This window comes from Sphingosinicella sp. CPCC 101087 (assembly GCF_004151485.1).
GTDB lineage: Bacteria > Pseudomonadota > Alphaproteobacteria > Sphingomonadales > Sphingomonadaceae > Allosphingosinicella.
Map to the genome: position 1 here is coordinate 1 of NZ_SBFF01000001.1, position 112,848 is coordinate 112,848.

Annotated in this window: 104 protein-coding genes and 2 tRNA genes (1 of these 106 only partly in view); 45 read left to right on the forward strand and 61 right to left on the reverse strand. The window is 66.8% G+C overall.

What is annotated here, in order from left to right:
* Positions 1-104: 104 nt before the first annotated feature.
* From EKM57_RS00005 to EKM57_RS22090, 7 genes are all read left to right on the forward strand, one after another.
* Positions 105-3,296, forward strand: a complete 3,192-nt coding sequence (locus EKM57_RS00005) for a TonB-dependent receptor (RefSeq protein WP_129790425.1) — start codon at positions 105-107, stop codon at positions 3,294-3,296.
* Between the two features lie 102 nt (positions 3,297-3,398).
* Complete coding sequence (locus tag EKM57_RS00010; RefSeq protein ID WP_129790426.1) at positions 3,399-3,794, forward strand: hypothetical protein; 396 nt, start codon at positions 3,399-3,401, stop codon at positions 3,792-3,794.
* Between the two features lie 43 nt (positions 3,795-3,837).
* Positions 3,838-3,913 (forward strand) — tRNA-Thr (locus EKM57_RS00015).
* A gap of 319 nt (positions 3,914-4,232) precedes the next feature.
* Positions 4,233-5,945 carry a catalase gene (locus tag EKM57_RS00020; protein ID WP_206185230.1) on the forward strand — a complete coding sequence of 571 codons (1,713 nt, stop codon included), beginning with the start codon at positions 4,233-4,235 and terminating at the stop codon, positions 5,943-5,945.
* A 208-nt stretch (positions 5,946-6,153) separates the two neighbouring features.
* The gene (locus EKM57_RS00025; RefSeq protein WP_129790427.1) at positions 6,154-7,206 is read left to right on the forward strand and encodes an SDR family oxidoreductase; all 1,053 of its coding nucleotides are present in this window, start codon (positions 6,154-6,156) and stop codon (positions 7,204-7,206) included.
* Positions 7,207-7,614: 408 nt separating this feature from the next.
* On the forward strand, positions 7,615-8,865 hold the full coding sequence (locus EKM57_RS00030; protein WP_129790428.1) for a potassium/proton antiporter: 1,251 nt from the start codon (positions 7,615-7,617) through the stop codon (positions 8,863-8,865).
* A gap of 118 nt (positions 8,866-8,983) precedes the next feature.
* Complete coding sequence (locus EKM57_RS22090) at positions 8,984-9,406, forward strand: hypothetical protein (RefSeq protein ID WP_129790429.1); 423 nt, start codon at positions 8,984-8,986, stop codon at positions 9,404-9,406.
* A gap of 44 nt (positions 9,407-9,450) precedes the next feature.
* On the opposite strand, the gene EKM57_RS00040 is transcribed toward EKM57_RS22090, so the two are convergent.
* The gene (locus EKM57_RS00040) at positions 9,451-9,717 is read right to left on the reverse strand and encodes a hypothetical protein (RefSeq protein ID WP_129790430.1); all 267 of its coding nucleotides are present in this window, start codon (positions 9,715-9,717) and stop codon (positions 9,451-9,453) included.
* Between the two features lie 187 nt (positions 9,718-9,904).
* Here EKM57_RS00040 and EKM57_RS00045 point away from each other — a divergent pair, with 187 nt between their 5' ends.
* Positions 9,905-10,777: an alpha/beta fold hydrolase gene (locus EKM57_RS00045; RefSeq protein ID WP_129790431.1), complete on the forward strand. Its 873-nt coding sequence runs from the start codon at positions 9,905-9,907 to the stop codon at positions 10,775-10,777.
* A gap of 183 nt (positions 10,778-10,960) precedes the next feature.
* On the opposite strand, the gene EKM57_RS00050 is transcribed toward EKM57_RS00045, so the two are convergent.
* The 6 genes from EKM57_RS00050 to EKM57_RS00075 all read right to left on the reverse strand — a co-directional run bounded on the left by EKM57_RS00050 (position 10,961) and on the right by EKM57_RS00075 (position 18,590).
* Complete coding sequence (locus tag EKM57_RS00050) at positions 10,961-12,100, reverse strand: serine hydrolase (RefSeq protein WP_206185231.1); 1,140 nt, start codon at positions 12,098-12,100, stop codon at positions 10,961-10,963.
* A gap of 239 nt (positions 12,101-12,339) precedes the next feature.
* The gene (locus EKM57_RS00055) at positions 12,340-13,605 is read right to left on the reverse strand and encodes an amidohydrolase family protein (RefSeq protein ID WP_206185232.1); all 1,266 of its coding nucleotides are present in this window, start codon (positions 13,603-13,605) and stop codon (positions 12,340-12,342) included.
* 281 nt (positions 13,606-13,886) lie between these two features.
* Positions 13,887-14,330: a nuclear transport factor 2 family protein gene (locus EKM57_RS00060; protein WP_165357117.1), complete on the reverse strand. Its 444-nt coding sequence runs from the start codon at positions 14,328-14,330 to the stop codon at positions 13,887-13,889.
* Between the two features lie 321 nt (positions 14,331-14,651).
* Complete coding sequence (locus tag EKM57_RS00065; RefSeq protein ID WP_129790434.1) at positions 14,652-15,596, reverse strand: LysR substrate-binding domain-containing protein; 945 nt, start codon at positions 15,594-15,596, stop codon at positions 14,652-14,654.
* Positions 15,597-15,703: 107 nt separating this feature from the next.
* Complete coding sequence (locus EKM57_RS00070; protein ID WP_129790435.1) at positions 15,704-16,612, reverse strand: glycerophosphodiester phosphodiesterase family protein; 909 nt, start codon at positions 16,610-16,612, stop codon at positions 15,704-15,706.
* Between the two features lie 13 nt (positions 16,613-16,625).
* Positions 16,626-18,590 carry a TonB-dependent siderophore receptor gene (locus EKM57_RS00075; RefSeq protein ID WP_129790436.1) on the reverse strand — a complete coding sequence of 655 codons (1,965 nt, stop codon included), beginning with the start codon at positions 18,588-18,590 and terminating at the stop codon, positions 16,626-16,628.
* A 165-nt stretch (positions 18,591-18,755) separates the two neighbouring features.
* Here EKM57_RS00075 and EKM57_RS00080 point away from each other — a divergent pair, with 165 nt between their 5' ends.
* The 6 genes from EKM57_RS00080 to EKM57_RS00100 all read left to right on the forward strand — a co-directional run bounded on the left by EKM57_RS00080 (position 18,756) and on the right by EKM57_RS00100 (position 23,086).
* Entirely contained in the window at positions 18,756-19,382 is a 627-nt protein-coding gene (locus EKM57_RS00080; RefSeq protein ID WP_129790437.1) for a DNA-binding transcriptional regulator, read from the forward strand.
* A 167-nt stretch (positions 19,383-19,549) separates the two neighbouring features.
* Positions 19,550-20,086 carry an RNA polymerase sigma factor gene (locus EKM57_RS00085; protein ID WP_206185233.1) on the forward strand — a complete coding sequence of 179 codons (537 nt, stop codon included), beginning with the start codon at positions 19,550-19,552 and terminating at the stop codon, positions 20,084-20,086.
* Positions 20,083-20,703 (forward strand): hypothetical protein, encoded by a 621-nt coding sequence (locus tag EKM57_RS00090; protein WP_129790439.1) that lies wholly within the window; start codon positions 20,083-20,085, stop codon positions 20,701-20,703. Before EKM57_RS00085 ends, EKM57_RS00090 begins: the two co-directional genes overlap by 4 nt.
* 88 nt (positions 20,704-20,791) lie before the next feature.
* On the forward strand, positions 20,792-20,947 hold the full coding sequence (locus tag EKM57_RS21695; protein ID WP_165357118.1) for a hypothetical protein: 156 nt from the start codon (positions 20,792-20,794) through the stop codon (positions 20,945-20,947).
* Between the two features lie 127 nt (positions 20,948-21,074).
* Positions 21,075-22,058, forward strand: a complete 984-nt coding sequence (locus EKM57_RS00095; RefSeq protein ID WP_129790440.1) for a HEAT repeat domain-containing protein — start codon at positions 21,075-21,077, stop codon at positions 22,056-22,058.
* The gene (locus EKM57_RS00100; RefSeq protein ID WP_129790441.1) at positions 22,058-23,086 is read left to right on the forward strand and encodes a transposase; all 1,029 of its coding nucleotides are present in this window, start codon (positions 22,058-22,060) and stop codon (positions 23,084-23,086) included. Before EKM57_RS00095 ends, EKM57_RS00100 begins: the two co-directional genes overlap by 1 nt.
* Here EKM57_RS00100 and EKM57_RS00105 read toward each other — a convergent pair.
* From EKM57_RS00105 to EKM57_RS00125, 5 genes are all read right to left on the reverse strand, one after another.
* A complete protein-coding gene (locus EKM57_RS00105) occupies positions 23,004-24,035 on the reverse strand; it encodes an aldo/keto reductase (protein ID WP_129790442.1) in 1,032 nt (343 codons plus the stop codon). The two genes, EKM57_RS00100 and EKM57_RS00105, sit on opposite strands and share 83 nt — an antisense overlap.
* Positions 24,036-24,099: 64 nt before the next feature.
* Entirely contained in the window at positions 24,100-25,761 is a 1,662-nt protein-coding gene (locus EKM57_RS00110; protein ID WP_129790443.1) for an alpha-amylase family protein, read from the reverse strand.
* Positions 25,758-26,738, reverse strand: a complete 981-nt coding sequence (locus tag EKM57_RS00115) for a TIGR03885 family FMN-dependent LLM class oxidoreductase (protein WP_129790444.1) — start codon at positions 26,736-26,738, stop codon at positions 25,758-25,760. Before EKM57_RS00115 ends, EKM57_RS00110 begins: the two co-directional genes overlap by 4 nt.
* A gap of 188 nt (positions 26,739-26,926) precedes the next feature.
* On the reverse strand, positions 26,927-27,448 hold the full coding sequence (locus EKM57_RS00120) for a carboxymuconolactone decarboxylase family protein (protein WP_129790445.1): 522 nt from the start codon (positions 27,446-27,448) through the stop codon (positions 26,927-26,929).
* Positions 27,449-27,666: 218 nt separating this feature from the next.
* Positions 27,667-28,209, reverse strand: a complete 543-nt coding sequence (locus EKM57_RS00125) for a peroxiredoxin (protein ID WP_129790446.1) — start codon at positions 28,207-28,209, stop codon at positions 27,667-27,669.
* 253 nt (positions 28,210-28,462) lie between these two features.
* On the opposite strand from EKM57_RS00125, the gene EKM57_RS00130 reads away from it, so the two are divergent.
* Positions 28,463-29,362, forward strand: coding sequence for a hydrogen peroxide-inducible genes activator (locus EKM57_RS00130; protein ID WP_129790447.1), 900 nt, complete (start codon positions 28,463-28,465; stop codon positions 29,360-29,362).
* A gap of 3 nt (positions 29,363-29,365) precedes the next feature.
* Here the strand turns inward: EKM57_RS00130 and EKM57_RS00135 are convergent, their stop codons facing one another.
* Genes EKM57_RS00135 through pgsA form a run of 3 tightly spaced genes read right to left on the reverse strand, consistent with a single transcriptional unit; the run spans position 29,366 to position 30,612 of the window.
* A complete protein-coding gene (locus EKM57_RS00135) occupies positions 29,366-29,764 on the reverse strand; it encodes a molybdenum cofactor biosynthesis protein MoaE (protein ID WP_129790448.1) in 399 nt (132 codons plus the stop codon).
* A gap of 13 nt (positions 29,765-29,777) precedes the next feature.
* Positions 29,778-30,038 (reverse strand): MoaD/ThiS family protein, encoded by a 261-nt coding sequence (locus EKM57_RS00140; RefSeq protein WP_129790449.1) that lies wholly within the window; start codon positions 30,036-30,038, stop codon positions 29,778-29,780.
* A 7-nt stretch (positions 30,039-30,045) separates the two neighbouring features.
* Complete coding sequence (pgsA, locus tag EKM57_RS00145) at positions 30,046-30,612, reverse strand: CDP-diacylglycerol--glycerol-3-phosphate 3-phosphatidyltransferase (RefSeq protein WP_129790450.1); 567 nt, start codon at positions 30,610-30,612, stop codon at positions 30,046-30,048.
* A gap of 267 nt (positions 30,613-30,879) precedes the next feature.
* On the opposite strand from pgsA, the gene EKM57_RS00150 reads away from it, so the two are divergent.
* Positions 30,880-32,445: a leucyl aminopeptidase gene (locus tag EKM57_RS00150; RefSeq protein ID WP_129790451.1), complete on the forward strand. Its 1,566-nt coding sequence runs from the start codon at positions 30,880-30,882 to the stop codon at positions 32,443-32,445.
* 31 nt (positions 32,446-32,476) lie between these two features.
* The gene (locus tag EKM57_RS00155) at positions 32,477-33,814 is read left to right on the forward strand and encodes an MFS transporter (RefSeq protein ID WP_129790452.1); all 1,338 of its coding nucleotides are present in this window, start codon (positions 32,477-32,479) and stop codon (positions 33,812-33,814) included.
* 467 nt (positions 33,815-34,281) lie between these two features.
* Here EKM57_RS00155 and EKM57_RS00160 read toward each other — a convergent pair whose 3' ends face one another.
* Positions 34,282-34,512 carry a hypothetical protein gene (locus EKM57_RS00160; RefSeq protein WP_129790453.1) on the reverse strand — a complete coding sequence of 77 codons (231 nt, stop codon included), beginning with the start codon at positions 34,510-34,512 and terminating at the stop codon, positions 34,282-34,284.
* A gap of 177 nt (positions 34,513-34,689) precedes the next feature.
* Positions 34,690-36,108 (reverse strand): alpha/beta hydrolase, encoded by a 1,419-nt coding sequence (locus EKM57_RS00165; protein WP_243450856.1) that lies wholly within the window; start codon positions 36,106-36,108, stop codon positions 34,690-34,692.
* A gap of 141 nt (positions 36,109-36,249) precedes the next feature.
* Here EKM57_RS00165 and EKM57_RS00170 point away from each other — a divergent pair, with 141 nt between their 5' ends.
* Both EKM57_RS00170 and EKM57_RS00175 read left to right on the forward strand, forming a co-directional pair.
* The gene (locus tag EKM57_RS00170) at positions 36,250-37,704 is read left to right on the forward strand and encodes a LytTR family DNA-binding domain-containing protein (RefSeq protein ID WP_129790455.1); all 1,455 of its coding nucleotides are present in this window, start codon (positions 36,250-36,252) and stop codon (positions 37,702-37,704) included.
* A 30-nt stretch (positions 37,705-37,734) separates the two neighbouring features.
* Positions 37,735-38,265 carry a GrpB family protein gene (locus tag EKM57_RS00175; protein WP_129790456.1) on the forward strand — a complete coding sequence of 177 codons (531 nt, stop codon included), beginning with the start codon at positions 37,735-37,737 and terminating at the stop codon, positions 38,263-38,265.
* Between the two features lie 103 nt (positions 38,266-38,368).
* Here EKM57_RS00175 and EKM57_RS00180 read toward each other — a convergent pair whose 3' ends face one another.
* The 5 genes from EKM57_RS00180 to EKM57_RS00200 form a co-directional block, all read right to left on the reverse strand.
* On the reverse strand, positions 38,369-39,091 hold the full coding sequence (locus EKM57_RS00180) for an alpha/beta fold hydrolase (RefSeq protein WP_371414105.1): 723 nt from the start codon (positions 39,089-39,091) through the stop codon (positions 38,369-38,371).
* Positions 39,092-39,160: 69 nt separating this feature from the next.
* Positions 39,161-39,421, reverse strand: a complete 261-nt coding sequence (locus EKM57_RS00185) for a DUF1467 family protein (RefSeq protein ID WP_129790457.1) — start codon at positions 39,419-39,421, stop codon at positions 39,161-39,163.
* 7 nt (positions 39,422-39,428) lie between these two features.
* Entirely contained in the window at positions 39,429-41,066 is a 1,638-nt protein-coding gene (locus EKM57_RS00190) for a ribonuclease J (RefSeq protein ID WP_129790458.1), read from the reverse strand.
* Between the two features lie 102 nt (positions 41,067-41,168).
* Positions 41,169-41,954 carry a type III pantothenate kinase gene (locus EKM57_RS00195; RefSeq protein WP_129790459.1) on the reverse strand — a complete coding sequence of 262 codons (786 nt, stop codon included), beginning with the start codon at positions 41,952-41,954 and terminating at the stop codon, positions 41,169-41,171.
* A 77-nt stretch (positions 41,955-42,031) separates the two neighbouring features.
* Positions 42,032-42,928: a LysR family transcriptional regulator gene (locus EKM57_RS00200; RefSeq protein ID WP_129790460.1), complete on the reverse strand. Its 897-nt coding sequence runs from the start codon at positions 42,926-42,928 to the stop codon at positions 42,032-42,034.
* Positions 42,929-43,041: 113 nt separating this feature from the next.
* Between EKM57_RS00200 and mdlC the strand changes: the two genes are divergently transcribed.
* The 4 genes from mdlC to EKM57_RS00220 all read left to right on the forward strand — a co-directional run bounded on the left by mdlC (position 43,042) and on the right by EKM57_RS00220 (position 47,357).
* A complete protein-coding gene (gene mdlC / locus EKM57_RS00205) occupies positions 43,042-44,613 on the forward strand; it encodes a benzoylformate decarboxylase (RefSeq protein ID WP_129790461.1) in 1,572 nt (523 codons plus the stop codon).
* A gap of 107 nt (positions 44,614-44,720) precedes the next feature.
* On the forward strand, positions 44,721-46,070 hold the full coding sequence (locus EKM57_RS00210; protein ID WP_129790462.1) for an SRPBCC family protein: 1,350 nt from the start codon (positions 44,721-44,723) through the stop codon (positions 46,068-46,070).
* The gene (locus EKM57_RS00215; RefSeq protein WP_129790463.1) at positions 46,067-46,564 is read left to right on the forward strand and encodes an aromatic-ring-hydroxylating dioxygenase subunit beta; all 498 of its coding nucleotides are present in this window, start codon (positions 46,067-46,069) and stop codon (positions 46,562-46,564) included. The genes EKM57_RS00210 and EKM57_RS00215 overlap by 4 nt, the downstream gene beginning before the upstream one ends.
* Positions 46,565-46,760: 196 nt before the next feature.
* Positions 46,761-47,357 (forward strand): MarR family winged helix-turn-helix transcriptional regulator, encoded by a 597-nt coding sequence (locus tag EKM57_RS00220; RefSeq protein ID WP_165357120.1) that lies wholly within the window; start codon positions 46,761-46,763, stop codon positions 47,355-47,357.
* A 139-nt stretch (positions 47,358-47,496) separates the two neighbouring features.
* Here EKM57_RS00220 and EKM57_RS00225 read toward each other — a convergent pair whose 3' ends face one another.
* Entirely contained in the window at positions 47,497-48,030 is a 534-nt protein-coding gene (locus tag EKM57_RS00225; protein WP_129790465.1) for a MarR family winged helix-turn-helix transcriptional regulator, read from the reverse strand.
* 228 nt (positions 48,031-48,258) lie between these two features.
* Between EKM57_RS00225 and EKM57_RS00230 the strand changes: the two genes are divergently transcribed.
* The 5 genes from EKM57_RS00230 (at position 48,259) to EKM57_RS00250 (ending at position 52,836) form a co-directional block, all read left to right on the forward strand.
* The gene (locus EKM57_RS00230; protein WP_129790466.1) at positions 48,259-49,701 is read left to right on the forward strand and encodes a carotenoid oxygenase family protein; all 1,443 of its coding nucleotides are present in this window, start codon (positions 48,259-48,261) and stop codon (positions 49,699-49,701) included.
* Entirely contained in the window at positions 49,698-50,222 is a 525-nt protein-coding gene (locus tag EKM57_RS00235; protein WP_129790467.1) for a nuclear transport factor 2 family protein, read from the forward strand. The genes EKM57_RS00230 and EKM57_RS00235 overlap by 4 nt, the downstream gene beginning before the upstream one ends.
* Positions 50,219-51,316, forward strand: a complete 1,098-nt coding sequence (locus tag EKM57_RS00240; RefSeq protein ID WP_129790468.1) for an NAD(P)-dependent alcohol dehydrogenase — start codon at positions 50,219-50,221, stop codon at positions 51,314-51,316. Before EKM57_RS00235 ends, EKM57_RS00240 begins: the two co-directional genes overlap by 4 nt.
* Entirely contained in the window at positions 51,316-52,188 is an 873-nt protein-coding gene (locus EKM57_RS00245; protein ID WP_129790469.1) for an alpha/beta hydrolase, read from the forward strand. The genes EKM57_RS00240 and EKM57_RS00245 overlap by 1 nt, the downstream gene beginning before the upstream one ends.
* Positions 52,189-52,311: 123 nt before the next feature.
* Positions 52,312-52,836: a MarR family winged helix-turn-helix transcriptional regulator gene (locus EKM57_RS00250; protein WP_129790470.1), complete on the forward strand. Its 525-nt coding sequence runs from the start codon at positions 52,312-52,314 to the stop codon at positions 52,834-52,836.
* A gap of 27 nt (positions 52,837-52,863) precedes the next feature.
* Here the strand turns inward: EKM57_RS00250 and EKM57_RS00255 are convergent, their stop codons facing one another.
* Complete coding sequence (locus EKM57_RS00255) at positions 52,864-53,391, reverse strand: DUF3237 domain-containing protein (RefSeq protein ID WP_129790471.1); 528 nt, start codon at positions 53,389-53,391, stop codon at positions 52,864-52,866.
* A gap of 108 nt (positions 53,392-53,499) precedes the next feature.
* Between EKM57_RS00255 and EKM57_RS00260 the strand changes: the two genes are divergently transcribed.
* Positions 53,500-54,855, forward strand: coding sequence for an MFS transporter (locus EKM57_RS00260; protein ID WP_129790472.1), 1,356 nt, complete (start codon positions 53,500-53,502; stop codon positions 54,853-54,855).
* Positions 54,856-54,991: 136 nt separating this feature from the next.
* Here the strand turns inward: EKM57_RS00260 and EKM57_RS00265 are convergent, their stop codons facing one another.
* From EKM57_RS00265 to EKM57_RS00320, 12 genes are all read right to left on the reverse strand, one after another.
* Entirely contained in the window at positions 54,992-55,813 is an 822-nt protein-coding gene (locus EKM57_RS00265; protein WP_129790473.1) for a nuclear transport factor 2 family protein, read from the reverse strand.
* Between the two features lie 35 nt (positions 55,814-55,848).
* Positions 55,849-57,351, reverse strand: coding sequence for an aldehyde dehydrogenase (locus tag EKM57_RS00270; protein ID WP_129790474.1), 1,503 nt, complete (start codon positions 57,349-57,351; stop codon positions 55,849-55,851).
* An 18-nt stretch (positions 57,352-57,369) separates the two neighbouring features.
* The gene (locus tag EKM57_RS00275; protein WP_129790475.1) at positions 57,370-57,774 is read right to left on the reverse strand and encodes a nuclear transport factor 2 family protein; all 405 of its coding nucleotides are present in this window, start codon (positions 57,772-57,774) and stop codon (positions 57,370-57,372) included.
* Positions 57,771-59,432 (reverse strand): GMC family oxidoreductase, encoded by a 1,662-nt coding sequence (locus EKM57_RS00280; protein ID WP_129790476.1) that lies wholly within the window; start codon positions 59,430-59,432, stop codon positions 57,771-57,773. Before EKM57_RS00280 ends, EKM57_RS00275 begins: the two co-directional genes overlap by 4 nt.
* 1 nt (position 59,433) lies before the next feature.
* Entirely contained in the window at positions 59,434-61,053 is a 1,620-nt protein-coding gene (locus tag EKM57_RS00285; protein WP_129790477.1) for a GMC family oxidoreductase, read from the reverse strand.
* Positions 61,054-61,061: 8 nt separating this feature from the next.
* Complete coding sequence (locus EKM57_RS00290; RefSeq protein ID WP_129790478.1) at positions 61,062-62,114, reverse strand: amidohydrolase family protein; 1,053 nt, start codon at positions 62,112-62,114, stop codon at positions 61,062-61,064.
* A gap of 9 nt (positions 62,115-62,123) precedes the next feature.
* Positions 62,124-63,575: an NAD-dependent succinate-semialdehyde dehydrogenase gene (locus tag EKM57_RS00295; RefSeq protein WP_129790479.1), complete on the reverse strand. Its 1,452-nt coding sequence runs from the start codon at positions 63,573-63,575 to the stop codon at positions 62,124-62,126.
* A 37-nt stretch (positions 63,576-63,612) separates the two neighbouring features.
* A complete protein-coding gene (locus EKM57_RS00300; protein ID WP_243450830.1) occupies positions 63,613-65,082 on the reverse strand; it encodes a carotenoid oxygenase family protein in 1,470 nt (489 codons plus the stop codon).
* Complete coding sequence (locus EKM57_RS00305) at positions 65,079-66,779, reverse strand: CocE/NonD family hydrolase (RefSeq protein WP_129790480.1); 1,701 nt, start codon at positions 66,777-66,779, stop codon at positions 65,079-65,081. The genes EKM57_RS00300 and EKM57_RS00305 overlap by 4 nt, the downstream gene beginning before the upstream one ends.
* Positions 66,780-66,791: 12 nt before the next feature.
* Positions 66,792-67,271 (reverse strand): DUF3237 domain-containing protein, encoded by a 480-nt coding sequence (locus EKM57_RS00310; protein ID WP_129790481.1) that lies wholly within the window; start codon positions 67,269-67,271, stop codon positions 66,792-66,794.
* Complete coding sequence (locus EKM57_RS00315; protein WP_165357121.1) at positions 67,268-68,677, reverse strand: MFS transporter; 1,410 nt, start codon at positions 68,675-68,677, stop codon at positions 67,268-67,270. The genes EKM57_RS00310 and EKM57_RS00315 overlap by 4 nt, the downstream gene beginning before the upstream one ends.
* A 223-nt stretch (positions 68,678-68,900) precedes the next feature.
* Positions 68,901-71,888 carry a TonB-dependent siderophore receptor gene (locus tag EKM57_RS00320; RefSeq protein WP_129790483.1) on the reverse strand — a complete coding sequence of 996 codons (2,988 nt, stop codon included), beginning with the start codon at positions 71,886-71,888 and terminating at the stop codon, positions 68,901-68,903.
* 188 nt (positions 71,889-72,076) lie between these two features.
* Here EKM57_RS00320 and EKM57_RS00325 point away from each other — a divergent pair, with 188 nt between their 5' ends.
* Positions 72,077-72,607 carry a MarR family winged helix-turn-helix transcriptional regulator gene (locus tag EKM57_RS00325; protein ID WP_129790484.1) on the forward strand — a complete coding sequence of 177 codons (531 nt, stop codon included), beginning with the start codon at positions 72,077-72,079 and terminating at the stop codon, positions 72,605-72,607.
* Between the two features lie 56 nt (positions 72,608-72,663).
* Here the strand turns inward: EKM57_RS00325 and EKM57_RS00330 are convergent, their stop codons facing one another.
* From EKM57_RS00330 to EKM57_RS00375, 10 genes are all read right to left on the reverse strand, one after another.
* Positions 72,664-73,167, reverse strand: coding sequence for a nuclear transport factor 2 family protein (locus EKM57_RS00330; RefSeq protein WP_129790485.1), 504 nt, complete (start codon positions 73,165-73,167; stop codon positions 72,664-72,666).
* Between the two features lie 154 nt (positions 73,168-73,321).
* Positions 73,322-74,674 carry an MFS transporter gene (locus EKM57_RS00335; protein ID WP_165357122.1) on the reverse strand — a complete coding sequence of 451 codons (1,353 nt, stop codon included), beginning with the start codon at positions 74,672-74,674 and terminating at the stop codon, positions 73,322-73,324.
* Between the two features lie 174 nt (positions 74,675-74,848).
* Positions 74,849-76,222, reverse strand: coding sequence for an MFS transporter (locus EKM57_RS00340; RefSeq protein WP_129790487.1), 1,374 nt, complete (start codon positions 76,220-76,222; stop codon positions 74,849-74,851).
* On the reverse strand, positions 76,219-77,151 hold the full coding sequence (locus tag EKM57_RS00345) for a ketopantoate reductase family protein (protein ID WP_243450831.1): 933 nt from the start codon (positions 77,149-77,151) through the stop codon (positions 76,219-76,221). The genes EKM57_RS00340 and EKM57_RS00345 overlap by 4 nt, the downstream gene beginning before the upstream one ends.
* A gap of 208 nt (positions 77,152-77,359) precedes the next feature.
* Positions 77,360-77,950, reverse strand: coding sequence for a histidine phosphatase family protein (locus EKM57_RS00350; RefSeq protein WP_129790489.1), 591 nt, complete (start codon positions 77,948-77,950; stop codon positions 77,360-77,362).
* Between the two features lie 21 nt (positions 77,951-77,971).
* On the reverse strand, positions 77,972-80,932 hold the full coding sequence (locus EKM57_RS00355; protein WP_129790490.1) for a TonB-dependent siderophore receptor: 2,961 nt from the start codon (positions 80,930-80,932) through the stop codon (positions 77,972-77,974).
* A 65-nt stretch (positions 80,933-80,997) separates the two neighbouring features.
* Positions 80,998-83,223 carry a TIM-barrel domain-containing protein gene (locus EKM57_RS00360; protein ID WP_206185234.1) on the reverse strand — a complete coding sequence of 742 codons (2,226 nt, stop codon included), beginning with the start codon at positions 83,221-83,223 and terminating at the stop codon, positions 80,998-81,000.
* The gene (locus tag EKM57_RS00365; protein WP_129790491.1) at positions 83,220-84,119 is read right to left on the reverse strand and encodes an NAD(P)-dependent oxidoreductase; all 900 of its coding nucleotides are present in this window, start codon (positions 84,117-84,119) and stop codon (positions 83,220-83,222) included. The genes EKM57_RS00360 and EKM57_RS00365 overlap by 4 nt, the downstream gene beginning before the upstream one ends.
* A complete protein-coding gene (locus EKM57_RS00370; protein WP_129790492.1) occupies positions 84,116-85,294 on the reverse strand; it encodes an L-rhamnonate dehydratase in 1,179 nt (392 codons plus the stop codon). Before EKM57_RS00370 ends, EKM57_RS00365 begins: the two co-directional genes overlap by 4 nt.
* Positions 85,291-86,490: an MFS transporter gene (locus EKM57_RS00375; RefSeq protein WP_243450832.1), complete on the reverse strand. Its 1,200-nt coding sequence runs from the start codon at positions 86,488-86,490 to the stop codon at positions 85,291-85,293. The genes EKM57_RS00370 and EKM57_RS00375 overlap by 4 nt, the downstream gene beginning before the upstream one ends.
* A 290-nt stretch (positions 86,491-86,780) precedes the next feature.
* Here EKM57_RS00375 and EKM57_RS00380 point away from each other — a divergent pair, with 290 nt between their 5' ends.
* From EKM57_RS00380 to EKM57_RS00395, 4 genes are all read left to right on the forward strand, one after another.
* The gene (locus EKM57_RS00380) at positions 86,781-87,533 is read left to right on the forward strand and encodes a FadR/GntR family transcriptional regulator (RefSeq protein ID WP_206185235.1); all 753 of its coding nucleotides are present in this window, start codon (positions 86,781-86,783) and stop codon (positions 87,531-87,533) included.
* A 229-nt stretch (positions 87,534-87,762) separates the two neighbouring features.
* The gene (locus EKM57_RS00385; protein ID WP_129790493.1) at positions 87,763-88,866 is read left to right on the forward strand and encodes an NADH:flavin oxidoreductase/NADH oxidase; all 1,104 of its coding nucleotides are present in this window, start codon (positions 87,763-87,765) and stop codon (positions 88,864-88,866) included.
* 274 nt (positions 88,867-89,140) lie between these two features.
* The gene (locus EKM57_RS00390; RefSeq protein WP_129790494.1) at positions 89,141-89,731 is read left to right on the forward strand and encodes a helix-turn-helix domain-containing protein; all 591 of its coding nucleotides are present in this window, start codon (positions 89,141-89,143) and stop codon (positions 89,729-89,731) included.
* 12 nt (positions 89,732-89,743) lie between these two features.
* Positions 89,744-90,544 (forward strand): SRPBCC domain-containing protein, encoded by an 801-nt coding sequence (locus tag EKM57_RS00395; RefSeq protein ID WP_129790495.1) that lies wholly within the window; start codon positions 89,744-89,746, stop codon positions 90,542-90,544.
* Positions 90,545-90,624: 80 nt separating this feature from the next.
* Here EKM57_RS00395 and EKM57_RS00400 read toward each other — a convergent pair.
* Positions 90,625-90,700: transfer RNA gene (locus EKM57_RS00400), tRNA-Ala, on the reverse strand.
* 175 nt (positions 90,701-90,875) lie between these two features.
* A complete protein-coding gene (locus tag EKM57_RS00405; protein ID WP_129790496.1) occupies positions 90,876-91,202 on the reverse strand; it encodes a TIGR02300 family protein in 327 nt (108 codons plus the stop codon).
* Positions 91,203-91,419: 217 nt separating this feature from the next.
* On the opposite strand from EKM57_RS00405, the gene cmk reads away from it, so the two are divergent.
* From cmk to EKM57_RS00430, 5 genes are all read left to right on the forward strand, one after another.
* A complete protein-coding gene (cmk, locus tag EKM57_RS00410) occupies positions 91,420-92,058 on the forward strand; it encodes a (d)CMP kinase (RefSeq protein ID WP_129790497.1) in 639 nt (212 codons plus the stop codon).
* A gap of 295 nt (positions 92,059-92,353) precedes the next feature.
* The gene (rpsA, locus tag EKM57_RS00415) at positions 92,354-94,057 is read left to right on the forward strand and encodes a 30S ribosomal protein S1 (protein WP_129790498.1); all 1,704 of its coding nucleotides are present in this window, start codon (positions 92,354-92,356) and stop codon (positions 94,055-94,057) included.
* A gap of 216 nt (positions 94,058-94,273) precedes the next feature.
* Complete coding sequence (locus tag EKM57_RS00420) at positions 94,274-94,552, forward strand: integration host factor subunit beta (RefSeq protein ID WP_129790499.1); 279 nt, start codon at positions 94,274-94,276, stop codon at positions 94,550-94,552.
* A gap of 967 nt (positions 94,553-95,519) precedes the next feature.
* Entirely contained in the window at positions 95,520-95,729 is a 210-nt protein-coding gene (locus EKM57_RS00425) for a cold-shock protein (RefSeq protein WP_165357123.1), read from the forward strand.
* A 109-nt stretch (positions 95,730-95,838) separates the two neighbouring features.
* On the forward strand, positions 95,839-97,005 hold the full coding sequence (locus EKM57_RS00430; RefSeq protein ID WP_129790500.1) for an acyl-CoA desaturase: 1,167 nt from the start codon (positions 95,839-95,841) through the stop codon (positions 97,003-97,005).
* A 47-nt stretch (positions 97,006-97,052) separates the two neighbouring features.
* Here the strand turns inward: EKM57_RS00430 and EKM57_RS00435 are convergent, their stop codons facing one another.
* The 5 genes from EKM57_RS00435 to EKM57_RS00455 all read right to left on the reverse strand — a co-directional run bounded on the left by EKM57_RS00435 (position 97,053) and on the right by EKM57_RS00455 (position 101,795).
* Positions 97,053-97,670, reverse strand: coding sequence for a TetR/AcrR family transcriptional regulator (locus tag EKM57_RS00435; RefSeq protein WP_129790501.1), 618 nt, complete (start codon positions 97,668-97,670; stop codon positions 97,053-97,055).
* Positions 97,671-97,877: 207 nt separating this feature from the next.
* A complete protein-coding gene (locus EKM57_RS00440) occupies positions 97,878-98,492 on the reverse strand; it encodes a GNAT family N-acetyltransferase (RefSeq protein WP_206185236.1) in 615 nt (204 codons plus the stop codon).
* A 130-nt stretch (positions 98,493-98,622) separates the two neighbouring features.
* Positions 98,623-99,666, reverse strand: coding sequence for a trans-acting enoyl reductase family protein (locus EKM57_RS00445; RefSeq protein ID WP_206185237.1), 1,044 nt, complete (start codon positions 99,664-99,666; stop codon positions 98,623-98,625).
* A 168-nt stretch (positions 99,667-99,834) separates the two neighbouring features.
* Positions 99,835-101,049: an MFS transporter gene (locus tag EKM57_RS00450; protein WP_129790503.1), complete on the reverse strand. Its 1,215-nt coding sequence runs from the start codon at positions 101,047-101,049 to the stop codon at positions 99,835-99,837.
* Positions 101,046-101,795 (reverse strand): SDR family NAD(P)-dependent oxidoreductase, encoded by a 750-nt coding sequence (locus EKM57_RS00455; RefSeq protein ID WP_129790504.1) that lies wholly within the window; start codon positions 101,793-101,795, stop codon positions 101,046-101,048. The genes EKM57_RS00450 and EKM57_RS00455 overlap by 4 nt, the downstream gene beginning before the upstream one ends.
* 102 nt (positions 101,796-101,897) lie before the next feature.
* Here EKM57_RS00455 and EKM57_RS00460 point away from each other — a divergent pair, with 102 nt between their 5' ends.
* Positions 101,898-102,521 (forward strand): TetR/AcrR family transcriptional regulator, encoded by a 624-nt coding sequence (locus tag EKM57_RS00460; RefSeq protein WP_129790505.1) that lies wholly within the window; start codon positions 101,898-101,900, stop codon positions 102,519-102,521.
* A 47-nt stretch (positions 102,522-102,568) separates the two neighbouring features.
* Here the strand turns inward: EKM57_RS00460 and EKM57_RS00465 are convergent, their stop codons facing one another.
* Together EKM57_RS00465 and EKM57_RS00470 are read right to left on the reverse strand one after the other, a co-directional pair.
* Positions 102,569-103,189 carry a glutathione S-transferase family protein gene (locus EKM57_RS00465; protein ID WP_206185238.1) on the reverse strand — a complete coding sequence of 207 codons (621 nt, stop codon included), beginning with the start codon at positions 103,187-103,189 and terminating at the stop codon, positions 102,569-102,571.
* A 5-nt stretch (positions 103,190-103,194) separates the two neighbouring features.
* Positions 103,195-104,601 carry a M20/M25/M40 family metallo-hydrolase gene (locus tag EKM57_RS00470; RefSeq protein ID WP_129790506.1) on the reverse strand — a complete coding sequence of 469 codons (1,407 nt, stop codon included), beginning with the start codon at positions 104,599-104,601 and terminating at the stop codon, positions 103,195-103,197.
* 119 nt (positions 104,602-104,720) lie between these two features.
* Between EKM57_RS00470 and EKM57_RS00475 the strand changes: the two genes are divergently transcribed.
* Positions 104,721-105,200: an Lrp/AsnC family transcriptional regulator gene (locus EKM57_RS00475; RefSeq protein WP_129790507.1), complete on the forward strand. Its 480-nt coding sequence runs from the start codon at positions 104,721-104,723 to the stop codon at positions 105,198-105,200.
* A gap of 184 nt (positions 105,201-105,384) precedes the next feature.
* Positions 105,385-106,347, forward strand: coding sequence for a pyridoxal-phosphate dependent enzyme (locus EKM57_RS00480; RefSeq protein WP_165357125.1), 963 nt, complete (start codon positions 105,385-105,387; stop codon positions 106,345-106,347).
* A 147-nt stretch (positions 106,348-106,494) separates the two neighbouring features.
* Here EKM57_RS00480 and EKM57_RS00485 read toward each other — a convergent pair whose 3' ends face one another.
* Positions 106,495-106,752, reverse strand: coding sequence for a hypothetical protein (locus tag EKM57_RS00485; RefSeq protein ID WP_129790509.1), 258 nt, complete (start codon positions 106,750-106,752; stop codon positions 106,495-106,497).
* A 209-nt stretch (positions 106,753-106,961) separates the two neighbouring features.
* Between EKM57_RS00485 and EKM57_RS00490 the strand changes: the two genes are divergently transcribed.
* Both EKM57_RS00490 and EKM57_RS00495 read left to right on the forward strand, forming a co-directional pair.
* Positions 106,962-108,413 carry an ABC transporter substrate-binding protein gene (locus EKM57_RS00490; RefSeq protein WP_129790510.1) on the forward strand — a complete coding sequence of 484 codons (1,452 nt, stop codon included), beginning with the start codon at positions 106,962-106,964 and terminating at the stop codon, positions 108,411-108,413.
* A 2-nt stretch (positions 108,414-108,415) separates the two neighbouring features.
* Positions 108,416-108,859 carry a DUF4112 domain-containing protein gene (locus tag EKM57_RS00495; RefSeq protein WP_129790511.1) on the forward strand — a complete coding sequence of 148 codons (444 nt, stop codon included), beginning with the start codon at positions 108,416-108,418 and terminating at the stop codon, positions 108,857-108,859.
* Positions 108,860-108,928: 69 nt separating this feature from the next.
* Here the strand turns inward: EKM57_RS00495 and nadC are convergent, their stop codons facing one another.
* Together nadC and EKM57_RS00505 are read right to left on the reverse strand one after the other, a co-directional pair.
* Complete coding sequence (nadC, locus tag EKM57_RS00500) at positions 108,929-109,774, reverse strand: carboxylating nicotinate-nucleotide diphosphorylase (RefSeq protein ID WP_129790512.1); 846 nt, start codon at positions 109,772-109,774, stop codon at positions 108,929-108,931.
* An 82-nt stretch (positions 109,775-109,856) separates the two neighbouring features.
* Positions 109,857-110,111, reverse strand: a complete 255-nt coding sequence (locus tag EKM57_RS00505) for a hypothetical protein (protein ID WP_129790513.1) — start codon at positions 110,109-110,111, stop codon at positions 109,857-109,859.
* Positions 110,112-110,295: 184 nt separating this feature from the next.
* On the opposite strand from EKM57_RS00505, the gene EKM57_RS00510 reads away from it, so the two are divergent.
* Positions 110,296-110,736 (forward strand): DUF6766 family protein, encoded by a 441-nt coding sequence (locus tag EKM57_RS00510; protein ID WP_129790514.1) that lies wholly within the window; start codon positions 110,296-110,298, stop codon positions 110,734-110,736.
* A gap of 8 nt (positions 110,737-110,744) precedes the next feature.
* Here EKM57_RS00510 and EKM57_RS00515 read toward each other — a convergent pair whose 3' ends face one another.
* The 3 genes in view from EKM57_RS00515 to EKM57_RS00525 are tightly spaced (at most 24 nt apart) and all read right to left on the reverse strand, a layout consistent with a single transcriptional unit that may run on beyond the window.
* Positions 110,745-111,329, reverse strand: a complete 585-nt coding sequence (locus EKM57_RS00515; protein WP_129790515.1) for a DUF1003 domain-containing protein — start codon at positions 111,327-111,329, stop codon at positions 110,745-110,747.
* 24 nt (positions 111,330-111,353) lie between these two features.
* The gene (gene nadA, locus EKM57_RS00520) at positions 111,354-112,373 is read right to left on the reverse strand and encodes a quinolinate synthase NadA (protein ID WP_129790516.1); all 1,020 of its coding nucleotides are present in this window, start codon (positions 112,371-112,373) and stop codon (positions 111,354-111,356) included.
* A gap of 1 nt (position 112,374) precedes the next feature.
* Positions 112,375-112,848, reverse strand: the 3' portion of a protein-coding gene (locus EKM57_RS00525) for a DUF4230 domain-containing protein (RefSeq protein WP_129790517.1). The gene runs 273 nt beyond the window's last position; the window shows 474 of its 747 coding nt (coding positions 274-747); its start codon lies off the right edge, out of view; its stop codon occupies positions 112,375-112,377.

A 112,848-nucleotide genomic window follows, 5' to 3' on the forward strand; every position in this document is an offset into this window, starting at 1 on the left:
AAAATGTGAGCGCTCACATTTGCAGATGGAGCGTCGATTCAGGCCGAGCCAGTGCGCGGCCGGGATCCTCGAATGCGCAACAAGACGCACCGGGGGAGGAGCCGATGACCTACCGAACGATACGCCGCTCGCGTACGCAGATCCTGCTGCGCACCGCCACCATCCTTGCCGGAGGCGTGTTTGCCGCTGCCGGCGCGGCAGCATCGGCCCAACCGGCGCTGCCGGACCAGACGGAACCCGGCACCGAGCCGGCGCCCCTCGCGCAGAACGAGGAGGCGATCGTCGTCACCGGCATCCGCGCCAGCCTCGCCAATGCGGCGACGGCCAAGCGGGAGTCGGTCGGCTTCACCGAGTCGGTATTCGCCGAGGACATTGGCGACTTTCCCGACACGAACCTGGCCGAGTCGTTCAACCGGGTCCCCGGCATCACCATCACCCGCGAGATCACCGGCGAAGGCCTCAACATCGCCATTCGCGGCCTCGGCACCAACTTCACCCGAATCCTCCTGAACGGTGCGCCGGTGGCGATCGCGTCGAGCGGCCGAACCGATTCGCAGAACACCAACAGGGAGGTCGACCTCGACCTGTTCCCGAGCGAGTTGTTCACCCAGCTGACGGTCAACAAGAGCGCGCTTGCCAGCATGGTCGAGGGCGGCGCCGCCGGCACGGTGAACATGCGCACCGCCCGGCCGTTCGACCGGCCCGGCATGCGCCTCACTTATTCCGGCCAGCTCACCAACAACAACAATACCGATCGCTGGGGCGGGCGCGCCTCGATGATCGCCAGCGGCACCTGGGGCGATTTCGGCGCCTTGGTGGGTGTCGCTGCCGTGCGCAACGAAGTGCGCGTGCGCGGCTTCGAGACGATCGGCTGGACCAACGCTAACCTAACCACCCCCCAGTCGCTCGCCATTGCGCGGCGGGGCCCGGACGCCGTGCCGAACGCCCAGGATATTGCCGACGCGCAGTGCCGCGCGGGCAGCGGCTGCAACAGCACCGGCGGCGGGAACTGGTCCATCCCCGGCGTCGTTCCTCCCAATGCCGGCAACGGCCTGGTCCCTGGCACTGTGATCAATCAGGAATTCCTGCTGGCCAACAACCCCGGCCTCTCGCTGCAGCAGCTCGACAACGCCATCATCCCGCGGCTCGGGCGCCCGGCCGAGGAGTTCGGCCGCAAGGACCGGATCAGCGCCATCCTCGCGCTGGAATGGCGGCCGAGCGACGACCTCCATTTCTATCTCGACTCGATGTACGGCCGGCGCGAGAACGATCTCGAGCGGATCGATATGAACTGGGTCGGCCGCAACGGCGCGATGGTGCCGATCAATCTCCAGGTCGACCGCGAGGATTGCGACGGCGGCTGCGTCGTCACCAGCGGCACCTTTGCCAACTCGCAATGGTTCCTCGAATATCGGCCCTTCCTCGAGGACGTCGAGTTCTGGGGCGTGAACCCCGGCATGGAATGGCAGATCGGCGACCGCACCCGCATCGATCTGCAGGCGAACTGGACCGAAAGTACCTTCCATCGCGAATCGCCGACGGTGCTGGTGACGACGCCCGCAAGCTCGGGCGTGACGGTCGAATATACCAATGACGGCACGACCCCCGTGATCGATACCAATGTCGACCTCAACGATCCGGCCAATTTCGGCTGGGCCGGCGGCCGCGTGAACATCCAGGACGAGCGGCGCAAGACCAGCACCCGCGGCATCCGGGGCAATCTCTTCTGGGGCGAGGACGAGTTCAACATCCGCATCGGCGGTGCGTATGACGACGTCCGCCGCCGAATCCGCGCCTTCGACAACAGCCAGGCGTGGCAGAATGCGGTGTGCGGAAATCAGCCGAACGTCTTCGTGCCGGGGCCGAACTCGCAGCCGCCCTGCCAAGGCCTCAATCAGCCGGGCGCCGCCCCGCCCGGCTATCCTACCTACCCTGCCCTGGGCACCGGCTTCAGCGCGGGGATGTCCGGGCCAGTGAGCTATGGTGGATCGCTGATCCCGCAATCAGCCCTCTCTTCCTATCTCGTGCCAGGGCCGAGCGGGTTCGTCACCGTCGACTGGGACCGGTTCCGGGCGGATTCGAACTATGACGAATTCCATGACGCGGCGCCGGAAGTGGTCGGCGCCAATACCGGCGCGAGCGCCGGCTCGGTCCGCGAGCAGACCCTGGGCTTCTATGGCGAGTTCAACGGCGACACGATGTTCCTGGACCGCCGCTTCCGATGGAATATCGGCCTGCGCTGGGTGCGGACGGACCAGACGATCGGCGGCTTCACCTCGATTCCCGATCCGCGCAATGCCGATTTCCCGAGCAACGATCCCGCGACCGACGGCGCCCGCTATCCGAACATCCTCAGCTTCGTGTTCAGCGAGAATCGTTACGAGAATTGGCTGCCGGCGGCGAACTTCGCTTACAACGTGCTCGAGAACGGCGTTCTCCGGCTCGCACTGTCGCGCACCATGACCCGGCCCAACCCGAACGCGATGCTTCCGGGCGTCAATTTCACCAATCCCTCGGCCGACGTCGGCACCCGCGGCAATCCCGCGCTCGATCCCTTCATCTCGGACAATATCGACCTGGGATTCGAATATTATCTCGGCGCCGAGAGCTATTTCGCGCTCGCGGCTTTCCAGAAGAAGGTCGAAGGCTTCACCGTCAATGGCAGCGTCACTCTGCCGTTTCGCGATCTCGAGCCGTTCGGAATCACCTTCGACACGCTGACTCCGACCCAGCAGGTGGCGATCAATTCGCGCGGCGGTCCCGACGTCGCCACGGTCGTCCTCACCCAGCAGGTCAATGCCGAAGGAGAGCTGAGAGTCCGGGGTCTCGAGGCGACCTGGGTCCAGTCGCTGGATTTCGTGACCCGCGGCATGGGCATCGAGGGCTTCGGCTTCTCGGCCAACGGCACCTATATCGACCAGGACGGCGAAGGCGCCGCGCCGGCCGTTGCCGTGGGAGTCGCGCGCTATTCCTACAATGCCAGCTTCTATTACGAGAATCACGGCATCAGCGCGCGGATCTCGACGACCTGGAACGAAGGCTCGCAATCGACCAACCCGAACCAGAACGGGATCACCGATGCCGCCTTGTTTACCAACGACTATCAACAGTGGGACTTCTCGTCGAGCGTCGACCTCGCCGAGATCCTCGATACACCGAACCTGCCCGAGCTGACCTTCGACGTGGTCAATATCTTCGAGGCGGAGCAGCGTTCCTATTTCCAGTTCGATAATGCGGCCTTCACCGTCTACCAGCCCGGCCGCACCGTGCTGATCGGCCTCAGAGGAAGCTTCTGAGGCGCTGAGCTCCCCGGGGGAATGGCGGGCGGGCGCCGCAAGGCACCGCCCGCTCTTTTTGGGAGCATGAAAGTCGAGGGGGCGCGAAAAGGAGGAATTCCGATGCGCACCACGGCAATGGCGGCCGCCCTTCTGGTCCTGACGCAATGCGCGCCTGCGCAAGATCCGATGACGGCCGCGAGTGGAAACGAGTCGGCGATCGACTGCATCGATCTGGGCGCGGTCACGAGCCGCGCTGCCGAGGACGAGCGGACCATCCGTTTCGACATGATCGGCGGCGCCGTCTACCGCAACCGCCTGCCCGGCCGCTGTCCGGGCCTGCAGAGCAGCAGCCGCGGCTTCGGCACCCTCGCCTTCGACGTCCAGGGCAATCGCCTGTGCCGCGGCGACCTCCTGCGCGTGGTCGACTCGGCACGCGGAAGCGGCGGCTATCGCAGCGCCGTCCCCTGTCCGCTGGGGGACTTCATCCCCGCCGAGCCGGCGCCAGGGGCACGATGACGGGGCTGGACCTTGCCGCCGGCATGCACCATTTGGGCAGCGGGCCGGGTTAGCTCAGCTGGTAGAGCAACCGCCTTGTAAGCGGTAGGTCGTCGGTTCGAGTCCGACACCCGGCACCATCAGCCCATGATCACGCCTTCGCTCCCGGGCGTTTGGGCCCGGAAGCGCCCGACGCCTTTGCAACCTCTCCTCATGCCATGCTGCTACGCTGGTGGATGATCTCCACGGCTGGATGAGGTTGATGCGCCCGATAGTCGCGAGGCCCATCGACAATGCTGTCATGCCTCATCAATTTCAGGCCCTTAGCGGATCGCGAACCAAGGAACGGAGGGCCAGGCGGGACGTTCTTGATCTTTGGCGCGCGCACGAAGAGCGGACGCTGGGGTCGTGTATCGCGAGCCTCTCCTTCCGGCGATCTTCGCAAGATGGAGAGCAATTGTGGATCACGAGCGTGAGAATGGCAAAGACTCCCGCGTCCTGACGAACCGTCAAGGGCATCCTATCACCGATAACCAGTCTACCCGCACCGTGGGCTCGCGTGGCCCCGCAACGCTCGAAAATTACCAGTTTCTCGAAAAGATCACCCACTTCGACCGGGAGCGTATCCCGGAGCGCGTCGTCCATGCGCGCGGTTTCGTCTGTTATGGCGAGCTCGAGGTGACGGGAAAGATCGGTGACGAGCCGGCATCGAAATATACGCGCGCGAAGCTGTTCCAAGCAGCAGGCAAGAAGACGCCATTGGCGATCCGCTTCTCGACCGTCATCGGCGGCCGCGACTCTTCCGAAACCGCACGCGATCCTCGCGGCTTCGCCGTCAAGTTCTACACCGAGGACGGCAATTGGGATCTCGTCGGCAACAATCTCGCCATTTTCTTCATCCGGGATGCGATCAAATTTCCGGACGTGATCCACTCACTGAAGCCTGACCCGGTCACGTTCCGGCAGGACCCGAACCGCATCTTCGACTTCATGAGCCAGACGCCCGAATCGATGCACATGCTTACCCACTTGTTCAGTCCGCGCGGGATCCCGGCGAGCTACCGGCACATGGAGGGATTCGGCGTCAACACCTACAAGATGGTCAACGAGGCCGGCGACACCGTCCTGGTCAAATACCATTTTCACCCACGCTGCGGGATCGCCAGCCTGACGGCGGAGGAAGCAGCCAAGGTGCAGGGGCAGGACCTCGGCTCGGCTTCCAGGGACCTCTACGAGGCGATCCAACGCGGCGAGTACCCGCAATGGGATATGTACGTACAGATCATGGAGGACCATGAGCATCCGGAGCTCGATTGGGATCCGCTCGACGACACAAAGATTTGGCCGGAGCACGATTTCCCGCTTCGTCACGTCGGCGTGATGACGCTCAACCGCAACGTCGAGGATCATCACAACGAGAATGAGCAGATCGCCATGGGTACCGGCGTGCTCGTCGACGGCCTCGATTTTTCCGACGACAAGATGCTGGTCGGACGAACCTTCTCCTATTCGGACACGCAGCGCTACCGGGTCGGCTCCAACTATCTCCAGTTACCGGTGAACCAGGCGAAGAATGCGAGGGTCGCCACCAACCTCACCGGCGGGCAGATGTCGTACCGCCGCGACCTGGCCGAGGGGCAGAACCCCCACATCAACTTTGAACCCTCCATTCACGATGGCCTGCGCGAGAGCGAGCGCGAGGAGCCGAACAACCCGCCCGAGATTCGCGGTCGGCTTACCCGCAACGTCCTCGAGCGGCGCAACGACTATGTCCAGGCACGCGGTCGCTTCAATACGATGATGGAATGGGAGCGCGACGATCTCGTCTTCAACATGGGTGACCTGCTCGGCCAATGCGAGCGTGACGTGCAGGAGCGGATGCTCTGGCACTTCTTCCTGATCCACGATGAGTATGGCGATGGCGTTGCCCGAAGGCTCGGGATGTCCGCGGACGACGTTCGCCACTTGGAGCCGCTGCCGGGTCAGGTGCTCACCGACGAGGATCAGCGGCGCCTCCAGAACTTCGGGCGCAATGGTGACAGGATTGATCCCACCGTTTGGGGCCAGTGGACGAGTTCCGTGAAGAACCACCGCGCAACGGCAGAGGAGGTCCTGGGAGGCATGACAAGCGCACCCACGACTTCGCCCGGAATGGCGACCGCGGCCGAGTGAAGCCCGCGCACCGTCTGATCAGGTTGCGGGCATTCGAAAGGACGAGCGGACTGCTCCGGCCGACACGCTGAGCGGCCGCGACGAGCGGCATCTTTAGCTTGATAGAAGCTTGATTTTCAATCGGAATTCACCCGGAACGCACCGCTTCCCGACCCGTTGGCAAATCGAGCGCGGCGCCACCGCCTCCCCCCATCGAAAGGAGCAGCGCATGAAACTGAAGCCTCTGGAAGAGCAGACCTTCGTCATCACCGGCGGCTCGTCGGGGATCGGTCTCGCCACCGCGAGGATGGCGGCTGAGCGCGGCGCCACGGTCGTGATCGTCTCTCGGGACGAGGAGGGCATGCGCCGCATATGCGATGAGCTACGCGAGCATGGCGGCCGCTGCGACTATGTCGCCGCCGATGTGGGCGAACGCGACCAGGTGCGTCGCGTCGTCGCATCGGTGATCGAACGTCACGGCGGCTTCGACACCTGGGTCAACAATGCCGGCGTCGGCGCCTACGCCAAGCTGGAGGAGCTGTCGGACGAGGACCATGAGCGGATCTTCAAGACCAACTATTGGGGCGTCGTCTACGGTTCGACGGAGGCGCTGAAGCACCTGAAGGAGAGAGGCGGCGCGCTGATCAACACCGGCTCGATCTCGTCGGAAATGCCCGCGCCGCTCCTGTCCGCCTACACCGCCTCGAAGTTCGCGGTGAAGGGCTTCACCGACTCGCTGAGGCTGGAGCTGATGCACGACGAGGCGCCGGTCTCGGTGACGCTCATCCAGCCGAGCGGGATCCATACGCCGTTCGGCTATCATGCGAAGAATTATATGGACGCCGCCTCGAAAGTGCCGCCGCCTGTCTATGCGCCGGAGCTGGTCGCCGAGGCGATCTGCAGTGCGGCGGAGCATCCGGCCCGCGATGTCATCATCGGCGGCGCGGGACGGATCATGACTACCGCGTCGCGGCTGTTTCCCCGCCTCACTGACAAGCTCTACTCCAACCTGTTCTTCGTCACGGCGAAGGACAAGAGCCGCCCGCCGCGCGAGCATCACGGCGGGTTCGCCGAGGCAGGCAGCTCGGGCGAGCTATATGGCGACCAGCAGGACAGCATGAGGAAAACCAGTTTCTATACGGCGTTCCAGAACAAGCCGGCGAGGACCCTCGCCACCGTCGCCGCAGTGGGCGTAGCGGGGGCGGCAGTGACTGGTTTTCTGTTGCGGCCGAGGGCGGTTGGCGAACAGCAGCCCACCGTTTCCAAGCGCGAGCCCGCATGACCGCAGCCGACTGGAAGATCGGGTAAGGTGCAACGGCCCCGACACCATCGCGGCCGCGCCGCGCTTCGAAGCAGGCAGCCATGGCCGGCGGGGCATCGATGCGACGAAACTCGGGTAGGGCGATTTCTTCTTCCTGTGTCGGCCGAAGGTCGAATGGCACGAGCGGGAAGCACTCGCCTTGTGGAGAGCGAGGATTGCGGATCAGCGGCCGCCAATGCTCGATCCGCGATGCGCCGCCCGGCGAGCCTCCTGGGAGCGACGAACTCGAGAATTCGCCGGGTTGGCGCGGCGCGTGGACGGAAAGGCGATTGCGACAGATCCGATCCGCCCCGGGCAAGGGAACTGATCGGCGAATGACCCTGGTTCGAAGGCTTGCCTTCCGCTCCGCCGACGTCTCTTAAGCGCGGAATGCCTTCCGTCAGCCCCGAAATCGCCCTGCTCGCCATTGGGGGTCTCCTCCTCGCCACCGTGCTGGCCGGGACGCTGTCGAGCCGGTTCGGACTGCCGGCTTTGATAGGCTTTCTCGGCTTGGGGATGCTCGCGGGTGTGGACGGCCCCGGTGGGATCGGCTTCGACAATTACCTGCTGACCCAAGGCGTCGGCGTCGCCTGCCTCATCTTCATCCTCTTTTCGGGCGGACTCGACACGGACTGGCGGGACGTTCGGCGCGTCGCGGCCCCGGCGCTGATCCTGGCCACTCTGGGGGTGGTGCTAAGTGCCGGCATCACCGGCCTCGCCTCGATGCTCATTCTCGGCTTCGGGCCGTTCCAGGGCTTCCTCCTCGGCGCAGTCATCGCCTCGACGGACGCGGCCGCGGTATTCGCTATCCTCCGTTCGACCGGCCTCGACCTGCATGGCGACGTACCGGCGTTGATCGAGGTCGAATCCGGGTCCAACGATCCGATGGCGATCTTCCTCGTTGGCGCCGCGCTGCTGTTCCTGTCGGCGCCCGGCACCTCCCCTTTCGCACTCGTCCCGCAATTCTTCGTCCAGATGACGTTGGGCGGTGGGATCGGTTTCGGAGTCGGGTGGCTGATGCCCGAAATCCTGAAGCGCTCCCAGTTTCGGCGTGGCGGCCTTGCCTTCGTCGTCTCGATCGCCGGCGCCTTGATCGCTTATGGTCTCGCCGAGACGTCCGGCGGTAACGGCTTTCTCGCCGCCTATGTGGCGGGCCTGGTCGCCGGTAACCGCTCCTATGCGGCCAAGCGGATCGTCTCCACCTTCCAGGACGGAATGGCCTGGCTCTCGCAGGTGGTGATGTTTCTCACGCTAGGGCTTTTGGTCGCCCCTTCGAACCTCGTGGACGTGATTGCTCCCGGGTTGGCCATCACCTTCGTCCTGATGCTGGTTGCGCGACCGCTCAGCGTCTTCATCTGCCTCGCGCCCTTCCGCCGCTTCGGCTGGCGCTCGAAGCTGTTCGTCTCCTGGGCAGGCCTCCGCGGCGCCGTGCCGATCGTCCTCGCCACCTTCCCCATCGTCGCCGGAGTGCCGGGGGCGTTCGCCATCTTCAACATCGTGTTCTTCGTCGTTCTGCTTTCGAGCGTGATTCAGGGACCAACGATCAACTGGATGGCAGAACGCCTGGGCATCGGCTCTCGGGAGGAGTTGCGCGAACTGGCCCCGGATCCGGGATCCATGACAATGGAGGGTGAAAACTGATAGGCTCGCTTTGCAGGAGAGGAGGGAAGGTCGGATCACGAGTCGCGCGCTCCTCGCGCTTCTAGCGTCCGGACTTGCCGGCTGCGGTGGAACCGGCGATGCCGACCCCTCGCCGAAGATGACCCACTTCCAGATCGACGGCACGCATTTTGCGGTGCCCTCGCGGCGCGTCGTCTCGATCAACCGAGATCCTCCGGGGTTCGTCCGCATCAAGGATTCCGTGTCTCCGGTCGAGATCGTTTACCACTCGAGTCTCCAGGGGAAGACTGACCCGCACGGAGCGCCCGTGCTGTTTTCGATCAACGATGGCGCCTATCCCCGCATCGTCTACGGCCGCACGGTCGGAGGCGCGCTCGTGGTCTGCCGCGTCGCTCTTGCTGCGCCGGTGGGCGGGTGCGCTTCAGCCGTTGAATTCGAAGGCAGCGTCTGGACGGTCCTTTTCCCGGAAGGCCGAGTCGGCGAGGCGGACGCGTTCCGCCGGAGGGCCGAGGCACTCCTCCGAACGTTTGCCGACGCGAGTGAGCGGCCGGACCGGCAATGACCAACGGAACGGACTTCGACTGCGCATATGCATGGCATCAGCCCTCAGCCGCCAAGCACGGCCGCCATCGCGAACGGCGCCGCGATCAGCCCGCTGAGCGAACTAAGGACAAGAAGCATGGCAGTGGTGCTGTCACGGCCTGAGCGCCGCCACTGCCTTAGCGACAACCCAAAGCTGGTTGCCGCAAGCACGAGCCATGCGAACGGGACGATCCGCGCGGCTGCCGGTGGGAAGGAAACCCACACGAGATAGCTGTAGTAGGCCGCTCCGAGGATGATCGACGCAACCAGCAGGGCAGCGGGGATGCGCATATATTCTTCCCTCCTTCGGAAGCGCCCGGACGAGCTGCGGGGCGCACGGAGGGAAACCGCATTCCGCCGTCGGGGCCGGATGACGAACGATGCCGCGGGCGTTGAACGAAGCTCTGGCCGACGAGGACCCGAAGCGAATTGCCGGAGTTGCTCACCTAGACGCCCTCGGCAGAAGGAGAAAGGTGGCATGCTGAACGTTCAGAAAGCCAAGCATCGTACGATCGAAGTGGACGGGGTGAACCTGTTCTACCGCGAGGCGGGAAAGCCCGACGCGCCCGGCGTGCTGCTGCTCCACGGTCAGCCAAGCTCATCGTACAGCTTCCGCGCCGTCATCAGTCCCCTGGCGGAGGTAGCGCGGGTCGTGGCGCCCGATCTGCCCGGATTCGGCTTCACGCAGGCGCCGGCCGACTACGAATATACGTTCGACGCTATGGCGAGGACGATCGACGCTATGGCGCGGAAGATCGGGCTCGATCAGTTCTTCCTCTACGTCCACGACTTTGGGGCGCCGGTGGCCTACTATCTGGCGCTGGCGCGTCCCGATCGTGTGCTGGGCCTCATCATTCAGAACGGCAATTGCCATGAAGAGGGCCTCGGCCCGGACTGGGACGCACCCAAGGCCTATTGGTCGAATCCCACGCCCGAGACCCGCGAGAAGCTCCCGGAGTGGCTGAACTTCGAGGGGGTGCGGCATACCTATGTCGGCGACATTCCCGATCGGCTCATACCGCAATTCCCGCCAGAAGGTTGGCATCTCGACTGGGAACGAATGAGCCGGCCGGGCCTCGTCGACATACAGTTCCGGATCTTCGAGGACTATGGGCGTTACGTCGCCCGTTTCCCCGAAATCTCAGCCTATCATCGCGAGCATCAGCCGCCCGCGCTGCTGCTCTGGGGCCGGCACGATCCCTATTTCGAGATCGACGAGGTACTCGCTTACGCCCGCGAGCTCGACCGGCTCGACATGCACATCTACGACGCGGCGCACCTCCTGCTCGAGACGCACCATCAGGAATGCGCGACGCTCATGCGCGAGTTCATTCTGGACGTGCAGGCGTGATGGCCAGGCCGATCGGCGCCATTTCGGCAGCCTGCAAGCTCAGCAAAAGCTGATCGCCGCGGCCGGCAATCGCCGTCAGGCGCACGTCTCGCAATGCCCGGCGTGGCCGTCGCGAGGGCCTCGGAGCTCAAGGAGCCGACCGGAAGCAGACCTCGCCCGTTCGGGAGAACCAGGAGGCACGTGTCAGCGATGCGCGGTGACGCCGCCGTCCTGTTGGATCGCGGCTCCGTCGCGACACGCCTGCGGAACGAGCCCGAGCACCGACTCGGCGAGCGGCACCAGTTCGGACCTGAACCGCTCCGTCCTAGTCGTCAGCGCGGCCACGGCGCGCCGCCGGCGCGGATCATAGTAGACCAGCGTTCCCCAAAAGCCGCTGTGCGAGTAGACCTCGCGTCCATCGACAGCCTGGGCGAAGAGACCCAGCCGATAGCGTTCGGCCCCAACATGCGTGCCCGCCTTGGTCATCGTCCTCAACGTCTCTGGCCGATCGAAGATTTGCCCCTCGAACAAGGCCGCGAACCAGGTTGCCAGGTCGCGCGCCGACATCACCAAGCCGCCGCCTCCGAAAAGGTCGAAAGAAGGATGCACGTCCGTGGCGTCCTGCCCCTGAAAATATTGCCGCGCGCGCGGTGCGACGCCGGCAGGCGCGTTTTCGGCTGTTTCCCACCAGGTCGATTGCAGTCCGAGGGCATCGAAACGCAGGAGCTCGCGAACGGCGGCCGCAAGGGGCCGGCCGGTCCTGCGCTCGACGATATCGCCGAGCAGCACGTAGCCGATATCGGAATAGAGGAACATTTCCCCCGGCTCGCCCTGCGGATCGTCATACTCTGCCATGAGCTGGACGAGCTCATGCCGGGTCCAGCGATGATCGGGCGCGGCGAGCACGGTAGTGATGAAGCGGCGGTCTCCTCCCTGGTCATAGAGACCCGCGCTGTGGCTGAGCAGATGGCGCACGGTGATGCGGTCCGGATCGTACCCGTCGGATCTTAGAATAGCGATGAGTTTAGGATCGACGAGCCCAGGAATCGCCGCGTCGAGCTCGATCAGCTCTTGCTCGTACAGCCGCAGCACAGCGGCGGCGACAAAAGTCTTGGTGTTACTCGCGATCCGTACCGGCGTGTCGACGCTCATCGGTCGCCCGGTGGCGGGATCGGCGGCCCCTGCGGCGATAGCCAAGGGACGCGGAACCCCCTCCCCCGTCACGTAGAGCGCCATGGGCGCCTCGACGGCTTGGCGCAGCTGATCGATCGCGTCCTGCTGGGCCTCGGCGGGCAGGCCCCCGATGGGTGCGCAAAGGGAGAGGAGGAGCGAGGGAAGGATCATGCAAGGAACTCCCGTTGATTTCAGACCATCGACCGTTGGGCGCCGCTCGGCGTCGCAGTCCCTCGCCCATCGGGCGGCTAGAACGCGAAGCTGACTATCTCGACCTTCATATAGGCCTCAACGGCCAATCGTCCGCTCTCGCATCGGATACCGGATGCCACGATCTGGCCCCTCCGGCCGAAACGTGCGCGAGCGAAACGGGTGTACGGCATCGCCGCGAGCGTGGGGACGTCGGCGCGTCAGGGCTCTCCCACCCAGTGGCCGTCGTGGACGAATAGAGCCCCAGCCTTCGCAACGGTTCGAATCCGGCTGGGATCGAGGGGACCGACACCGATCTCTCCTTCATAGAGGATGAAGTCGGCATGGCTTCCGACACGCAGGTTCCCTGCCGAAAGGTCGCCCAATGCCTGTGCGCCGGTTTGCGTGGCGGCACGAAGCGCCGACTCCACGTCGAGCCCAAAGGTACGCCAGGCATTCAGCTCCCACCAGATTCCCGCGGCCTGAAAATGGGCGGGCGATCCGACGTCGGAGGCAATAGCGATGGGAGCGCCGGTTCCGCGAAGTTGAGCGAACTTGCGCGCAAGCCGAGGGTAAGCATCGAGCGTCGCCGCGACATAAGGAAGCTCGGCCAGCTCACGACGAGCCGTCGCGAGCACCGCCGCCGCGTCGGGCGGTGCCATGAACTCGAAATGCTCCGGCGCCTGGACCAGGGCAGGATCGTCGAAGAACGCGCGTAGCCGGTGTGCATATCCGAGGGTGGGCGCCAGCGTCGCTCCACTCGACGCCACTCTCGCCAGAAGGTCCGGAGGATAATCCGCTGCGGAAAGGTCGATATAGTCGAGCGTGTCGGGTCGGATCGTCAGGACCGCAGCAAGTTCCTCGAAATCGGCACCCGAGCCCATGATGCGCAGGCCGCGCCTGCGGGCCGCGCTCGCAAGTGCCTGCAGAACGCCTGGCCCGAAACGATGTGCCTCATGTATCGGAATCCAGTCGAGGCCCGCAGCCCATATCCGGTCTATCTTCGCGGCTGCGTCCTCCGGAGACCTGACGCCCCAAAATGCGCTTTCCTCGCGCTCGGGCGTAGCGCCGCCGAGACGCGGGCCGCCGACCTGCAGGCGCGGCAACGGTGCGCATGGGTGCGCCGCCCGCCGCTTAAGGTCTGCGCCGGTCTCCAGGCTGGAGAGGTGAAGGCGACCACTCGTAACGCCGGACCGCAACAACTGGCGGCCGCTTAGAGCGGCAGTGTCCCGCGGCTCCGGTCCCTGCGAAGGCAGCCCACGAACCGAGAAATGTATGTGCAGATCGACGAAGCCGGGGAGCAGCGTATGATTGCGAGCCTCGATCAGCCGTGCGCCAGCCGGCGGCCGCAGCGAACCTGCCTGGCCGACACGCACGACGCGACCGTCCGCGAACAGCACGTCGCGATGCTGAACGCCGTCGCCGGCCGCCCAGAGCATGGCGTTGCGCACAAGTATCGGCGATGTGTCGCAAGTCGGATTTGCCATTCCCGACGACGCGGTCAAGGCGACAAGGCCCGGCGCCATGAGACGTGCGGCGAGCATGCCAAGGCGCCGCCGGGACCATCCCGTGAAATTCATCTGTCCGGCTCCAGCGTCACCTCCCGAACGATCGTTCGACGGGACAAACGTCCCTCGTCGAGAACTGCGTCGAAGCAGACGTGCGACGCCCAGGGATGGCAGCCGATCCCGGCCGGGAAAGGACTGAGCCAATGCCTCAGAGATCCGCCGCCAGGTTCGATCGACGAGAGCTGCCATGGCCGTGGCGCTCAATCCCGCTGCTGCTCGACATCCCAGATGTCGAGGATGCGTCCATCGTGCACCCTGTAGATCGTCAGCGTCTGGATCGGCCCCGTGGGAGCATGAAATACGCCCCGGGAGACAACGAGTTCGCCCAGCGACAGCATCCCGAGAATCTCCGCGCGTGTCTTGTCGGGACGCGAGAAGATCTCTTCGTAGACCCTCCGCCGGCTAGCGGCATCAGTGACGGTCGCGCTGGGGCGATCGGCGAGCCGGTGCGGGTCCTCGGATCTGCGAAATTGTCGGGCGTCCGGATGGAACAGGCAGAGCCAGGTCTCGAGGTCGGACCGATTGCCGGCGTCGAGCAGCTTGCGCACCACTTGCTCGGGCGCTGCTTCAGGGTGCGTGCATTCACCCGGACCCTGCAACGGCGCGGCTGCGGACGAGACCGTGGCGAGAGAGACTGCGGCCATAAGCGAAAACCCAACCCACGGCATCGATTCACTCCCAAGCGTCAGGGGCGTGCTCAGACATCGGCCAGGGCGAAGGGCGAGAAAACCGGAAAATAGTCGGCAAGGGCAAGGCCGGCTTAGTCTTCGATGGATCGATCGTCGGCGGGAGGTGGGCGATACACATCGTGCAGCCACTATGTGGAGCGCGTGGCGGCCAGGCGACAGGCGTCAAGGAATGTTCTTCTAGTCCGGGCGACGTTCACTTTCCGGGTGATGCTGGTGATGTCTCTGCACGGCAGGACGGCAATGCACCGACACGGGCAGTCTCGCATCGGCCGCTCGTCATTCCGCCGGAATAGGCGCGACCTCGACAGTCCTCGTCAGCAGTGGGCGGGCGGCCTCCACGTCGGCCGCAGCCTCTTCGAGGAGCCATTCTCTGAAGGCGCGGACCTTCGCGATCGCGGCCTGCGTGCGCGGATAGGTGAGCCAGTAGCCGCGGCCGTCGCTCGCCACCAAGTCCAAAGGCATGGCGAGGCTCCCGGAGAAGATCTCCCTCTGGAAGAATATCGGGGAGACCATCGCAATACCGTGCCCTGCCACGGCGGCCGACACATAGAGATGCTCGGCGCCCAGATGCGTTCCAATCGCGCGGTCCAGGTCGACATCGGGCCGCGCGACGGCACCGAACCACATCTGCCACCAGTTGCGCCGTCCGAGCAAAGGGACCGCCGGGCCCTCACCCTTGAGGAAGGCCGACGCCTGGGAGATGATGGCGGGGCTGCAGACCGGAGTGAACAGGTTCGGCATGAGGAAATCGCTGCGCAAGCCGGGCCACGTGCCGAGGCCGCTGCGTATCGCAACGTCGAAATCCAGAGCGGCGAGGTCCGCAACCGGCACGCTCATGTCGAGCTGCACCCGCACGGCGGAATGGCGCGCCCTGAAGCGCCCGAGCTTCGGGACCAGCCACGACGCCCCTACGGTTGGCAGGGTTGTGATCGAAAGTTCGTCCTGTGCCCGATCGGCGACTTGAGCGATGCCGGTCCGCATCGTCGTGAAGGCTGCAATGATCGCGGACGCGAGCAACTCGCCGTTGGCTGTCAGCTCCACCCGTCGCGGAAAGCGTTTGAACAGCGGCAGTCCGAGCCGCGCCTCGAGTTGCTTCACCTGATAGCTGACCGCCGCCGGGCTCATGTGGAGCTCGGCCGCTGCACGCGAGAAGCTGCCGAGCCGGGCTGCGGCCTCGAAGGCCCGCAAGCTGGGAAGCGGAGGAAGGGCCGGCACGGACATGAAGTTGGAGAATCTAGCTTGGACGCCAGGATTCGCATAGGCTCCGAACGGCTCCTGACGCGTCAGCGGCCAGACCGGACAGGCATATATCGTTCGTGCCGGCGCTATCAGCCGGACTCGCAGGCGCGAATGCCGGCGGCCAGGTCACGTTCCGTCGAGAGCGCCCGTACGACATCCAGGTGACGATCGCTGGGGATGACGTCGACGCCCATGTCCGCAAGCTCGCGCCACAGCGAGCCATCGTCCGACTGCCGGTCCGCGACGAACAGGGTGCCGAACATGGCGGGAATGCCGCGCCGGCCGAGTTCGGCCCAGAGCGCCGGCGCGCGCTCGTCTATCCCCTCCAGACCCGTCCAGGCGGCAAGCTGATCGACATTGACCCCCACCAGCCGGAGTACCTCCAGATCTTCGAGCGACTGGACAGGGAGGGTGACGGCAATCTCCGGGTCGATTCGGTGGAGCGTCCGCGCCTGCGACGGGCGGTAGAGGTTCACCATGGTATAAGCGCGCGCGTCAGCCGCCGCGATGGCGCGAGCGATGCCGGGAAGCGTCCGGTCTTCCTTGACGTCGATGACGAGGATCCCGCGCCCGCGTATCGCCGCGATCGCCGCTTCCAACGTGGGCACGCGAAACGCGGTTTCCCTCCCGTCATTGTCGACGAGGCGGAGCGCCTGGATTTCGCTCCACGAGCGATCGGCGACCTTCCCTTCGCCGGTGGTCGTTCGGTCGAGCGTGCTGTCGTGCATCAGCACGAGCACCCCGTCGCGAGTAGCACGAACGTCCACCTCGATCAGCACCGGCGCCTGCGCCAACGTCCGGGTGAAGGTCTCGATCGCATTCTCCGGGTAGCCCGGCGCCGGACCGCCGCGATGGCCGCTGGAGAGCACGACCTTGTTGTCGGCCAGGCATTTCAGCAGCCCGATGGCGGAAGCATGGCCGTTGCTCAGCGGTACTGCGGGCTGGACGGAGACAGGGGCGGCAGCGAGGAATACCGCCAGGACAGCGTTGAACGTCATGATCCGGCCGCCTTCAGAACGTTGTCGTGAGCCGCAGCAGCGCGGTGCGGCCGTAGGTGGAGTCGCCGAGCTTCTCCTCGTAGAATTTGTCGAAGAGGTTACGAACGCTGGCGTCGAGCCGGACTCGCTCGGTGAGCTCCCATGACGCACTGACGTTCAGCAAGCCGTAGCCGGGCATGCGATAACTGGTCGGATAGTCGCTGAAGAAACGGCCGCGCCAATAGGCGTCCGCCGTGACGCTGAACCGCTCCGTCGGCCGAATGGTCACCGCCGCGCTTCCTTCGTTCCGCGGCCGGCCGAACAGTTGGGTCGAGGACGAGACCAGTCGGACCGACATGTTGGTATAGTTGAAGGTGAAGTCGATCCAGCGGGCCGGACGCACCGCCATCTCGACCTCGATGCCGCGCATGCGCACCGGACTGTCCACGTTCTGCGGCGAGCTGATCCCGGTCGCCGGATCGGTGATGTTGAAGATGCCGTCGGTGGCCTTGCCGCGATAATAAGTGAGGCTGAGGCTCGCCAGGTTGCTGGCGAGACGCAGGTCGACGCCGGCGTCCCACATCCAGCTGCTCTCGGGCTGGAGGTCGGGATTGCCCTGGAAGGTAGGCGAGGATCCGAGCAACTGACGCAGGCCCGGTGCTTCGGCCCCCGTCCCGTAGCTCGAACGGAGCTTGACGCCGATGCCCGGCAGCCAGGCGCCCGGCAGGTTATAGGCCCCCGATGCCCGCCAAGTCGTGTTGCCGCCGAACAGCTCGTTGTCGTCGTGGCGGATCGCGCCCGAAAGATAGGCGCCCTGGAACAATCTCAGATGGGCGGTGGCGAAGAGGCCGGTCTCGGAGATGGAATCGTTCACGGTCGCAAATCCGCCGCCGGTCGGCTGCTCGAAGCGCCCCTCCTCCCGCTTGCGCTCGATCCCGCCGAGCAGATAAGCGCCCGCACCGAGATCGTAGGTTGCGTAATAGGCCGCCTCGGTCGTCTGGCCGTCGCTTTCCTGGCGCGACTCCGGCGCCAGGGAGAGCGAGGAAGCATCGACATAGGAGAGCTGCGCAGTGTGGGTGAGACGCCCGTCCAGCGTCTCCAGATTCGCCCTTACGACCCCGAACAACTGCTCCGTCTGCACTTCGCCGGGGCTGTCCTGGAACAGGAATGCCGGCAGACCGTCGGGATTGTCCGCAGGCAGAAAACCGTTGTCGACCTCGTTCGTGCTGTCGATATATTGAAGCCAGCCTTCGACACGCAGCGTCTCGGTCACGTCCCATTCCACGCGCCCGCTCAGGGTGAGATTCTCGTAGCCGTCGCGCTCGACATTGCCGGGCGGGCGACTGGCGAGCGAGATGCCGTCGGTCCGGTAATAGGTGGCCCCGAGCGAATAGCCGACGTCGCTCAGGCGCCCCGCCGACGAGGCGGTCAGCTGGGCGCTGTCGTGGCTGCCATACATTCCGGAGATGCGCAGATAGGGATCGCCCTGCGGCCGGCGCGTGATGATGTTGATCACCCCCGCCGACGCATCGCCGCCATAGAGGCCCGACTGCGGCCCCCGCAGGACCTCGACCCGCTCCACGCCATCGAGGAAGAGGTGCTCGAGCCCATATTGATTGTCGGCCTCCGAGGGATTGTTGAGCCTGATTCCATCGATCATCACCAGCACGTGCTTGGTCGTGAAGCCGCGCATTCGCACCTGGGTGTTCTGGCCGATTCCGCCCGACCGGGTGATAGCGACGCCGGGCACGCGCTGGAGCACCTCGTCGACCGTGGTCAGCTGCTGCCGTTCGATCATCTCGGCCGTGAAGACGCTTATCGCGGCGCCCTGCTGCTCGATCGGCTGCTCGCGACGTCCGGCCGTCACCACGATCTCTTCTCCGAGGGGGTCGTCGGGCCCTGCCCCCTCGCTCTGCGCGTCGGCCGGAGCGGGTGCGACCAACATGAGTGCGAGCAAGGATGAGCCTGCCGGGAGGCAGAAGCGAAGCTTATCGATCATCGGCAATTTCCCCTTCGAATGTCGAAGGGGCGGCTAGCCGCGTTTAGTGACTCTCCGCGGTCGGATTGGTGCAGCCGATGCGACGGCTCCACCTGAGAACGCATATTCTGTCACCGGATTGACCCGGAAGGCCGCTAGCCTCCGACACGACAGAGGTGGCATCGGGTGTCCCAGGCGAGAGACGAATATTGGCCGCGCCTGCTGCGGTCCTTCCGTGCCCGCGAGGGGCTCACCCAGGCCGCGATCGCCGACCGGCTGGGCGTGGATCAATCGACCGTATCCCGATGGGAGCGAGGCGTGGACCAGCCTGCGCTGGCCGCAAGGCGAAACCTGCGCGACACGTTCCGCATGTCGTTCGCGGGTCGGCAGGATCGCGCGATCCGCTCGCGCATCCGTCACAGCGCCTGGCCGCAGACCTTGCTCCGCAAGGGCGCGGTGTTCCTGGAGGCGAGCAGCGCGCTGATAATCGAGGCCAGGGTTCCGCTGCCCGACTTGCGGGGTCGTGCAATCTACGGCGTGTTCGGCCCGCAGACGGACCAGGTGACCGAGCAATGGGAAAGAAGCGGATTGTTCCAGGGCGAGCTCGCCTTGTGCATGACCGTCAACGCACTGGAGGTCGGCGCGCCCGGCGAACATATCTACATCCGTAGCCTCGATGCCCCGCATTTCTCGAACGACGATGGAATCTGGAGCGTCTCGGAGGTCAAGCAGATCAGTCGCGCCGAATATGATGCCTTCATCCGTGATTACGGCGGAGCGATGATGTCGATCCCGTTCGAGACGCTGTCCTGAGACGTGGAGGCTGCACGCCGCGCCATCCCGCATCGAGATGATCACGGCCCCGCCCGTGTCGGAGATCACGCGGATCTTCGTCGGGGCGATACGGAAGATTAACCGGCCGGTGGCACGTCGCAGGCGACTGTGAACGGCGTCCCGATTGTGCAAACATGCGGCGGGCGGTGAAGAGGGAGGGGAAAACGGCGACGGCGGGAGGCCTCGACGGCGAGACGCCGCCGTTCGAGCGGATCGTGTCGGATCACGGCCCGCTCATCTCGCGCATAGCCATGTCCTACGAGGCCGATCCGGCCCTGCGCGAAGATTTGACCCAGCAGATCTTCCTCGCCGTCTGGCAGGCGCTGCCGAGCTACCGCGCCGACGCCTCGCTGAAAACGTTCATCGCCCGGATCGCCCAGAACCGCGCCATCTCCTTCGTGACCCGCCAGGTCCGGCAGCCTCCGGTGGCCGAAATGCCCGAACGAGTCGAATCCGATCAGCCGACCCCGGAAGACAAGGCCATCGTCGCGAGCGAGCGGCGCAGGCTGATCGAAGCGACGCGGCGGCTGCCGCTGCCTCAGCGCGAGGTGATCATCCTCGTGCTCGAAGGATTCAGCTATGCCGAGATTGCCGACATGCTGAACATCGCCCCCAACGCCTTGGCGCTGCGGCTTTCGCGCGCCAAGGCCGCACTCAAGAAGATGCTGGAGGGGACGCCATGAGCGACCTCGATCTCGAGCATCTCGGCGACGTCTGGCGCCAGCGCCCCGATCCGGCGGAGCTGGCCGAGCTGAGGCGAACGGCCGAGACGGTACGCCGCCGCGCCAAATGGGGGCAACGCGTCGATACGGCCGCGGCCGTGGTCGTAGCGGGCGTCGTCGCCTTGCTCGTCCTCCGGAACCCGAAGCTCGACACTTTGCTGGTCGGCGGTGGAGCGATCCTGCTTCTGTTGGTCAGCCAGGTCCGCCAGCGCCGGCTGCGCGCTGCGGAGATGCGCAGCCTGACCGGAACCACCGAAGAGATGCTCGACCAGACCATCGATCGCGTCAGCCAGACCTTGAAGCGGAGCCGGCTGGGCCTTTTCCTTGCCGGACCCGCGATCCTGATGGGACTCCTTCTCGCCTACGTGGTCGAGGGTAGTTCGGGCGGCGAAATCTCGTCGCGCATCGACGCCGTTCCGGGGCTCGGCACGCTGATACAGGTGGTGGCCGGCTTAGGCTTCGCAGCGATGGCGGTCCGGATCTTCCGGCAATATCGCAGGAGCCAGCGCGAACTGGAGCGACTGTCCGCGCTGCGGGAGGCCTATCGCCACGAAGGCGATTCCACGACCGAGGCGTGACGCACGGACCCCGCCGTTTAGCGAAGTGTCAACGTTTGGGTGCCAGACGATCCTCCCTAACATGCGTCAATTCGAGGAGGGCATAAAAGTGAACCGTGCACCGGAACATGTCGGCATCAAGGTCGAAGACCTCCCTGAACTCGAAACCGAGGTTTCGATCTCCGGATCGTGCAAGCAGCAGGAAGTCGGTGGAATCGTCTGCATGGGGATTGCCGCCGGAGTTGCCATCTACGTTGCCAACTAGACGCTGATACTTCCTCGCGCTGTGCCTGGCCGGCCGCGCGAGGAGGGCAAGATCATTCGGTGGCCCGGAGGGGCGGCCGCACCGCCCGGTGAGCGGCACCGCCGCGTCAGGGGATCGGGGTCTGAAGATGATAGTCGGAGACGATCTTCGGGCATGGCTGAGCGACGGGGCAGCGCAACGACGCACCCGCAAGGAGATCGACACTTTCGCCGCCCAATGGCGCGGGGGAACGGTCCGCCGGTCGCTCGCGGCGCAGATGGCCTTGCCGCCCCACGCAAGCGCAGAGCAGGTGCGGGACGCGGCCTGCCGGCTGTTCGCCGAACCTTCATGGGTCGATAGGCTGATCGGCAACCTCGCCGCGGCGCTGCGGCACGACCCGTTCTTCGAGCCTCCTTTCCAGGACATTCACGGCGACATCCACCGGGGACTCGTGCTGCTCGAGGACGATCTCGTGTCGATCGCGATGGGCGTCACCAACATTGCCTCCCTCGCGGCCAGGAAGATCGGCAAGAGCGCGCGCGCCTCGGTCGCCTTCTCGGGCCATGTCGAGGTGTTCAAGTTCGTAAAGGCGGGCGGCGCCCGCCTCTCCTTCTGGACCGCGCCGTTGATCGGCGAAGACTTCATGGCAGCCGAGGCGGGCCGCTGTCGGCGCGCCGGCGAACGGCGCATCGAAGACGGCGAGATCCTCGTGCTCGACGGACGGTGCGAAAGCTTCGTCGTAGAGCATGCAACGAGCAACCTGCTCCTTCTTCAGGCGACGGCAAAGCCGGACCGTGCGCCGGTCAGCGTCGAATATGATTCGGAGAGCCACGAATATGTCGGCTGCAGCGCGGCCGACGACAGTGCGTCGCGAATCCAGATGTTGACGACACTGCTGCGCAAGCTGGGGCACGACGCCGCAGTTCCGGCCATGGCGGAATTCCTGGATCATCCAAACTTCTTCGTCCGCTGGCACGTGATGCGCGAACTCCTCGGCCTCGACGTGGTTGCGGCGATGCCGCACCTCAAGCGGATGGCCGCGCGCGATCGCCATCCGGAGACCCGGCGGGCGGCGCGCGCCGTTCTCGATCAAATCGAAGCGCCGCGCGTGGCGCCGCGCAAGGTGGCCTGATGGCACGGGTCGTCGCCTGCGAGGCCATGGAGGCGATCGAGCTCGGGGACCTCGTTCAGGCGCTCAACGATGAGTCGTTTGACCCTGCCGAAGAGGAGAGCTTCGCGGCCGTCGCGCCGCTGCTGAAGCGGCTGGCCAACAACCGCCATTTCCTCGCCGAAATGGCGGTCGCCGAGCTCAAGGATCGCTGCCATCGGCAGACTCTTGAAAATCGCTACAGCGCCCAGGTGCTGATCCTGCATCGGGCCACCGAGAAATTCTTCATTCGCGCCAATTTTTGGCCTTCCGAGCGCGACAGCGTGCTGAAGGCGAGCGGTACGTCGCCCTTCTTCTACCACGTGCCGCACGACCACAATTTCTCCTTCCTCACCGTCGGCTATTTCGGCCCCGGCTACTGGAGCGAATATTACGAGTATGATTACAGCCGGGTCGTCGGCCTGCCCGGCGAGAAGGTCGACCTGACCTTCGTCGAAAAGACGCGTCTCGAGACCGGCAAGATCATGCTTTACCGTGCCCATCGCGACGTCCACGACCAGCTGCCTCCCGACGATCTTTCGGTGTCGATCAACATCATGGAAGCCTCGAACCGGCTGCCTTTTCTCAGCCAGTATCGGTTCGACGTGAAAAGATGCGAGATTGCAGGCATCCTCACGCACACGTCCAGCGAGGCGTTGCTCGCGCTGGCCGCCAATCATGACGGGGCGAATTCCCGCGACCTGGTCGAGAGCTTCGCCGCGCACCATCCCTGCGACCGCATCCAGTTCGCCGCCATTCGCGAGCTGGCGGGCTCGGCCGCGGATGCGGATCAAGGACTCGAGACGCTGGCCCGCGGCGCGGCATCGGGCAACGCCTTCGTCGCCGGGATGAGCCGCCGCGAAATGGAGAAACTTCAGGCGAACCGGAGCTGGATCGAGGGCAGTCGCCCGCGCGAGAAGCGGCCCGAACTCAGCCCCGCCGCGGCGGAATGTCGCGATAATTGCCCTGCAAGCGAAGCATCCAGCCTGGATATTCGTCCGCAAGCTTGCTGACCTCGTCGAGCCGCGCAACTTCCTCGGCGGTAAGCTCGACCTCCACGGAGGCAAGATTGTCGTCGAGCTGCTCCCGGCGCCGCGCGCCGATGATCACCGTCGATACCGCTGGCTGGTGGAGCAGCCAGGCGAGCGCCATCTGGGCGACGCTGCGCCCCTTGGCGGCTGCCAGTTCGTCCAGCACGTCGACGACCGCATATCCGCGCTCCAGGTCGACCGGCGGAAAGTCGAAGGTGGCGCGGCGGCCATCGGTGTCGGCGCCGCGCCGATACTTTCCCGAGAGGAACCCGCCGGCGAGCGGGCTCCACACCATCAGCCCGACGCCCTCCGAGGCGAGCATCGGCACGATCTCCCGCTCGAGGTCGCGGCCGACCAGGGAATAATAAGCCTGGAGCGAGGCGACCCGCGCAAGCCCGCGCCGTTCGGCGATGCCGACTGCCTTGGCGACCTGCCAGGCCGCCCAGTTGGAGACGCCGACATAGCGCACGATGCCGCGGCGGACGAGACTGTCGAGCGCTTCCAGCGTCTCCTCGATGGGCGTGGTCGGATCGAAGCCGTGGATCTGGTAGAGGTCGATATAGTCGAGCTGAAGCCGCTCCAGACTGGCTTCGACCTGGGCCATGACATGGTGGCGCGACGCACCCGCCCCATTCGGCCCCTGTCCCATCCGTCCGTAGACCTTGGTCGCGACCAGCACCTCGCCGCGGCTCACGCCGAGGTTGCGCAGCGACTGACCGAGGATGCGCTCGGACAGGCCTTTCGAATAGACATTGGCCGTATCGATGAAGTTGATGCCCGCGTCGATGGACGCCTTCACCAGCGAATCCGCCTCCTCCTGCTGGACGCGGCCGATATTGCCCCACATGCCTTCGTCGCCGCCGAATGTCATGGTGCCGAGGCAAAGCTCCGAGACGTAGAGGCCGGTGCGGCCGAGCGGATTGTAGCGCATGCGAAGAGCTCCGTCTGGTATGGGCGGAACGACGGAATCACCGAGGGGCGGGATCGGCCGCCGATCAGGCCTCCCGCCGTTCGAGCGCGTCGTTCATCTCGCCGATGCGGTACCAGCGATAGCCATAAGGTTCGATGACGATCGTGTGACGACCCGCCTCGTCGCCGTCGTCGTGATCGCCGTCGAGCAGGTCGACCAGCTTGCGCTTCGTGCCGCCGGTCGCGTCGAGGCCGAACGTGATCTCGCGCGGCCGGTCGCTGAAATTGTGGACGATGAGGACGGAGGCGCCGCGCCACTCGTAGCGCAGCGCCAATATGTCCTTGGGCGACCTGACGATATCGAAATCGCCATAGCCGATCTCCGGGGTCTCGCGCCGAAGGCGGATCAGGCGCTCGGTCCAGTTGAGCAGCGAATCGGGATCACGTCGCTGCTCGGCGACATTGATGTGGCGATACCCATATGGTCCGTCGGCGATGACGGGACACGCGCTGCTTTCGTTCAGCGTGAAGCCGCCGTTCGGCGCATTGTCCCACTGCATCGCGGTGCGGACGGACTCGCGCTCCGGCAGAGCCAGGTCGTCGCCCATGCCGATCTCGTCTCCGTAGCGGATCACCGGCGTTCCGGGCAGGCTCATCAGCACGCTGTTGGCAAGCTCGACCCGACGTCGGTCGCCGCGCAGCATGGGCGCGAGCCGGCGGCGGATGCCCCGATCGAAGAGGCGCATTTCCGGGTCCGGCGCGAAGGCGGCGAACGTCGCCTCCATCTGCTCCTCGGTAAGATTGCTGAGGTCGAGCTCGTCATGGTTGCGCAGGAAATGGCACCACTGGCCGGTCTCCGGTCGATTGCGGGTGTCCTTCAGCGCTTTCTTGAGCGCGCTCGCATCGCCGGAGGCATGGGCATAGAAATGGGTCCGGTTGGCCGGAAAGTTGAACATCATGTGCAGTCGGTCGGCATCGCGGCCGAAATATTCGAGGCTTTCCTTCGGCGGGACGTTGGCTTCGGCCAGCATGACGCACTCGCCGTTGCGCCACTGCGCGAACGCCCGGAAATCGCGCAGCATCTGATATTTCAGCTCCGGCTCGCCCGCTCGAGGGCTGTCTTCGGCGATGATGAAGGGAACCGCATCCATCCGGAAGCCGGATACGCCGAGTTCGATCCAGAAGCCGATGATCCGGAAGATTTCGGCGCGGACATCGGGATTGGCATAGTTGAGATCGGGCTGAAACTTGAAGAATCGGTGGAAATACCAGGCCTTGGCCTCGTCGTCATAGTCCCAGGTGGCGTCCTGGAAGCCGGGAAACACCATGCCCTTGTGAGCATCCTTGGGCTTCGTCTCGGACCAGATATACCAGTCGCGATAGGGCGATTCCGGGTCGCTGCGCGAGGCCTGGAACCAGGGATGCTGATCGGACGTGTGGTTGATGACCAGATCCATGAGCACCCGCATGCCGCGTTCCTTGCAGCCATGGGTGAATTCGACGAAGTCGCCGAGCGTGCCGTAGCGCGGATCGACCGAATAATAGTCGGTGATGTCGTAGCCGTGGTCCTTCCGCGGCGACGGCTGGAAAGGCATCAGCCAGAGAGCGCGCACCCCAAGGCCATGAAGATAATCGAGGCGGCGTGCGAGCCCGTCGAAATCGCCGACTCCGTCGCCATTGGCGTCCATGAAGCTGTCGACCGACAGGCAGTAGATCAGAGCGTTCTTGTACCAGAGTGTTCGGATCATTCGGCCAGGCTCCGCGACAAGGAAGGAAGAACGCGCTCGCCAAAGGCCAGGATGAAGTCGCGCTGGTTACGGCCGACATTGTGCAGGTAGATCTCGTCGAACCCGCAGGCGAGGTCCTCGTTCAGCCACGCGACGTGGCGCTCCGGATCGGCGGAAATGCGGACATGTGAGTCCATGTCCTCCGCCCTCACCTCGGCCGTCGCGCTCTCGAAGGCCTCGGGCGTGCGCAAAGTCTCCGACTGGACAGGCGTGATCGCATTGCTGCGCCACTGGTCGAAGGCCCACTCGCGCGCTTCCGCGTCGCTCGAGCCCCAGGAGAGATGTACCTGCAGGGCTATCGGCTTGCCCTCGCCTCCGCCCGAGCGAAACGCGTCGACGATGGCGACGAGGTCTTTCCGCGGAGCGGAGATGGTTATGAGGCCGTCGGCCCAGCGGCCCGCCCACGCGGCCGTTTCGGGAGTGAGCGCAGGCGCCACGAGCCGGGGCGGCTTCAGCGGGCGGCTGTAGAGCGTCGCATCCCGCACCGGGATCGGGGTGTCGGCATTGACCGTCTCGCCCGCCCAGAGGCGCCGCATGATGTCGGCGGCGGCGCCGAGCCGTGCCCGCCGCAGATCCTTGTCCGGCCAGCCGCACCCGATCACCGCTTCGTTGAGCGCCTCGCCGCTGCCCGGCGCAAGCCACTGCAGGCGGTCGGGAAAGAGCCGGTCGAGCGTCGCCGCAGCCTGGGCGACGACCGCCGGGTGGTAACGCCAGCCACCGGGAATGCACAAGGTGCCGAACGGCAAGGTGGTTGCCTGCATGGCGGCGCCGAGCCAGGCCCAGACGAAGCCGGAATGGCCCTGTGCCCGACTCCAGGGATGGAAGTGGTCCGAGGACATGACCGCCTGAAAGCCGGCGGCCTCGGCCTCGCGGACATGATCGAGCAGCGCCTCGGGCGCGAACTGCTCGTGCGACGCGTGATAGCCGATCAGAGCCATGCGGGCCCGACCAGCGCAGCAGGCGCGGCAGCACCACCGAACTTCCTTGAACCGTGCCTGCCCTTTCGCCGCATCTCATGTCTCCGCCGGGAAAATCTCCCAACGGGGCGGCGCGCCCGACGTTCCACCGACCGGCTCGCCGGACGGCGCGTCCTCGGCCGTCCGGTCGAGCCTCCGCGGCCGGATGTTCAGAGCGTCGCGTGAACCGTCGCGACCGCCTTCATCACTGCGGCGACCCTGGCGGCCGTCTGGATGATCTCGGCGTTGACGCCGTGCTGGGAGAGCACGCGTTCATGGCTGTCGATGCACATTCCGCAACCGTTCTGGGCGCTCACCGCCAGGCTGAACAGCTCGAAATCGGCCTTGTCGATGCCGGGGTTGCCGATCGCGTTCATCCTGAGCTTGGCGGGAAGCGTGCCGTACACAGGGTTGGAGGCGAGGTGGACGAAGCGGTAATAGACGTTGTTCATCGCCATGACCGCCGCGGCCGAACGGGCGGCATTGGCATAAGCGTCGTCGATCTTGCCTTCGACCTCCGCCTCGGCGGCGGCGACGAGCGGCCGATAGCCGGTGCCGTGCGCACAGGCGAGGATCAGGCCGAGCTTGCGATTGTCGCCGAGCGTCTGGTCGTTGAGCAGCGAGCTGACATTGAGCCGCAGATCCTTCGCATATTCAGGAAGGGTGTCGGCGAATTCCTTTAGCGAATGCATGGGGTTCCTCATTCCTAGCGACCCCCTCCCGCGCGGGCAGGGGTCAGGGTTGGCGGGTCCACCGGCAGCGAGGCTCCCGATAGAGATCCGCCCGCGCCTCCCTGCGTGCAGGAAGGGTGGATCGAATGAAAAAGGGGCGCGGCAACCTGGGTCGCCGCGCCCCTCCTCAGAGGTCCGAACGCCTGGTTCGGGACTTGCCGGAGCGCTAGGGGCGACGCTCAGGCCGCAGGCTTCAGGACCTCTTCACCGGCCGTCCAGTTGCACGGGCACAGCTCGTCGGTCTGCAGCGCGTCGAGAACGCGAAGCGTCTCCTGCGGGTTGCGGCCGACATTGAGGCCGTTCACCGTGACGTGCTGAATGACGTTGTCGGGATCGATGATGAAGGTGGCACGATAGGCGACCCCTTCCTCACGATCCAGGATCCCGAGCGCGGAGGCGAGATCCTTCTTGTTGTCCGCGATCCACGGGAAGTCCGCATTGGCGAGCTGCTCGTCCGAGCGGCGCCAAGCGAAGTGGACATGAGCGGTGTCGGTCGAGGCGCCGATCAGGACGGCGTCGCGATCCGCAAAATCCTGCTTCAGCTCGCCATAGCCCACGATTTCGGTCGGGCAGACGAAGGTGAAATCCTTGGGCCAGTAGAAGAGGATCTTCCACTTGCCGTTGGTCTCGGCAAGATCGATCGTCTCGCCAGCCGGAAGGGCGGACGTGCCCTGCTGAACCGGAAGCGTGAGATCGGGAAGCTTGTCGCCAACGGTAAGCATGCAGCTTTTCTCCTGTTTTCTTGATTGATGACGCGCGGTCTGTCGTCGAGGCCGCCATATAGGGGCTGGATTCGATCGTGCCAATTGATTAGATCGCTGGTATTGATCGATTGAGGCGATGAGCTCATGTCGAGCCAGCCGCCGGGAAGGCCGCGATGTCGACTTGCCTGTCCGTGCCCGAGCCGCTCATGGTCGAAGAAGGTTTCCGGCTGCTTCCCCGGCAACCGAGCGAGCCTTCGGGAAGGCGGCCGCTATGAGCTCGTACCTGCCCACGCTCAAGCAGCTCCAATATCTGGTCGCGCTCAAGAATCATGGCCATTTCGGTCGCGCCGCCGAAGCCTGCTTCGTCACCCAGTCGACCTTGTCGGCGGGCATCAAGGAGCTGGAATCGCTGATCGGCGTCACGCTGGTGGAACGCACCCGGAGGGTGGTCCGCTTCACGCCGCTGGGGTTGCGCGTCGCGGAAAAGGCGCAGCGCATCCTGCGCGAGACCGAGGATCTCGCCGACATGGTGCGGGCATCGGGCAAGCCACTGGCGGGCGAGCTCAGGATGGGCGTGATTCCGACCATTGCGCCATTCCTGCTGCCCACGCTGCTGCCCAAGCTGCGGAGCGAATGGCCCGATCTCAAGCTCTACCTCCGCGAGGAGACCAGCCAGTCGGCCTGCGATTCGCTGCGCCGGGGCCAACTCGACTGCGTTCTGCTCGCCCTTCCTTATGCCTGCGGCGACGTCGAAACGGCCGAGCTGTTCGAGGACCGGCTAATGGTCGCCTTCCCTTCCGGAATGGCCGACGGGCTGCCCTCCGCCGTGCCGCCCGGATCGATCGACGAGGACAAGCTGCTTCTGCTCGAGGACGGCCACTGCCTCAAGGACCATGTCCTGTCCGCCTGCAACCGGCCCGAGCTCAGGGCGCAGGCTTCGATCCTGGGCACGTCGCTGCACACCATGGTGCAGATGGTCGACAACGGCCTCGGTCTCACGATCATTCCCCAAATGGCGGTGGACGCCGGCATCCTCGAGGGCACCAGCGTCGAAGCCCGGCCGCTCGACGCGGATCACCCGACGCGGCTCATCGCCTTGGTGTGGCGCCGGGGCAGCCCGCGCGAGAAGGAATTCCGGCTGCTCGCCGACGCGCTCAAGGCTGCGGCCTGAGACTTACCGCCACCGACCGGTACCGTCGGCCAGCACATCCTTTCGCCAGAACGGGGCGCGCGTGCGTATCTGCGCGACCAGCCAGGCGCAGGCGGCCAGAGCCTGATCGACGTCCGGCGCGGCGACCCCGACGAACAGGGCGCGTTCGCCCGGCGCGATCCGGCCGTGCCGGTGAATGAGGATGATAGCCGCGAGCGACCAGCGCGCCTCGGCTTCCTCGGCGATGGCCTGCAGCTCGGACCGGGCGAGGCCGGCATGATGATCGACCCAGACATGCTCAACGTCCTCGTCGGTCTCGATCTGCCCGGCGAAGCCGGTCACCGCCGTCTTCTTGAGCTCGCCCAGCCGGGCGAGCTGGCGGCCGGGATCGAAGTCGCCGGCCTGTACCCTGATGTCGATCATGGCGCCCTGACCCTTACAACACGCCTACCGGCGGAAACAGGGCCACCTCGACCGCCCCGAACAGGCTATCGCCGCGCTCGGCCCATTCTCCGGCGATCGCGGCCCGAAAGTCCTCGCTTCGGGCGAGCGCAGACGCGTGCGGCTCGCCCCGGTCGCGCAGCCAGGCCAGGAGATCCTCGACCGTCAGCACATGGCTTGGAAGGTCGACATGCTCGCGGTCGCGCCCGATATCGTCCCGGAACCGGCCGTAATAAAGGATCTCCAGCGCCGCCATTAAGCCCTCAATCCATGTGCCTCAGGCCGACGCGCAGATAGTCCCAGCCGGTGAGCAGGGTCAGCGCCGCCGCCGCCCAAAGGCAGACGACCCCGAACAGATAGACCCATGACCAGCTCGGCAACGCGCCGGCGAGGATCAGCGCGCCGAGCGACACGAGCTGCAAGGTCGTCTTCCATTTGGCCAACTGGCTGACCGGAACCGAGATGCGCAGGCCGGCGAGGAATTCGCGAAGGCCCGACACGATGATCTCGCGAAGCAGGATGACCAAGGCCGGGATGAGATGCCAGTCGGCAATGATGGGAGTCCCGTCGGAACCGGGACGGGCGGCCAGCATCACGATCACCGCCGCCACCATGATCTTGTCTGCGATCGGATCGAGGAAGACGCCCAGCCTCGACACCGTTCCTTGAGCGCGGGCGAGATAGCCATCGAAATAATCGGTGATTCCCACGAGGCAGTAGAGGACGAAGGTGACCGCATAGTCGTACCATCCCGGCTTCCACAGCAGGAAGACGAGGATCGGCACCGCCAGGATCCGCGACAGGGTCAGCAGGTTCGGCAGGGTCAGCATCGGCGTCCGCCCTTACCCTGCCCCGCCGCCAAGGCCAATGGCCGGCTGCGACCAGGTCCCCGAGGAACAGGTTGCCCCCGTTATGCCGGCCTGCGTAGGACGCAGGCAGGCGTGTGACCGGTCCGCGACAATTTCGCGACCGGCTGCCCGGCGAACCGATGACAGGACGTTTCATGCGCTCGCAGCGACCGTTCGCCCGGCGCACGTCGGGCTTGTGCGGCTCTGCTCGGTCGGCCAAACAGTCGTCCGAACTCTCACGGAGACACCATGCGCCGCCTCCTCACCTTTGCCCTTCTCGCCGCCAGTGCCCTCAGCGCCGCACCAGCCGCCCGCCCGATCCAGTTCGCCGAGCAGGCACCCGCAGGCGGTGCCCTCGTCCTTCCGCTCGGCAGCGCCGACGAACTGGCGACGAGGGGCACGATGCTGGACGGCGCGACCCGCGAGGCCGTCAGCCGGGCGCTCGCCTCTGCCGACTTCCGCTATCGTGCCGGCGACACGCTGGCGCTGCGCGGGCTTGGACCGTGGACCCAGATCCTGATCCTCGGCACGACCGGCGAAGGCGACCAGGCGGTACGGCTCCAGACGCTCGGCGGCACCGCAGCGCAGGAGACGGCACGCGAGAACGGGCCGGTGGCGATCGCCGCGACCGGCCTCGGCACCGGCGCCGCCGCCGCGGCGCAGATCGGCGTCGGCGCCCGCCTCGGCGGCTATCGCTTCGATCGATATCGCAGCGCGGATCCGGAACATCCGCGGCGTCCCGGCGAGGACGCGCCGCTGACCATCCTCACCGACGATGCCGCGGCGGCCCGCGCGGCGTGGCAACGCGACGGCGAGGCGATGGCCGAAGCGGTATATTTCGCGCGCGACCTGATCACCGAACCCGCCAACATCATCTATCCCGAATCGTTCGTCGAGCGGACCCGAGAAGCGTTCCGGGGGATCGACGGCGTGCGAATCGAGGCGCTCGACGTGCCGGCGATGGAGCAGCTCGGCATGAACGCCATATTGAGCGTCGGCCGCGGATCGGCGCGCCCGCCGCGAATGCTGATCGTCGAATATCGCGGCCCCGGCTCGCAAGATGCGCCGGTCGTGCTCGCCGGCAAGGGCATCACCTTCGACTCCGGCGGCATCTCGCTGAAGCCCGGCAGCGGAATGTGGGCGATGAAGGGGGACATGGGCGGCGCCGCCGCCGCGGTTGCGACGGTGCTCAGCCTGGCGAAGTCGCGCGCGCCGGTCCACGCCGTGGCGATCGCCGCCCTGGCCGAGAACATGCCCAGCGGCACCGCGAGCCGCCCCGGGGACGTGGTCCGGGCGATGAACGGGCGAACGATCGAGATACTCAACACCGACGCCGAAGGGCGGCTGGTGCTCGCCGACGCGGTCGCGCTCGCCGAACAGCGCTTCCGGCCGGCGGCGATCGTCGACATCGCCACGCTGACCGGAGCCGTCAGCACGGCGCTGGGCGACGAATATGCCGGACTGTTCAGCCGCAGCGATGCGCTCGCAGACCAGCTCCTCTCCGCCGGCCGCGCCGCCGGCGAGGAATTGTGGCGGCTACCGCTCCACAAGAATTATGCCGAGGACATGCAGTCGGACATTGCCGACATCAAGAACGTCGTCGAAGGCGGCGGTCCAGGCGCGGGCCTCGGCGCCCACTTCATCGGCTCCTTCATCGCCGACACCCCCTGGGCGCATCTCGATATTGCCGGCGTGGATGTGAGAAGCAGCGCGACGCCTACCGTTCCCGAAGGCATGGCCGGTTTCGGCATACGCCTGCTCGATCGCTTCATACGAGATTTCCGCCCCGTCGCCGACACCAGCAGGCGCGACTGATCCGCGTGACGAAACGCTCCAAGCGCCTCGCATGACCCCGTCGCTTTACCTGCTCGGCCGGCGCCGCTTCCTGCCGCTCTTTGCCACGCAGCTGCTCGGCGCGTTCAACGACAATCTGTTCAAGAACGCGATGGTCCTGTTCGTCGTCTACCAGGTCTATAATGACGAGCAGTCGGAGACGTGGTTCAGCGCGATCGCGACCGGCGTGTTCATCCTGCCCTTCTTCCTCCTTTCGGCGCTCTCGGGGCAGCTCGCCGACGCCCGCGACAAGGCGAAGATCATCCGCCTGGTGAAGCTCGCGGAGATAGCGATCATGGTCGTGGGCGCCGCCGGCCTGTTTCTCGCGTGGATGGGCCTCGCCACGAGCACGGTCGCCATCCCGATGATGCTCCTCGCCTTGTTCGCGATGGGGGTGCATTCGACCTTCTTCGGCCCCATCAAATATGCGATCCTGCCCCAGCATCTGCGCCCCAACGAGGTGCTTGGGGGCACCGGCCTGGTCGAGGCGGGCACCTATATCGCCATCCTCGGCGGCACCATTCTTGCGGGCGTCATACCCGTCGAAGCTTCCGCAATCGCCGTCATCCTGGTCGCGCTGGTCGGCTACCTTTCCGGCCGCCAGGTGCCGCCGGCGCCGGCACTCGAGGAAGGCCACAAGATCGACCTCAACATCATCCGGTCCTCGATCCGCCTAGTCGGCGCGACGATGCACATTCCGCGCCTGTTCCTGGCGATCGTGGCGATCAGCTTCTTCTGGACGATCGGAGCGGTACTGTTCATCCAGTTCCCACCCCTGGTGAAGAACGTGCTGACCTCCGACCGCGCCGTCGCCAGCCTCTTCCTCGCCATCTTCTCGGTCGGCGTCGCGATCGGATCGGTAGCCATCAACCGGCTTCTCAAGGGCCAGGTCTCGGCGCGCTACGCCGCGCCCTCGGTGATCATGATGGGGCTGTTCGTCGTCGCCTTCCACTTCAGCGCGGCAAGCTGGGTCGGCGCGCCGGGCGACGAGCTCTACGACATCGGCGCCTTCCTCGATCATCCCGGAGTGCTGCCCCTGGTCGGTGCGCTGCTCGGAATCGCTGTGGCCGGGGGCATGTTCGTCGTGCCCCTCTACGCCTTCCTCACCACCACGGTGCGCAAGTCGGAGGCTGCGCGCACCGTGGCCGCGAACAATATCGTCAATTCGGGCGCGATGGTCGGCGGATCGCTGATCGCGATCGCCTTGTCGCTCGCCGGTGTGGCGACGGCGGACCAACTGCTGCTGGCGGCCGCCATGTGCCTCGTCTCGGCCTGGCTAGCCTGGCGCCTGCACAAGGCCTGCGTCGACAATGACTGCGCCGACACCGAAGGCTTGCCGCCGACGGTCTGAGGCTCTCCGGCGGCGCCTGGATTCGACGGACCCCTCGACGAGGCCGCCGTTCGCATGACGCCGTGCGGCTCCGGCGCCCCTGCGAATTTGACGAAATTGACAGTCGCCATGCGCGCGCTCGTATCGCGCGCGCGTACGCACGCACGCCCCGGCGCGACGGCCCGAACGGCGCCGCGTCGGCCGCATGACGGGCCGGTCGTCGGACGAGTGCGCGAACGCACCATCATGCTTCGCACCTCACGATTTCAAAGAGCGCCGAGCTTCCGCGTCCGGAAAGCGTCCGGTCGGCTCCAGTACCCCGCCTCGTACAAAATGTCAAGAACAAATGGAGAACTGCAGTTCGCAGTAACTCACACAGAGAATGAAGCACGGGTCCCAAATATCGGAATGATCGCCGAATAATTCATAGATCGGCAATTGGACGTGCAGGCCGCGCCCGCATGCTCACAGCGGGCGTTGCGGCCGATTCAGCCGATCAGGGTTCCGAAAAAGATCAGGCCGCCGATCCAACCGGTGGCGACGAGCCGGAGGTCGTCCAGCCAGCTTTCCCGGTCTCCGGCGGAGCGGCCGCGCGCGGAGGCAGGCAGCGTAGCCGAAGCCGACTTCTTGACCATGTCCAGCATGGTGGCCCCCGATCCGGGGAAACAGGGTTCGGCACGGCGCACGATCAAAGGCGACAGGCGGTTCATGCCCGTCATTAAGATTTCATTTACCAGAAAGTTGCAAGGGCCCCACCCCGCTCCGCCGTCCGCCGTGCCGTGGCGGGACAGGTCCTGTCCCTTCGCTCATCCAGGCGCATCGGCTCGCAACCGTTCGCCGCCGGTCCGTTTCGCCCGCAAGGGCCAGCCGGCGCGATACCGGTCGAGTCCGGCCCCCTAGGGGGCCGTCGGCACAGGAAGCGAAAGCTCGGTCACGGCCACCCGGCGGCCGGAGAAAAAGTCGACGAGCAAAGGTGCCACGTCCGGATGCGCCTCGAACAGATCGTGGCCGCCGTTGCGGACGACGATCCGGTGCCGATTGCGAAGCCCGGCGGCGGCGATCTCCTGCTCCTCCAGCGGCGTGCGCACATCGAGCTCACCAGCCAGCCAAAGGACCGGATGCCCTGCCCCGACCTCGCGGCGGAACGCTTCGCCCAGCTCCAAGCCCGGCACCGCGCCTCGCAGCTGCGGCATGGGAAAGTTGAGCGCCGTGCCGGAGATGGAGCGGGGCGCCTGCCGGAGCACCTCGGCCAGCCGCGCCTCGCCGATCCCGGAGGCGACGTCCATCAACTCGGGCATTCCGGACAGGGTCAGCGGCCGGCGGTAGAAGAATTGCGCCAGTAGCGGCGCGAGCGGTTCGGTCCGGCCGACCTCCAGCGCGGAATAGAGCCTCGCCAATTCGGCCAAACCGCTTGGATTCTTTGCGAGAAATCCCGCCATCATCCGGAGCGTGAAGGAGTCGGCTCGAACAGCGATCTCCCTGCCCTGGCTGCTGAGCGCGACGGACTGCGGCTCCGTATCGAAGCGGGCATGAACGCGGCGCATCAGGGCCGGAAGATCGGAGCCGAGGGCGGCGCCGATCCTCGCGAACGCGGCATCGGCATGGGCCGGCAGCTTGACCGTCTGGTGCATCCCCTCGATCGAGGCCAAAGCGACGCGGCCGATCGAGCCCGGGTGGCGACGCATCGCTGCCAGAGCGAGATGGGTGCCGTAGGAGATCCCCCAGAGGTCGATTCGCTCGGCTCCCAGCGCCCGACGCAGATCCTCGAGATCGTCGGCGCTCTGCTCGGTCGTATAGCGTTCGATCGCGACGCCGGCCGCACGCCAGCGCCCGACACAGGCGACGAATGTGTCGCGATAGTAAGCGGCCAGAGTCTGCTCGTTCAGGATTCGCTCGGGATCGAGGGCCTGCTCGGCCGTGCAGGGCGGCACATGGTTGGACAAGCCGACGCCGCGTTGGTCGAGGGCGATGACATCGGCGACCTGCCGAAGCGCGAGGAAGATCGGCTGCCTCGGCCCGCGTGCGGTGTCGACTCCCGATCCGCCCGGCCCGCCGGCGAGATAGACGATCGGAGCGCCTGGATTCGGATTGGTCGAGCGGAAGCGCACGAAACCGATTTCGATCGGGCGGGAGGCTGCGTCATTGCGATCCTCGGGCACCGAGAATGTGCCGCGCTCGGCCGCCATCTCGGCGCCGTCGGCAAGCCGGAAGGCATAGGGTTCGAGACGCAGTTCCGGAGCCGGCGCCTGCGCCGCGGCCGATGCGCCCGATGCGGCAAGCATGAGCGGGGCGAGCACTCCGATCCGCCATGTCATCGTCAATCCAGCCCTCCTCGTCATCTCTGGCTGCGACGTGCATCGCGACGGCGGAAGGCGTCCAGACGGCGTCGGTGAACGACGGCGCGCGTCGGTAAACGACAACGACAGGGCCGAGCCGGGGAATTATAGTCGCAAGCCATGAAAGCGATCGTGGCGATACTCGCGCTGCTGCTGCTGGCTGCAGCCACGCCGCCGCCGGTCGCCAACGGCCCGCTTCGCCAATGCCAAGGCCCGGACGGTCCGTGCCGCGAGATCTCCTGGTTCGCGCTGAGGATCGCCGGGCGCGAGATCCATATCGAACGCCGCGTGACGGTCGCTCCCGAGGCGCTGCCGCTGTCGCGTCCCCTGATGGTCTGGGTCAATGCCCTCGCAAGCTCCGAAGTGCGCTGGAACGGCGTGCCGATCGGGCGCAACGGCCAGCCGGGCGCGAGCCGTGCCAGCGAGCGGCCGGGCCGCTACGTCGCCAGCATCCCCGTGCCGATCGCGCTGGTTCGGCCGGGCGAGAATGTCGTGTCGCTCCGCCTATCGGCGCATCATCTCCCGCTTCCGGTCCGGCATGCCCTCCATCGATTCGACGTGACGCCATATGAGACCCCGTCGCTGGGCCTCATCGACTATCTGCCGGCGCTGCTGACCATCGGCGCCCTCGCCGCGGCCTTCGTCTATTTCGCCGCTGCCGCGGCACTCGACCGGAGCAGCCGCGATGCCTGGCTGATAGCGGCGATAGCCGGGTTCGCGATCTTGCAACTCGTCGTTGAGGTGGTCCGCGGATTCGTCGCTTATGCCTATCCGTGGCACGTCGCGAGGGTGTCCGCCATCGCGCTGCTGGCGGCGATGACCGCCGTGTTCGCCGCCGCCTATGCGGCGCGCCGGTTCGCGCCCAAGTGGCGCCGGAAGGCGCCCGCGCTCAGCGGCGCAGCGGCGGCGGCCGCCCTCGTCCTGATCTCGTCGTTCGACCTCAAGGCGATGGCGGCGATCCTCGCCGGGCTGCTCGCGCTGGCGGGCTGCGCCGCCGTGGGCCTGCGCGGCGGTCGGCAAGGCGCCGTTGCGGTCCTTGCCGGATCCCTGCTCCTGATCGGGCTGATGGCCTGGCAGCTCACCACCTTCCTCGACCGAACCTACTATTTCGGGGTCGCCGCTTTCCTGGTCCTGCTGGTGGCGGAGCAGGTCGCCATCCTGCGGGGCGAGCGCCGACGCCACGATACCGAGGCGCAACGCGCGGCGGCGCTGCAGGCGCGGCTGCGCCAGGCGAGCGAGGTCGGCGAGGCGATCGTGGAGTTGAGGAACGGCGGCCGGATCGATCGGGTTGCCGAAGGAGACATTCTCTACGTCAGGGCCGCCGACGATTATTGCGATGTCATACTCGCCGACGGACGCACCCTGCTGGTAACCGCAAATCTCGCAAAGCTCCTCACCGGGCTCTCCGATCATTTCGTGCGGGTCCACAAGAGCTACGCGGTCAACCGCCGTCACGTCTCGCGGGTGGCGCCGAAAGCGGGCGGCGGACGCCAGCTCCTGCTTGGCGAAGGGGCGACGATCCCGGTCGGCCGGCGCTATGCCGAGGCGGTCGCGGGGCTGAACGCGGGTGCTTGAGACGTTCGGCGTTTCGAGCGAAGAACGTCCATGCCTCCACCGATCCCTGTCAGACTCGTGCCGCACGATCCGCGCTGGGCCTCGCTGGCCGAGGCCGAAGCGGACCGTATCCGGCGGGCATTCGATCCGGTCCCCCTGCACGTTCATCATATCGGCTCGACCGCGATCCCCGGCATCGCCGCCAAGCCGATCATCGACCTGCTGGCGGTCGCACCGAGCCTTGCCGCACTGGACGCGGCGAAAGCGGCGCTGGAGGCGCTCGGCTATGCCTGGCACGGCGAATACGGCCTGACGGGGCGGCGCTACTGCACGCTCACCCATCCGGCGACCGGCACACGACAGGTCCAGCTGCACGGCTATGGCCGGAGCGATCCGGCCGTCCGTCGCCATCTCGCCTTCCGCGACATCTTGCGCGCCCGGCCCGAGCTTGCCGCGGAATATGAGCAAGAGAAAGCGCGCTGCGCGGCGCTGCACGCCGACGACAGCCACGCTTATACAGACTGCAAGAGCGCCTGGATCAAGCGCGTGGAGACCCGGGCGCTGGAAGGCGCGACGACCTGAGGCCGCTGACCCGGACTCCTGGGCGACCTGCACCCTCGCCAGCAGCCATGCGAAGGGCAGTCCTGGGCGTGTACCCGTAGCGGGCGGACCTTGGCGGCATGCCCTATCGGGCAGGGCCCATCAGCTTGCCAAGCCATGCGACGATCACTTCGGACAGTGCAGCAGGCGCTTCCAGAGGGATCATATGCCCCGAGCCGGCGATGGTGACCAACGTCGAGCGTGGGATGCCGCTGTGGAGCTCTCGAGCCTCATCCAGACTGCGCAGTCGGTCTTCGGTCGCGGCGACGACGAGAGTCGGACATTCGATCTCTGCCAAACGATCCCGATCGCTGGCTCGAACCAGCCTGGATTGGCGCTCGAAGACGTCTCCGCCCAGCCGGTCGCCCATGGCGCGGATGCGAGCGACCATCGCGTCATCCGCATGGTCGGGAGCCAAAGAGGAGAGAATGGCCGAGCGGCTCAAGCCGGTGAACTTCGACACGTTCGATGCACCGGCGACGGTCGCCTTGCGCCGGGCCTGAATTTCGGTGTCCCCGCGAGAAGAGGTGGCAATCAGGACCATTGCCCGGACGCGGTGGGGCGCGCGGCGAGCCGCCTCCCTGGCGACGTAGCCTCCCAGGGAGAAGCCGATCAAGACGATTTGGGCTGGAGCATTGTCCAACAGCCTGCTTGCCATGGCTTCGATGCTCTCATCCCGAGAGAGGTCGGCGTAAGTGAGCCTACCCACCGCCGAGAGACTATTCTCGACGTCGGCCCACAAGTCGCGGTCCAGCATGTAGCCCGGCGCTAGGACGATGTTCACGCCTTCATCATCGCAATTCTGCATGGCGCGAGCTTTAGCTAATTATCGAAAACGATTCAGTGGAAGCGCCCACCCCCGGCCGGCGAGGGCGGGCTAGCGCGACCAGTCCAGCGAATCGATGCCGATCCAGCCGTAAAGGTAATTGGCGTAGAACAGACCGAACAGGACCGTCGCGACGATCGTCGTTCGCAGTGCGATCCGACCGAAGCTGAAGCTGTGCGGCGCGCTGTCGGCATGGCCGGGCTCCGGTTTCCCGCCCTCTTCCTCGCTGGTGCGCACGCCCCAGGGCAGGACGAGGAACAGGCTCAACGTCCAGAACAGGACGTAGATGGCGGCGATCGAGGTGAGCTGCACGGCTGGACTAGACCCTGACGAGAAGGACGCTGACGACCGGCTTCTTGCCGGTCCATTCGGTCGCGGTGCGGCGGACGGCGAGGCGGACGGCTTCCTTAAGCTTGTCTTCGCTGCCGGACGCCCGGCCCGCCGCTTCGGCCGCGGCGGCGCAGGCGGCCTTGAGGAAGGCCTCGCGATCCTCCTCGACCGGGATCCCCTGCATGTCGATCTCGACCTCGCCGGCTAGCCGTCCGTCATGGCCGATCCCGACCGCGACCGAGATCAGGCCGGCAAAGGCGATGCGCCGGCGCTCGTTGATCGTCGTGCCGTCGGCGGGAAGAATGATGTCGCCGTCGAGCACGAAGCGCCCGACTTTCTCCTCGCCGATCTTCTCGGGACCGTCCGGTGCGAGGCGGACCACGTCGCCATTCTTCTGGACGATGCCGTGCGGGATGCCGCGGGCTCGGGCGAAGCGGGCGTGCTCCGTCATGTGGCGCATCTCGCCGTGGACCGGAACGATGATCTCCGGCCGGATCCATTCGTACATGGAGGCAAGCTCGGGCCGGCCGGGATGGCCGGAGACGTGGACCGGCGCCTGGCGCTCGGTGATCATCTCGATCCCCTTGCCGGCCAGCTCGTTCTGAATCCGGGCGATCGCGATCTCGTTGCCCGGTATCTGCTTGGAGGAGAAGATGACGAGATCGCCGCGGTCGAGCTTCAGCTTGTGCTGCTCGAAGGCGATTCGGGCGAGCGCGGCCCGGCTCTCGCCCTGGCCCCCGGTGGCGATGATCATCACCTCGCGGCGCGGCAGCCGCATCGCCGTCTCGAAGTCGATCGTCTCGGGAAAATCGGTGAGATAGCCGACGCTCTTCGACACGCGCAGGATCCGGTCGAGGCTGCGCCCGGCGACGCAAACCTGCCGCCCCGTGTCCTGGGCGACATGACCGAGCGTCTTCAGGCGCGCGGCGTTGGAGGCGAAAGTCGTGACGAGCACGCGACAGTCCGCGCCCTGGATCACTTCGTCCAGACCCGCGCGCACGCCGAGCTCGGAGCCGGACGGCGTCTCGACGAAAACGTTGGTGGAGTCGCAGACCAAGGCGAGCACGCCGCTATCCCCAATCGCACGCAACTCGGCCTCGGTGGACGGATCCCCGAGCTGGGGGCTGTCGTCGAGCTTCCAGTCGCCGGTATGGAAGACGCGCCCATAGGGCGTGTCGATCAGCAGCGCATTCCCTTCCGGGATCGAATGGGCGAGCGGGATGTAGCGAAGGCCGAACGGGCCCAGAGCGAAGTCGTTCAGCATGTCGACGACTTCGAGCTTCACTTCCCCTGTGAGTCCCTCCTCCTCGAGCTTGCCGGCGATGAGGCCCGCGGTGAACGGGGTCGCATAGAGCGGAACACCGAGTTCCCCGGCGAAATAGGGGATGGCGCCGATATGGTCCTCATGGCCGTGGGTGAGGACGATGCCGAGCAGGTCCTGGCGCCGTTCCTCGATGAAGGACAAGTCGGGCAAGACAAGCTCGACCCCGGGATAGGCCGGATCGGCGAAGGTCATGCCGAGATCGACCATGATCCACTTGCCCTGGCAGCCGTAAAGGTTGACGTTCATGCCGATCTCGCCGGAGCCGCCGAGCGCAAGGAAGAGCAATTCGTTTCCGGGCTTCATCTCTCTTTGTCTCTTTTTGTCGTCGCTCCCGAATGCGGGAGCCTGATGCGCCGGCAATGATTCCGGCAGGAAAGCGGCTTCCCACCTTCGCGGGAAGGACGGTCAGGCGGGCGAAAGGCTTTGCCGGTAGAGCATCGCCAGGCCCTGGATTGTGAGATCGCCCTCGATCTCGTCGAACAGCTCGGTATGCTTGTCGAACAGGGTCGCGAGGCCGCCGGTGGCGACGACGGTGACGGGACGGCCGATCTCCGCGCGCATTCGGGCGACCAGGCCCTCCATCATCGCGACATAGCCCCAGTAGATGCCGATATGCATCTGGTCCTCGGTCGTGCGCCCGATCACGGAAAGATTGCCCTTCGGCGCCTCCATCGCGATCCGCGGCAGCCGCGCGGCGGCTGCAACGAGGGCGTCGAGCGACAGATTGATGCCGGGAGCGATGATGCCGCCTTTATAGGCGCCCGAATAATCGACCACGTCGAACGTCGTCGCCGTGCCGAAATCGACGACGATCAGGTCGCCTCCATAGAGCGTATGGGCAGCGATGGCGTTGAGCGCGCGATCGGCGCCGACCGAGCCCGGCTCGACGACGTCGAGCTCGATGCCCCATTCGACCGGCGGCCGCCCGGCGACAAGCGGCTCGACGCCGAAATATTTGGTCGCGAGGACCTCGAGATTGTGCAGCGCTCGCGGCACGACGGTGCCAATGATCACCGCCTTCACATCGTCCTTGCCGAACCCTTCGAGCGCGAGCAACTGGTGCAGCCAGACGGCATATTCGTCGGCGGTGCGCCGCGGATCGGTGGCGATCCGCCAGCGCGCGCGGATCACGCCGTCTTCGACCAAGGCGAAGACGAGGTTGGTGTTGCCGGCATCGATGGCGAGAAGCATGGCGCCTCCTTAGGGCGGCGGCAGCGAAAAGGCGAGGCTGGGCTGGCTGCCGCCGACCAATTCACGACACGAGCCGGTCAAGGCGCGCAGGCCTTCCCCAGCGCCTCCACGAAACGCGTGACGGCCGGCGGAACGAAGCCGCGGCGACGGTAGACGTGGAATTTGCGGACGACGACCAGCTCCGGAACGTCGAGTTCGACCAGCATTCCGGCCCGCCGGTCGGGAAGCGTGAGCGGCTCCGGCAGCCAGGCGAGCAGCCCGCCTTGCGCGACCAAAGCCTTGACCGTCGCCGTCGACCGGCTCTCGATCACCACCCGGGGCGGCGGTTCGCCCAGCGACGCGGCGAGATCGTGGAATTGCCGGCGCGGCGGCGCGTCGAGGGGCGGCATCACCCAGCGCTCGGCAGCCAGGCGGCGCAGCGGGATCGACCCCTGCCCCGCCAGCCAATGGTCCGGCGCGGCGACGACCTGATAGCGGTCATGCAGGCCCGGGGCGCTCATCCGAACGATTCCCTCCTGCTCGATCTCGCCCGCGATCAGCAGGTCGACCTCGCGCGCGAGCAAGGCGTCGGCCAGCCGGTCCTCGACCGCTTCCATCACTTCGATCTTCAGGGACGGCCAGCGCCGGAGCATGACCTCGATCGCCGGCGGCGCCAGGCTGATCGCGGCGCTCGCAACGGCGCCGATCCTCAGCTCGCCCTTGCCGAGGCCGCGGAGGGCCTGGATCTCTTCCATCGCCTCGCGGGACTGCTCCCGGATCAGGCGCGCATGAGGAAGCAGGGCCTCGCCGAAGGTCGTCAGGTCCATACCCTTCGCCTCGCGCGAGAAAAGCTCCGCCCCGGCGGCCGACTCGAGGCGCCGGATGATCCGGCTGAGCGCCGGCTGCGTCACGCCCAAGGCACGCGCCGCGCGGCCGAGGCTGCCCCCTTCCACGACGGCCAGGAAGGCATCGAGATGCCGAGGATCCAGACTCATACCGATATGGTATGGATGATTGCCGAGATGACAATATTCGGCAAGCCCCTGCCCCGCTATGAAAAGGACGTCGACCCCGGCGAGCGGGGCGGAACAGGAGAGGCCGGGACATCATGCAAGCCTCCGGGCAAACGACGGTTCGTGAGGCGGTGCTGCACCTGCTCCGGTCGTTCGGAATGACGACGATCTTCGGCAATCCCGGTTCGACCGAACTGCCGATGTTCCGCAACTTCCCAGACGATTTTCGCTATGTGCTCGGCCTGCAGGAATCGATCTCGCTCGGGATGGCCGACGGTTTCGCCCAGGCGACGCGAAACGCCGCCCTGGTCAACCTCCATTCCGCGGTCGGGGTCGGCCATGCGCTCGGCAACCTCTTCACCGCCTACAAGAACGGCACGCCCCTGGTCGTCACGGCCGGCCAGCAGGCCCGCTCGATCCTTCCCTACGAGCCGTTCCTGTTCGCGCAGCAGCCCGCCGAATTCCCCAAACCCTATGTCAAATGGAGCTGCGAGCCGGCGCGCGCCGAGGACGTTCCCGGCGCCATCGCCCGCGCTTATTATATCGCGATGCAGCCGCCGAGAGGGCCGACCTTCGTCTCGATCCCGGTCGACGATTGGGACCGGCCATGCGAGCCGGTCGAGCCGCGCCGCGTCAGCCGGACGATCAGGGGCGATTCCGAGATGCTCGCCGAGATCGGCGAAGCGCTGAGCCTGGCGGAGCGGCCCGCCTTCGTCGTCGGCGCGGGACTGGCGCGCGACGACGGCTGGGACGAGGTGGTCGCGCTTGCCGAGCGGCACCAGGCCGCCGTGTGGGTAAGCCCGATGGCGGCGCGAAATGCCTTCCCCGAAGACCATCCGCTGTTCGCCGGCTTCCTTGTGGCGGGACGCGAGCGGATCGTGTCCGCGCTCGCCGGCCACGACCTCGTCCTGGCGCTGGGCGCGCCGCTCTTCGTCTATCATGTCGAAGGCTTCGGTCCGCACCTGCCCCACGGCACGCGCCTGTTCCAGCTGGTCGACGATCCGTCGGCCGCGTCCTGGTTGCCGGTCGGGACGTCGGTCGTTACCAACGTGAAGCTCGGCCTCGCCGAGCTGCTGGAGGGCCCGGCGCCGCGCCGGCGCGAGCCGCCGGCGCCGATCCGCCGGCCAGATCGCCTGACCGGCATGCCGTTCAGCGACGGCTATCTGCTCCAGCAGGTCGCCGCATCGATGCCGAAGGGCGCCATCGTCGTCGAGGAAGCGCCGAGCAGCCGCGGCCCGATGCACGACCATCTGCCGATCACGACGCGCGACGGCTTCTACACCTGCGCGAGCGGCGGCCTCGGCCACGGCCTGCCGGCGGCGATCGGCGTCGCGCTCGGCCGGCCCGGAGAGAAGGTCGTCGCGATCCTCGGCGACGGATCGGCCATGTACGCCATACAGGGCCTGTGGACCGCCGCGCAGCTCCAGCTTCCGATCAGCTTCGTCATCGTCAACAATCGCCGCTACGAGGCGCTGATCGGCTTCGGCAGGCTGTTCGGCCTGCAGCAGACGGTGGGCACCGATCTGCCCGGGATCGACTTTTGTGCGATCGCCGAGGGCCAGGGAGTCGCGGCGCAGCGAGTCGCTTCGCCGACCGAGCTCGACCAGGCCCTGGCTCGATCGTTCGGAGCGTCGGGGCCGAGCCTGGTCGAGGTGGTCGTCGATTGAGGCGGGGCGCTTCCGCCGGCCCGCCCGTTGCGTGGGCGCGCGATGGGCGCGGCGGCCTTGCGTTGGATCGTCGGACCAACCATGCGTCGGCCCGGGAGTAGGCAAATATGGTACGGTACGAGCTGGGTGAATTGATCGACGACCGGCCGGCGGACGGCATCTTCCGAGTCAGCCGGGCCATTTTCGACGATCCCGCGATCTTCGACCTCGAGATGGAGCGTATCTTCGAAGGCGGATGGGTCTTCCTCGGAATCGCCGACCAGGCCCGGGCACCCCACGACTTCTTCACGAGCTGGATCGGCCGGGTACCCATCCTGGTCAGCCGCGACGGCGAGGGCATGCTCGGCGGCTTCGTCAACTCCTGTCCGCACAAGGGATCGCGAGTCGCGCAGACGATGAGCGGCAATGCGCGCGTTCATGTCTGCCCGTATCACAGCTGGTCGTTCGACAGTGCGGGCCGCAACAAGGCGATCAAGCTCAAGAAGGCGGGTTGCTACGCCGAGGCCTTCGACGGGCAAAGCCACGATCTCGCGCGCCTCCCCGCCTTCGAGGAATATCGGGGATTCCTGTTCGGCAGCGTGAGCGCCGACGTTCCGCCGCTGGCCGAATATCTCGGCGAAGCGGCCAAATTGCTCGACCTCGTCGCGGACCAGAGCGAGGAAGGCGTCGAGCTGGTGCCCGGTGGCGTCACGTTCACCTATGACGGCAACTGGAAGCTCCAGCTGGAGAATTGCTCAGACGCCTACCACTTCACCTCGGCGCACCCGTCCTACATAAGGCTGCTCGACCAGCGCCAGAAATCCAACAGCCAGTCGGCGGTAAAGTCGGTCTGGGAAAAGACCGACTATTGGAAGGAAGATGCCGAAGGCGACGTGCAGGGCGGCAGCTTCAGCTTCGATCACGGCCATGTCCTGAACTGGGGCCGTTTCGGGATCACGGATGCGCTGCCCCTGTACGAAAGCGCGGAGCGCCTGGCGGAACGGCATGGCGAGGCGAAGCGCGACTGGATGTTCAACATGCGCAACCTGACGATCTTCCCCAATCTTCAGATCGCCGAGAATGCATCCAGCCAGCTGCGCGTGATCCGTCCGATCAGCGCCGACCGCACCGAGATGCGGACCTGGTGCATCGCGCCAAAGGGTGAGAGCGGAGACGCGCGACGACTGCGCATCCGCCAATATGAGGATTTTTTCAATCCGAGCGGAATGGCGACGCCCGACGACACGGTCAGCTACGAGAATTGCCAGCGCGGCTTCGCCAGCCGGGTCGAACCCTGGCTGCAGGGTTATTCCCGCGGGATGAGCGCGAGCCGCACGGGCGGCAATGCCTTTTCCTCGGTCATAGGGCTGGCGCCGGCGCGCAGCGTCCTGGCCGACGCGCAGCTGGGCGACGAGACCTTATTCCACTCTTATTACCGCGCGTGGGCGCAGCGCATGGTCGGGGCCCTCGGCGCATGAGCGCGATCGACCGGGAAGGCGCCGAAGAACTGCTCTATCGCGAGGCCCTCGCCCTCGACAGCGGCGCGTGGGACGACTGGCTGGCGCTCTATACGGAGGACGCGACATTCTGGGTCCCGGCCTGGCGCGACGAGGAGAATGTCACCCAGGATCCCGATTCCGAGCTGTCGCTCATCTACTATCAGGGGCGGCGGAACCTGGAGGACCGGGTCTGGCGCGCGCGGTCCGGCCTTTCGGTGGCCTCGAAGCCCCGGCCCCGCGTCGTGCACGCGATCACCAACGTGCTGCTGCTCACGGCGAACGATGCGCAGGCGCGCACCTCGTCCAGCTTTGCGGTGCACCTCTACGACAAAAGAAGCGAGCGAACGCATGTCTTCTTCGGCCGGTACGAGCACGCGCTTCGAAACGAAGCCGGCGATTGGCGAATCGCCGCAAAGAAGATAGTGCTGCTCAACGACGTGATACCGACGGTTCTGGACTTCTATTCGATCTGAAGCCGGATGAAGACCTTCCTCGTTGACGTTGCAACGACCGGGACATAGTTTCCGTGCCGCCGGGCGCATGTTCGGGCATGCGAAATCCACCCGGGCTGCGCTTCGGTCCCGGGCCCGAGCAGCGGGGGTTTGGCCGGAGCCGAGGCGGCAGGTCGGCCGGCGGGACCTCGGATCGACAAATCCGGAGAATCGACGGATGACCGGCGTGCCCGCCCAGCGCGGGACGCCTGAGGAGGGGATTGACGCAATGGCGAGCGAGAGCGCTCAACGCGCGAAGGCCGACGGGGTGGTTCGCCCTGCCCCGCGCTCGGCCGCCGCGGGAGGAAGACCGGAACAGCCCAGGTTCGGCGCGCTGGACGATATACTGGGCCTTCACGTCAGCCTCGGCAACATGGCGATCGTGCAGCATTTCAAGCAGACGCTCGAACCGCTGAAGCTGACCCAGAAGCAGACCGCCGTCCTTTGGCTGGCGTCGGATAATCCGGGCGTGGTCCAGATCGAGCTCGCAGCCCTGCTGAGGGTGGATCGCGCGACCATGCTCGGCATCACCAACAATCTGGCAAGGCGCGGCCTGATAGAGCGAAGGCCGGTCGCCTATCACGGCCGGCGCCGCGGACTGCACCTGACGGAGAAAGGCGCGGCGCTGCTGGCCGAGGCGCAGGTCGCGGTCCGGACCCACGAGAAATGGGTCAAGGGCCACTTTTCGGCGCAGGAACGGGCGCTCATCGTGAAGCTGATGAAGAGGCTCTATGCCGATGCGCCGCCCTTCAAAGGCGACGATTCCGAGATCTAGGGCAGCTTCCGCCGGGCAAGCATGTGGGTCGAAGCGCCGCGGGGCCTTCGTCACGTTCCCCGCCGGCCCCGCTTCTGCAAAAGAAACCGGGTGCCGATCGCGCGGGCCTGTCCCGGCGCTTCGAGCCTTGAAAAGGCGCCTATCGCGGCTCTTCCAGGCAGCCCTGCGTGACCGTCCAAAGGACCCGATTGGCGGCCTTCATATCCTCGTCCGTGGTCCCTTTGGCGAGATCCTGGATGAAACGGCTGATCGGCCGCCGCGTGATCTCGAACTGCTTCATTCCTTGCTCCGTCAGGGAAAAAGTCGGGCTGCGGCGATCCTGCGGATTCTCGCTGCGCGCGACGTAAGAGCGCCCTTCGAGATCCTTGAGCGCCCGGCTCGCCTCGGACCTGTCGACCACCGCGCCGTCGGCCAGTGAACGCACGGTTCCGGTCCCCATCAGGCCGAGCTGCGCCAGGACCCGCCATTGCGGCAGAGTCAGGCCGCCATGACCGGCCAGGATCTGCGCAATGCGCCGATCGAACAGGCGGGCGGCAATAGCCATCCGATAGCCGAAATAGGCGCCGCCGCCGATGTCCCAGAACGGAAGCACGTGATTCTGGTGAACCGCGGGCCGTCGTCCGTTCCGCTCGGCCGGCACGCCGCGCCGCCCATCCGATTGGCCGCTGCTCATCCGAACGCTCCCGTTTTCAGCTTGACTTCGTTGAATTATCAACGAATGGTCGCGACCACAATGACAACCACCCAAAAGTCAGGTGGAGGAGAGGCGCGATGAGACAGCGGAGCATGACCGTCGTCAATCCCCACACCGGCGAGGCCCGCCCGCAGGCTTTCCCAACGACCGGAGGACGCCGCCCGCCGTGCGGCCGAACTTCCCAGGGCCGCTGAACAGGAGAGGGAAATGGAAATCGTCTTCCCGAAGATCCCGCTCTACGAAGGCTGGGGCAAGCCGCTCCGGACCGAAAGCAACGTCGAAGGGCTGGAACTGGTCGAAGGCCATGTCCCGGAAGGGCTGAACGGAACCTGGTACCGCGCCGGCCCCGATCGCCAGTTTGCGCCCAAGGACGGCGACGACATCTTCATCGACGGCGAGGGCATGGCGCACATGCTCCGCTTCGACCGGGGTCACGTCACCTATCGCAGCCGCTGGGTACGCACCGAGCGCTTCGTCGCCCAGGAGAAAGCCAGACGGACGCTGTTCGGCCGCTACCGCAACCGCTACACCGCCGATCCGGAAGCGCAGGGACTCAATCCCGGCACGGCCAACACGAACATGCTGTTCCACGCGGGCAAGCTCACCGTCCTCAAGGAGGACGATCTTCCCTACGAGATCGACCCGGACACGCTGGAGACGGGCAAGCGCACCGATCTGGACGGCCAGGTCTCCGCCGTGAGCCTGTCGGCCCATCCGAAGCTCGACCTCATCCGCAACGAATATGTCACCTATTCATTCCAGGCGAAGGGCGACGCCTCGCGCGAGATGGCCGTCTATATCTTCGGGCCGGACGGAAAGAAGGTGCACGAGCTGTGGTTCGAGGCGCCCTGGGCCGGAGTTGTGCACGACTTCGCGGTGACGGAAGAGCATATCGTCATCCCCTTCTTCCCGCTCATCACGGACCTCGATGTGCTGAAGGAAGGCGGCCCCTTCTATCAGTGGCACGACGACAAACCCTGCATGGTCGCGGTCGTCCCGCGCCGGGGCACGGCCGATCAGCTGCGCTGGTTCAAGGGGCCGACGGTCAGCGCCGGCCACATGATGAACGCCGTCACCGACGGCACGAAGGTCCATCTCGACGTCGTCCTCTATCACGGCAACTGCTTCCCCTTCTTCGCGACGCCGGACGGCCGCACGTGCGATTCCGGGCCGCCGCAGCTCACGCGCATGACGATGGATCTCGCCCGCAATTCGGACGAAATCCAGCTTGCGCCCCTCACCCGCCGCTCGGGCGAGATGCCGCGGACCGACGACCGCTATCAGGGCCGCCCCTACCGCCACGGATTCATGATCCTGCGCGAGCCCGACGGGACCAGCAGCGTGTCGCGCGCCGACCTCGAGACGGGCGTGATCGACGTCTGGGCCCATGGCGATGCGATTTCCGTGCACGAGCCCCAGTTCGTCCCGCGCTCGCCCGATTCCCCCGAGGCGGACGGCTGGCTGCTCGTCATTCTCAATCGGCTCGACAAGGGCCATAGCGAACTCGCCATCTTCGACGCGCTCAAGCTGGCGAACGGGCCGATCGCGCGCCTGCACCTGCCGGTGCGCGTCCGTTCCACCTTTCACGGAAGCTGGGTCCCGGCCGAAACGCTGAAGACCGGGCGCTATCATATGGAGATCGCTGCATGAGCTGCTGGCCGAACGGAGTTCCCACGACGATGCCGGCGCAGGACCGCGGCGACATCATCGAAACCTATGCCCGCTACGCCTGGGGCATCGACCTGGCCGACGAGGAGATGGTGATTTCCGCCTTCGCCGAGGACGGCGCCTTCGACCATCTCTGGCAGGGCCGCGCCGTGGGCCATGCAGCCATCCTCGAAAATCTGCGCGAGCTCTGGCTGGACCGGCAGCATTGGTGGCTCGGCCGGCAGCATCTGTTCGATCACTATATCATGACGCCGACCGAGGACGGCGCGACGGTGCGCTGCTTCTTCCAAATCCTGCAGTTCAACACCGAATATAAGACCAACTTCGTCTTCGGTATCGGGACGCGGGTCGACCAGCTGGTCAAGCGCGACGGACGCTGGCTGTTCAAGGAGCTGTTCGTGAATGCCTGGCGGAGCCTGGCCGACGTCCCCTGGAAGGGCGAGCTTCGCCTCGTCGACAATCGCGCCTCCCCGCCGAGCCATCCGGACCAGGCCAAGGCATGAGGATCCTGGCCGGCGTGTCGCGCGAGGGCGCGCCCGCCCCCGTGCTCGAGGAGCTGGAGCTTTCCGAACCGCGGGCCGGCGAGGTGCTCGTCCGGATCATGGCGACCGGGATCTGCCACACCGACCTGCGCGCCCATGGCGGGCAGAACCTGCCGACGCCGCGTCCGGTCGTCCTCGGCCATGAAGGCGCGGGGATCGTCGAGAAGGTGGGCGAAGGCGTCCGCCACGTGAAGCCCGGCGACCATGTCGCACTCTCGGGGTCGAGCTGCGGCGTCTGCCCCTCCTGCCTGCAAAGCTATCCCAGCTACTGCCGCGAGTTCATGATGCGCTGCTTCGGCGGCCGCAGAAGCGACGGCAGCACCGCCTTGTCGCGCGACGGAGAGGCGATCCACAGCCACTTCTTCGGCCAGTCTAGCTTCGCCACCTGGGCGGTCGCCGACGCGAGCGGCGCGGTTCCGATCCCGAAGGACGTGCCGTTCGAGGTCGCGGCGCCGCTCGGCTGCGGAGTCATTACCGGCGCGGGCGCGATCTTCTACAGCTTCGGCCTCAGGCCCGGTCAGAGCATCGCCATCTTCGGCGCGGGCGGCGTCGGCCTGAGCGCGGTCATGGCGGCCAAGCTGAGCGGCGCGCGGCATATCGTCGCCGTCGACCCGCAGGCGGACCGCCGCGCCCTGGCCCTCGAGCTGGGCGCGACGCTGGCGCTCGATCCGGACGACGGGGACGTCGCCGAAGCGATCCTCGGCGCCATTCCCAGCGGCGTCGACTTCACGCTCAACACGACGACGGCGGCGCCGGTCTACGACGCGGCCATCCGGGTGCTGGCGATGCGCGGCACGGCCGGATTCGTCTCCGTGCCCTCCCAACCGTGGACACCGCAAATGTTCACGCTGCACGGCAAGGGAATGCGGGGGATATTGGGCGGAGACGCCAATCCCCAGGTGGCGATCCCGATGATGCTCGACTATTGGCGGCAGGGCCGCTTCCCGATCGACCGGCTGGTCACGCCCTTCGCCTTCGAGGCGATCGGCGAGGCCTTCGCCGCCTGCGGCCATGGCGGGATCATCAAACCCGTGCTGAAGATGGAGTCCGCCTGATGGACCGAAGGACCTTGTTCGACCGCCTCGCCGTCTGGGGCAATGCCTTCACCATGGACATGATCCAGGGCACGCATGCTCTCTTCGCGCCGCTGGTCGATCGGCAGGACGAATCCCGGGTCGTCCGCGACCTTGCTTATGGCGATCATGAGCGGCACCGGCTCGACCTCTTCCGTCCGACAGGGGACGCGGCGGGCGCACCCGTGCTCGTATTCGTCCATGGCGGCGGCTTCGTGCGCGGCGACAAGGGCGCTTCCGACGCACCGTTCCACAACAATATCGGCGCCTGGGCGGCGAGGCGGGGCTATGTCGGCGTCACGCTGAACTACCGCCTGGCCCCCGCGTCGCAATGGCCGTCCGGGGCCGAGGATGTCGGCCGCGCCGTCGCCTGGCTCGCGGCCAATGTCGAAGCCCATGGCGGCGATCCGCGCCGCATCTTCATCATGGGCCAGTCGGCCGGCGCGACGCACGTGGCCGACGTCGTCGCCCGGCCCGAGCTGCTCGGCGAAGCCTCGCTTGCGGGAGCGATCATGATCTCCGGCGTCTACGACGTGGGCCGGGCCGACCGGAACGACTTCCAGCGCGCTTATTATGGCGAGGATGAATCGGGCTGGCCGCGCTGCTCCACGCTGGACGCGCTCGCCGACTCCGCCTTGCCCTGCTTCCACGCCGTGGCGGAATATGATCCGCCCGATTTCCAGCGCCAGGCCGCCTGGCTGGTGGAGACTCATGTCTCCCGTCACGCGCGCTGGCCGGAAATTCACTGGCTGAAGGGCCACAACCACCTTTCGACGGTGGCGCAGATCGGCAGCGCGCACGACACGCTGGGCCCACTCGTCGGAGCCTATATCGAGGGCCGGAGCCGCGTCTGAGCGGGGCGGCGCACAGGTTCGTCGCGCGTCCGTTCGCCCGCATGCGGTTGACACCGCTGTCTTTCCCGCCAAGCTTCCCGAAAGCCGCGGACGGGCCGCGGAAGGCATGCAGGGGGCTGCGGATTGACGAACGCCGATGAACCGGGCGCCGCCAAGGCGGAAAGCGACGAGGGGGCCGAGCTCGCCGGCTGGGTCGTGCCCCAGCTCGACTACCCAACCTTCCGGATCGCCCTGGTCGCGAAGGTCATCGACCGGATGTCGATCCGGCGCCTCAACGAGCGGGGGGAACTGAGCTTCGCCGAATGGCGGGTCCTGGCGCGGCTGGCTTCGGCGCCGGCGCTGACCGTGCGCCAGATCGCCGACCTGGCCTGGGTCGACCGGGCCGAAGTGAGCCGGGCGGCGACGGCGCTCGAGAAGCGCGGCCTCACCACCCGCAAACCCAATCCCCAGGACGCGCGCACGCCTCTGCTGTCCTGCACGCCGAAGGGCCTCAGCGTCCATGCGGACTATCTCAAGGACCGGCAGCGGTTCCACGAAGAGCTCACCGCCGACCTGGCGCCCGACGAAATCGCGCTGCTCGACCGCATCCTGAAGCGGATCGCCCAGCGGGTCGTCCGGCTGAACAGCGGCCAGAGCGCGGAGAAATAGCCCCTTCCCGCAGCTTGCCCCGGATCGTCAGATGATCGCGTAGTAGCGGAACAGCGAATGGTCCGGCTCGTCCTCGGGATTCACCTTCGGCCGACGCTGCCCGACGCCGACGATCACGGTCCGGTTCAGCCAGTCGTGCGGGCCGACGGGCGCCCGGAAATAAGGCGTGCAGCGGAAATAGCGGGGAATGGCGGGCGGATCGTCCGGGCCCTGATCGGGGGTCCGCAGCGGACCGTGAACATAGCCCATGTTGCGGATGTAGATGAGCGCGCCGTCGTCGGCCTCGATCATGTAATGGGCGTTGAGCTCCACCACGCCGTCGGTGCGGACGACCGGCCAGTCGGCGCCGCTATGGTCGACGAGGCGTCCGTTGAGCCGGGGCCCGCTGACCGTGCAGCCCTCCCCCACCGACGTATAGCCATGCATGGGACCACCCGAGATGGGGCCGAACGTCCACCTCTTGTCGAAGTTGATCCGGATGTCGAAGACATGTTCGTAGGCGAGTGCCAATGGATCGTCGCTCAGAATGACCTCCCTCGTTCGTCCCGCCCTCATGCCGGTTTGCGGCGGACACGCAAGAATTCATTGATCATGCAACGATAGCGCCTATCGTGACACCAGGGGCCGCGAGAGCCCGTCCGCCGTTCAGCGAGTAGGTTGCCAATGTCCCAGTTCGACGTCGAAGCTTTCATCGACCGGCAGAAGATCGGTCCGCGCCAGATCCTCATCCTCGCCATCTGCACGCTCTTCTGCTTCATCGACGGCTTCGACATCTTCATGATAGGCAAGATCGCCCCCGCCATTGCCGAGGGCTTCGACGAACCGCCGGCGGCGATGACCCAGCTATTCCTCTACCAGCAGATCGGCCTGGCGGTCGGCGCCTTCCTCGTCGCCCCGCTCGGAGACCGGTTCGGGCGAAGGACCATGCTGGTCGTCTCCGCCATCCTGTTCGGCACGCTCTCGCTGGTCAGCATCTGGGCGCAATCGCTCCACCAGCTTTCGATCCTGCGTGGCGTCGGCGGCATCTTCATGTCGGCCGGCCTGCCGCTGGCGGTGGCGCTCATCGCCGAGACGACGCCCAAGCCGCGCCGGGCGACCTTCATCGCCATCGCCATGGCCGGCTATTCGACGGGCAGCGCCGCGAGCGGCGCGGTGGCCGCCTTCCTGCTCGACGATTATGGCTGGCAGAGCGCCTTCTGGATCGCCGGCCTGGTCCCCCTGCTCTGCGTGCCCCTGCTGCTCCTGTTCGTTCCCGAATCGATCAAGTTCAGGACCGAGCGCAATGCCCGGGATCCGGCCATCGCGCGCACCATCGCTCGCCTCTATCCCGCGGCGGACCTGACCGGGGTCGACAGCTTCGCGCTCGGGACGTCCCGCGAGAAGCCGAAGAAGGCGCGCTTGCTCGACATCTTCGCGGACGGGCGCGGCTTCTCGACGACAATCCTGTGGATCTGCTGCTTCCTCAGCATGTCGAACATCGCCTTGCTCGGCGCCTGGCTTCCGACCTTCTTCCAGGAGATGGCGGGCGTGCCGATCCAGCGCTTCGCCATCGTCGCGATGATCGCCTTCAGCGGCGGCTTCGCGGGCACGCTGATCATGGGCTATCTGATGGACCGCTTCCGGCCGGCCCCGGTCATCGCCTGCGCCTATGTCGTGCTCGCAGCCGCGCTCGTCACGCTGGGTTATGTGCCGTTCGAGGCGCCGCTGTTCATCGCCGTGCTGATCCTTTGGAGCTTCTGCCAGTCGGGCGGGCAGTCCGGGCTCAACACCTTCATCACTTACGCCTATCCGCCTCGGATGCGCAGCACCGGACTGGGCTGGTCCGGCGGCGCCGGCAGGATCGGCGGCATCCTGATCGCGCCGACCTTCGGCGGGTTCGCGCTCCAGCAGGGTCTCACATTGCAGACGACCCTGCTGTGCGTCGCCGTCTCGCCGCTGATCGTCGCGGCCTTGATTCTGCTGCTGGGCTATCGCCAGTCGCGCCGCCCGGAATCGTCGCTCCAGCCGGCGACGGCGTAGGCCAATTACCGACGATCGACCGCCCTGCGCTCGTGCCGAGCAGGACTGGGCAGGGCTAGGACCGGATGACCAGGGCTGCGGCTGTCCGAAGTAGGCCGCGCGTGGACGTTTCGACAGGGTCAGCGGCCGGGTGGCTTCACGATGATCGGGGCTGCCCGGAGGCGAACTTGACCGGTTCGCCGGCGCGCACGCCGTGGATGGAAGCGATGAGTCCGCCCCGCAGGCGGTAATGGACGTAGAGGTCCACTTCGACCGCCTCGCCGCGCGCGAGCGGCATCACGCTGAAATCCGGCGCATCCTCGATCGCCGTGAAGCGACTGGTGAGATCGATGGCGATCGCCTCGTCGTCGGCCAGCGCCTTGCGCACCAGCAGGTCCTCGCGAACCTTCGGGAACATGGCGCGATAGAAATCGGCGATCGCCTGCTTGCCCCGGATGGGCGGCAGCGCGCGCAGCTGGAGCGTGACGTCGTCGGTGTAGAAAGCGGTGAAGCGGTCGAAATCGCCATGGCTGAAGGCTGCGGCATAAGCGTGGAAGGCGGCGACCTGGCTGGGATGGCCGCCCAGGCGCGGGATCGTCGTGACGCCACGCCCGGCCGGCCAGGTCATCGACTTCAATTCGACGATGCGGTCGTCCTTGAGACGGTAGGTGACGAAGAACTTCACGGTGATCGAATCGCCGGGATAGAGGTGACCGAAAGGGAAATCCGGCCGCTCCTTCGTGGCATGGAAATCCATGTCGATGTCGGCGAAGATGAGATCGCCCTGCTGCAGGAAGTTCTGCAGGCGGATCACTTCGCGCACGCCGTCATGCGCCCAGTTCAGGAAAGCGAGCAGGCCCTCCTTGCCCGGGTGTCGGCGGGTGCCGCCGGTGAAGACGATCTCGTCGTGGAAATAGCGATCGACGAGGGCCGCGTCGTCGCCCGTGTTGAACAGATCGACATAGTCCAGATAGTTCATGGCGCCCCTCCTGCGGTCGCGAAGCGGATCGCGGGTCAAAGCGCCACGGTGACGGCCTTCAACTCGGTATAGGCCTCGACGCCGGCGCGGCCATTCTCGCGGCCCCAGCCCGATTGCTTGTAGCCGCCGAGCGGAAGCCCCGGATCGACGCCCGCGCCGCCATTGATGCGCACGGTGCCCGCCTTGAGCCGACGGCACAGCTTCAGGGCGGTGGACAGGTCGCGGGTCCAGATGGCCGACGACAGGCCATATTCGGTCGAGTTGGCCTGTGCCGCGACGGCGTCGAGATCGTCGCCCTCGCCGAATTTCATCGCGCACAGAACAGGGCCGAAAATCTCCTCCTCGACCACGCGCATTCCCGATACGGTGCCGGTGAGGACGGTCGGCTGGATGAAATAGCCGGCATCCTGGTCCGACAGGCGCTGCCCGCCGACACTGATCGTCGCCCCCTCGCCCGCGCCACTCTCCACATAGGAAAGCACGCGGTCGAGCTGCTCCTGGCTGACGAGCGGGCCCATCTCGGTGCCCGGCGCGAGGCCCGGCCCGACCTTCAGCGTCCGCGCCCGTTCCTTGATGCCTTCCACCACTTCGTCGAACACGGCTTCGTGGACGAAGAGGCGCGATCCGGCGGCGCAGACCTGGCCGGCATTGCCGAATATCCCCATCGCCGCGCCGGGTATCGCCTTAGAAAGGTCGGCGTCGGCGAAGATGATGTTGGGCGACTTGCCGCCCAGTTCGAGCGTCACGCGCTTGAGATTGCCGGTCGATGCCCGGACGATCGCCTTGCCCACCGCGGTCGAGCCGGTGAAGCTGACCTTGTCGACGCCCGGATGGTCGACGATGGCCGCGCCCGCGGTCTCGCCATATCCGGTGACGATGTTGACGATTCCTGCGGGGAAGCCGGCCTCCAGAAGCAGCTCGCCCAGGATGACGGCGGTAAGCGGGGTCTGCTCGGCGGGCTTCAGCACCACGGTGCAGCCGGCCGCGAGCGCCGGCGCGATCTTGGCGACCGACATGACGAAGGGGAAGTTCCAGGGCACGATGGCGCCGACGACGCCGACCGGCTCGCGCAGCGTGAAGGCGTGCCATTCGCCCGGGGCGGAGGGCTGGACCGTCTCGCCGGTGATCTTGGTCGCCCAGCCGGCATTGTAGCGAAGCTGATCGGCCGCACCCATCACCCCGGCGAATTTGGCCATCATGAAGGGCATGCCGTTGTCGAGGCTCTCGGTGAGCGCGATACGCTCGCCATGCGCCTCGATCAGGTCGGCCAGCCTGAGCAGAAGCCGGGCGCGCTGTGCCGGGGGCGTCGCCGCCCAGCCGTCAAAGGCCCGGCGCGCCGCCTGGGCCGCCCGGTCGACATCCTCGCGGCCGCCGCTCGCCGCGCTCGCGAACACCTGGCCGGTGGCGGGATCCACGACATCGAACGTCTCGCCGGACGCGGCGGGAACGAAACGGCCGTCGATCAGCAGCTGGCGCGGACCGGAGGCGAGCTCCGAGCGGATCTGGTCGAGGGCAGCGGCGGCGAAGGGGGCGTTCATGAGGCTTTGTCCTGATTGTCAGAAGGTCGAGGGGCCGGTGGTCGCGTCCTGGACGCGGCGGGCGACGATGTCGGTGAAGCGGCCGTCCTTCACCGTGTAGAAGATGACGCTCTTGATGAAGATCGACTGGCCGGGGACGAGCGGGCCGGCGATGAAGCCGGGATCGTCCTTCAGCGCCTTGAACTCGGTATCGAGCTCGACCGCTATTCCTTCTTCGTCGGCGACGAGGCGGACGACCTCGAGCCGCTCGTCGCAGCGGGTGGCGACGTCGCGATAGAAGTCGACGATCTCCCGGCGGCTGGTGAGCATCCGCTTGCCGGAAAGGCTGAGCCTCACGTCCTCGGCATAGAAGGCGCTGAAGCGGTCGAAATCCTTCGCGTTGAAGCCGCCGATATAGTCGCGGACGAAGATCTCCTTGTTCATGCGAGCATCCTTTCCTGCGCCCGGGCCGGGGCGAGTTCGTGTTCCGGCGCGAGCGCCGGCCGTCCGAGGATCAGGTCGGCCGCTTTCTCGGCGATCATGATGGTCGGCGCGTTGGTGTTGCCGCCGGGCACGGTCGGCATGACCGAGGCGTCGACGACGCGAAGCCCCTCGACACCGCGAACGCGCAGCTGCGGATCGACGACGCTGTCCGGGCGGCCGCCCATCGCGCAGGTCCCGACCGGATGCTGGGTCACCTGGCTGTGCTGCCGGATATGGTCGTCGAGCGCCTCGTCGGTCGTGGCCTGCCCGCCGGGCTGGATCTCCTCGCCGATCAGCTCGGCCTGCGGCGGCGTGCGGTAGATGCGCCGAACGATCTCGATGCCGCGCCGGGCCGTCTCGAAATCCTCTGCTTCCGAGAAGATGTTCAGCGTGATCGCCGGCGGATCGGCCGGATCGGCCGAGCGCAACTTCAGGAAACCGTGGCTTCGCGGATGGAGCAGGATCACGTCCGCGGTGACCCGATGCTCCTGGCGCTTGCCGATGCCGGGAAACCAGATCTTCGCGTCCATGCGGATCGGATTGCTCCAGATCTGTATGTCCGGCTGGGCGAGGTCGGGGCGGGTGCGGAGCACCGGATTGCAGCTGTTGACCTGGCTCGAGAAGGTGCCCTTGCCGGTCAGAGCCCATTGCGTCACGGCGAGCGCGACGCGGTCGAAGCGAAGCTGGTTCAAGAAGCTGACCGGCTGCTTCAAGGCGAAGTGGACCGGCACGCGCGGATGTTCGTACAGGTTGCGGCCGACATTGGGACTGTCGACGCGCGTCTCGATCCCATGCTCGGCGAGATGCTCGCGCGGCCCGATGCCGGAGAGCATCAGCAGCTGCGGGCTGTTATAGGCGCCGCCGGAGAGGATCACCTCCCGCCCCGCATGCGCCACGACCGTCTTGCCGTCGCGCACATATTCGATCCCGACGGCGCGCCCCTGCTCGATGATCACCCGCCGGGTCAGCGCATCGGTGACGACGTGGAGATTCCGCCGGGCGAGCGCGGGCACCAGATAGGCCCGGGCGGTGCTCGATCGCCGGCCCCTCCGGTCGATGGTGAGCTCGCCCCGGGCGAAGCCTTCCTCGACCGGCCCGTGCAGGTCGTCGGTGACGTTGAAGCCGGCGGCTTCGGCGGTCGCCATGAGCGGCTCGTGGAGCCGGTGCTCGGTCGCGACCGGCACGACGCTGAGCGGGCCGCTGTCGCCATGATAGGGCCCGGCGCCGCGCCAGCTCGTCTCCATCTTCTTGAAGTAGGGAAGAACGTCGGCGAAGCTCCAGCCCTCGCAGCCCATCTGCCGCCAGGTGTCGAAGTCGAGGCTGTGGCCCCGCATGTAGAACATGCCGTTGATCGACGACGAGCCGCCGAGCACCCGCCCGCGCGGAAGCATGATCTGGCGGCCGCCGAGTTGCGGCTCCGGCTCGGACTTGTAGGGCCAGACGAAACGCGGATTGAACAAAGCGCGCAGGAAGCCGAGCGGCATGTCGAGCAGGAAATGCCGGTGGCTCCCGCCTGCCTCGACCAGCAGGACGCGATTGGCGGGATCCTCGCTCAGCCGGTTGGCGAGCACGCATCCGGCGGAGCCGGCACCGACGATGATATAGTCGAAGCGCTCCATATCAGGCGGCTTCGGCCATCGACTCGCGCTCGCGGATCAGGTCGGCCGCCTTCTCCGCGATCATGATGGCCGGCGCGTTGGTGTTGCCGCCGACGATGGTCGGCATGATCGAGCAGTCGACGACTCGCAGGCCCTCGATGCCGTGCACCTTCAGCCGCTCGTCGACCACGGCCTCGGGCCCGGTCCCCATCGCGCAGCTGCTGGTCGGGTGCATGGCGGTGCCGACCCGGCTGCGGACGAAGGCGTCGATCTCTGCATCCGTCTCGACCGACGGACCCGGCACCAGCTCGCCGCGCACGATGCCGCGCGCCGGGTCGATCTCGAAGAAGCGGCGGGTGAAGCGGACGAAGCGGCGGAAGGACGCGCGGTCGCCCTCCGTCGACAGCAGGTTGAACAGGATCCTGGGCTTGTCGTGCGGATCGGCCGAGCGAAGCGTGACGCTGCCGCGGCTCTCGGGATGGAGCAGCACGTTCGAGATGGAGAAGATGTCGCCGCGGCGGGCGCGGATGCCCGGGAACCAGATTTTCGCATCCATCGCGACCGGGCTGATGAGAATCTGGTCGTCGGGGCGGTCCAGCCCTTCGCGCGTGCGGATGAACCCCTGGGCGCCCACCGGCAGGCCGGCCACCGGGCCGGTGCCGAAAAGCTGCCAGCGAAGCACCGCCAGGGCCATCCGGTCGAAGCGCAGCTGCCGGTCGAAGGTGAAGGGCCCGCTCGCTTCGAAGAGCATCGGGATCGAGGCGTGGTCCTGCAGGTTGCGTCCGACGCCGGGCAGGTCGAGGACGACGTCGATCCCGTGCGAACGCAGTTCGTCCGCCGGGCCGATGCCGGACAGCAAGAGGATCTGGGGCGAGTTGAACGCGCCCGCTGACAGGATCACCTCGCGATCCGCATGCACGGTCTCGATCCGCCCGTCTTTCTCGTAGGACAGGCCGATCGCCCTTCCCTTCTCGACCAGGACGCGGGTGGTGAGCGCTTGGCTGATGACGGTGAGGTTCGGCCGGGACAAAGCCGGCTTGAGGTAGCGCGCGGCGGTACTCGCCCGGCGGCCGCGATGAACGGTGAAATCGGGTGCGCTGAAGCCTTCCCGCTCGTCGCCGTGAAAATCGTCCAGGTGGGGAAAGCCGAGCCTCCCCGCCGTCTCGATGAGGCGCGGATAGACATAGTCGTCGGTGAGGTGCCGGGCGACGCTGATCGGACCCGATCCGCCGTGATGCGGCGACTCGCCGCGCCAGTTCGCCTCCGACCGGCGGAAGTAGGGCAGCACGTCGTCATGGCTCCAGCCGCGCGCGCCCATCTGCGCCCACTGGTCGTAATCGGCCGGATGCCCGCGCGAATACATCATGCCGTTGATCGACGAGCAGCCGCCGATCACCTTGCCGCGCGGCGCGGGGATCGAGCGGCCGTCGGCGTGCGGCTCGGGCTCCGATGCATAGCCCCAGCCGATCCCGGGATCGTGCATCGTCCGGAACCAGGCGAGGGGCATGCTGATCTGCGTCTTCGCGTCGCTGCCGCCCGCCTCGAGCAGCAGCACGCGAACCGACGGGTCCTCCGACAGGCGCGCGGCAAGCACGCAGCCGGAGGAACCGGCGCCGGCAATCACATAATCGTAAGCGGGCATTCGCCGTCCTACAGCTTGAACACGCGCTCCGCGTTGGTCTGGAAGAATTTCTTCTTCGTTTCCAGCGGCATGTCCATATTGTCGAGGATCGTCACTTCCTCGGGCGGGCATTGATAGGGGAAGTCCATGGCGTAAAGGACGCGATCCTCGCCGATCACCTGCTGGGCGAACTTGATCGCCGGTTCCCAGGCGACGCCGCTGTTGGTGATGTAGAAATTCTCCTTCAGATAGTTGGAGACCTTCTCCTTCTTCAGCGGCTTGAGGAAGTCGTAGCGCGCCGCCCGGATTCCGGCCTGATGCATGAAGTCGAGCCGGTACATCCAGTAAGGCAGCGCCTCGCCCATGTGGCCGATGATCACCTGGAGCTTCGGGTAGCGATCGAAGACACCTTTCACGATCAGCCGAAGCGCATGCATGCCGGTTTCGACGCCGAATCCGAAGATGGCGCCGTCGAGGCCGCTTTCCAGCATAGGCCGGATCATGTCGGCGGGCGGCGTCTGCGGATGAAGATAGATGGGAACGTCCATCGCCTCGGCCGCCTCCAGCGTGGCGCCGAACTTCGGATCGTCCAGATACTCGCCGTGAATGTGCGAGTTGATCACCACCGCCTTCATGCCGAGCTTCGAGACGGCGCGCTCGATCTCCTGGCCCGCTTTCTCGCCGGCGTGCGGCGCAACCGCGGCCATGCCGGTGAAGCGGTCGGGATATTTGCGGCAGGCCTCGGACAGCCGGTCATTGGCGAGGATCGACAAGGCATGGCCGTCCTCCGCGGTCATCACCTGGGTGCCCGGCGCGGTGAGGCCGATCACCTGGCGATCGATGCCGCGCGCATCCATGTCGGCGAGGCGAAGCTCGCCCAGGTCCTGGAGGCGATCGAAGATGAAGCGCGGCCGCTCGGCCTGGCTGTTGATGTAGAATCCCATGAGGCTGTAGAAACCGGGATCGACGTCCCCGGCCGCGAGCAGCTTGCGATAAGCCTCAATCATCTCGGGCGGCGCGAACGCCTCCTCGGTCGCGATGCGAAGATAGCCCTGGCTGCCGCCGGTCTTGAGTTCGGTCATTGTCTTTCCTCAGGCTTGGTGGATGGCTTTGGTGACGAGAAAGGCGGACAGGCCCTCGGGTCCGTCCTCGGAGCCGTGGCCGCTCTCCTTGACCCCGCCGAACGGGGAATCGGGCGCGGCCATCATGACCGAATTGATCCCGACCATGCCGACCTCGAGCGCATCGGCGATGAGGTTGGCGGTCCGGCCATTTTCGGTGAAAGCGTAGCCGGCAAGGCCGTAGGGCAGCCGGTTGGCCTGCTCCACCACCTCGTCGAGCGTGGAGAAGCGCTGGGTCGCGACGACGGGGCCGAACGGCTCTTCGTTCATGATCCGCGCGGACAAGGGCACGTCGGTCAGCAGCGTCGGCCTGAAGAAAAAGCCCTCCTCGCCGTGCCGTTCGCCGCCGCTGCGCAAGGTCGCCCCCTGCTCGACCGCGTCCCTGACGAAAGCCTCGACCGCCTCCGGCCGCCGGGGATTGGCCATCGGACCCATATGGGTCGTATCGAGCAGGCCATCGCCCAGATTCATGCGCTCGAGGCGCTTCTGGAAGGCGTCGATGAAGCGGTCGTGAATCCCCTCCTGGACGTAGAAGCGGGTGGGCGACACGCAGACCTGGCCGGCATTGCGGCACTTGGATATGGCCAGCAGCTCCACCGCCCGATCGAGGTCGCAATCGTCGAAGACGATGACGGGCGCGTGTCCGCCCAGCTCCATCGTCGTCACCATCATCGTCTCGGCCGCGAGCTTCATCAGATGCTTGCCGACCGGAACCGAGCCGGTGAACGTGATCTTGCGGGTGACCGGGCTGGCGAGCAGGCGGCGCGACACTTCGTCCGGCACGCCGAAGACGAGCTGGACGACGCCCGGCGGGATCCCCGCGTCGATCACCGCCTGGACGATCGCCATCGCCGAGGCGGGGGCTTCCTCCGCCGGCTTCAAGATGACCGAGCAGCCCGCGGCGATCGCCGGAGCGATCTTGCGGGCCGGATTGTGGATCGGGAAGTTCCATGGCGCGAAGGCGGCGACCGGGCCGACCGGCTCCTTCATCACGAGCGAACGCGTCCCGGTCGGACGCATCAGAACGCGGCCGTAGATCCGCTTCGTCTCCTCACCCATCCATTCGAACAGGCCGGCGGCGCCCATCGTCTCGGCGCGCGTCTCGGGCAAGGTCTTGCCTTCCTCCATCGTGGCCAGGCGCGCGATCGTGTCCGCCCGCTCGCGGATCAGCCGGGCCGCACCCTTGAGCACCGCCGCCCGCTGGTCCGCGCTGGCCTTGCGCCATTCGCGAAAGCCGCGATCCGCGGCATCGAGTGCGCGATCGAGGTCGGCCGCGTCGGCCAGCGGGAGCTCGCCCAGCGGCTTCCCGGTGGCCGGATTGAGCACCGGCTGAGTGCGGCGCTGGTCGGCGCCGACCCACTCTCCATCGATGTGCAGGCCCAGCTTCGGATATTGGACGGTCGAGTTTTCCTGATCAGCCATGAAGGATTCCTGTGTTGGGAAAGGGGGGAGTAGGGGGCTAGCCGGCAATCTGCGCGGCGGTCGCCCAATTGCCGTGAAGGCCGGGCCGGATCCGGAAGGGAATGCCGAGCGTCGCGATCGGACCCTTGGCGACGTGCCGCGCCTCGAAGAGGAGCAGGCGCGAGCTTTGGGTATCGAGGCGGTTCTCGATCGCGACGAGATAGCCGTCGCCTTCCTCGGTCGAGCCGGGCCGCGGGACGAAAGCGGGCTCCTGAAGCGAGGAGACCGGGCCGAGCCAGTAGGTGTCCTTCTCCCCCGTCTCGAGGTCGATATGGGCAAGCGTGTTCATCAGCATGCCCGAGGCGCTGCGGCCGCCGGGCAGGTCCACCGGCTTGCTGAAGTCCTGCACGAGCAGGAAGCCATGACGGTTCTTGAGGCCGGTGAACCGGTCGTCGATCCGGGGAAATTCGCCGACGAGGTCGCTCAGCGGCTCCATCTGGATGTCCTCGCTGTTGGACCGAAGGTCGACCGTCCAGCGGGTCATGCGCGACGCCGCCTTCTGCGGATCGAACGGGTTGTCGTCGATGTCGGGAAAGAAGGGGAACATGTTCCCTTCCGCCATCGGCACGTCGAAATGGATCTTCGTGCCGTCATTATGGGCGTTCATGACGTGGCTGGCGAAGCAGACCGGCGCGGAGAACCACCTCAGATCCTCGGCCCCTCCCCCGCGCGGCAGGACGCCGAGATAGACCGGCTTCTTGGTGTCGAAGCCGAAATGCGGCTTGCGCGCCGCGAGCCGTTCCCAATCCGAGGTGATCGGCACGACGTGGAAGACCGCATAATCCTCGGTCACGCCGAAATCGTGCATCATGCAATAATAGGGAATCTCGAACCAGACTTCCTTGACGATCTCCCCCTTCGTGTCGATCTCGTAATAGACCATGTCGCGGCCGAGCAGCCCCTTGGCGGCGTAGCCGAAGGCGAGCATGTGGCCGGTCTTCGGATCGAACTTCGGATGAGCGGTGAAGGTCTGGCTCTTCATCTTTCCGCCGAAAGTGTAGACCGGATCGATCGTATCCAGCGTCTCCGGATCCATCAGGGTCGGCGGGCTGTCTTCCTTGAGCGCGTAGAGCTTGCCGGCATGGACGACGACATTGGTGTTGGCTGTCGAGCGGACGCGGCCCTTCGCCTCCTCGGTGTCGGTGAGCGGGTTGCGGTACATGCCGAACAAGGCGCGCCCGGCGGCACGCTCCATGTTGAACTTCTCGGTGCGCGCCCACTTCTGGCGAAGCGACACGTTGCCCCCCTGGAAGCGGAAGCGGGTGATCATGCCGTCGCCGTTGAACCAGATGTCGTCGCCGGAGAGGGGCGGGAATTGCGGGTCCGGGCACACACGGTAGAAAGCGCCGTCCAATTCCTCCGGCACCGCGCCGTCGATGACGGGGAGGCTGTTGACGTCCGCCTCCACGCCCGACGGCGCGAACATGCCGGTGAAGTTCGGGGTCTTGGGAAAGGTCATCGCGGTCATTGAGTCTGCTCCTCGCTGGGAATCACCGGGGCCAGCAGATGGGAATCCAAGCGGCCGCCGGTGCGGATGATGTGTCGGCCGACATTGCGCAGCTCTTCATGGCGCATCGACGACGGTCCGCCGGGAAGGTCGCCGTAGACATCCTGGCCCTGGACCTGGACGCGCAGCGACTCTCCCGCCCGGAACAGGGTGCTCGAGGGCCAGATCTCGATCTCGACCGGAACCGTGACTCCGGGCTCGAGCGGATCCTCATGGGTGTGCGGGTGGATGGGCTGCCAGGGAGTCGACTTCTCCTCGTCGAGCGCGCGATGGCTGGCACGCAGCCAGCCCAGCGCCGCCGGACCATCGTCGCAGATGGCGTAGAAGACGAAAGGCACGACGTTCCCGTCGCGGTCCAGCTTCTGGATCGCCACAAACAGGTCCATGTCGTTGCCGGCGTCCGTTTCCACCCACAGCTTGAGCTTCATGTGGCCGGTGAGCTCGGTGTCGTGCTCGAACTTCATGTCGAAGCAGGCGCGGCCGTCATCGGCATTGGGATCGTAGGACGCTTCGCCTTCCTCCCCGACCGGCGCCGGCGACAGGGCCAAGTCGCGCGCGTCGAGATGGAAAGGCGTGTAGACGGTGCGGGCGAGCGGCCATTCCAGCTCGTCGCGCCAATGGCCGACATGCGCGCGCTCGCGCACCTCGATCCGGACCTTGGGCCAATCGTCCGACGCCTTGCCTTCACCGCGCAGATACTGGTCGAAGAAGGCTCGCAGCAGCTCGACGTTCGGCGGATCGTAATAATGCTTCCACTTCTTCTGCCCGTGGACGAGCAGGAATTTGTCGGGCGAGCGTGCCGCCTTGTAGGCTTCGAGCGTACCGCGGGTGTGGAAGCCCTGGTCCGACCAGCTCGCGACGAAGAAGGCCGGGCATTCGATGCCGGCGAGATCCTGGACCTTGCTCTCCCAATATTCGTCCCAGAGCGGATGATCGATCATGCTCTGGATCGTGTCCTCGACCAAATTGGTGCCGTAGCGAAGGCCAAGGCCGGCGCGAGGGACGAAGCCGGTGTCGCGCATGCCGCCATGATAGCCGAACTCGCGATACCAGTCGGAGAAGGCCTCCCAGGGATTGATGGCGGCAAGGTGCGGCGGGTGGAGCGGCGCGACCTGATATTGGGCCGCGGCGAGATAGGAGACGCCGCTCATCCCGACCTTGCCGTTGCACCAGGGCTGCACGGCCAGCCATTCGATCAGATCGTAGACGTCGTCGCCTTCCTGCGCGCCCGCATGGTGGAAGTCGCCTTCCGAATACCAGGTGCCGCGAGGGTCCGGGAAGACGACGGCATAGCCGCGCGGACACCAATAGGACGGGTCGGGCGCCTCAAAGGCGGTATATTTGGAGATCCAGCCCGGCTGGACGTCGGCGGCGGGCCACAGGCTGTCGGACAGGTTGTGCTTGCCGTACGGGCTCCAGCCGATGATCGCCGGCACCTTGTCGGCCTCCGACCGGTTGTCGGGCAGATAGAGGTCGATCAGGATCTTCACCCCGTCGCGCATCGGTACCGCGATGTTGCGCTCGATCCTGAGGCCTTCCTGGCGCAGCACCTCATGCTGCGTGCCGGGATGCGGCGGCTTGAACTTGGCGAGCTTCGGATCGGTCGCCGGGATCATCAGCGGCTGGAAGCGCGGTCGGCTCGGGGGTGTGTCGGGCATGGCGATCCTCCCTCAAAGCACCTGGAAATAATGGATGCGATTGGCGCCGGGGACCTTCTCGGCGACTCCGACGAAGATGTGGCGATTGAGCCAGGCGTGGGGCCCGTCGGGCACGTCGAACTTGGGCGAGACCCGCATATAATATTCATGGTCCGCGACGGGCTCGTTGCGGGACATCTTCGCCATCGCCTCCTCGGTCCCCCAGCGATAACCGCGGCTCTGGAGATAGACGTGGGTGCCGTCGTCGAGCTCGAACAGGTAGCGCGCGTCGAAATCGATCACGCCGTCGGCGCGCACCAGCGGAAAGTCGCCGCCGCTCATCGGGAGGACGATTCCGTTGATCTTGCCTTCGACCTTGCCCTGTGCCGCCCAGACCGCAGCGCGGGTCATCCCCGTCGAGGACGGCTTCAGATACACCGCCTTGGTGAGGTCGATCGAGACGGTGAAGGCATGTTCCAGGCGCGGCTGAAAAGGATGGGGCTGGTCGGTCATGCTGTCGCTTCCTGCATCGTTTGGGTGAGGTCCTGCTCGCCGAGATCGCGGCGCATCGTCCGGGTGGCGAGCAAGGCGTGGATGCCGCCCCAGACGAAGAAGAGCGCGCAGGCGACGAGCGCGTAGCGGAGGCCGTGCTCGGCGGCCGCGGCGCAGGCGGCGGCAAGGTCCGACCCGGCAGCGGCAGGCGCGACGCCACCCGGGCACATCGCCGCGAAATCGCCGGCAAAGGCGCGGCTCGCGAGCCAGTCGCTCACCTGTCCGGTGAAGACCGGGCCGAGCCCGCCGCCGACCATGTTCATCACGAACAGGAACAGGGCGGCCGCGGAAGCGCGCATCCGCGGATCCATCATGTTCTGGGTCGCGCCGACGGCCGGGCCGAGGAAGGCGAAGCCGATCGGCGAGGAGATCATGAGAAGAACCAGTGCGGCCCGGAAATCGTCCTGGAGCAGACCGGCGATGTAGACCGGCGCACCGAGGATCATCAGCAGACCGGGGCCCCATCCGTACCAGCGGCTGTCGCCCCGGGCGAGACGCGCGATCCCAAGGCCCAGCACGGTCGTGCCAAAGGCTGCGGCCAAGCCGGTGATCAGTCCGAAATAGGCGCCCGCCTCGCTGAAGCTGAGGCCGAAGGAGCGGACGAAGAAGGCCGGAATGAACAGGTTCAGCCCGAGATTGCAGAAGATCGCGAGCGCCGCCAGCATCGTCAGGTGCATGAATGCGGGCTTGCCCCCGATCCGCTTCAGCACCTCGAGAAGCGGCGGCACGTCCTCGCTGCGCCGCCCGGCCGGATCGAACGTGCCGCGCGGCGGCTCGCGCAGGCCGAGCAGGACGATCAGAGCGAGCACGAGGCCCGGCACGCCGGCGATGACGAAGGCCGCTTGCCAGCTCAGAACGTCCGAGGCCCAGCCGCCGAGGAAGGCCCCGGCGGCCGAGCCGATCGGGACGCCGAGGCCGAGGATGGCGACGGCCGACGCCCGCGCCCTGGGTGGATATTGATCGGAAAGGAGCGAGTAGCAGGTCGGGGCGCAGCCGGACTCGCCGAGACCGACCCCCATTCGCAGCAGCAGCAAATGGGCGAAGCTGGTGGCGAGCGCGCAAAGCGCGGTGAAGGCGGACCAGGTGGCGAGCGCGGCCGAGATGATCCAAACCCGATTGAACCGTTCCGCCAGCCGCGCGATCGGGATTCCGCCGGCGGTATAGACGAACATGAAGAGGATCCCGCCGAGCAGCCCGAATTGCGTATCGCTGATCAGCAAGTCGCGCTTCAGGGCCGGACCCAGGGCCGCGATGATCAGCCGGTCCAGCGAACTCGAAGCATAAATGGCGACCAGCAGCGTGAGCATCCAGCCGCGGTAGGAACGCGTATAAAGGGGAGCCGTGGCCGTGGCGGCAGAGTCCGTCATCGCGCGGCGAAGGCTCCGCCTTGGAATCCCGTTACCACCGTAAATCCGCCTGCCGGCGCGGTCGCGCCGGAGCAGGCGATTTGCGGCTGAACGGTCACTGGCACTGGCACTCCTCGCAACTCGACACGGGCCCATCCCGGAAGGGGGCGGCAGCAGGCCCTCCCCCATCCGCCGTCAGCACAGCCGGGGTGCCGGCGCCGGCGATGCCGGCACCGGCCCCGGATCAAAGGGCGAAGCGGACACCCAGGCGATAGGAACGGCCAACCACGTCGTAGAGGACGTTGTTGGTCGGGCCAAAGCTGGACGGAAGATCCTTCGGCGGGTCCTGATTGAACAGGTTGTTGACCACGCCGAAGACCTCCACGCTCTGCTCGCCGCGCTCCCAGACGGTATATTGCGCATTGAGGTTCACGTAGGTCACGGCGCCGACCTTGTTGTCGCTGATGCTGTTCGGAAGCGACGGGTCATAGCCGTCCTGGTGCGGACCGATATTCAGGACGTTGTAGACCCCGCTCGAAATGTGCCGGATCTGGAGCTGCGCGGCGAACGGATCCCCCTGATAGGTGATGAAGCCGTTGATCGTATAATCGGGAACGCCCGACGGCTGCGAAACGCCCGAGCCGTTCTGGCCCGCACGGTCCACCGCGATGCCGGAGGTGTCGACGGTGATCAGGTCCTTCACGAAGGTCGCGAGCACGCGCAGGTTGAGCCGGTCGTCGCTCTCGATGCCGAGGCTGGTGAGCGGAAGGGTGTAGTCCGCCTCCACGTCCCAGCCGCGGGTGATGAGCGTGTTCAGGTTCAGCTGCGGATTGATGATCTGCGTGAGCTGACCGGCCTCGTTGCGGATGACGAACTCGCAAAGCGCCTGATCTCCGCCGACGCAGCGGTCGCGGATGATCTGCGCGCCGAGCGTGCTGATCGCGCCGTCCAGCGAAATGTCGAACCAGTCGACGGAGGCCCGGAAGTTCCCGGCCCCGCCGAGATTGGCGGTGACCACCGCTCCGGCCGTCCAGGTGTCCGCCACCTCGGGCTGAAGCGCGGTGTTCCCGCTCAGCAGGGTCGGCACGAGCAACCGGCCCGCCGCGCCGTCGTCGACCGTCTGGAACGAGCTTTGCGGCGCGCCATAGAGTTCGAACAGGTTCGGCGCACGAATGTCGCGCGACCGCGTGCCGCGGAACCGGATGAACTCCACAGGTTGCCAGTCGGCGCCGATCTTCCAGGTCTCGACGCGGCCGCTATTGCTGTAGTCGGTCACGCGAATCGCGCCGTTGAGCTCGGCGCTTCGGGCGAATGGGAGGTCGCGCGCGAGCGGCAGCGCCAGCTCGACGAAACCTTCCTTGACGTCGAGATCGGCCTCGCCGCCGGCGATGCCGCCGCCCGGGCTGGTGTGGAAGTCGTTCCTCGCCGAGATGGCGTCGGTGACGCTGCTGACGCTGTCCTTGCGATACTCCAGGCCGCCGGCGAAAGAAAGCGGGCCTGCCCAGAGATCGACGATGTCGCCGCGCAACGTCAGCGCGACGACGTGCTGCTTGAGGGTCGTGTCCTGCTGCGCCGTCTCGGTGACATAGTCACGCGCCGCCGACGAGGAAGCGCCCTCGCCGAACGGATTCAGCGGCACGCATCCTGCCGCCGCCGGATTGAAACCCGGGCCGGGAAGCGTGGCACGGCAGACGATCTGGCCGGTGCCCGGGTCGCGAACCGCGTCGATCGCGAAAGCCATGCGCGAGTTGACTGTCGTGTTGTACCCGCGCTGGCGGTAGTCGGTCTGGCCGTACTGATAATAGCCGTCGAGGTTCCAGTTTCCGCCGAAGTCCCAGCTGAACCCGCTTACGGCGCGGAACGTGTCGCGGGTGACGTCGCCGACCTGCGGGCCGAGATCGTTCCAGATCCGGCCGAACGGCAGGGTGGCGAGGTTGAGGTTCACCATCTGCTCTCGGACCGAGTCGGGCAGGAAGGCATTGTCGCGACGGATCTGGTAGGATCCGGGCGGCGCCACGTCGCGGCGGCTGGCGCCGAGAATGGTCCCGTTCACATGACCGTAGGACACCTGCGCAAAGACGTTGATGTCGTCGGTGAGGTCGTAGTCCAGGTTGGAGAAGATGTTGATCCGCTCGCTCGGGGCGGATAGCGGGAAGAATTGGTAGAAGGGCAGGATGGGATCCCCGCCGCCGCTCTGGAAGAGACCGGAGCCGTAGACGCCGTAATCGTGCTGGAAGGTCGTGCCGTTCGGGTTGAACTCGGTTCCCCGCAGCGGGCCGCCGACGATCAGGCCGTTGAGCGAAGCGGTCGCCGTGCGCGCATTCGGCATGATGATGATGGCCGGCTGCCCGGCGATGACGCGCTCGGTCGTGCTTCCGGGGACGAACGGGTTGTTGACCGTGTTCCAGCTCTCCGCACACCAGTCGCGCGTATAGCAGTCGCCGGCCCCCTGATTGTTCACATATTCGGCACCGACGATGAAGCGCCACCGGTCGGAACCGAAGTCGGTGCCGTAGGCGAGCGACACGAGGAGCTCGTCATTGTCGCCCTCCTCCGACATGCCATATTGCACGGTGCTGCGGACCCCGCGCAGGTCGCGGTTGATGATGAGGTTTGTGACGCCGGCGACGGCGTCGGAACCGTAAGCCGCGGAAGCGCCGCCGGTGACCACCTCGACGCGCTGCAGCAGCGACGAAGGAACGAGGTTGAGGTCGACCGTATTCGCCGGAGTGAAGCCGCCGCCCGCAACGGCGGAAGCGACGACCCGCCGGCCGTCGATAAGGACCAGCGTCCGGTTGCCGCCGAGGCCGCGAAGGTCAGCCGTCGAGGCGCCGAGATTGCTGACGAAGATGGCGGTCGTGGCGGGCGAGCTCTGCGCGCGAAAGGCGGGAATCTCGTTCAGCACCTGGGCAATATTGGACGCGCCCTGGCGCTGGATCTGCTCGTCTCCGACGACGGTGACCGGCGTCGGCGTCGTGAAGCCGGAGCGCGCGACCCGCGATCCGGTGACGACGATCGCCTCCTGCTCCTGGACGGGCGCCTCGGCCGACACAGGCGTGTCCTGGACCTGCTGCTCGACCGCTTGAGTCTCGGCGGAAGGATCGGCGAGGACCGATTCGTCCGTCTGGGCGAGAGCGGCCCCGGGAAAGGCCGCCAGGCCCGCGGCCACCGCCACCATGCTGACTCCGCGCGTGCAAACGACGCGAGACAGAACCTTGCCGAATCCTTGCATGCATCTCTCCCTTGCTGGGTGCCCTCCACCTTCTCGCGAGTGGATTTAGCCGTTGATCTCTCAACGAGCGTTGTTATCTCAATGATGCGGGGCATACAAGAGGTGCTCCGCCAGATGTTTCATTCGCGAGACGGTCTGGAACGATAGGCAGAGAGCGCTATAGCGCCGCAGGGGGAGCGAGAACGGCAATGACCGTCGATAAATCCGTTGACCGAAAGAGCTCGAAGCGGCGGGAAGAGCCCCTGATCGCGCCCGACATTCCGGGCTGGCTGGCGCCGCAGCTCGATTCTCCGACCTTCCGGCTGATGATCGTCGCCAAGCTCATGGACCGGCTCACCAGCCGCCAGCTCGCCGAGTTCGACCTGACTTATGCGCAGTGGCGGCTGCTGAGCCGCCTCGCCATCCATGGCGACCTGACCGTACGTCAGGTGGCCGACATCGCCTCAGTGGACCGCGCCGAAGTGAGCCGGGCCGCACCGGCGCTCGAAAAGAAGGGCCTGACCGACCGGCGCCCGAGCGCCACCGGCATCCCGGTCCTGTTCGCCACCCCCAAAGGCCGCAAGCAATTCGAATTGATTGCGCGCGCGCGCAACGCCTTCCACCGAACCCTGCTCGCCGATTTCGACGAGGAGGAGCGGCGGCAGTTCGACCGCTCCATCCACAAGGTCGCGGCGCGGCTGGTCGAGATGGGGCGGACCCGCGAGTTCAACCGCGACTGAGCGCGCCCGGGTGATCCCGCCGGCCAAACGCACCGGCTCCGCCCAAGGGTCTACGATCAGAATTCGCCCGGCTCCTTGTAGGGATCGCTCGCTTTCACCAACCGGGCCTTCGGATCGCCGACCCAGGGCATCTCCTGGCGCAGCCAATGGCGTATTTCGAGCGATCGGAATCGCCATTCGCCGTCATGCCGGGCGCAGATCGCCTCCCAGTGGCCGTGCAGGAAGGCGTGGTAAGTGTTCGTCGTCTGCTCGAGCCGCGTCACCGACCAATAGACCTTGGCGGAGATGAACTCTCCCTCGCGCTCGATCAGGAAATTATGGGGATGATGCTGACGCCCCATGAAGGCGTAGGGCCGACCGTACCACAACCCTTCGACCATCGACCTGATCTCGTCGCGCCCCTGGTAGCGCTTCGGCGGGAAATGCTCGATCCAGCCGTCCGGCGTGAAGCGATCGAGAAAGGCGGCGAGATCGCCGGTATTGAGCGCCCAGCAATATTTCGCGAACAGCTCCTGGATGTCGAGCCGCTCCTCGACGGTGGGTTTCGACATGCGGGTCATTCAATTCTCCTTCCTCGGCCGACGGGCCGCGTTCGAACTTCAGCGGCCCACCCCAGGGGCCGCGGCCCCGTGCGCGACGAACAGATGGGCGGCGAGCGTGCGGGGCAGCCTGGCTTCAGCAGCCGGTCGGAATCGCCGGCCGGCGTGCCGGCGATCATGGCTGCGCCGCAGGCTGGACCGAGATCGAGCGCCGGATCGCCCGCGCCGCGAGATAATAATGGCCGGCTCCCCAGGCGTAGAGCGCCATGCTGCTCATCAGCGCATAGCGAATTCCCTGCGCGGAGGCGGACTGACAAGCCGGCAGCGAGGCCGCCGCATCACCGGAACAGACGGCGCCATGATCGCCGGGAAAGGCGGCCGAGGCGTAAAGATCGCTGACGAAACCGAGCAGAGGCGGTCCCAGCCCGACGCCGACCAAGGTCGAGATGAAGAAGAAGACGAAGGCGGCCGTGGCCCGCTCCCGCACGCCCACCATGTTCTGGAAGGCAACGAGGGTTGGAATGCTGTGGAAGAAGAGGAGGATGCCGCCGCAGACCTGGAAGCCCAGGGCGATCCTCGAATCCCCGATCGAATAGCCGACCAGATAGAAAGGGACGGCCAGGGCCATGCCGAATGCGGGAACCAGCGCATAATATTGCGGCCCGCGCCGGGCGATGAAATCGATTCCGAAGCCCGCCGTGGAGAATCCGACAGTCGCGGCAACGCCGCTGAGGATGCTGAAATAGAAGCCGGCTTCCAGGATCGAAAGGCCGTGAACGCGCATGAAGAAAGGACTGGCGAAGGCGCCGCCGGCATAGAGGCCCATGGTCGCCAGCGCGAGCCCGGCAAGCATGTGCCGGAATTCCGGACGGCCGCCCATCGTCCGCAGCACGGCACCGAGCGGCGGCACGCCGTCCGCCGAAGGCCCCGGATCGGAGAGGCCGCGGGGCGGCTCGCGCAAGGTCAGCTTGATCAGCAAGGCGACGATCAGACCGGGGCCGGCGACGGCGATGACGGCGATCCGCCAGCCGAATTCGTGGGCGATCAGCCCGCCGGCAATCGCCCCGAACACGGACCCGACCGGCGCCCCAAGCTTCATCACCGTCATCGCCGCCCCGCGCTGCCGCGGCGGGAAATGGTCGGCGAGGAGCGAAACGCTGGGGGCCTGGACGCCGGCTTCGCCGATGCCGACGCCGATCCGGTACAAGAAGAGGTGCCAGAAGCTCGCCGCCGTGCCGCACAGGACGGTCATTGCGGAGAAGAGTCCGACCGAGACCGAGATGATCGTGACGCGACTGCGCCGTTCGGCGAGCCTGGCGATGGGAAGCCCCAGGACCGAGTAGAGGATGGCGAAGCCCAGCCCCCCGAGCGCGCCGAGCTGGAAGTCGCTGAGGCCAAGATCCTCCTTGATCGCCTGGCCGAGCGTCTGGACGATGACTCGGTCGACATAGCCGAAGGCGGCGACGAGCAGGATCAGCGTCAGCAACCAGGCGCGATAGGCTCGACCATATTCGGGCTGATCACTCACGCGCGCTGGTCCCCTCCGAAGCTCGGCGGGGGCGCCCCGCCCTCTCCCGGTCCTGCCTTCTGCGGACAGAGCCGTTGATGACTCAATGGTCCTTGCTAACTCAAGGGATTGGCAGCGGCAACCCTGCGCCGCGGGCGCAAGACGGTCCCTGCCCCTTTTATCGAGGTCGGGCGACTATTCGCCGCGCTGGCGCGGCAAAGCGAGCGCCGCGACGGCGACGATCAGCATCGGCGCCGCGAAGACCAAAGCGATGGCCAGCTGGCTGAACTGCATGGCAAGCAATATCCCGCCGATCGCCGGCCCGGCGATCGCCACCAGGCGCCCGAAGCCGGCCGTCCAGCCGATGCCGGTGGCGCGCATTTCCGTCGGATAGGCGCTGGACGCGATCGCGTTTATTCCGCCCTGCGCGCCGACGACGAACGCCCCGAACAGGATGCTGATCGCCACGCCCACGGCGACGCTCAGCGGCGAGACCGCGAACAGCATCAGGCCGCCAGCCGCGATAAGCGAGCAGACGGCAACGGCGAGCGGGGCGCCGACCCGCTGGATGAGCAGGCTGAGGAGGATCGGGAGCAGGATCGCACCGATGACCGAAGTGGCGACGATTCGCGCCGCGACGACCATCGGGAAGCCGCCATAAATGTGCAGATAAGTGGGCAACCACGCCGCGACCATGTTGAGGACGAGCACGCTCATCGCGCTCATGCCGGCGATGAGGAAGGTCGTCCGCCTCCGCTCCGGCGCAAACAAGGCTGCGGCCGGCAGCTTCCCGGTGACCGGCTCGCTGAGCCGGAAGGTCGCGTCCGCTGGGAGCGGCTCGCCAAGCACCTTTCCGATCACCCGTTTCGCCCGATCGCCGGCGGGATCCTTCAGCACCAGGAAACGCGGCGACTCGGGCAGGACCAGGAAGAGCAAAGGCAGGATGAGGAGCGGAATCGATCCGCCGAGGAGGAAGATGCCCGACCATCCGAAACGATCGGCCAGGGTCGGCGCGATGAAGCCGGCGGTCGCCGCGCCGATGGCGTAGAGCGCCGAGAGCAGGACGACCACGCGCTGGCGCTGCCCGAAGGACGAGATTTCGGTGACGAGCGCGATCACGTTCGGGATGACGCCGCCGAAGAAGATGAAGGCGGCCAGCCGCAGCAAAGCGAGCTGGCCGACGCTGTCGGCCGCCGCGGCTGCGAGCGTGAGCAGGCTGAACATGAGGATGCAGGCGAGGACGGTCGGACGCCGTCCGAACCGGTCTGCCAACGGCGAGACGATGGCGTAGCCGAGCGCCAGCCCGACCCCCTGGGCCGAGAAGATGAGGGCGATCATCGCAGGCTCGGTGCGGAAGGCCTGCGCCAGGGTCGGCACGATGTTGCCGACCATGTACATGTCGAAGCCCTCGATGATCATGACCAGGCCGCACAAAGCGAAAACCATCATGCGATAGGCGCCGAACGGCCGGTCGAGCAGGCGCTCCACCGCCAGCGGCTCCGAGGCGCTTCCTGGGCCGAGATTCGGCTCCCCCCGCCCGGCCGCGGCTGGCCCGTCCGCGCGGTTCATGTGCGCCTCCCGTCGCTGATCTCGAGCAGGCGCACGAGATCGGCCAGGGTCGCCGTGACCGGCGTCGCCACGCCGCGGGCTTCGCCGAAGCGCGCCACGGCTCCGTTGATGGTCTCGATCTCCGTAGGGCGGCCGGCGAGCCGATCCTGAAGCATGGAGGCCTTGTGGCCGCGATGATTCTTCATCGCGAAATCGACCTTCGCATCGATCGGCGCCCGATCGAGCTCGATGCCGTGGGCCGCCGCAACGGCAACCACCTCCCCGACGATCGCCCCGGCGATTCTGCGCCCCGGCGGCGCATCCATGCCGCCGACGGTAAGCCCGGTGACCGTCGCCATCGCATTGAGCGCGGCATTGAAGGCGACCTTTTCCCAGACAGCCGCCTGGACCTGCGGATCGACGTCAGTCTCGAGCCCGGACCGATTGAACAGTTCGGCAACCGGCGGTGCCGCCGCCTGTGCCTGCGGTACATGGCCACCGAGCCGCACATGCCCCTTGCCGTGCGAGGCGATCCGGGTCGGCCCCTCCAGATCGGCCGGGAAGTCGGTGACCCCCATCAGGATGGACGCAGGGGCGAAAGTCTTCGCCAGTGCCTCCGCATTGCCGATCCCGTTCTGAAGCGTGAGTGCGGTCACCCCCGGACGGGCCAGATGCCCGACCGACGCCGCGGCGGCTTCGCTGTGCATGCTCTTGGTGAAGAGCATGACGAGATCTGCCGGTCCTTCGACCTGGGCGGCGGTCAGGGCCCGGACCGGCACTGTCCTTTCGCCCTCGTCGTCGCGCAGGGTGATTCCGTCACGACCGAGCGAATCGAGCCTCCCTCGATCCACGTCGACCAGGGTCACCGAGGCGCCGCACTCGGCGAGCTTCGCCGCGAACAGGCACCCCATGGCGCCTGCGCCGACGATCACCACCTCGTTGATGTCCAATTCTCCAAGCTCCCGATGACCGCAACGGGCCAGCCGGCCCTTCAGTGGCATGCTGGATATTAGGACGATGACAGGAGGTCCAGCCGGGAACCATGGCCGCATCGGCACAAGCGTCGGCAAAGCGCGAGGACAAAAGAGAGCGCCTCAATCGGGTGCCGACGTGTCCCTGCCAGACGATGCGCGCTGGACCACTGCCGAACCGGATCGACTAACGTTCGGCAACTTCACCCTCATCCAGCCAGGGTGGGCTTGGTGCGGCGCGATCATCCCGACGGACCGAGCCCAACGCCGGATCATTCTGGCGCGGCGTGTCGTAGAGGCTCCGCTCGACCACCGATCGGTCGCGGCTTGAGATCACCCAGACCTGGTCAAAGGCATCTTCCGCAATTTCCGGTGCCGGCTTACCGCTGGCGCGGGCGATGATTTCCGCCGCAAAGTCCTTGCTGGCGACGACGAGCACGGGGCCTTGTTCTCGCGCCAGCTCGCCCATGAGCGCGTCGAGTTTGTGCGGGTCGAACAGCTTTGGGTAGAGGCCCAGCTCGACGGCGAGCCAGGCCGACGAATCGAGCGAGACCTGCTCCGTGGCCGTGTAGATCGCCGCCGGCGGCGGCAAATTCCCGAACGCGTTTGCCAGCCGCCGCGCATTGTTCGCGCCGGCCTCGGACAGGCGGGCATGACTGCCCGTGCCGCGATATTCGAGATGGCGCATCACATAGAGATCCGGGAAGTGGGGAGCCGCCACCGCTGCGGGCCCGCTCGCCAGCAGGAGCAACGAGACCAGAATGCGAAGAATGATCATGAGACGGCTCCCCGGCCAAAGTTAGAATCGAGCTCGTGCGCCGACGAAGAAACGCCGGCCGACGACATCCCACACCGTCGGATCGGAATTGTCGCTGGCAAGGGCGGAGCCGAGGATCGGCGGATCCTTGTCGAACAGGTTGTCGATGCCGCCGAAGAGCTCCAGCTGCTCGTTGACGCGCACGGCCCCGGAGACGTCGAACAGCCAATGGCGAGGCGCCCGTTCGACCGCGGCGGTGACACCCTCCTTCAGCTCGATGTCGTCGACCATCCGGCCCTGAAGGCGGAACGTGACCGGTCCGCTATTGTAGGTTGCGCTCAGATTTAGCTTGAAGTCGGGGATCAGCCAGAAGCCGCTGCCGCCGCCGCAGCCGCCCCCCATGTAACCGGCGCATTCGAGCGCGGGCTGCCCGGACACGACCTGGGTCGAGCGGCTGAACATCCAGGCGGCCACGGCCTGCAGGCTGAGCTCCGCCCCATCTCCTGACAGCGACACCGCGTCCGGCAGGCCCAAGCGATAGTCCGCCTGCACATCGAGACCCTCCGCCCTCAGCGAGCCGATATTGCTGAGGTTGGTGTTGACGAAATCGATCTGGCCATTGGCGAGGCGCGTGATCGCGCGACACGTTTCCGACTCGGGATCCAGGTTGGTGAAGCAGTCGTTGAGCGTCTGCGCGGCGTTGATGGTGGTGATCGCATCGTCGACCTTCACGTTGAAATAGTCGACGGTGATGTTGAGGCGTGGAACGAAGGGCGGCGAGATCACCGCACCGATCGTGTAGGTCTTGGACTTTTCTTCACGAAGGAGAGGATTTCCGCCGCTCCGCGCGCTGAGGCCGGTCGATTGCTGCGTGAAGGTCGGCAGGTCGGCGCGGTTGACGCCCTGCAGTACGCAGAGGTCCTGCTGCGCCGGGGTCGGCTGCCGCGCGGCGACGCACGGATCGACGCCGGTCGTGAAGCCGATCGTGATCGGCGAGAACAGCTCGTCGAGCGAGGGCGCGCGGATAGCGACGTTGTAGGCGCCGCGCAGCCGCACCCAATGGACCGGCGCCCATTCTCCGCCCGCCTTCCAGGTGAAGACGCTGCCGACGGTGGTGTAGTCGGAATAGCGCGCCGCCCCTTCGATCGCGAGCGTGTCGAAGAATGGCCGGTCGGACAGAATCGGAATGCGGAGCTCGCCGAAGACTTCCTTCAGGCTGTACTCGCCGGCGATCGGGCTCTGCGATCCGGTGCCATATTCACCGGCAACGTCCTGCGGGCTCGGGCGGAAGGAATATTGGTCTTTCCGATACTCGGCGCCCACCGCCATCGCCACCGGGCCGGCGGGCAGATCGAAGAGCTGGCCGCTCAGCGAGGCACCCGCGACGTTCCGGGTGAACCGGTCGTTCGAGACGCGCTCGGGCGTGAGAAAGGCGCTGGCCCTCGGATCGATGGTGTCGAGGCCGAATATCGAGACGGGGACGCAGCCGCGGGACGGATCGACGCAGACCACCTCGCCTTGCGCGTCGACGGTGGCGTTAAGGGCCTGGGAGAGACGCGTCTGCGAGATCACGCCCTGGGCGCGTTCCGTGCCGGTGGTGCGCTGATATTGGTAGAAGACGTCCCAGCGCCACCTGTTGCCGCCAATATCGAAGTCGCCGCGAAGCCCGCCGGTCAGGTTGCGTGAGTGGCGCTCGAACGAATAATTGCGGAAGCCGAGCTCGTTGGCGCGGCGGCCGGCCCCCGAGACCGCGGCCGTCCCGTCGCCATCGGGATCGAACAGCGCGCTGTTGTCGACGAAGAACTGACGCACCGCGGGCAACAGGATCGGGTTGGTCGCATAGTTCGGCACCAGGAAGGTGGAAGCGCCCGCGCCCGGCGTGACCGGCGTGAACGAGTCCGACGCCTGCTGATACGAATTCTCGCTGTTGATGTAGTAGACCTCGCCATAGGCCTCGATCCGGTCGGTCAGCTCATAGCGGGCCATTCCCGAGACCTGCGTGCGCTGCAGCGGGCGCAGGTGATATTGGCCGATGGCGAAGTTGAACGTGTCTTCCGGCGCGCAATAAGGCAGCACGGCGCCGGCTTCGCCGAAGCGTATGCCGGTGAGGCTTGAGCAGGGGCCGCTCGGCGTGAGATCGACCCCGACGAGCTGCGCGCGCTGGGTGGTGCTGAGGCCGATTCGCGTGCCGGGAATGCTGCCCGAGCCGCCGGGGACCAGCATGCCGTTCACCGTGTCGAGCGGCCGCGCGGAGTGCCAGCGGTCCTCCTTGAAGATCGCGCCGCGGTCGGTGAAGCTCGCCGAGAGAGTGACGTTGCCCCGGTCGTCGGCGAAATTGGTGCCGACCGTGAGGTCGGCCTTGTGGGTCGCGCCATCGCCGCGGAAGGTGCCGCCATACTGATAGCTTCCTTCGACGCCTTCGAAGTCGCGCTTCAGGATGAAGTTGACCGCGCCGGCGACGGCGTCCGAGCCATAGACCGCCGAGGCGCCGCCGGTGATGACGTCGACCCTCTGGACGAGCGCGTCGGGAACGCTCGCAAGGTCGACCAGGCCGTCCGAATTGGCCGGAATGAATCGGCGGCCGTTGACGAGCACCAGCGTACGCGCTGCGCCGAGGCCGCGCAGGTTAGCGGTCAGCACGCCCGAGCCGCCGCCGCCATTGACGTTCGACGAGTTGCCGGCGGCGAGCTGCGGATATTCGTTGAGCGTGCTTTCGAGCGTCACATTGCCCGAAAGACGCAGGTCCTGCTCGCCGATCACGGTCGTTGGACTGGGCGCCGCCAGGTCGTTGCGGATCAGGCGCGAGCCGGTGACGACGATCTCTTCGGAAGCCGTCGGCGCCGTGCCGGTCACGTCGGTCGGCGCCGTTTCTGCCGCGGGCGGCCGCGCGTCGGGCGATTGGGCGAACGCGGGATGGGCGAGCAGGCTGGCTCCGCCGAGCAGCGCGGCCACTGCAGCACGGCGCGGTGGAAAGAATCGGCTTCCGCTGACGGTCGTGGTCATGGCATTCCCCTCTCTCTTTTTCGTTCTATGTTGCTTTTGCCGCCGAACGGGGTTCGCGCCCGCCCTCACAGCCGGAGCGTCGCCTGGCCGTGTTCGAGTGTGAGCGGCACGGTCCTTTCCTCGCCCGCGACACGCACGGCGAAGGTGCGCGGCGAGGCAGGGCCGTGTGACTGGCGGACGTGGAGCGTGCGGCGCGCATCCGACCAGCGGAAGGCGAACCGGCTATAGTCGCCCCGCCGGTAGGCGAAGCTGTCGCCGTCGTCCTCGTAGAGATCCCCGCCGCCGTCGGCGCCCGGATGGACCAGAAGCGTGACGGGTTCGTCGCTCCTCTCGCCCGTATGCTGCTTGACGGGGCCGAGCGGCACGACCGCGCCGGCGCGGACGTAGAGCGGCATCGTCGCCAGATCGACGGCGCGGTCGATCTCGCGGCCACCCTCGATCGGCTGGCCGGTCCAGAAGTCGATCCAGCGGCCCCGTGGAAGATAGAGGCGCCGCTGGGTGGCGCCCTTCTCGACGACGGGGGCGACGAGGATGTCCCGACCGAACAGATATTGGTCGCCGCGGCTCACGGCCTCCGGCTCGTCATGATGGAACCACAGCGATCGGATGATCGGCATGCCGGTAGAGACGCACTCGTGGACTGCCGTGTAGAGATAGGGAAGGAGGCGGTAGCGGAGCTCCAGATACTGCCGGCAGATCGGCTCGACGCGGTCGTCCCTCAGGTCTGCGGGATCGGGATTCCATTGGGCGGTCTCCGGGAATCCGCGCTCCCCCTTCGTCCATCCCCAGGGCAGGTGCATCCGCCAGTCGCGACCGTGCGAGCGGAAGAGCGGCGTGAAGGCGGAGAATTGGAACCAGCGCGTGTAGAGCTCGCCGGTAAACTCGTCGCGCGACTGGAAGCCGCCGATGTCGGTGCCCCAATAGGGGATGCCGCTGATGGCCGTGTTGATCGCAATCGGAACATGCGTCGCCAGCGCCGCCCACCGTGACTCGACGTCGCCCGACCATAGGAACGCCGCGAAGCGCTGCATGCCTGCAAAGCCGTTGCGGTGGAGCGCGTAAGGGCGCTTGTCCGGACGGTAGAGCTGCGGCCCCTCGAAATACATTCGGTTGCGCGCGAGGCGCGACGGCGGATCGAGACCGTCGCCTTGGTCGGGCCACCAACCATCGACCCCGATGTCGATCAGTGGCTTGTGGAAGGGCCAGTAGCAGCTGACCTGCCGGTCGGGCGGCCATCGGCCGTCGGGCAGGCGACCGCTGGGCAAAAGCGGGGCGGTGCAGGGATCGGAGACGCGGCCCATGAGGCGGCGCCCTTCCAGGACGACGTGGATGACGACCTTGAAGTTCTCGGCCTTCAGCGCCGCAAGCGACGCGGCGGGGTCCGGGAAGACCTTGGGGTTCCAATCGAACTCGCCATTGTAGCTGTTCCAGCCGGCGGGCGCGAAGCCGGTGCTGAGGTAGATCATCGCATCGCAGGGAAGCTTGCGCGCGCGGAACTCCTTCGCCTCCGCAATGATCTCTTCAGGCGTTCCCAAGGCGCGGTGCGACTGCTGGTAGCCGAGCGACCAGAGCGGCGGCATCTCGGGATAGCCGGTAATCTCGGCATAAGCGCGCATCAGCCCGGCAGGCTCGCGCGACGCGACCACGAAAAGGTCGAGCGGCCCGCCCGAGACCGTCGGCGTGAAGCGTCCGCGCATGCCTGTCATGTCGAACGATCCGACCGGCTGGTGGATGAACATCGCCCAGCCAGCGGTGCCGACCAGCCACTGGATCGGAACACGCGAGCCGTGCGTCGCGAGCCTGTAGCCGCCGGCGCCGCTCCTCATTTCATCGAGGGAACCGCGCCGATCGAACTGCGGCCCGCCCTGGCCCAGCCCCAGAAGCGGGCTGTCGCCGAGCTCGAAGGACAGCGAGCCGGCTTCCCAGGCGAACTCCTGCACCTTGCCGCCGGCCGCGTCGGTCACGACGATCGAAAGCGGGTCGGATCCGACGCGAAAGGTGAGACCGCCGCAACGCAGGGTATGTGGCCTGCCGCCGATCCTCATGCGCGCGGCCGGCGCCGGCCACTCGCGCTCCGCCAGCGAGCCGCTTTCCTCAGGTTCGATCGCTACCCCGTCGACCAGGGGCAGCAGCGAGAGGCGCACGATGCCGCCACCGATGTCGGTGAGCCGCAGCTCCAGCGGAGGCTGGGTCGCCGCGCCGACCGCCGCGGCCGCGCGCGTGCCGAGCATTGCGAACGTGGCGGCGATCGCCTGCAGGCTGCCGCGGCGCGTCAGTCCGTGCTTCATCATGCCTTCCCTTCGTTCGATGCTGCGGCACGGATCGGCTCGACGATCGATGCGATGTCGAACTGTTCGAATCCCGCTTCGCCCGCGGCGAGATAGCGGTCGCGAGCGGCTCGCGCCGAAGCAAGGTCGATGCCCGCCGCGCCGAAGGCCGCGGCGGCATAGGTGAGATCCTTCGCCATCAGCGGGACCAGGAAATGCGGCGCGTAGCTGCGGTCGAGCATCCGCTGACCGACGGCGCGAACGAGGGGGCTGCCCGGCGCCCCGGCGCCGAGCAGCGCCAGCGACCGGGCGGGATCGAGGCCGCTGCGCTCGATCATCGCGACGGCCTCGGCGAGCGAGGCGGCCTGCACCCCGCACAGGAAGTTGTTGACGAGCTTCAGCGTCGCTCCGCTGCCGACGGGCCCGAGATGCTCGATCTCGGTGCCGAGCGCGTCGAGGACCGGACGCGCGCGCGACAGCACCCTCGCATCGCCGCCGACGAGGAACTTGAGCGCACCGCTGGCCGCCTGATCCCGGCTCCCGGTGACGGGGGCATCGAGGAAATCGACGCCGCGCGACGCCATCTCCGCGGCAAGTGCGCGCACCCAGTCGACGGTCAGCGTGCTCGACTCGACGGCGACGGCGCCGCCTTTCATCGCCGAAAGCGCGCCGTCGCTCCCCAGCCAGACGGAGCGAGAGGCTTCGTCGGTCGCAAGCATCGCGATGACCAACGAGGCGTCGCGCACCGCGTCGGCGGGCGTCTCCGCCACGCGCGCGCCTTCCAGCCCCGGGGCGCGGGTGCGCTCCGGGGTGCGGTTCCAAATGCTGACGGGAAAGCCGCGCGCGACGAGCTGGCGCGCCATGCCGCCCCCCATCAGGCCGAGGCCGAGGACAGCGACGGGAAAAGATTGGTCGGTCATTGGGTCACCTCGAAGCGAGCGAGCGCCTGTTCGTCGATCTCAAGGCCCAGGCCGGGGACGTCGTCGTCGAGCTCGACGAAGCCATCCTTCGCCATCGGCTCGCCCTTGAAGATCAGCCAGAAAAGTTCGTTGCCGACCTCGACGTCGACCGGCGGAAAGAATTCGGCGATCGGCGAGTTCAAGCTCGCCATGACCACATGGTAATTGTGCATCTGCCCTGCGTGCGGAACGACGGGGATCGAATGCGCTTCGGCCAAGGCCGCGATCTTGCGCGCGGCCGTGAGGCCGCCGACGCGATTCGTGTCGAACTGGATGTAGTCGACCGCTTTCGCCTCGATCAGCTGACGGAAGCCGTAAAGCGTGGACTCATGCTCGCCGGCGGCGATCGGGGTCGTCCCGAAGCGCCGCAGCTCGGCATAGCCGTGCACGTCGTCCGGAATGATCGCCTCTTCGAGCCAGCGCAGGTTGAACGGCTCCAGCAGCCGCATCATCCGCTTCGCATAATCGAGGCTCCAGCCCATGTAGGCGTCAGCCATGATGTCGACGCCGTCGCCGACCGTCTCGCGGACCGTCCGCACGAGATCGAGATTGCGTTGCATGCCGTCCGCGCCGTCCACCGGGCCCCAGCCGAAGCGCAGCTTCATCGCCTTATAGCCATCCGCCTTGTAGCGGGCGGCCTCGGCGGCAAGCTCGTCGAGCGGGGTCGAGTAGAGGCGGCTGGCGTAAACCGGGATGCTGGACTTGGTCCGGCCGCCCATCAGGCGGTAGCAGGGCTGGCGGGCGGATTTGCCCATGAGATCCCACAGCGCGATGTCGATCGCGCTGATCGCCACCACGGCCACGCCCTTGCGCCCGTACGCCATCGTGCGGCGATACATGTGCTGCCACAGAAACTCGGTGTCCCACGGGTTTTCCCCGATCAGAAGCGGGGCGAGATGGCGGTCGATCAGCGCCTTGGTGACATGCGGCGACAAAGCGGCATTGCCGATGCCGACGTGCCCCTCATTGGTGAAGATCTCCACGATCAGCCAGTCGTGGAAGGTGAACGCGCCCATCGTTTCCGGCGAGAGAAGCGGCGAGACGAGATCCATCGGGTTCGTGCAGAAATGTGGCGGCAGCGGCGCCGTCCCGCCCGCCCATCTGACGACGCGTGTGCGGATTTCCGTAATCTTCAAGTGAAGGCCTTTCGTGAGAAATCCAGGGGACCGATTCGCGGAATCGCGATGCAGACGAGCACGAAGGCGATCACGTGGAGCGAAGCGGCGACGGTCAGCACCGGGCCGTAGCCAAGCCCGGCGTCGAGCATCCATCCGGCCGCCTGCCCCATGGCGATGCCACCGAAGGCGCCGCCAAGCCCGACGAGCCCGGCGAGCCTGCCAAGCGCGCCGCGCGGCACGAGGTCGGTCGGAAGCGTCATGACGAGCGTGGACCAGCTCTGCTGGCCGAAGAAGGCGAGGCTGAAGATGAAGATCACCAATCCGACCGACGCGGCGAACGGCACCAGCATGACGAACGGCATCAGGGCGACGCTGATGCCCATGGCGATCTTGCGCGCCGCGTTGACGGACAGGCCGCTGCGCAGCAGCCGGCTGGAAAGATAGCCGCCGGCCAAACTGCCGACGCCCGAAGCCGCATAGGGGATCCAGCCGATCGATGCCGCCTGCTTCAGATCGAAGGCATGCGCCTCGAACAGATATTTGGGCAGCCAGAAGAGATAGAAATACCAGGCAGCGTCGCTGAGGAACTTGGCCCCCACGATGCCCGCCACCTCCCGCCGCGCCAGGAGCGCTCGGAGCGAAGGCACGGCCTCGACGGGAACGTGCTCCGCCTTTTGGTCGAACGACACGTCAGGGGTGCGATAGCTCCACCACCAGCCCGCCACCCAGACGATGCCGATCGCACCGGTGATGAAGAACACCCAACGCCAGCTGCTGAGGCCCATCCAGTGGCCGTGCGTGAGGATCAGAGCGATCAGCGGCGGCGCGATCACCGCGCCGACCGCCGTGCCGGCGTTGATGATACCCATCGCGGTCGCCCGGTCGCGTACCGGAAACCATTCGGCGACCGCGCGCGTGGCGGCGGGGAAACCGCCGCCTTCGCCGAACCCGAGGAGCAGGCGGCTGGCGGCGAGCGCGAGAACGCCGCCGGCCAGCCCGTGACTGGCGCAGGCGAGCGACCAGAAGATCATGATGACGATGAAGCCGCGCCGGGTGCCGATGCGATCGAGCAGCCAGCCCCCGCCGAGATACATCAAGCCGTAGGTGGCAAGGAATGCCGAATCGAGCGCGGCCTTGACCTGATTGCTGATCGGAATGTCGGCTTCGATTGATCGCCCAAGGCAGCGTCTGACGATCGAGATAGGAGATCGCAATGGCGGCGGCGACGAGCAGCGCGATCATCCATCGCCCTCGCAGCACTTCGCCTGGCGTCTCGCGGCCCATACTAGCGGCACCCGTCCGGGCAGGTGCATGCAGCCACTCGCACAGCCGTTTCCGGCGCTCCGTCCTTCATCGACCCGCCTCCTGCTGGTCCGACCAGTATAGCGAGTCCGTCACCTTTGCAAGATCGTATACTTTCGATTTGTCACAATCTGGTCCTACCAGTTGGCCCCCTCGAAGCGTGGCGCTTGACGACCCAGACGGACGACGCCACCACAGAATGATGGACGACATGCCTCGCGACCTGACGGGCAAGCCGGGCGAGCGGCCCAAGCAGATCCACGACGCGATCGCGCACGATCTCGGCGTGGCGATCGTGAGCGGCGTCTACACGCCCGGACAGATGCTTCCCGGGGAAGCGAAGTTCAGTTCCGGACTCAAGGTTTCGCGAGGGGCATATCGCGAAGCCATTCGCATTCTGGCGGCGAAGGGATTGGTGAAGAGCCGGACCAAGAGCGGCACGCGTGTCAGCGAGCGCCGGCGTTGGAACATCCTCGATATCGACGTCCTCGCCTGGATGTTCGAGGTCGAGCCGAGCGAGACCTTCATCCGGGACATTTTCGAGCTACGACTGATCGTCGAACCGGCGGCGGCGGCACTTGCCGCCACCCGGCGCACAAGTCGCGAACTCGGCCGCATGGGACATGCGCTGGAGGAGATGGAACGGTTCGGCCTGCTCAGCGAGCATGGGCGCGCCGCCGATCAGGCGTTCCACAACATGATCCTGGAATCGACCCGCAACGAGGCGGTGATATCGCTTTCCAGCACGATATCGGCGGCGGTGGGATGGACGACGGTGTTTGCGCGGCGCGAGCGGGCCGCCGTGCGAGACCCGATGCCCGACCATTACCGGCTGTTCGACGCGCTGGCCCAAGGCGATCCGCACCAGGCGCGAACATGCATGATCACGCTCATCGACCATGCCTTGCAGGACACCGGGATAGGATCGGTCCGGGATCCGGCGCTGTCCGTCTAGTAATGGTGCCTGCTCAGCATCGAGGCGATCTGCAGGAGCGGGACCATTCCAGCACTTCGGCGCGATCGGACAGCCGCCCTTCGCCCGTCCACATTCTTGCGAAGCGACCCGATTCCTCGCGCGAGCGGGCGGGAACCGAATCCTCTCGTAGCGCTTCTGGCCACGCAAGCTTCGAGGAACGATCAATGCCGGGCGCGCGCATCCTCATCTCGAACTGGGCGGGACGGGCGTGAGCGCGCTGTTCGCGCCGCTACGCATCCGCGGCCTCGAGCTTGCGAACCGGATCGTGATCGCGCCCATGTGCCAATATTCGGCAGTGGACGGGTGCATGACGGACTGGCACCTCATCCATCTCGGCCACCTCGCGCTCTCGGGTGCGGCGCTCCTGACGATAGAGGCGACCGCGGTCCTGCCCGAGGGCCGCATCTCCTATGCCGATGTCGGCCTGTGGGACGACCAAAGCGAGGCCGCGATGGGACGCGTTCTCGAAAGCGTCCGGCGCTGGTCCGACATGCCGATCGCGCTTCAGATCGCGCACGCCGGTCGCAAGGCCTCGACCGACCTGCCCTGGAAGGGCGGCGCGCAGATCCCTCCGGGCAAGAAGAACGGCTGGACCACCTTCGCCCCCTCCCCCATCGCCTATGGCGAGGATGAAGATCCGCCCGAGGCGCTCGATCGCGACGGCCTCGCCCGCGTGCGGGACGCCTTCGCCGAAGCGGCGCGGCGCGCGGCGCGGCTCGGAGTCGACGCCGTCCAGATCCACGCGGCGCACGGATATCTGCTGCACCAATTTCTGTCGCCGCTGTCGAACCGACGCGAGGACGACTATGGCGGCCGCCTCGAGAATCGCATTCGGTTCCCGCTCGAGGTGTTCGACGCCGTGCGGGCGGCCTTTCCCGCGGACAAGGCGGTGACGGTGCGGGTTTCCGGCTCCGACTGGGTCGACGGCGGCTGGGATGCCGAGCAGACGGTCGCCTTCGCGGCGGCGCTCGAGGCACGGGGATGCGATGCGATCCATGTCTCGAGCGGCGGACTTCACCCGGGGCAACGGATTCCGGTCGGGCCAAGCTATCAGGTGCCGCTCGCGCGGGCCGTGAAAATGGCGACGCGGATGCCGGTCGTGGCCGTCGGCCACATCACGGAGTTCGACCAGGCGGAGGCGATCGTGGGCACCGGCGATGCGGACCTGGTGGCACTCGCCCGCGCCATGCTGTTCAATCCCCGTTGGCCCTGGCACGCTGCCGCTCATCTCGGGGCTCGCGTCAAGGCGCCGGACCAGTACCTCCGTTCACAGCCTCGCCAGAATCGCGACCTCTTCGACTTCGGCCAGTGAGAGCCTGAGGACATCCCGTCTCCGCGCCAAAGCCTGTGTTGGAGGCTGGTCGTGAGCCAAAGCGGGATCACGGGGGCTTCACACCCAAGCGCGGTTCGGCCGAGCGCTCGTGGGGGGTTCCCAGCTTCATTCGTCGAAAGTGATGGCGGGGCGGCCGCGGCGTCGCTTGCGAGCCGTTGTGGCAATCAAGGCCGCCGATGCGAGGCTGGCCCGGCCGCAACGAGACGGACGGACCGATATTGACAAAAATTTCTGTCAATGCGATCTCGCTCCCATGGACGACCTTGCCGTCATCGACACCGCCGCCGTCGCGACCGTCGCGCTGGATCCCGTAAAGACCCGTCTGCTCGCCCAACTCTCCGCACCGGCCTCCGCCGCATCGCTGGCCGGGCGAGTGGGCCTCACACGCCAAAAGGTGAACTATCACCTGCGCGCCCTGGAGGATCACGGGCTGGTCGAGGCGGCCGAGGAACGCCGCTGGGGTGGCCTGACCGAGCGGTTGGTGGTCGCGACCGCGTCGTCCTACGTCATTTCGCCGTCGGCGCTCGGCTCAATCGGCGCCGATCCTTCCCGCAATAGCGACCGCCTATCAGCCAGCTATCTCATAGCCCTGGCCGCTCGCGTCGTCCGTGAGGTCGGCGATCTGTGGCGCAACGCCCGGCAGAGCGAGAAGCGTCTTGCTACGCTGTCGATCGACACCGTCATCCGCTTCCGGTCGCCCGCCGACCGCGCCGCCTTCACGGCCGATCTCGCCAGCGCCGTCGCGACGCTTGCGGCGCGCTATCATGACGAACGTGCGCCGGGCGGGCGGCCGCACCGGCTGGTGGTCGCGTCTTATCCGGCGCCTTCCGAGGCCCACTGCTGAAAGGATAGCTTCATGCCCATCAAGAAGGACGAAAACGGCACGCGCTGGGTCGAGATGAACCTGATTGTGCCCGGCACGCCCGAGCAGGTGTGGCAGGCGATCGCAACCGGGCCAGGCTATGCGGCCTGGTTCACGCCGGCGACGATCGAGGAGCGCGTCGGTGGAGCGATCCGCTTCGACATGGGCGAGAATGGCGAATCCCGGGGCGAGGTGACCGCCTGGGAGCCGCCCCTGCGGTTCGGCTATGTGGAGCGCGATTGGGCCGAGGGCGCGCCCCCTCTCGCCACCGAAATCACGGTGACGGCCAAGTCGGGAGGCCGCTGCCTGGTCCGCATGGTCCACTCGCTATTCGCCTCGACGGACGAGTGGGACGACCAGATGGAAGGATTTGAAGGCGGCTGGCCCGCCTTCTTCGAGGTGCTGCGCCTTTATCTCTCGCATTTCGCCGGCATGGAAGCGGCCGTTGCTTCCGCCATGACGCGCTTCGAAGCGCCGCAGCTCGAAGTCTGGAAGAGGATGACCGAACGGCTGGGGCTTGCCGGAGTCGATGCCGGCGAGAGAAGGACGACCCCGCAAACACCGGAGAGGCTGTCGGCGATCGTCGAGCGCATGGAGCAGGACAACAGGCAGCGCTATGTTCTGCTGCGGCTGACCGAACCTACCCCGGGCATCGCGCTGTTAGGGACTTACGGCGTCGACAATGCCGTCAATGCCAGCCTGGCCTTCTATCTGTATGGCGAGGAGGCTGGAGCGCGCGCGGCGGCGAGCGAACCGGCATGGCGCGACTGGCTCGCGAAACTCGTGACGCCTTGAGCGGTTGAGAACCAGAACGTGCGGGACGGCAATGGAGCCGCCCCATGCACCCGCCGTCCATGCGAAGCTTCTCAGTGGAATGGTGGAGCCGAGGGGGATCGAACCCCTGACCTTCGCAATGCCATTGCGACGCTCTCCCAGCTGAGCTACGGCCCCGAACCTTTTCGCCATCGCGTTGGGCCGCGATGGAATGAGCGGGAGCCGTGCCGAAGCACCGCGTCCCGCTCTGGTGATGCGCCGCATTTAGGGGACCCGGCGCTGGTCCGCAAGTAGCCCGATCAGAGGTCGGAGCAGATTGCCATCGGAGCCGTCCCGCGGCTCGCCGGACGGCTCAAACCTCCTCGTCGTCGTCGCCCGTCTTGGCGACCCCGATATCGTCGTCCCCGCCGAGATCGACCTCGTCGTCGGGATTTTCCTCGGCGTCGGTGTCGACGTCGATGTCGAGATCGTCGGCCGCGAGATCCGTATCCTCCTTCTCCACCTCCGCTTCGGGCTTGGCCGCCTCGAACGGCATCGGCTGCTTGGACTTGAGGACCGGTTCGGGATACCAGGAAACGCCGCAATTAAGGCAGTTTACCGGATCGTCCTTGCCGAGATCATAAAAGCGGGTCGCGCATTTCGGGCAGGTCCGCTTGGTGCCCCATTCAGGCTTCACCATGGGTGAAAGAACTCCGTTCTCGAACTGTTTGAAATGGGCGCCGCGACGACACGGGCCCGGTTGGCGCGCGCCTTGCCACATGGGTGTCGCGCTGTCAAAGCCGCGGGAAAGCGGGCCTGGCGCACCGGGAAAGCCGTTGCCCCTGACCGCCACAAGCCGATAGAGGCCGATCGATGAGACCATCGCCCGAAGCGGCGCCCGAGAGGCGGGCGCGCGCATGATCATCGCCGTCGACGGGCCCGCCGCGAGCGGCAAGGGAACGATTGCGCGCGCCCTGGCCGAGCATTTTTCCCTGCCGCACATGGACACCGGCCTCCTCTACCGGGCCGCCGCCCTGAACCTGCTGGGCATGGGCGGCGATCCCGAGAGCGAATTTGCGGCGGCGCGAGCCTGCGACCTTTCGCAGATCGACCTGGCCGACCCCGAACTCAGGAGCGAGACGGTGGGCGGGATCGCTTCTCGAATCTCCGCTTATCCACTCGTGCGCGAAGCTTTGCTCGAGCGGCAGCGCCGCTTCGCCGCCCAGCCGGGCGGGGCGGTGCTCGACGGCCGCGACATCGGCACGATCGTCGTGCCCCAGGCCGACGTGAAGCTGTTCGTCACCGCAAGCCCCGAAGTTCGGGCCCAGCGCCGTTTTGCCGAGCTCAAGCGCATCGGCCTCGACGTCCACCAGGCCGACGTCCTCGCCGACATTCGCGCCCGGGACGAGCGGGACGAGGGCCGCAGCGCGGCGCCGCTCCGAATGGCCGGGGATGCCTGTCTTATCGACACCAGCGCCATGGAGGTGGCGGCCGCCGTCGAAGCGGCGATCGCGGCCGTCGAGCGCGCGCGCGCGGGCCGCCGCCGCGACGACTGAGCCACTGGCCGCCCCCCCGGGCGGCAGGCCGGCGCGCCTTGCTCCTTGTGCCACTCTTGTCTATATGCCGGCGCGTCCAACGGGCGGTGACGCGCGTGGAAAGCCGAATCGGCATAGCGCGTAAGGGGCGGCGGCGCCGCCTCTTGACGCGCCTTTTTGCTTGAAGCCGGCCTCCAGGCGCCGCCTCGCGGACGCCGCACCGGTGCGAGGCCGTTGCGGCAACATCACTCTGGCCCGGCCCGCGCGCTTTCATGAAGATCACGCGGTGCGGACCGGTATTATGAAGGTATTGCACTTGGCCACTACGGCATTTCCGAGCCGCGACGATTTCGCGGCCCTCCTCAATGAATCCCTCGGCGGCGAGAATGAAGGCTTCGAAGGCCGCGTCGTCACCGGCACCGTCACCGGCATCGAGAACGACATGGCCGTCATCGACGTCGGCCTGAAATCCGAAGGCCGCGTCCCGCTGCGCGAATTCGCGGCGCCGGGCCAGAAGTCCGACCTCAAGGTCGGCGACACGGTCGAAGTCTATGTCGACCGAATCGAGAATCTTCACGGCGAAGCGATGCTGAGCCGCGACCGCGCCCGCCGCGAGGCCGCCTGGGACAAGCTCGAGACCGAATATGCCGCCGGCAACCGCGTCGAGGGCGTGATCTTCGGCCGCGTCAAGGGCGGCTTCACCGTCGATCTCGGCGGCGCCGTCGCCTTCCTGCCGGGCAGCCAGGTCGACATCCGCCCGGTCCGTGACGTCGGTCCGCTGATGGACCTTCCCCAGCCCTTCCAGATCCTGAAGATGGACCGCCGCCGCGGCAATATCGTCGTATCGCGCCGGGCCATCCTGGAAGAGACCCGCGCCGAGCAGCGTTCGGGCCTGATCCAGTCGCTGACCGAAGGCCAGGTGGTCGACGGTGTCGTCAAGAACATCACCGATTACGGCGCGTTCGTCGACCTGGGCGGCATCGACGGCCTGCTGCACGTCACCGACATCAGCTACAAGCGCGTCGGCCATCCTTCCGAGGTGCTGAACATCGGCGACACGGTGAAGGTGCAGATCATCCGCATCAACCGCGAGACCCAGCGCATCAGCCTCGGCATGAAGCAGCTCGAGAGCGATCCGTGGGAGGGCGCTTCCGCCAAATATCCGATCGGCGGCGTGTTCCAGGGCCGGGTCACCAACATCACCGAATATGGCGCCTTCGTCGAGCTCGAGCCGGGCATCGAGGGCCTGGTCCACGTCTCCGAGATGAGCTGGACCAAGAAGAACGTCCATCCGGGCAAGATCGTCTCCACCAGCCAGGAAGTCGAAGTGGCGGTGCTCGAGGTCGACGAGGAGAAGCGGCGGATCAGCCTCGGCCTCAAGCAGGCCCAGGCCAATCCGTGGTCGGCCTTCGCGGAGAAGCATCCGGTCGGCACCGAGGTCGAGGGCGAGGTCAAGAACGCCACCGAGTTCGGCCTGTTCGTCGGCCTGGACGGCGACGTCGACGGCATGGTCCACATGTCCGACATCGCCTGGGGCGTAACCGGCGAGGAAGCGCTGAACCTGCACCACAAGGGCGAGACGGTGAAGGCCGTCGTCCTCGACGTCGACGTCGAGAAGGAGCGGATCAGCCTCGGCATGAAGCAGCTCGAGCGCGGCGGCGTCGCCAAGGGCGGCACCGCCGGCGGCGGCGTCTCGAAGAACGAGACCGTCACCGTCACCGTCCTCGAGGTCCGCGACGGCGGGCTCGAAGTCCAGGTCGGCGACGACGGCCCGACCGGCTTCATCAAGCGCACCGACCTCGGTCGCGATCGCGACGAGCAGCGGCCGGAGCGCTTCCAGATCGGACAGAAGTTCGACGCGCTGGTGATCGGCTTCGACCGGTCCAAGAAGCCGAACTTCTCGATCAAGGCGCTGCAGATCGCCGAAGAGAAGCAGGCAGTGGCCCAGTACGGATCGTCGGATTCGGGCGCGAGCCTGGGCGACATCCTGGGCGAGGCGCTCAAGCAGAAGCAGGGTTGAGAACAAGCCGGCGGGCGGTCTTCGAGGCCGCCCGCCGCGCTTTCATCAAGCCAATCTCTAGCGCCTTTGAATTGCACGGATTTTCGATCGCCAGCGATATTGCATTTTGCACATTTCGGTGCGACTGTCCGCCTCGGCCGCTTCGGTTGCATGGGGACGCTGCGATTCCGACGGGGCCCCACGACAGAGGATTTTCGCTTTGAACAGGGGGGAGCCGTGATTCGGTCCGAACTCGTCCAGAAGCTTTGTGATGACCATCCCGATCTGACGCTCAAAGAGGTCGAGCGGGTCGTGTCTGCATTCTTCGATTCGATCATAGAGCAGCTGCAGAATGAAGGACGCGTCGAGCTTCGCGGCTTCGGCGCCTTCTCGACCCGCGGCCGCGACGCCCGCAAGGGCCGCAATCCACGCACCGGGGAGCCGGTCGACGTCTCCGCCAAGCGCGTGCCCTATTTCAAGCCGGGCAAAGAAATGCGCGAGCGCCTGAACGTCTGAGGGGCGCCGGGCCGCGCGGCACCACGCGCGCCTCATCCTTCCGTGATCCGTCGAGCGTCGCCTTGACGAATGCGTCGCCCCAGGGCGGCGGCTCCGATCGTCGGAGCCGCCACGGGCGCCCAGCCGAAGGGCGGCGCCGGGCGGATGCGGCGAGACGCTAACGGCTCGACGCTCGAAAATGCCTGCCCTGCCCGTTGGCCGCATTCCTCCGGAGGCCAAGAATGGCGGACCTCCGCCGTTCGCCGGAACGCTCGCCGCGCGGAAAGCGGAACCCCTGCCGCCCGACGGCGCGGCGGGAGCGAACCAGCCGGATCGGGATTTGCTCGCCTTCCGCGGTTCGCTGTGGCAGTGGCGGAGGCCCACGTGCGGACGTGGCGAAATGGTAGACGCTGCAGACTTCAATTGGAGTGCCCGGCCGGAAACGACCGGAGTAGAACCGCTCAAAGTCGGGGAACGCTAACAGGCTCGCGCCTCAGGCCAATCCCGAGCCAAGCCCCTCCCCTCCCGGGAAGCGGAAGGTGTAGAGACTGGACGGGCGGCGCCTAAGGCCGAAAGGCTAAGGCGAAGGGACAGTCCGGACCACGAACGCCCGGGCACTGCCGGGCGGCGGCGAAAGCCGAAGTGGGGTGAAAATCTGCTACCCGACAGGGTGTGCGGGTTCGAGTCCCGCCGTCCGCACCAAGACTCACGTCGAACGGTCAGCCAAAGCCGGTTCAGGACGGCGTTGCATCCAGGCCGGCGGGCGAGGCCCCGGGCCGGCGCGCACGAAGGTCGTCCGAGCCGACCCTCAACGGACCGCCCCTTGCGCAAGTGGCCCTCCATCACCATCTCGGTTGCATCGAGTTTCGGCCGAACGACATGGCCTCGCCGCTCAACAGCGTGCCTGACTAGCTACTTCTCTCCAGATCTCGACTTCACCGCCGCGCCACGGGCGCGGCTCGACGCACGCATGTTGAAAGGAATTCCCATGACCATAGGCACCGTAAAATGGTTCGACAGCCAGAAGGGCTTCGGCTTCATCCAGCCTGAAGACGACAGCAAGGACGTCTTCGTTCACATCAGCGCGGTAGAACGCGCAGGCATGACCGGCCTGAATGAGGGCCAGAAGCTCTCCTTCGAAATCGTAGCGGACGGCCGCAGTGGCAAGTCCGCCGCGGAGGAGCTCAGCGCAGCCTAAGCGGCGCCAAGCCCCTTGATCGGCCTGACCACGGATGTACTGGCAGGGCGATGACTTCGGCCCCGTGCCTGGCTCGCCAGGTGCGGGGCTTTTACAGACCTGGATATCCATGACTCCCGAACCGAATATCGCTTCACGCGGCGATCATGAGGACATCCTCTACCCGTCCGCCATCCCTTTCCTGCTGGTCCATCTCGGCTGCCTGGCTGCCTTCTGGACCGGGATCAGCTGGCCGGCGGTCGCCCTCTGCGTGACGCTTTACTGGCTCAGGATGTTCGCGGTCACTGCGGGCTATCACCGCTTTTTCTCGCACCGATCGTTCGCGACGGGGCGCCTGTTCCAGTTCATCCTGGCCCTTCTCGCCCAGAGCACGGCGCAGAAAAGCGTCTTGTGGTGGGCAGCCAAGCATCGGCACCACCACCTTCACTCCGATACGCCGCGCGACGTCCATTCGCCGCGGCATACCGGCTTTCTCTACAGCCATGTCGGATGGATCTTCTCGCGGCGGCATGACACCGCCGATCTCGGCCAGGTTCCCGATCTCGCGCGCTATCCCGAGCTTCGCTGGCTGCACAAGTTCGAGATCGCGCCCGCTCTCCTCCTCGCCGGCCTCTGCTTCCTGATCGCAGGATGGTCCGGCCTGGTGGTCGGGTTCCTGTGGAGCACGGTGCTCGTCTACCACGCCACCTTCTGCATCAACTCGCTCGCCCACGTGCGCGGCCGCAAGCGCTATGTGACCGGCGACGATTCCCGCAACAATCTGCTGCTGGCGCTGATGACCATGGGCGAAGGCTGGCACAACAATCATCACGCTTATCCGAGCAGCGTCCGCCAGGGCTTCCGCTGGTGGGAGATTGACGTCACCTGGTACGTCCTGAAGATGCTCGCCGGACTCGGAATCGTGTGGGACCTGAAATCGCCGCCCCGACGCGTGCTGCGCAACGAGCATCGACTCGGCACGCGCACCATCCAGCGAACGGCCGAGCAACTCGCCATGCGCTTCGACCCCGAGCGCATCGCCCAGTCGATCGCCTCGACGCTTCACCCGCCCGAGCTGTCCGCGCTGCGGCACGCGCTCGCCCATGCCCGCGATCGCGCCGGCGAGACGCTGGCCGGCCTGCATGCGCCGCACGTGCCCAGCCGCGCCGAACTCACGGCCCAGGCGAAGGCGATGTTCGCGAGGACCCCATCGCTCGACGATATCGTCGAGCGCGGCCACGAGCTGCTCCTGGCGGCGATCGGCAGCCACCTCATGGCTTCGCCCGTCAAGGCCTGAGGGTTCAACTCCGCCGCGACGCGCGTCATGGCGCGAACGGAGATGCCTTAGCGGCCGCCCTCCCGGTCCATGCCCTCGATCAGCGCGCGGGCCATTGCGGATAGGAGTCTGGCCGGCTTTTCCTCTTCCTGAAACTGCCCGCTGACGAAGGCGCCGTTGATCACGAGCGCGAGCTGTGCGGCAAGCGCGTCGGGACGGGCCGCGCCCATCCTTTCCAAAATCCTCTTCACGCGTTGCCGCAGCTCGGCCTTGTGGGCGGCCGCAACGGCGCGAGCAGGATGGCGGCGATCCGAAAATTCGGCCGCGACGTTCAGCTGCGGGCAGCCGCGATAGTTCGGCCGTCGGATCCGTTCTTCGATCCATTCGAGATGAGCCTCGAGCTCGGCAGCGGGATCGCCTTGGTGAGCGGCCGCCACGCTGTCCCAGTGGCGCCAGAAGTCCTCGTCCTCGCGCCTCAGGAATGCCTCGACCAGATCGTCCTTGGAGGCGAAGTAACGATAGAGGCTGGTCTTGGCGACGCCGGCCCGCGCCACGATCAGATCGACTCCGACCGCCCGGACGCCTTCACGGTAAAATAGGTTCGCCGCCGTCTCGAGAATATGGTCCCGAAGCTCGGCGCCTTTTGCGGGCCGGCCAGGAGCATCGGGACCTGATGTCTTTGTCATCGAGCCCCCGAGTTATGGTGCGCACCTGATACAGACAAGTCTGTTGCTGCTCGTCCAGAATTTTCAACGCCGATCACGAAGCTCCTGGACGGGTGCGCCGGCGGTAGCCGCGTTCAGGATCATGCCGGAGCCGGCGACGACGCCAACGTCTCCGCCACCCGGGAAAATCTCGTTCCGGACGCCGCATCGGAAGAGAGGTGCCGGACTTTATCTGGATGGGGCGGCCACCATGGAGGCGGAGGGGTCCGCCTGTCGTTCGAACAGCAGATCGTTCGCGTCGGCCGCTTCCGCCCGCGAGCGTCGCCGAAAGCCCTGCCTCTCGAGGAGCGCGATCGAGGCCTTGTTGTCCGGATGCACGGTGGCCCTGAGCGGATCGATGCCGCGTTCGGTCGCGAAATCGACCAGAGCGGCGAGAAGCTCGCGCCCGAGCCCCCGGTTCCAGAACGGTCGGGCCAAGCCGTAAATGAGCTCTTCGCCGCCTTCGTCCGGGCGGGCCATCCCGGCCCAACCTATCAGCCTGCCCGAAGGCCGTTCCACCACGGCGCCGGTCCCGTAGCCGTGGAGCCGGAGATTGCGCCGCGAATTGCGGACCCAGAGCGCCGCATCGGCGCGGCTGAGCGCACGTCCGTCGTCGACATAGCGGCGCACGTCGGGATCGGCGAACAGGTCCACGAGAGCGTCCACGTCCTCATCCTCGAACGGGCGGACGAAGAGCCTCGCCGTCTCGAGCTGCGCATCCTGTATCATGTGGTCCTCCCATCCGGCGCAGCGGCCCGATCCGCCGGCTGCGGCGCGGGAGAAGGCCGCGGCGACGCCGGCCACGAGCCCCCCGATGCTCCCAATCGATGCCGGTGGCCGAAGTCGCTCCCGGACTGTTCCTATGGTCGGCCTGCGGATTGCAGCGCAAGTCGTGACGCGCCGCTTGTCCCACGCGGACATTCGAGTGGAGCCCTCAGGCGGCGGCGAGATCCAGCGTCAGGAGATCCGGAGCCAGCGCCTCGAGAAAGGCCCGCGCTTCGAAGGCGGCGCCCGGCGCAAGTGCGCCCGACGCCTTCGACTCGCCGCGGAGGATGCGCTCGACGGCTTCGCAGACCAAGGGCGCCGAGAAGGCGTAGATATCCTGGCCCGACGCGGCGAGGCGCCGCTCCCGGCCCGAGCGGCGGACAATCGCCTCGACGAGGAAGCGCTGCGCCGAACGGCCGGTTTCGTCGGCTGGCTCCGGAGGCGGCGTGGCGGGATCGCGGACGTCGCGAAGGGCGGTACCATTGAGATAGGTGTGAAGCTCGGCGGTCCGAACGTGCTGCGAGATCAGGACGATCTCCGAGAAGGGAAGTTCGATCATCCCCTGCCGATGGAATGGTGGCGGGAATTCCCAGTCCATCTCGGCGGGAGGCGAAGGCAGCGGTTCGAGCCGGCCATCGGCAACGACCAGGCGCCGCGCCGTGTTTCGCTCGCCGGTGATTCGCGTTCCCTTCGTGGGGTGCCAGCTGTCCAGCGCGATGCCGATCCGGATCTCGTCGGCACCCTCCCATTCGTCGAGGGCCGCCGTCACAAGCAGGTCGGCTAATCCGCCGTAGAAGCCCATCGCCGGCATCACGACCAGACCGGCGTCCCGCGCAGGTGCGTCAAACCGCTCGAAGATCGCGCGGGCGCTCGGCTGCTCCGCCGTGACGTCCAGATAATGCGCCCCGGCGCGAAGCGCCGCGGCGGCCACCGCGTCGGCCGTCTCCAGGAAGGGCCCGGCGCAATTCACCACCGCTGCGACGCCTGCGAAGGCGCGGTCGAGCGAGGCCGGATCGTCGAGCGAAGCTTCGTGGATCGCCATTCCCCGCCGGGCAAAGCCGAGCCCCTCAAGCTTCGCTGAACTCCGCCCGACCGCGACCGGCGTCAGCCCGCGCCGCTCCAGCTCCGACACCAGGAAGCGGCCGGTATGTCCGTTGGCGCCGAAGATGGCGACTCGCCCTTGCTCGGACGACTTGCGGGTCAGAAGATCCACCTCATTCTCCTTCGATACAGACCTGTCTGTTCTGTAGATACAGACAGGTCTGTATCGCGTCAACAGGAGCGATTGCGCGAGGAGCCAGAAAAGGACCGCGCACAACGTGGACTTCGGCTCGGCCCGGCCGCTCACGCTCGCGAGCGCTTCAGCACCCTTTCGCGTCGGCTATGCGCCGATCTGCGCGCAACGGGCCGCCTGAGCGGGAGCATCGCGGCGGGCGCCGGCCAGCCGGGCCGTAACGAGAGCGAGCCCGCCAGCGACGAGCGCCAAGCCGGCAGTGGCCCAGCCGGTGGAGCCAAGCCCCCATCGATGCACCACCATCCCCCCGGCCAACGCGCCGAGCGCGATTCCGAGATTGGCGGAGGCAATGTTCATGGCCATGGCAAAGGCCGGCGCCCGGCCTCCAGCCAGAGTCACCCGGACCTGGCAGAGCGCCACACCCGCCGTGTGAGCGGCTCCCCAGGGCACCAGAAGCGCAAGAACCACGCCCGGCCCTGCCCCGCTTCGAGTGGCGGCGAGAACCGAAGCGGCAAGCAGTGCGAGGCAGGCGACCGTCGCGCCGAGCGGAGCGCGGTCCGCGATTCGAGCCACATAGGCGTTGCCGATGAGCCCGACGCCGCCGAACGCCGTCAAAGCGAGGGCGAGCGAGAGACCTTCGAGCCCGGCGAGCGCCCCAAGCAGGGCAGCGATATAGGTGTAGGCGGCAAACATGGCGGCGAAGACCGCGACGGAGAGCAGGAGGTGGCTGACGAACAGGGGCCGCGCGAGGAGGCCGAGCTGCTCCCGGATCGATGGTGCCGACGACCGGCCGACCGCAGGGAAACCGACGACGACCAATCCCGCCGTCGCCAAAGCAAGCAGGGCCAGCACGGCGAAAGCGGGAGCCCATGCGCCGCTGCCGACCAGCGCGACTCCGGCCGGCATCGCCAGGACGAGGCCGATGGCGAAGCCGAGATTGGCGAGCGCGAGCGCGCGGCCGCTTCGCCCGGGCGGCGCGAGCGCCGTCACGACCCTGGCTCCTGCACCGAGGAATACGGGGAGGGCAGCGCCCTGAACGATGCGTATCGCGATCAGCACCATGAAGTCGGGAACGAGGATCGAGGCGATATTGCCGGCGGCAAACAGGAGCAGGGTCCCGGCCAGGAGCCGGCGCGGCGGCTGACCGGCGAGCGCAAGCATGCACAGCGGACCGGCCACTGCCGCCGATAAAGCGAAGGCGCCGACCAGATGCGCGGTCTCCGCAAGCTCCAAGCCGAGGTCGCGAGAGAGGATCGGGAGCAAGCCGACGACGATGAACTCCGTCGCGACGATGACCGCGCCTCCGATTGCCAGGAGCCACAATGCGCGGCCCAGCGCGGCTGCGCGGGCCGCCTCGGTCATGCGTTGGCTCCTCCGTCGATCGTCAAGCCGGCGCCGTTGATCGAGCGCCCTTCCGGCCCGACGACGAACGCCACCAGTGCGGCGATGTCGTCGGCGCTTCCGTAGCGCGGGATCGCCATGCGGGCGCGCTGCGCCTCGGCGCCCGGGCCCTCGGCGGGGTTCATGTCCGTGTCGGTCGAGCCCGGATGGACGAGATTGACGGTAATGCCCCGCGGACCGAGATCGCGTGCCAGTCCCTTCGTCCAGCCGATCAGCGCCGCCTTGCTCAGCGCGTAGAGGCTTACGTCCGGCTCGGTGACGCGTTCGGCCAGGTTGCTGCCGATCGAGACGATCCGCCCCCCTTCGCCCATGTGCGCAGCCGCGGCCTGGCTGGCAATCACGACCGCCCTGACGTTGACCGCCAAAGTGGCATCGATGTCCTCGAGGCTGAGCTCGGCAAGCGGCCCGCCGCGGAAGATGCCGGCATTGTTGACCAGAATGTCGAGCCCGCCAAACGCCCCCGCCGCATCGTTCACCGCACGGCGTATGGCCGCAGGATCGCCGGCGTCCGACTGGAGGACGAGCGCGCGCCGGCCGGCCGCCTCGATGTCCCTCCCGACCGCCTCGCCGCGGTCGGCGGACCGCTCGTAGGTGATGGCGACGTCGGCGCCGTCACGCGCGAGCCGGCGCGCTATCGCGGCGCCGATTCCGCGGCTGGCGCCGGTGACGAGCGCACGTTTTCCGAGCAGAGGAAGGCGGTCGGTCATCGTGGAAGATCCTTTTCTGTAGTGATCGATACAGATCACGTGCCAAGGTTGCCCCGGCCCGTCAAGTGAATTATGTATCAACCGATACAGATTGGATGGCAGATGGCGGAACGCGGGCGACGACGCAGCTTCGACAAGGACGTGGCGCTGGCCCGCGCGATGGAGCTGTTCTGGGACAAGGGCTATGAAGGGGCGTCGATCAGCGATCTGACCCAGGCGATGGGGATCGCTCCGCCGAGCCTCTATGCCGCCTTCGGCAGCAAGGAGGCGCTGTTCCGCGAGGCGCTCAATCTCTACGGCACAACCGAAGGCGTCGAGATCTGGGCCGCGGTCCACGCCGCCCCCACGGCTTACGAGGCCGTCGCGGGATTTCTTCTGGAGACGGCGCGCGTCTTCACCCGGCCGGGCAAGCCGCCGGGCTGCCTCGTCGTCCTTTCGGCGCTTCACGCCACCGAAAGCTGCGAGACGGTGCGCAGCGAGCTCGTGCGACTGCGTCGGGAAGCGATCGACGACATGGCCAATCGCCTCCGCGACGGCATCAGCGCGGGAGAGCTCCCGCAAGACAGTGACGTCCAGGCTCTGGCGAGCTTCTACGTGACGGTGCAGCAGGGCATGTCCATCCAGGCGCGCGACGGGGCTTCGGAAGCCGAGCTGCGCGCGATCGCGCACGCCGCTCTCGCGGCCTGGCCGGGGCGCCGCGACGAGCGATCGGGGCCCGATCGGTAGAAGCTCGGCCGCCGGTGACTCGGCGGCGCGCGGCCGAGGAACCCCGGCTAATCCTGCGTGTCGCCCGAGAGCGGCGTTGCGCGCATCGAAGGCCGGGCGGCGAAGCGATCGAGCCAGCCGCTCAGCCGCGGCCGGCCGTCTCGGAAGTCCGGCAGATCGCGAAACGCAATCCAGCTCAGGGCCGTGGCCACGGCGACATGGCCGACATGAAGCGGCGCCTCGGGATCCAGCTCGCGCTCCAGCCAATCGTAGCTCGCCACGAGCTTCTCGGCATAACCGTCGCCAAGCGGCGGGTAGCGAAGCGGCTCGGGGCGACGGACGGTCTCCCACCGGAGCGCGATTCCGGCCTCGCACACACCCTGGGCCACTGCCTGCATGGTCAAGGCCTGCCATCGCCGCGCGCCCGTCTCCGGGATCAGCTTCCTTCCCTCGTTCAGGCTGTCGAAAAAGGCGCAGATCACATCCGAATCGAAGATCGGAGCCTGTCCGGGGCGCACCAGCACCGGCACCTTCCCCAGCGGATTGTGGGCGAAGACGGCCTCGTTGCGGTTGGTCGGGCTGGTCTCCTGGTGGACCACCTCGAGCCTGTCGGCGAGGCCCACCTCGTGGGCGAAGACCAAGGCCTTTCGGGCATAAGGGGAGTGGGTCTGGTAGAGAAGCTTCATCATGGGTCTCACTGGCTGTCGTGAAGGAGGTGCGCGAGCGCGGAGACGAGCCGCCGTGCGGTCGGGAGGTGAAGGAATTCGTTGGGTCCGTGAGCGTTGGACTGCGGGCCAAGCACGCCGGTGACGACGAACTGGGTCGCTGGATAGAGCGAGCCCAACATGGACAGGAACGGGATTCCCCCGCCTCCGCCCATGAAGGCGCAGGACCGGCCGAATGCTCCGATCGAGGCGGCCTCCAGGCTCGTCCGGAGCCATTGAGCGAGCGGCGGCGCGTGCCAGCCGGGGGAGACGAGCTCGGCGCGAAATTCGACCCGTGCCCCATAGGGAGGTTGTGCCTCGAGCAGCGCCTTCACTTTCTCCGCCGCCGCTTGCGCGTCCAGCGTCGGCGGAAGCCTGAGACTCACCTTGAGGGCAAGCCACGGGTGCATGACGGCCGCGGCATCGGCGATCGACGGCAGGCCGTCCATTCCGGTGATCGCGAGTTGGGGCCGCCAGGCGCGGTTGAGCGCGAGCTCCGCAGCATCGTCGGCGACCGGCCGAACGCCGTCCAGGAACGGCAACGGCCTGTAGAGCATGGACCCGAGCAGGAGGCCGGCGCCACGCGCCTGCTCGCGCCGCTCGGCCGGGATCTCGACCTGAAGGTCCGCGAGGCGGACTTCACCCGTGCCCGGGTCCTCCAGCCGCGAAAGCAGGGTCCTGGCGATCCGGAACGGCGATGCGACCAGGCCGGAGGCGTCGCCCGAATGGACGCCTTCGGCGAGCACTTCCACCGTCAGTGTGCCGGCCACCTGGCCGCGCAGCGAGGTCGTCGACCAGAGCCGCTCGTAATCCCCACATCCGGCGTCGAGCGCAACAACGAGGCCAGGATTTCCGATTCGCTCCTCGAGCTGGTCTATATAGTGGGGAAGATCGCCGCTGCCGGACTCCTCGCAGGCCTCGATGAGGATACGGCAGGGCGGATGCGCCAGGCCTTGCTCGCGCAAGGCCAGGAGCGCGAGGATCGCGCCGAACAAGGCATAACCGTCATCGGCGCCTCCGCGGCCGTAGAGCCTCTCACCCTCGATCACGGGCGCCCAGGCGCTTCGCCCAGGGGCCCAGCCGTCCAGCGCCGGCTGCTTGTCCAGATGACCGTAGATCAGCACCGGCGCGCGGGCGTCGCCGGGCACGTCGATGAAAAGGACCGGCGTACGGCCGGGAAGCCGCACGACCTCGACGCGCGCCTCCGGTACCCGGGCGAGACGGCTTCGCGCCCAGCCGGCCATGAGGTCCACGGCACGCTGGATATGACCGCTGGTCTCCCAGCCCGGATCGAAGGCCGGGGACTCGCAGGGTATCGCCATATAGGCCAGGAGCGCCGGCATGACCTCGGCGTCCCAGGACCGGCTTACGAAGGCCTTCAGCTTTTCGACGTCCATGTTCCCACCTCGACTTGACGAGGCGCAGACTAGACGCGCAAGCGTACGTTCCTTCTGCAAGCTTTGCGGGTTTTGCGCCGAAATTCCGCGATTGCACGGCCCATCACGAGGATCTTCGCATGCAACTCGACCGCTTCGACCGCGAGCTGCTCAATCTGGTGCAGGACGATGCCGGGCAGACCGCGGAGCGCCTGGCGCAAGACGTGAACCTTTCTCCCTCTGCGATCCAGAGACGGCTGAAGCGCCTGCGGGAAGAAGGCGTGATCCAGCGCCAGTGCGCCGTGCTGGACCCGCGCAAGGTCGGCCGGCCGACCTTCTTCGTCGTCTCTCTCCAGGTGGAGCGCGAACGACCCGAGCTGCTGATCGAGCTTCGCCGATGGCTGTCGCGCGAGCCCCATGTGCAGCAGGCCTTCTACGTGACGGGAGAGGCCGATTTCGTCATCATCGTGACCGTCCCGGACACCGAAGCCTATGACGCGCTGATGTCGCGCCTGGTCAGCGACAATCCGAACGTGAAGAGGTTCACGACCAATGTCGCGCTGGGGGTGGTGAAGCGCGGTCTGTCGATACCCTTGCCGGTGGAGGACGACCGAGGCTAGCCGCTCACGAAAGGCGGACCCGGTGCCGAGATGGCCGGCCAGCGGCAGTCCCGCACGCCGACCGGGACATTGGGCGCCTCGTGGAACGGCTTTTCACCGCGGCAGGGGACTCCACCGCGCAATCCCCGCAACCGCTCGGCATAATTTGCGGCCCGGCGGCGGGACGATGATGCAGAATGGGCGCATGGACGAATTGAACGAACTCGAATTCGCCGCGAGCCCGCTCCTCGACCTGCCGCGGCTGGCGCGGCAAGCCCAGGTCGAGCGCGTCTTCGTCAAGGATGAGGGCACGCGCCCACTCGGCAACTTCAAGGTGCTCGGCGGGATGCTGGCGGGGCTAAGGGCGCTCGCCCGGGCGGGCGGCGATCGTTCGGTCTTGATCTGCGCGAGCGACGGAAATCACGGGCTCGCCGTGGCGGCCGCGGCACAGCGTGCCGGCGCCAACGCCCGCATCTATCTTCCGCGACACGCCTCGGTGCAGCGCGCGACCCGTATCGAAGCCATAGGCGGCGAGGTCGTCTGGATCGAAGGCAGCTACGACGATGCGGTGGACATGGCGGCGGCCGCGGCGGAGGCCGGCGAAGGGCTCCTGGTGCCGGACACGACCAGCCGGGCCTACGAACCGGCGGTCGCGGAGGTGATGGAGGGCTATGGCCGGATCTGCATGGAGCTGTCGGACCAGCTTCCCCTGCCGCCGACCCACCTCTTCGTCCAGGCCGGCGTCGGCGGGCTGGCGGCAGCCATGGCGGAGGGCCTGCGCGGACAAATGGCCGCACCGGGCAAAATCATCGTCGTCGAGCCGGAGAACGCCGCCTGTGTGGCCGCGGGCCTCGCCACGGGCAAGCCCGTCCGTATCGGCGGAGACCTCCTCAGCTGCGCGGAGATGCTGTCCTGCGGCCTTGCCTCGGCGCCCGCGCTGGAGATCCTGCTGCGCCACGCCGTCGATTCGATCTGTGTGGGAGAACCGGCGCTTCAAAGTGCGGTCGGCACCTTGCTGGCGGGTGGAGGCCCCCTCACCTCCCCTTCGGGCGCAGCCGGCCTCGCGGGGCTCGCCATGGTCGCGCATAGCCCCCGGCTGCGTAACGCGTTCGAGCTGGCGAACGATAGCCGTGTGCTCATCGTCGCGACGGAAGGCGCGCCGGCCTGAAGCCGTTCGGCAGGAGGGCGCGGCCAAAGCCGGCGGCGCGAGGCTGCTCCAGGAGCGCGAGCTGGTCGCCCGACCCCGGCGACCTAGAGCGGAACAAGGAGCGAACGGCCCTGCGGCTTCTCCAGCGAAGCCGTGGCAAAGCGCCGCTCAGGAGCCGGCGATTGGCGGGTCCGCCCTGGTTGCCGTCCATTCGCAGCTCTCGAGGCTGATCGGATCGAGGAACATGCCCCCCATCGTCAATCCGATCTGCCAACGAACCTGGGCATGGACGGGGCCGATCCCCGGGACGTCCAGGGTGACGTAGCTGCCGATCCGCACCGGAACGGCACATTCGGCCATGAAACCGCAGGTGGAGACATTCCGCACGCGCACCTCGACATCGTAGCGGTCGCCGGAGCGTAGCACGGCGTTCCCCGCGACAGGCGTGCGTGGCGAGCGCCGCGACTTGTACGCGGGGTCCCGGTCGGGCGCATCGGGCCTAGACGGCGGGTTCCAGTCCATTGCGGACTTTTACGCGCGAACTGGTGAAGGAGCCGTAAAACGCCCGGTCGGTTCGGGCGTGGCGTCGAATATCTCCGCACCGGGTCGAAATCGCGAGACAGGCCCTCTATTGAATGACCATGCCGTTCCGATGCCTGGTCCCCTTCGCCCTTTTCGCCTCGGCCTTCGCGCTTTCCGGGTGCGAGGAAAGGGCGACTGGACCATTGCGGGTGAGCGCCATCGGAGCGCCGCCCGAAATGGTCAATCCGAACCTGCAGCCGATGGACGCCGCATCGGCTTTCCTCCTCGAAGCGACGGCCCAAGGCCTGGTGCGCCTCGATGCCTCGGGCGAAGTCGAGCCGGCGCTGGCGCAGAGCTGGATCGTCTCGGACGACGGGCTACGCTACACGTTCAGAATCCGACAGGCCACGTGGGCAGACGGGAGCCGGGTGACCGCGGAGCAGGTTACGGCACGGCTGCTTGCGGCGGCGAGCCGTGCCAGCCGCAACCCGCTCAAGCCGGTGCTCGGCGCCATCGCCGAAGTCGAGGCGATGACCGACCAGGTGCTCGAGATCAGTCTGCAGGGGCCGCGGCCCAACCTGCTGCACCTGCTCGCGCAGCCCGAATTCGCGATCATGGTCGATGGCGGCGGCACCGGTCCCTACAGGGTCGCCGAAGCGGAGGACGGCGTGGTGCGCCTCGTTGCGATCCAGGGCGAGGAGGAGGAAGAGACGGTCCGACTTTCGGAAATCCTGCTGCGCGGCGAGGCGGCTGCCACGGCCGTTGCGCGCTTCGTCCAAGGCGAAGCCGACCTGGTAACCGGCGGCACGATCGGAACGCTCCCTCTTCCCCGCGCCGCAGGCGCCGACGGCGGACAGCTCCAGTTCGATCCGGCGGCCGGCCTGCTCGGGCTGGAGTTCCGATCTGCCGAGGGGCCACTCGCCGATCCGGCCGTTCGTGCCGCGATGAGCATGGCGGTCGATCGCGAGTCGCTGGTCTCGGCCCTCGCGGTGCCGACGCTCCAGCCGATCACATCGATCCTTCCGCCGATCACCGGAGACGCGCCGCGGCCGGTCCTGCCGGTCTGGGCGCTGTCGTCCATGCCGATGCGTCGCGAACTCGCCGCACGCACCATAGCCGCTCTCGAAGCCCGACCCAGGATACGCGTCGCGATGCCCGACGAGCCGGGCTACCGGCTCCTGTTCGCGCACTTGCGGCGGGACTGGCGGCTGATCGGGATCGAGGCGGAACGCGTGGGTCCCGACGAGACGGCGGAGCTGAGGCTGGTAGACGCCGTAGCGCCCGCGCGGCTCTCCAGCTGGTATTTCCGACGCTTCACCTGCGAGGCAGGGCCGGTCTGCGATGCCGAGGCCGACGCGGCGCTCGAAGCGGCACGGATGGCGCCGACCACCGCGCAGCGGCGCATGCAGCTCAACCTTGCCGAGCGAGTCCTGACCGGACTCACCCCCTACATTCCGCTCACGACGCCGGTCCGCTGGTCGCTCGTCGCGCCCCGGCTGACCGGATTCAGGCCCAATCCGTTCGCGCACCACCCCGCCGGCACACTGATCGCACAGGAGTTCTGACCATGGCGATCAGTCCCAAGGATTTCGAGCGTGTCGCAAGGGACCTGCCGATCGGGCGGGACCCGGCGTCGGTGCGGCGCCGTATCGTGGCGGTCGAGGCCCTCCTCGAGCGCGCCTTCGCGGTGCCCGGAACCAGCCGCCGGATCGGCCTGGATGCCATCCTAGGCCTGGTCCCGGTGATCGGCGACCTGATCGCGGCAGCGCTGGGCGCCTGGATGATCTGGGAAGCCCGCAACCTCGGGATGTCCAAATTCCATATCGCGCGGATGACCGGCAACATCGCCTTCGATACCGTGGTCGGAGCGGTGCCGCTGCTCGGCGACGCCTTCGACGTACTGTTCAGGTCGAACACGCGCAACGTCCGCATCGTCAAGCGCTGGCTCGACAAGCACCATCCCGAGGCGCCCACCATCGAAGGCGAGGTGCTCGAGCGTCGGGAGGTCTGACGGGGCCTGGATCCGAGGCTTCAATTCCGGCATTTCAGTTGCGGAATATCAAGCGCGAAGCCGCCGCGTTCACACCGCTGCGAGATCCAGCCCGATGTCGACGGCGGGCGCGGACTGGGTGATCCGACCGACAGACACGTAAGTGACTCCGGTCGCCGCCGTCTCGCGGATCGTTTCGAGAGTCACGCCGCCGCTCGCTTCCGTGGGCACCCGTCCGGCGACCATCGCCACCGCCTCGCGCAAGGCGGCCACGCCCATATTGTCGAGCAGCAAATGGGTCGCGCCGGCGGCGATGGCCGGCTCGATCTGGTCGATGCGGTCGACCTCGACGATGATCCGAGCGATCCCAGCCTCGACCGCCCGGGATACCGCCTCGGCGACGCCGCCGGCCACCGCGACATGATTGTCCTTGATCATCGCGGCGTCGTCGAGCCTCATTCGGTGGTTCTGCGCGCCACCCATCCGGGTGGCATATTTTTCCAGTAGACGAAGACCGGGAATGGTCTTGCGCGTGTCGAGCAGCACGGCGCCGGTGCCGGCGATCGCCTCGACATAGCCGCGCGTCGAGGTGGCGACCCCGGATAGATGCTGGAGCGTGTTCAGCGCCGAGCGCTCCGCGGTGAGCAATGCGCGGGCCCGGCCCTCCACCCGGAGCAGGACGTCGCCCATCTCCGCCGTCGCTCCGTCCTCGACCCGGCGCTCGATGAACGCTTCGGGATCCAGCGCCCGGAAGAATCCCTCGGCGACGGGCAGGCCGGCCACAACGATCGGCTCCCGGCTGCGCATGACTCCCGAGAAACGCGCTTCGGCCGGAATCACGGCGGAAGAAGTGATGTCGCCATGATCGCCGAGATCTTCGGCAAGCGTGTCGGCGACGAATCGGTCGAGATCGAAGCGGTCGAGGCGGAAGGTCACGCTTGAGCGCTTAGTGCCTGATCACGGGTGGTGGAAGCGCCTCTCGCTTGCCCGCTCGGCTCAAAGGCTGCCGTGGCCAGGCTCAGGCCGCAACCGCCGACGCGGCGACCTGGACCGGCCGGAAATCCGGCTTTGCCTGACGCACCGGCTGCAGACGCGGTGGAAAAGGCGGCGGAGGAGCGGCGGCTTCCGGATTGTGCGCCAGGTCGAGATAATAGCCGGCCATCATATAATGGGCCCGCGCCGCCTCGGGGTGGCTGGCGGCTTGGGCGGCCCTGATCTCCTGCTCGGCGCGAATCCTAAAATAGGATCGCTCGTCGTCCAACACCTTCCGCACGCACACCCTTTCGAGACCTTAACGTTCGTTGGAACGCGCCCTTTGAAGGGCGGTTCCGGCGTTTCGACCGGGCAGAAACTCGTCCAGCCGCATGGCCCTCCAGATCGAGATTGGCACGTGGGCAACCGGAACGGCGCCGGTTCGTTTCGGAGCGCGAACGTAGCGACCGTTCTGGAGACGCGACATGAAGAGATACGCCTATCTGTGGATAACCCTTACCTTTTTCCTGGTGTCGATCGGCCTGCATTGGCTGTTCGGCTGGTACGCCTATCTCGACGAGGCCTCGCAGCATGGCCAGTCGCCCGAAATGACCTCCTATCTCGTCGAGATGGGGCGGGACACGTTCGAGAACTGGCAGTCCGAGTTCCTCCAGCTGATCTGGCAGGTCGTCGGCCTGGCTTATTTCCTCTATGTGGGCTCGCCCTCGTCGAAGGAGAATGACGACCGGCTGGAGGCCAAGGTGGACGCCCTGCTTCGGATCAATGGCGGCGCCGATGCGCAGGCGCTGATCGAACGCATCGACCGCCATTACATGCGGACCGGCGGACATGCGCACCCGCACGGGCACGACAGCGACGTGGCGAGCAAGAGCGGAAGCGACGTGAAGCACGTCGCCGCCGGATAGGAAGCGGTTCACGGGGAAGTGGATCCCCCCGTCTCGTCGATGACGTCGAGGACCGCCTCGGGCGCGACGTCCCGCTCGAGCTCCGTCACCTCCTCGTCGGCGGCATCCTTGATTCCGAGCCGCTCGCCGATCGCATGGACCATGCGAACCAGCCTCGTCACTTCATGCTCGGCCAGGAGGTTGATCTGGAGATCGAGATCGTCGCGGCGGTCGGCGGCTGCCATCATCCGGTTCTGGCTTATCAAGACGAAGGTGGACAGGAAGATCGCCTCGACGGAGGCGACCATGGCGAGCATTACGAAAGTGGGATCCCATGGCGAGAGGCCCGGCACCCAGCCCAGGTTGGCGAGGATCCAGACGCCGTAGACCACCAGGTGCAGGTAAACGAAGCGCATGCTCCCGGTGAATCGGGTGATGGCGCCGGCCAGCCTCTCCTCGAGCGGGGCCCTTGCCTGCTCGGCGCGCCGACGGTCGCGCATCGCACCGATGTTGCGAAGCAGCGCCCGGTTCAGGCTTTCCGGGCCCGGCGAAGGGAGCGTCGGCCCTCCATCGGCCGGGGGGTCGGATCGGAACGGCTGGAAGTCGGCCGGCATTCTCCGGCAACGCTGGGACGGTCCTTATGTTGCCGCGGCAGCATGATCCCCGGCGAACACCGGACGTCCGACATCACCCTTTCCAACCGTATGGGCGGCCATTTCGAGCATCCGGTCGAGCGACGTCTTCGCGGCGAGACGGAGCCCCTCCTCTATCTCGATGCGGGGCTGGAGGTCGCGCAGGGCGACGTAGAGCTTCTCCAGAGTGTTGAGCGCCATGTAGGGGCACATGTTGCAGTTGCAGTTGCCGTCGGCTCCGGGGGCGCCGATGAACGTCTTCCCGGGCGCCGCTTTCTCCATCTGGTGGATGATGTGCGGCTCGGTCGCGACGATCTGCACCGGCGACGGCGAGGCAAGCGCGAAGCTGAGGATGCTCGACGTCGATCCGACATGGTCGGCATGGTCGAGAATGTGCGCCGGGCATTCGGGATGAGCGAGCACAGGCGCGCCGGGATGCTGCGCCTTGAGCTTGAGCAGCTCGGTCTCCGAAAAGGCCTCGTGGACGATGCAGACGCCCGGCCAGAGCAGCATGTCGCGGCCGGTCTTGCGAGCGAGCCAGCCGCCGAGATGCTTGTCGGGACCGAAGATGATCTTCTGGTCCTTCGGGATCTGGCTGAGGATCGTCTCCGCGGACGAGCTGGTGACGATGATGTCGGAGAGCGCTTTCACCTCGGCCGAGCTGTTGATGTAGGTGAGCGCGATATGGTCCGGATGGGCTTCCCGGAACGCCTTGAACTGATCGGGCGGGCAGCTGTCCTCCAGGCTGCAGCCGGCGTCCATGTCGGGCAGGACGACGATCTTGTCCGGCGACAGGATCTTGGCGGTCTCGGCCATGAAGCGCACTCCGCAGAAGGCGATCACGTCGGCATCGGTCGCCTGCGCCTTGCGTGCCAGATCGAGGCTGTCGCCGACGAAGTCGGACAGATCCTGGATCTCCGGCGTCTGATAATAATGGCCGAGAATGACCGCGTTGCGCTCCTTGCGAAGCCGGTCGATCTCCGCGCGGAGATCAAGGCCCTTGAGGGTGAGATTGGGTGCGTTCATGTCAATTCCCCGTTCGCAGCGCGGGCCGGCCGCCCGCCTGCCTGTCCCGCACGGCCTCGTCGACGCGCCGCGGCCTATCGAGGAAGACGCCTACCTCTTGCCCTGCCGGGTCTACGAACCGTACTGCCACGCTGGCGTCAATCCCCGCAGTGCGAAGCGGAATGGCGAAACTCCTCGCCACGACCCGCATCGCCGTTTCTCGCGCCAGCTCCATCGGCGTCCGTTCACGGGCCTGGCGCATCAACTCTTCCCGGGCGCTCCGGCGGTTGGCCTGATCGAGCGTCCGTTCGGCATCGGTGAGCGCCAAGACGATGCCGCCTTCCGAATATTCCCGAACTCGACCGAAATCGATGTCCGGCCCCGAAATTTCAAGAGGGGGCAGGGTCACGGTGAGTGTCCGCGTAGCCGAGTCCCAAGCCAGGTTTTCGCGGCGCAGGCGCGCCAGGTCGACGCCGTAGCGGACGGTCCCAGGCAT

Excerpts from the sequence above, each read along its gene's own strand:
- EKM57_RS00005 (WP_129790425.1), top strand. The coding sequence starts at position 105 with ATGACCTACCGAACGATACGCCGCTCGCGTACGCAGATCCTGCTGCGC.
- EKM57_RS00010 (WP_129790426.1), top strand. The coding sequence starts at position 3,399 with ATGCGCACCACGGCAATGGCGGCCGCCCTTCTGGTCCTGACGCAATGC.
- EKM57_RS00025 (WP_129790427.1), top strand. The coding sequence starts at position 6,154 with ATGAAACTGAAGCCTCTGGAAGAGCAGACCTTCGTCATCACCGGCGGC.
- EKM57_RS00030 (WP_129790428.1), top strand. The coding sequence starts at position 7,615 with ATGCCTTCCGTCAGCCCCGAAATCGCCCTGCTCGCCATTGGGGGTCTC.
- EKM57_RS22090 (WP_129790429.1), top strand. The coding sequence starts at position 8,984 with ATGACCCACTTCCAGATCGACGGCACGCATTTTGCGGTGCCCTCGCGG.
- EKM57_RS00040 (WP_129790430.1), bottom strand. The coding sequence starts at position 9,717 with ATGCGCATCCCCGCTGCCCTGCTGGTTGCGTCGATCATCCTCGGAGCG.
- EKM57_RS00045 (WP_129790431.1), top strand. The coding sequence starts at position 9,905 with ATGCTGAACGTTCAGAAAGCCAAGCATCGTACGATCGAAGTGGACGGG.
- EKM57_RS00050 (WP_206185231.1), bottom strand. The coding sequence starts at position 12,100 with ATGATCCTTCCCTCGCTCCTCCTCTCCCTTTGCGCACCCATCGGGGGC.
- EKM57_RS00055 (WP_206185232.1), bottom strand. The coding sequence starts at position 13,605 with ATGGCAAATCCGACTTGCGACACATCGCCGATACTTGTGCGCAACGCC.
- EKM57_RS00060 (WP_165357117.1), bottom strand. The coding sequence starts at position 14,330 with ATGGCCGCAGTCTCTCTCGCCACGGTCTCGTCCGCAGCCGCGCCGTTG.
- EKM57_RS00065 (WP_129790434.1), bottom strand. The coding sequence starts at position 15,596 with ATGTCCGTGCCGGCCCTTCCTCCGCTTCCCAGCTTGCGGGCCTTCGAG.
- EKM57_RS00070 (WP_129790435.1), bottom strand. The coding sequence starts at position 16,612 with ATGACGTTCAACGCTGTCCTGGCGGTATTCCTCGCTGCCGCCCCTGTC.
- EKM57_RS00075 (WP_129790436.1), bottom strand. The coding sequence starts at position 18,590 with ATGATCGATAAGCTTCGCTTCTGCCTCCCGGCAGGCTCATCCTTGCTC.
- EKM57_RS00090 (WP_129790439.1), top strand. The coding sequence starts at position 20,083 with ATGAGCGACCTCGATCTCGAGCATCTCGGCGACGTCTGGCGCCAGCGC.
- EKM57_RS00095 (WP_129790440.1), top strand. The coding sequence starts at position 21,075 with ATGATAGTCGGAGACGATCTTCGGGCATGGCTGAGCGACGGGGCAGCG.
- EKM57_RS00100 (WP_129790441.1), top strand. The coding sequence starts at position 22,058 with ATGGCACGGGTCGTCGCCTGCGAGGCCATGGAGGCGATCGAGCTCGGG.
- EKM57_RS00105 (WP_129790442.1), bottom strand. The coding sequence starts at position 24,035 with ATGCGCTACAATCCGCTCGGCCGCACCGGCCTCTACGTCTCGGAGCTT.
- EKM57_RS00110 (WP_129790443.1), bottom strand. The coding sequence starts at position 25,761 with ATGATCCGAACACTCTGGTACAAGAACGCTCTGATCTACTGCCTGTCG.
- EKM57_RS00115 (WP_129790444.1), bottom strand. The coding sequence starts at position 26,738 with ATGGCTCTGATCGGCTATCACGCGTCGCACGAGCAGTTCGCGCCCGAG.
- EKM57_RS00120 (WP_129790445.1), bottom strand. The coding sequence starts at position 27,448 with ATGCATTCGCTAAAGGAATTCGCCGACACCCTTCCTGAATATGCGAAG.
- EKM57_RS00125 (WP_129790446.1), bottom strand. The coding sequence starts at position 28,209 with ATGCTTACCGTTGGCGACAAGCTTCCCGATCTCACGCTTCCGGTTCAG.
- EKM57_RS00130 (WP_129790447.1), top strand. The coding sequence starts at position 28,463 with ATGAGCTCGTACCTGCCCACGCTCAAGCAGCTCCAATATCTGGTCGCG.
- EKM57_RS00135 (WP_129790448.1), bottom strand. The coding sequence starts at position 29,764 with ATGATCGACATCAGGGTACAGGCCGGCGACTTCGATCCCGGCCGCCAG.
- EKM57_RS00140 (WP_129790449.1), bottom strand. The coding sequence starts at position 30,038 with ATGGCGGCGCTGGAGATCCTTTATTACGGCCGGTTCCGGGACGATATC.
- pgsA (WP_129790450.1), bottom strand. The coding sequence starts at position 30,612 with ATGCTGACCCTGCCGAACCTGCTGACCCTGTCGCGGATCCTGGCGGTG.
- EKM57_RS00150 (WP_129790451.1), top strand. The coding sequence starts at position 30,880 with ATGCGCCGCCTCCTCACCTTTGCCCTTCTCGCCGCCAGTGCCCTCAGC.
- EKM57_RS00155 (WP_129790452.1), top strand. The coding sequence starts at position 32,477 with ATGACCCCGTCGCTTTACCTGCTCGGCCGGCGCCGCTTCCTGCCGCTC.
- EKM57_RS00160 (WP_129790453.1), bottom strand. The coding sequence starts at position 34,512 with ATGACGGGCATGAACCGCCTGTCGCCTTTGATCGTGCGCCGTGCCGAA.
- EKM57_RS00165 (WP_243450856.1), bottom strand. The coding sequence starts at position 36,108 with ATGACATGGCGGATCGGAGTGCTCGCCCCGCTCATGCTTGCCGCATCG.
- EKM57_RS00170 (WP_129790455.1), top strand. The coding sequence starts at position 36,250 with ATGAAAGCGATCGTGGCGATACTCGCGCTGCTGCTGCTGGCTGCAGCC.
- EKM57_RS00175 (WP_129790456.1), top strand. The coding sequence starts at position 37,735 with ATGCCTCCACCGATCCCTGTCAGACTCGTGCCGCACGATCCGCGCTGG.
- EKM57_RS00180 (WP_371414105.1), bottom strand. The coding sequence starts at position 39,091 with ATGCAGAATTGCGATGATGAAGGCGTGAACATCGTCCTAGCGCCGGGC.
- EKM57_RS00190 (WP_129790458.1), bottom strand. The coding sequence starts at position 41,066 with ATGAAGCCCGGAAACGAATTGCTCTTCCTTGCGCTCGGCGGCTCCGGC.
- EKM57_RS00195 (WP_129790459.1), bottom strand. The coding sequence starts at position 41,954 with ATGCTTCTCGCCATCGATGCCGGCAACACCAACCTCGTCTTCGCCTTG.
- EKM57_RS00200 (WP_129790460.1), bottom strand. The coding sequence starts at position 42,928 with ATGAGTCTGGATCCTCGGCATCTCGATGCCTTCCTGGCCGTCGTGGAA.
- mdlC (WP_129790461.1), top strand. The coding sequence starts at position 43,042 with ATGCAAGCCTCCGGGCAAACGACGGTTCGTGAGGCGGTGCTGCACCTG.
- EKM57_RS00210 (WP_129790462.1), top strand. The coding sequence starts at position 44,721 with ATGGTACGGTACGAGCTGGGTGAATTGATCGACGACCGGCCGGCGGAC.
- EKM57_RS00215 (WP_129790463.1), top strand. The coding sequence starts at position 46,067 with ATGAGCGCGATCGACCGGGAAGGCGCCGAAGAACTGCTCTATCGCGAG.
- EKM57_RS00220 (WP_165357120.1), top strand. The coding sequence starts at position 46,761 with ATGACCGGCGTGCCCGCCCAGCGCGGGACGCCTGAGGAGGGGATTGAC.
- EKM57_RS00225 (WP_129790465.1), bottom strand. The coding sequence starts at position 48,030 with ATGAGCAGCGGCCAATCGGATGGGCGGCGCGGCGTGCCGGCCGAGCGG.
- EKM57_RS00230 (WP_129790466.1), top strand. The coding sequence starts at position 48,259 with ATGGAAATCGTCTTCCCGAAGATCCCGCTCTACGAAGGCTGGGGCAAG.
- EKM57_RS00235 (WP_129790467.1), top strand. The coding sequence starts at position 49,698 with ATGAGCTGCTGGCCGAACGGAGTTCCCACGACGATGCCGGCGCAGGAC.
- EKM57_RS00240 (WP_129790468.1), top strand. The coding sequence starts at position 50,219 with ATGAGGATCCTGGCCGGCGTGTCGCGCGAGGGCGCGCCCGCCCCCGTG.
- EKM57_RS00245 (WP_129790469.1), top strand. The coding sequence starts at position 51,316 with ATGGACCGAAGGACCTTGTTCGACCGCCTCGCCGTCTGGGGCAATGCC.
- EKM57_RS00255 (WP_129790471.1), bottom strand. The coding sequence starts at position 53,391 with ATGAGGGCGGGACGAACGAGGGAGGTCATTCTGAGCGACGATCCATTG.
- EKM57_RS00260 (WP_129790472.1), top strand. The coding sequence starts at position 53,500 with ATGTCCCAGTTCGACGTCGAAGCTTTCATCGACCGGCAGAAGATCGGT.
- EKM57_RS00265 (WP_129790473.1), bottom strand. The coding sequence starts at position 55,813 with ATGAACTATCTGGACTATGTCGATCTGTTCAACACGGGCGACGACGCG.
- EKM57_RS00270 (WP_129790474.1), bottom strand. The coding sequence starts at position 57,351 with ATGAACGCCCCCTTCGCCGCCGCTGCCCTCGACCAGATCCGCTCGGAG.
- EKM57_RS00275 (WP_129790475.1), bottom strand. The coding sequence starts at position 57,774 with ATGAACAAGGAGATCTTCGTCCGCGACTATATCGGCGGCTTCAACGCG.
- EKM57_RS00280 (WP_129790476.1), bottom strand. The coding sequence starts at position 59,432 with ATGGAGCGCTTCGACTATATCATCGTCGGTGCCGGCTCCGCCGGATGC.
- EKM57_RS00285 (WP_129790477.1), bottom strand. The coding sequence starts at position 61,053 with ATGCCCGCTTACGATTATGTGATTGCCGGCGCCGGTTCCTCCGGCTGC.
- EKM57_RS00290 (WP_129790478.1), bottom strand. The coding sequence starts at position 62,114 with ATGACCGAACTCAAGACCGGCGGCAGCCAGGGCTATCTTCGCATCGCG.
- EKM57_RS00295 (WP_129790479.1), bottom strand. The coding sequence starts at position 63,575 with ATGGCTGATCAGGAAAACTCGACCGTCCAATATCCGAAGCTGGGCCTG.
- EKM57_RS00300 (WP_243450830.1), bottom strand. The coding sequence starts at position 65,082 with ATGACCGCGATGACCTTTCCCAAGACCCCGAACTTCACCGGCATGTTC.
- EKM57_RS00305 (WP_129790480.1), bottom strand. The coding sequence starts at position 66,779 with ATGCCCGACACACCCCCGAGCCGACCGCGCTTCCAGCCGCTGATGATC.
- EKM57_RS00310 (WP_129790481.1), bottom strand. The coding sequence starts at position 67,271 with ATGACCGACCAGCCCCATCCTTTTCAGCCGCGCCTGGAACATGCCTTC.
- EKM57_RS00315 (WP_165357121.1), bottom strand. The coding sequence starts at position 68,677 with ATGACGGACTCTGCCGCCACGGCCACGGCTCCCCTTTATACGCGTTCC.
- EKM57_RS00320 (WP_129790483.1), bottom strand. The coding sequence starts at position 71,888 with ATGCAAGGATTCGGCAAGGTTCTGTCTCGCGTCGTTTGCACGCGCGGA.
- EKM57_RS00325 (WP_129790484.1), top strand. The coding sequence starts at position 72,077 with ATGACCGTCGATAAATCCGTTGACCGAAAGAGCTCGAAGCGGCGGGAA.
- EKM57_RS00330 (WP_129790485.1), bottom strand. The coding sequence starts at position 73,167 with ATGACCCGCATGTCGAAACCCACCGTCGAGGAGCGGCTCGACATCCAG.
- EKM57_RS00340 (WP_129790487.1), bottom strand. The coding sequence starts at position 76,222 with ATGAACCGCGCGGACGGGCCAGCCGCGGCCGGGCGGGGGGAGCCGAAT.
- EKM57_RS00350 (WP_129790489.1), bottom strand. The coding sequence starts at position 77,950 with ATGATCATTCTTCGCATTCTGGTCTCGTTGCTCCTGCTGGCGAGCGGG.
- EKM57_RS00355 (WP_129790490.1), bottom strand. The coding sequence starts at position 80,932 with ATGACCACGACCGTCAGCGGAAGCCGATTCTTTCCACCGCGCCGTGCT.
- EKM57_RS00360 (WP_206185234.1), bottom strand. The coding sequence starts at position 83,223 with ATGATGAAGCACGGACTGACGCGCCGCGGCAGCCTGCAGGCGATCGCC.
- EKM57_RS00365 (WP_129790491.1), bottom strand. The coding sequence starts at position 84,119 with ATGACCGACCAATCTTTTCCCGTCGCTGTCCTCGGCCTCGGCCTGATG.
- EKM57_RS00380 (WP_206185235.1), top strand. The coding sequence starts at position 86,781 with ATGGACGACATGCCTCGCGACCTGACGGGCAAGCCGGGCGAGCGGCCC.
- EKM57_RS00390 (WP_129790494.1), top strand. The coding sequence starts at position 89,141 with ATGGACGACCTTGCCGTCATCGACACCGCCGCCGTCGCGACCGTCGCG.
- EKM57_RS00395 (WP_129790495.1), top strand. The coding sequence starts at position 89,744 with ATGCCCATCAAGAAGGACGAAAACGGCACGCGCTGGGTCGAGATGAAC.
- EKM57_RS00405 (WP_129790496.1), bottom strand. The coding sequence starts at position 91,202 with ATGGTGAAGCCTGAATGGGGCACCAAGCGGACCTGCCCGAAATGCGCG.
- cmk (WP_129790497.1), top strand. The coding sequence starts at position 91,420 with ATGATCATCGCCGTCGACGGGCCCGCCGCGAGCGGCAAGGGAACGATT.
- EKM57_RS00425 (WP_165357123.1), top strand. The coding sequence starts at position 95,520 with ATGACCATAGGCACCGTAAAATGGTTCGACAGCCAGAAGGGCTTCGGC.
- EKM57_RS00430 (WP_129790500.1), top strand. The coding sequence starts at position 95,839 with ATGACTCCCGAACCGAATATCGCTTCACGCGGCGATCATGAGGACATC.
- EKM57_RS00435 (WP_129790501.1), bottom strand. The coding sequence starts at position 97,670 with ATGACAAAGACATCAGGTCCCGATGCTCCTGGCCGGCCCGCAAAAGGC.
- EKM57_RS00450 (WP_129790503.1), bottom strand. The coding sequence starts at position 101,049 with ATGACCGAGGCGGCCCGCGCAGCCGCGCTGGGCCGCGCATTGTGGCTC.
- EKM57_RS00455 (WP_129790504.1), bottom strand. The coding sequence starts at position 101,795 with ATGACCGACCGCCTTCCTCTGCTCGGAAAACGTGCGCTCGTCACCGGC.
- EKM57_RS00460 (WP_129790505.1), top strand. The coding sequence starts at position 101,898 with ATGGCGGAACGCGGGCGACGACGCAGCTTCGACAAGGACGTGGCGCTG.
- EKM57_RS00465 (WP_206185238.1), bottom strand. The coding sequence starts at position 103,189 with ATGATGAAGCTTCTCTACCAGACCCACTCCCCTTATGCCCGAAAGGCC.
- EKM57_RS00470 (WP_129790506.1), bottom strand. The coding sequence starts at position 104,601 with ATGGACGTCGAAAAGCTGAAGGCCTTCGTAAGCCGGTCCTGGGACGCC.
- EKM57_RS00475 (WP_129790507.1), top strand. The coding sequence starts at position 104,721 with ATGCAACTCGACCGCTTCGACCGCGAGCTGCTCAATCTGGTGCAGGAC.
- EKM57_RS00480 (WP_165357125.1), top strand. The coding sequence starts at position 105,385 with ATGGACGAATTGAACGAACTCGAATTCGCCGCGAGCCCGCTCCTCGAC.
- EKM57_RS00490 (WP_129790510.1), top strand. The coding sequence starts at position 106,962 with ATGACCATGCCGTTCCGATGCCTGGTCCCCTTCGCCCTTTTCGCCTCG.
- EKM57_RS00495 (WP_129790511.1), top strand. The coding sequence starts at position 108,416 with ATGGCGATCAGTCCCAAGGATTTCGAGCGTGTCGCAAGGGACCTGCCG.
- EKM57_RS00510 (WP_129790514.1), top strand. The coding sequence starts at position 110,296 with ATGAAGAGATACGCCTATCTGTGGATAACCCTTACCTTTTTCCTGGTG.
- EKM57_RS00515 (WP_129790515.1), bottom strand. The coding sequence starts at position 111,329 with ATGCCGGCCGACTTCCAGCCGTTCCGATCCGACCCCCCGGCCGATGGA.
- nadA (WP_129790516.1), bottom strand. The coding sequence starts at position 112,373 with ATGAACGCACCCAATCTCACCCTCAAGGGCCTTGATCTCCGCGCGGAG.